The following is a 111,373-nucleotide window of genomic DNA, read 5'->3' as shown; positions in this document are numbered from 1 at the left end:
AGGCGCAGCGCATTCACGGCCTGTCGGATGCCTTCCTTTCGGACAAACCGCGATTTCACGAAAAGGTCGAGGATTTGCTCGACTTTCTCGGCGACGCAATGCTGGTCGCGCACAACGCGACCTTCGACTTCGGATTCCTGAACGGCGAGCTCAAGAAGCTCGGTCGCGACATTATCTCGCTCGACCGCATGATCGATACCGTCGCAATGGCGCGCCAGCGGCATCCCGGCGCTAAACATTCGCTCGATGCGCTGTGCACGCGATACGGCATCGATCGCAGCCACCGCGTGCTTCACGGCGCGCTGCTCGACGCGCAATTGCTGTGTCAGGTCTATGTTGAGCTGACCGGCGGCCGCCAGATCGGGCTGACGCTGGTCAGCGAAGACGAAGAAGCCACGGTGCCGGTGTTCGAGGTCGATCCGCGCGCCGCGCAGCCGCGGCCGATGCGGATCTTCGCACCGAACCTGGACGAACTGGCGCGGCACGCCGCGTTTATCGGGAAATTGAAGAATCCGCTTTGGGGGGCCGACGCGTCCGGTTGACGCGTGACGTGGGCCGAGCGTAGCAGCGCCGGCCCAGCCAAGATGGAGAAAGAAGATGGATATCCGTGTCTCTGGACATCAGGTCGAAACCGGCGACGCTTTGCAGGGGCTGGTGCAGGATCGTCTCCAGGGGATTGCGGATAAGTATTTTTCCCGCGCGATTTCTGCGCAAGTCACGTTCGGCAAGGGCGCGCATGATGCCGGTTTCACTTGCGACATTGTTGCCCACGTGATGCGCGGGGTCGTCCTGAAGGCGCGTAACGACGGCTATGAAGCGCAGGGCGCGTTCGTCGGCGCGGCCGACAAGATCGAAAAGCAGCTACGCCGCTACATGCGTCGCCTCAATGACCGCAAGGGCGTCGACGGCGGCGATGGCGGCGAAGCGGCTGGCTATGACGATGCCGGCTATACCCTATTCCAGGAATCCACGGACGATGAACCCGGCGACGCTCCGCTGATCATCGCCGAGACTCGCGTCGATGTCCCCGATGCAAGCGTCAGCGATGCCGTGATGATGCTCGACCTGCGCAACACTCAGGCGCTGATGTTCCGCAATTCGGGAACCGGCGCTTACAATATGGTCTATCGCCGCGGCGACGGCACGATTGGCTGGGTCGAGCCCCAGCGCGCAAGCTGAACGGGCGGGACGATGATGAACGATCTGTCGGACCTGATCCGGCCGGAGGCTGTCGTCCGGGGGTTGGCCGTTGCGAGCAAAAAGGCATTGTTCCAGCAGCTTGGCTTATTAGCGGCGACCGCCTACGGACTTGACGCCAAGACGGCATCGGACGCGTTGACCGAACGCGAGAAGCTCGGCTCGACCGGCTTCGGCGGCGGCGTTGCGATCCCGCATGCGCGCGTTGCCGGGCTGGTCACGATTCGCTGTGTCGTGGCAACTTTGGCCAAGCCGATCGACGTCGGCGCGGTCGATGAGCTGCCGGTCGACCTGGTCGTCGCCCTGTTTTCGCCGCCTGGTGCTGGCGCAGACCATCTCAAGGCGTTGGCGCGCGTGTCGCGCGCGCTGCGCGACGGCCAGTTCGTCGCCAAGCTGCGCGGCGCCGGATCCAAGGACGCGATGTATGTGCTGCTCGCGCGCGACGAGGCGCGGGATGCCGCCTGAAGCGGGTGCTTCAGAATCAGGAGCGGGCGCCCATTTCCGGGCGCTCGAATCGCTTTATGATGCCGCACCGATCAACCGGCTGTTTCAATCGCGCCTAACCATTCCGGAGGCGGGAGTCGCGCGGATCAGCTTCAAGATCGAGCAGGACCACTATCACGCGGGCGGCGCGGCGCATGGGACGAGCTATTTCAAGATGCTCGACGACGCCGCTTTCTATGCCTGCAACAGCCTGGTAACCGATCGCTTCCTACTGACCACGGCGTTCAACCTGTTGTTCCAGCGCCCGCTGAAAGCGGGTCCCGTGGTCGCCGAGGGCCGATGGGTCAGCGGGCAACGACGCGTGTTCGTTGGCGAGGCGCGATTGATCGATGCCGATGGCGAGGAAGCCGCGCGCGGCACCGGCACGTTCATGCGATCGTCGATCCCGCTCGCCGGCCTGCCGGGATATTTCGGCTGAGCGCTCGGATCGCCAGCGGTGCTTTGGTCAATGCACTGGTTCGGCGCGCCAGTGTCGAAGGCGGGGTCGTGACGGTACTGGCGAAAGGCGATCCGACCGCTGGGGCGATCCTTATCGTCGCGCAGGAACGTGGTGAACATCCGCGCCTTCTGGAGCGCGGAATCGGTCCCGACGGACGCGTCGCGCTGATCTCCACCGGGCCTTCCGGCGAATTGCAGGAAGTCACCGACTACTGGATACGGCGTCGCAGGAGCGATCCCGATCTATGGGTAGTGGAGGTGGATGTCGCAGCGGCAGAACGATTCGTCGCTGAAACGATCTTAACGGATTGACTTGCTGCACCGCACAACCCACAGGCAACGCCACTATAGTTCGCGTTGTGTCGTGACGGGGTGCGATCCCTTACGGTTACGCAGTCGGGGGGTTGTCCGGATCGGTCGTCGTTAAAGACATTAGACCGAGTCCGCGCGCCAACCGCACTTAAGCAAGTTGAATGTCGTTCTTCTCTCGCGCCACGGTTCCCGTGGCGATTGGCGTCACTCTATTCGCGCTGCTCGGGATGAGCAGCCCCAGCAAGGCCTGGGATCTGACCCGCATGCCCGTCGCGGCAGCCGTGACCGTCATCCCGGCCATTGAAAACCTCCCGGACACCGTTCCGGTTCCGACCGCAACGCTCAAACCCGCTACCGATCCCGCACCGGACGAAGTGTCGGTCGCAACGTCGCCGGCGTCCGCTCCCGGCCTTGCCTTCGCCAGCCTGGCCGCCGCCGTGGCGGCGCAGGACATGGGCGGCGCGATGAGCGACGAGCTGGAATGCCTGGCGGATGCGGTGTATTTCGAATCGAAAGGTGAGCCGCTCTCGGGCCAACTCGCGGTCGCCGAAGTGATCATCAACCGCACGACGTCGGGGCGTTTCCCCAAGACGATCTGTTCGGTGGTCAGGCAGCCCGGCCAGTTCTCGTTCGTTCGCGGCGGCCGCATCCCCGACGCGCCGGCCGGCCAGCAATATCGCACCGCAACCGCGATCGCGAAGGTGGCGATGGCGGACATCTGGGACAGCCCCGCGTCCAACGCGCTTTATTTCCACGCTCGCCGCGTTTCGCCGAGCTGGAACCGCGCGCGTGTCGCGACGATCGGCAACCACATTTTCTTCCGGTGATGGCGCGGGACTTCCCTGCGTTCGCGTAATGTTCTAGAGCGGGGAGATGCTCGACGCGTCTCCCCGTTGTTCTCCAACCCATGATGAGGCGCTGTGCGCGCATGATGTCGCGCGCGGCGTTATTCGCATGCTCGCGCGCCACGATCTGGCGGCGATGACCGAAGTTCCACTCGATGGCGGGCGGCGCGCGGACATCATGGCAATCGACGCGCGCGGCCAGATCGTCATTGTCGAAATCAAGGTGTCGCGCGCCGACCTGCTCGGTGACGGCAAGTGGTTCGACTATCTCGATCATTGCGACCGCTTCTTCTGGGCGGTGCCAGCGGGGTTCGATCACGGTCCGCTACATGGCGAGGCGTTCCTGCCGGAACGGTCAGGCGTGATCATTGCGGATCGCTATGACGCCGCGATCCTGCGCGAGGCAGCGACGCATCCGCTCAACAGTGTGGGGCGGAAGAAAGGCACACTAGCGTTTGCGCGGCGTGCGGCGCGGCGCGCGAGCGGGCTGGCCGACCCGGAACTGGGTTTCTGCTTCAGGCGAATTAGTGCCTGAAATGGCGCATTCCCGTAAAGATCATCGCGAGGCCCGCTTGGTCCGCTGCTGCAATTACCTCGTCGTCGCGGATCGATCCGCCTGGCTGAATGATCGCCGTCGCCCCGGCTTCAACGGCCGCTAACAAGCCATCGGCAAAGGGAAAGAACGCGTCCGATGCTACTGCCGAGCCGATCGTGCGCGGCTCGGCCCAACCCGCCTTGTCGGCGGCGTCCTTCGCCTTCCAAGCGGCGATCCGGGCGCTTTCGAGCCGATTCATCTGTCCCGCACCGACGCCGGCGGTGGCGCCGTCCTTGGCGTAGACGATGGCGTTCGACTTGACGTGCTTGGCGACGGTCCAGGCAAAGCGGCAATCCGCGAGTTCCTGTGGACTCGGCTGGCGCTTGGTGACGACGCGCAGGGCATCGTCGTCGATCGATCCATTGTCGCGGCTCTGGACCAGCCAGCCGCCGGTGATCGATTTGGCGGTCAGCCCGGGACGGCGCGCGTCGGGTAGTTCGCCGGTCAGTAGCAGGCGCAGGTTCTTCTTCGCCGCGAACAGTTCGACCGCTTCCGCATCGGCGTCGGGCGCGACGACGACCTCGGTGAAGATCCCGGTGATCGCCTGCGCCGTGGCGGCGTCGAGCGGGCGATTGACGGCGATAATCCCGCCGAACGCCGACACGGTGTCGCACGCGAACGCCGCCTCATAGGCTTCGGCCAGCGTCGCGGCGATGGCGACGCCACAGGGATTGGCGTGCTTGACGATGACGCAGGTCGGATCGGCGTCGCGGAATTCGGCGATCAACTCGAGCGCGGCGTCGGCATCATTGAGATTGTTGTAGCTGAGCGCCTTGCCCTGGACCTGGCGCGCCTGGCCGATGCCGCGCGCCGCAGGACCGGTCGTGGCGTAGAAAGCGGCGGCCTGGTGCGGGTTTTCGCCGTAGCGCAGTTCCTCGCCCGACCGCTCGAGCACCAAAGGCAGCGTCTGCGGGAAACGCTCGCCCTGATCGGCGAACGCGAACCAGCTCGCGATCATCGAATCATAAGTCGCGGTCGCGGCGAGCGCCTTGGCGGCGAGCTTGCGGCGCTCCTCAAGCGTCGTTTCGCCGCGCGCGATCGTAGCATAGTCGGCCGGATCGGTGACGATTGCGACGAAGGCATGGTTCTTGGCGGCCGAACGCACCATCGACGGGCCGCCGATATCGATATTCTCGATGATCTCGTCGCGGCCCGCCCCCTTCGCGACCGTCTGCGCGAACGGATAGAGGTTCACCACCACCAGATCGATCGCGCCTATGCCGTGTTCGTCCATCGCCGCTGCGTGCGCGGCGTCGTCCCGCACCGCGAGCAGGCCGCCATGCACCATGGGGTGGAGCGTCTTGACTCGCCCGTCCATCATCTCTGGGAAGCCGGTCAGGTCGGACACGTCGCGCACCGTCAGCCCGGCATCGCGCAGCGCCGTCGCGGTGCCGCCGGTCGACACCAATTCGACCCCCTGCGCCGCCAGCGCCTTCGCCAAATCGACGATCCCGATCTTGTCGGACACGGACAGCAACGCGCGTCTGATCGGGACGATGTCGGTCGGCATGTTCGGCTCCTGAGGGGGGTGGTGGCGCCCCAATGGCGGTTCAGGTTGCGCGCTTCAAGGCCCATGCGATGCTTTCGCCACCCGCTGTCGCTTCGCCGAGGACGACGAGTTGCTGTGTCGAGACCGGCCGTCCGTCGGGGTCGATCCACAGGCTTTCCTCGATCGTCAGGCCGCCGCCGCGGCAACGGAATTGCCACAGCTTTCCCGAGGGCAAGCGAAGAAGTGCCGCCATGCCGTCAGCGGTCGGCGCGGCCTCGACGCCGGGGCCGAGGTGGAAGCGGATGGCGAACGTGTTCGCGGCGTTCTTGCGTCGCCGTCCGGCGGGCAGCAGCATGTCGTCGCCGCGCAATTCACGACCGTCGGCGGCAAGCAGCAACTGACGGCGATGGAGGAAGCCGAAGCGTCGGACATAGCCATCGTGACTCGCCTCGATTCGGCTGCCCCCGGCCGATTCCTGTCGTGCTTGCTCCACTTCGGCGACGCCGCGCCCGAAGGTGCCGTCGGCGTGGATTGCGGTCGAATTGCTGTCGCCGACCACCAGGGTCGAATGCGCGGCGGTGGTGCGTAGGCCATCGGCAAGCGCGTGAGGAATCTGTGCGATCGCCGCGCGCGCCCCGCCGCAATTAACCACCAGTCGCTCGGGGCCGTCCGACATCTCGAACGCCAGCGTTGAGGCGCAGCCGCCAGCGGCCAGCCGCGCAATCGGTGGCGGGGCGGCGTCCATGATTACCACTGCCTCCCCCTGAGCAAGCCGCTGATACCCCCAGTCGCGCGCCTGGCGCAGCGGGCGCGCACGCACGCCGGTCGCGGCAACGACCTCGTCGATCCGTTCGGACCGCACCGGTCCTCCGCCCTGCCAGCTCGACAGGCCATGGTCGGCGTGACACACGCCCTGCAGGGCCGGAACCATCCGCCCCAGCGCGGCGGACAAAGCTGCTGGGGGTGCGAGCCGCCGCGTGTCGTAAACCGCGCGCAGCATCGTCAGCAGCATGATGATGTCGAGTTGGACATAGGGCGCGCGTGCGACGACGCCGCCATCCTCATACACTGCCTGCTCGATCGCGCGGGTCAGGCCGTCCTCGCCGATCTGGCGCCGCGTGTCGCCGCCGGGGATCAGCAGCCCCGCCGCGATCACGCCACACCACGCCGCAACCCTTGGCAACCCGGCGGGCGCCTTGTCCGCCACGCGATCGAGGTGCCGCGCGCCCCGGGCGAGCGTGTTGAGCACGAGGCTGCGATAAATCAGGTCGGAAGACGACAGGATGAGCGGCGCGTGCGCGGTCCAGTGCAGGATGCGCCTGCCCCACATCTCCGCATTCCAGGCCGGCTCACCGATCTTTTCGGCATGGATCGCCAGCCACGCGCGCATCAGCGCTTCGGCGACGGGTACCCCGATCGCGCGCGGCGCGACGGTGGCGAGATCGCGCAGCCACGCGAAGCCGTGGACATAATCGCCGAATGCGGGCGACCAGTTCGGCTTGGCAAAGTCGAGATCGTCGAACGCGACGCTCTCCCCACGGAACATCACGCGGCCTTCGAGCAAGGCGTTGCCGCGCCGGGGATCGCCGATGAACGGATCCTCGGGCACCGCGACAAGCTTGAGCGGATGACGCCCCCGCAGGCGGAAAGCGTGGAGCGGCGTGCGCCAGGCCAGGCGGCGAAAGCGTTCGGACACGCGCTCCGCCAGCGAAAGGCCCCCGCTGCCGCCTTGGCGGATTAGCCGCTTGCCTTCCTCGATGCCGTCCTGGGGCGTGTCCTCGTCGCTCACCCGCCCCTCAACGCAGCGATGTTGGCGGCATAGGCGTCCGGGCCGCCCTTGAACGTCGCGGTGCCGGCGACCAGCGCGTCCGCACCGGCGGCGATTGCGCGGGGCGCGGTGACGCGGTCGATCCCACCATCGACTTCGAGATCGACGGTCAGACCTTGCTTGTCGATCATCGACCGCACCGCCTCGATCTTGCGCAGCGACGATTCGATGAAGCTTTGTCCGCCGAAGCCCGGATTGACGCTCATTATGAGGACGAGATCGACTTCCTCGAGCAAGTAATCGAGCGACTTGGCTGGGGTCTGGGGGGTCAGCACGACCCCGGCGCGCTTGCCCAGGCTGCGGATGTGGCGAAGGCTGCGGTGCGTGTGCGGCCCGGCCTCGACATGGATGCTGATCGTGTCGGCGCCCGCTTCGGCAAACTGGTCGAGATACGGATCGACCGGCGCGATCATCAGATGGACGTCGAGCGGCTTGGCGGTGTGCGGTCGGATCGCCTTTACCACTTGCGGTCCGATCGTGATGTTGGGGACGAAATGGCCGTCCATCACATCGACATGGATCCAGTCTGCCCCCGCCCGGTCGATCGCGCGGACTTCCTCGCCCAGTTTGGCGAAATCGGCGCTGAGGATCGACGGGGCGATGCGGACGGGCTGCTGCATCAGGCGGCTCTATCCGGCGCGCACGAATCGGGCAATGAAGAAGCCGTCGCAGCCGCCCGCTTCTTCGAGTGCGCCGGGCAGGATCCGGACCCACCCCTCCGGCACGGGCGCGATGCCGGCGGGGAGTTCATTCTGGACCACTGGATCGATCGCGAAATCGCGGTTGGCCGACAGGAAGGACGCGACTTGCTCCTCGCCCTCCGCGCGTTCGAGCGAGCAGGTCGCATATACCAGCCGCCCACCCTTCTTCAGCCAGCCGGCGGCGTGCGCGAGCAAGTGGCGCTGGAGGTCGCTCATCTGATCGATCAGCGCGGGATGGACGCGGTGGATCACGTCGGGATGACGGCGGAAGATGCCGGTCGCGCTGCAGGGCGCGTCGATCAGGATGGCGTCGACCGGTGCGGGGGAACTCCAGCGCGTCGCGTCTCCCGCGACGATGTCGGCGGACAGACCGGTGCGCTCGAGATTGGCGCGAAGTCGCGCGAGACGACTTTCGGCGATGTCGATCGCGGTGACGCGCCAGCCGGCGGCGGCAAGCTGCATCGACTTGCCGCCCGGCGCGGCGCAGGCGTCGATGGCGGCTCCGGGACCCTTGCCGAGCAAGCGCGCGGGGAGCGAGGCGGCGATGTCCTGCACCCACCACGCACCCGCATCGTAACCGGGCAGATCGGGGATCGCGGTGCCGCGCGGCAGCCGGCGGTGGCCGGGCAGAAGCGTGAGGCCGTCGGGACCCTCCTCTCCCTTCAGGGTGAGGTCGAGCGGCGGCGGCGTCGCCATCGCGCGGGCCGCGGCGGCGACCATGTCCTCGCCCCATTGCTCTGCCCAGCGATCGGCGGTGGCGGCGGGAAGCGCCGGTGGATTGGGCAAGGTCACACCGCGCCGGCTGAGCGTGCCGAACACGCCATGGACCAGCTTGCGCGGGCCGCCATCGACCAGAGGCAACACGGTGGCGATCGCGGCATGGCTGGGCGTGCCGAGCGCGAGCATCTGCGCAAGGGCGATGCGTAACGCAAATCGCGCCTTGGCGTCGTCGGGCAAGGGGCGCTGTGTCGCCGAATCGATCAGCGCGTCGAGATCGGGCAAATGCCGTAGCACCTCGGCAGCGATCGCGCGGGCGAGGGCGCGGTCGTTGTCGGCGCGCAAAGACGCAAGCGTGCGGCCTGCCGCTTGCTCGATCGTTTCGCCCCGCCGCATCACCGCGTCGAGCAGGCGCAGCGCCGCCTGACGCGCGGGAACGCCGGGGGGAAGCGGCTGGTTCATGCTTGAAGACCGATCATCACCGGCCCATGTGGCCGGTTACGGCGCGCATCGCAACGCCGCACCGTCACGAGGACGTTATGCCCCGCCCGCCCAACGCCAAGCCGCCCGCCTATCTAAACCCCAGCCCGCCCGTGCCCGAACCTGAAAAGGTCGAGACACCGAAGGACGACCCGCTTGGCGACGATCCGACGCGCTATGGCGACTGGACCCTGAAGGGCATCGCGGTCGATTTCTAGAGCAACATGCCCTGCAGGTTCGGCCGACCGACCGCGCCGCCGCCGCGCCGCCGCGCGACTTCGGTATCCGCGGTGAAGCGCACGTCGGGGTCGCGGTCGGTCAGGAAGCTGGTGAGGCTCTCCTCCGAAATCTCCTTCCAGTCCTTGCCCCGGTCCGGCCCCCAGCGCACGCGCGGCAGCAGTCCGGGCAGGTTCGACCATTCGAGCAATTGCGCGACCGACGCTTCGTTGAGCATGTCGCGCAAGTGGAACGCCGTGACATAGGCGTCAGGAAAGGCGCGGTGCGCGGGCAGCCCGCGTTCGTGATCCATCCCCTCCGGCTTGCGCCAGTAGCGCAATACTTGATTGGAGAAGCTCGGGCTGTCCGGCCATAGCCGCATCGCGCACTTCCAGGTGCAGATCCAGTCCGCGCCGTGCGTCATGTTGGGGGTGCAGAACTTCATCTCGAAATCGGCGCGATGCGCGGCGAGCGCGAGGCGGCGCGGATAGGGATCGAGCACCGGGCGTCCGACATCGATCCAGAGCGGCGCGTCGGCGACCTGTTCGTCGAGGATGTGGTGGATCGCTTGCGTGATCGGCGGGATCGGGCGGCCCGGGTTGACCAGCCGGCTGCCGCCCTCGCCATATAATTCCCACCGCCCATCCGGCCCGAGCGCGACGTCCTGCCAGCCGACCTCGCACACCCCATGCACGCCGGGTGTCTCGCCGGTGGTTTCGAGGTCGATGACGCGGATGATCGAAGGGGAGGAGGCCATAGTTCCAAATGGGCCTTCCACGCGCTAAATGCCAGTTAGTGCGCCGCTTGCGGCCCGCGCACCAGTCCGCTTGCCGCAAGTTGCGCGTCGATCTGCGCCAGCAAGCGGTCGAGCCCGGCCTGGTCCTTCGCCTCGGCGCGCGCGACGAGCACGTCCTGCGTGTTCGACGCGCGGAGCAGCCACCAGCCGTCCGCCGTGTTCACGCGCGCGCCGTCGGTGCGGTCGACCTCGGCGCCTTCGTCGTTCAACCGTGCGAGCACTTCCTCGATCACCGCGAACTTGCGGCGTTCGTCGACCTGGAAGCGCATTTCGGGCGTGTTGACCATCACCGGCATCGCCGATTTGATCTTGGTCATCGACTTGCCGATCATGTGCACCGCGCGGATCAGCCGGACCGCGGCGTATTGCGCATCGTCGAAGCCGTAGAAATCGTGCGCGAAGAAGATGTGGCCCGACATTTCGCCCGCGAGCGGCGACCCGGTTTCCTTCATCTTGGTCTTGATCAGCGAATGCCCGGTCTTCCACATCAGCGGCTCGCCGCCGAGTTCGGCGATGCGGTCGTAGAGCGCCTGGCTGGCCTTCACGTCGGCGATGATCGTCGCGCCGGGCAGTTCCTTCAGCACAGGTTCGGCCAGAATGGAGAGAATCTGGTCGCCCCAGATCACGCGGCCCTCGCCGTCAATCGCGCCGATCCGGTCGCCGTCGCCGTCGAAAGCCATGCCGAAATCGAGGCTTTTCTCCGCGACGAGCGTTTTCAGATGCGCGAGGTTCTTTTCCTCGGTCGGATCGGGATGATGGTTGGGAAAATTGCCGTCCACCTCGGTAAACAGCAGGTGATGCTCACCCGGCAGGAGCTTGGTGAGCTTCTCGATCACCGGGCCGGCGGCGCCGTTGCCCGCATCCCAGCCGATCCGATACGCGCCGCCGGCATAGCCCGCCATCAAGCGCCCGACATAATCGTCGACGATGTCGACGTCCGTCACGGTGCCCTCGCCTTCCTCCCAGTCGCCGTCCGCCGCCAACTGGCCCAGCTTCTGGATATCCTCGCCAAAGAACGGGCGATGCTGCAGCACCATCTTGAAGCCGTTATACTCTGCGGGGTTATGGCTGCCGGTTATCTGGATGCCGCCATCCACCTCCAGCTCCGCCTCGGCATAATATAGCTGCGGAGTCGGGCCCATGCCGGTCCGCACGACATCGACGCCTGAAGTGACCAGGCCGGCGACCAGCGCCTCCTCCATCGCCGGCGACGAAGTGCGCCCATCGCGTCCGACCGCGACTCGCGTCCCGCCGGCGCGACGCAGCACGGTGCCGAACGTACGGCCGATCGCACGGGCATCGTCGGTCGACAGCGTTTTGCCGACGATCCCGCGAATATCGTATTCGCGCAGGGAGGAGGGATCGAAGCGATGAGTCATGAGGCTTCCTGTCGTGAAAGGGTTTCCGCCCCAATCGGTCTGGGACGCGAAAAGTTCAATCCTGGCCTTTGAGCAACGTATCCCGCGCGGCGTTGACGCGCTGCGCGAGTTCGGCCGAACCGCCGTGATCTGGATGAACGGCAAGGAGCAGGCGGCGATGCGCGGCACGGATGTCGGCCTCGCTCGCGCCCACGCCGAGCCCGAGAATGCCGAGCGCGTCGGCGCGGTCGGGCGGCGGCGGCGGCGGAACGTCGCGCCGCTTACCCGTCGTGTGCACCCGTTTCGGTCCCTGCCACAACCACCAGCCGCACCACGCGACCGCCAGCGCGAGGAGCAGCTTCCAGATCACGCGAAGAGCGGAAGCGCCGGTTCGGGGAGCGCCAGCGCCGCCATCATCTCGCGCAGCTCCTGCCGCGCGGCGACGTGGCTCAAGCCCATCTCGCCGAACTCGCGGCTGTCGATCATCGTCAGCCCCTTGGGGAACAGCTCGCGATAGATCACGCGCTCGCCGAGGCCCGGGATAATGCGAAAGCCGACACGCTTCGCGAGTTGGTCGAGCGCCTCCGACACGCGGCGCATGTTGCGCGCCTCGATATGCTGGAGGCGGTTGCGCAGCACGACCCAGTCGATCGTCGCGCCATCCGACTTCGCTCGCGCCTTGCGCGCGTCCCAGATCAGTTCGGAATAGAAGCTCGGCCGCGTCACCTTGAAACTGTCGGGATCGACCTGGCCGATCAGGTCGAAGTCGACGAAGCTGTCGTTCATCGGCGTGACGAGCGTATCGGCGCGCGCCGCCGCCATCCGGCCGAAGCGATCGTCGCGGCCGGGCGTGTCGATCACCAGAAAATCGGCGTCCTGATCGAGTTGCTCGAGCAATTCGGTGAAGCGCGCGAGGCTCTCGCCGTCGTGCGCCGCGAACTTCGGGGTGGGCAGTTCGCGGCCGGTACGCTTCTCGGTCGCCTGGCGGTTCTCGAAATAGCGCGCCATCGTCTGCTGGCGATGGTCGAGGTCGAGCGCGGCGACGCGCGCGCCACGCGATTGCAGCGCGATCGCGACATGGACCGCGGTGGTCGACTTGCCGGTGCCGCCCTTTTCGTTGGCGAAGACGATCGTGTGGGGTTTGCGGGCGTCCGCCATGCTGACCTTGGTTGCGTGAACTCTCGCCCACCCATTACAGGCGAAACGCCAACTGTCGAAGGGTCAAATGCCGTGCAGGTCGTCCATCATCTGTCCGATTTGAGACGCGCGGTTGCGGCGTTGCGCGGCGACGGCGCGGCGGTCGCGCTGGTCCCCACGATGGGCGCGCTCCACGCCGGGCACATGGCGCTGGTCGAAGCGGCGCGGGCGACGGGGGCGAAGGTGGTCGCGTCGATCTTCGTCAATCCCAAGCAGTTCGGCCCGAACGAGGACCTCGCGCGCTATCCGCGCCCGGCGGAGGCGGACACCAAATTGCTGACCGAGCATGGCTGCGACTTACTGTGGATGCCCGGGGTGGAGGAGATGTATCCGGCGGGGTTCGCGACCAACGTGTCGGTCTCGGGGGTCAGCGACGGGTTGGACGGCACGGCGCGGCCGGGGCATTTTGATGGCGTCGCGACGGTCGTGTCGAAACTGTTCAATCAGGTGCGCCCCGACGCCGCCTATTTTGGGGAAAAGGATTTCCAGCAGCTCGCGGTGATCCGGCGGATGGTCGCCGATCTCGACATGGGGCTGACGATCATCGGCGTGCCGACGGTACGCGAGGACGATGGCTTGGCGCTGTCGTCGCGCAACGCATACCTTTCGGCGGACGAACGAGCGCGGGCGGTGGCGCTGCCCCGCGCGCTGACCGAAGCCAAGCGCGCGATCGAGGCGGGGGAAGACGGCGCAATCGATGCCGCCATGGCGTCACTCGCCGCAGCCGGGTTCGTGACCGACTATGTCGAACTGGTCGATGCGGCGACATTGGGCGCGCCGATCGCCGGGCAGCCCCGCCGCTTGCTCGCCGCGGCGCGGATCGGCACCACGCGGCTGATCGATAATCTTCCGATAGCACCCTGAAAAACACGGTTAAATCGCGTTAACCATTTGTTGACCCCTTCCCGGCCAATCTGATTCGGCCAAGGGACAAAAGGGGTTGGCGTATGGGCAGCAGCCTGAAGAGTGCGCAGTTTCTGATCGAGAGCCGCCTGCGCGATGCCGCGCGCGGTGACTGGGATGCGTGTTACGACCTGGGGGTGGATTATTCGACTGGCGTCAACGGCGTCAGGATCGACCTCGTCGAAGCGCATAAATGGTTCAATATCGCCGCATCGCGCGGGGGGCATGAAAGCGCGCGCTACTGCCGCGCCGAGGTCGCCGACGAAATGACCGCACGAGAAATCGCCGAAGCGCAGACTCGCGCCCGGGCGTGGCTGAGCGATACGAGCCGCCGCGCGGCGTAGCCAGCTACTCCGTGCTCCTGCGAAGGCAGGAGCCCTGGATAGTTCGCGGTGCGCAACCCCAAGCTCCTGCCTTCGCAGGAGCGCTACGGGGGTTAGCTGTTCGCTTTCACCTTCTTCGGCGCGGCCTTCTTCTTCCCTGGCGCTTTTTTCGCCGCCTTGCGCTTGCCCTTCGCCGGGGCCGCCGCGGCGCGCGCGTCGATCAGTTGCGCGGCTTCCTCCAGCGTCAGCGCGTCCTTGTCGATCGACTTGGGGAGTGTCGCGTTGGTCGTGCCGTCGGTGACGTACGCGCCATAGCGGCCCTCCATCAGCTTGATCTCGGCCTCGGTGCGCGGGTGCGCGCCCAGCACCTTGAGCGGCGCCTGGCTGCCGCGCGCCGGCCGGCCCCCGTTCGCCGCCGCTTCGGCCAGCTTGACGACGGCAGCGTTCATGCCGGTCTCGAACACTTCCATCGTCGATTGCAGCCGCGCGTACTTGCCGTCGTGCGCCAGGTAGGGGCCATAACGCCCGATCGACGCGGTGATCGGCTTGCCGCTTTCGGGATGCAGGCCGACCTCGCGCGGCAGGCTCAGCAGCTTGAGCGCCCATTCGAGGTCGAGTTCGGGAATGTCCTTCGGGATCGACGCGCGCTTGGCGTCCTTGCCCTCGCCGAGCTGGATATACGGCCCGAACCGCCCCGATTTGCGCTCGACCTCCAGCCCCGTCGCGGGATCCTTGCCCAGACCTTCCGGCCCCGTGTCCTCGCCCTGCGCGCCGGCCTGTGCGAAGCGGCGGGTGTATTTGCACTCGGGATAGTTGGAGCAGGCGATGAACGCGCCGAACTTGCCGCCGCGCAACGCCAGCTGCCCCTGCCCGCAATTGGGGCACAGGCGCGGGTCGCCGCCATCGGCCTTTTCGGGGAATAGATATGGCGCGAGGAACTGATCGAGCTGCGCCGTGACCTCGGACGGCTTGAATTCCATCACCTCGGCGGTGCGTGGCTTGAAGTCGCGCCAGAACGCCTCGAGCACCGCCTGCCACTGCGCGCGGCCGCCCGAGATTTCGTCGAGCTCGTCCTCCAGGCCCGCGGTGTAATCGTAGCTGACGTAGCGTTCGAAGAAGCGTTCGAGGAACGCCGTTACCAGCCGTCCCGATTCCTCGGCGAAGAAGCGGTTCTTTTCGACGCGGACGTAGTCGCGGTCCTTGAGCACCTGGATCGTCGAGGCATAGGTCGACGGCCGCCCGATGCCGAGTTCCTCGAGCCGCTTGACCAGCGACGCTTCGGAGAAGCGCGGCGGCGGCTGGGTGAAATGCTGTTCGGCGGTGACGTCGCGCTTCGCCGGCACGTCGCCGTCGCGCAGCCGCGGCAGGCGGCGCGATTCCTCGTCCGCCTCGTCGTCCTGGCCCTCCTCGTACAGCGCGAGATAGCCGGGGAAGATCACGACCTGGCCCGTCGCGCGCAGCCCGTGGCGGCCGGTGCCGTCGGCGAGGTCGATCGTCGTGCGCTCCATGCGGGCCGACGCCATCTGGCTCGCCATCGCGCGCTTCCAGATCAGGTCGTAGAGCCGGGCATGGTCTCCCGAGCCCGCGCGATCCTTGGCGAAATCGGTCGGCCGGATCGCCTCGTGCGCTTCCTGCGCGTTCTTCGCCTTGGACTGATACATGCGCGGCTTGTCGGGGACGTAGCTCGCGTCATAGCGATTGGTGATGGCGTTGCGCGCGGCGGAAATCGCGCTGCCGTCCATCTGCACGCCGTCGGTCCGCATGTAAGTGATCGCGCCGTCTTCGTAGAGCCCCTGCGCGATCCGCATCGTGTGGCTGGCGGAGAAGCCGAGCTTGCGCGCCGCCTCCTGCTGCAGGGTCGAGGTGGTGAAGGGCGGCGGCGGGTTGCGCGTCGCGGGCTTGGTCTCGACCGACTGGACGGTGAAGCGGCCGTTCTCGACGTCCGCCTTCGCCTTCATGGCGTCACCCTCGGCGCCGATCGTCAGACGGTCGATCTTGTCGCCGTTCCACTTGACCAGCCGCGCGGTGAAGCTGGTGCCGTCCTGTTCGAGCGTCGCGGCGACCGACCAATATTCCTGCGCGACGAACGCTTCGATTTCGCGCTCGCGATCGACGATCAGGCGCAACGCGACCGACTGGACGCGGCCGGCTGATTTCGCGCCGGGCAGCTTGCGCCAGAGAACGGGCGAGAGCGTGAAGCCGACCAGGTAATCGAGCGCGCGGCGGGCGCGATAGGCGTCGATCAGATCCTCGTCCAGTTCGCGCGGATGCTGCATCGCTTCGGTCACGGTTGCCTTGGTGATGGCGTTGAACGTGACGCGCTGCACATCCTTGGGCAGCGCTCGGCGGCCGCGCAGCACTTCCTGGACGTGCCACGAAATCGCCTCGCCCTCACGATCGGGGTCGGTCGCGAGGATCAGGCGGTCGGCCTTCTTCGCCTCGTCGGTGATCGCCTTCAGCTGCTTGGCCTTGTCGGGATAATTCTCCCAATCCATCGCGAAGCCCTCATCGGGATTCACCGATCCGTCCTTGGGCGGCAAGTCGCGGACATGGCCGTAGCTCGCGAGGACGCGATAGTCCGAGCCGAGATACTTTTCGATGGTCTTCGCCTTGGCGGGCGATTCGACGATGACGAGCTGCATGGGTCTAAAAAAGCGTCCTTACGTGTACGCGCGAGGATGGAGAGTGGAAAACGGGGTCGTCAAGCGGGCGTCTTGAGGGTCCGCCAGGCGATGAAGAAGGCGATCCCGAGGATCAGGTCGCCGTTGGTCAGGATAAAGGTGGAGGTCGGCGTGCGCCCGTTCAACCACAGCAATGCCGTCGGGACCCAGAAACCGAACTTGGCGATCACGCCGAGCGGCATGAACGCGAGATAGCGGACCGGATCACCCCCGATCACCCAATAGACCAGCTGCCACGCCGCCGCGGCGCCGACGAAGCCGTAATAATATTCGGGATGCGCGAACGCAGGATCCGGCGCGGCCGCGACCTTTTCCAGGACATACATCGGCAGGAGCAGGATCAGACCATAGATCGCCGCGCCGCGGAACAGCCAGGTCGCGTGTCTCGCGGTCATGTCAGGCTCAACCTTCCCCCGGCGTGGCGTTCCAGCCTGCCCGCGAGTTCGAGTTCGAGCAACACCGTGGCGACCATCGCGGGCGACAGACCGGACTGGCGGATCAGTTCGTCGGTCGCGACGGGAACGGGGCCGAGCAGACCGGCGATCGCGCGGCGTTCGGCGTCGCCCGGGTCGGTCGGCGGCATGGCGTCAAAGCTGCTGGCGGGGCTGCGCACCATACGGGCGTCGATCGGGCGGATCGATTCTAGGATGTCGGCGGCGGACTGGATCAGGATAGCGCCGTCGCGGATCAACTGATTGCATCCCTGCGCGCGCGGATCGAGCGGGCTGCCCGGCACCGCCATGACGTCACGCCCGGCCTCGTTCGCCAGCCGCGCGGTGATCAGCGAGCCCGATTTGAGAGCGGCCTCGACCACCACGGTGCCGATCGACAGCCCGGCAATGATACGGTTGCGGTGCGGAAAATTGCGTGCGAGCGGCTCCATGCCCGGTGGCTGTTCGGCGATCAGCAAGCCTTGCTCCGCCACCGCTTCCTGCAAGTTGCGATTCTCCGGCGGGAACGAAATGTCGATGCCGCTCGCGATCACGCCGACCGTCCCGGTGGCGAGCGATCCGTGGTGCGCGGCGGTGTCGAGGCCGCGCGCCAGGCCGGAAACGACGACCACGCCCTCGCGCCCCAGCTCGACCGCCAGCCCGCGCGCGAACCGGCACGCGGCGGCGGAGGAATTGCGCGCGCCGACCATCGCGACGGTGGTGCGCCTGGTCAGCGACAGATCGCCGCGCAGCGTCATCGCGGCGGGGGCGTTGTCCAGTTCGGCGAGCAATGGCGGATAATCGGGATCGTCGAGGAACAGGTAGCCCGCGCCGAGCTTCTCCGTCGTCGCGATCTCGCGCTCGGCGAGGCTTGTGTCCGCGACCTTCGGCGCGCGACCGCCGCCCCGTGCGGCGAGGTCGGGCAATGCCTCTATTGCCGCTTCCGCGCCGCCAAACCGGGCGATCAGCTGGCGATAGGTGATCGGCCCGATGCCTGGCGTGCGGATCAACCTCAGGCGCGGGATGCGCGGATCAGCCATCCTTCTTCCCGCCGACGCGCGGCTCGGTCCCGGCGAACAAGCGGTCGATATTGGCGCGATGCTTCCACAGCACCAGCGCCGCCAGCGCGATCAGCAGCAGCACGAAGTCGAATTTGCCGAGCAACGCCGCGGCGATCGGCGTCGACAATGCGGCGGTCATTCCCGCCACCGACGAAATCCGCAGCAGCGCGAGCAACCCGAGCCAGACCACCGCGAAGGTCAGTCCGATCGGCCAGCAAAGCGCGAGGCAGATGCCGAGCAGGGTCGCGACGCCCTTACCGCCCTTGAACTTGAGCCAGATCGGATAGAGGTGCCCAAGGAACGCGGCGGCCGCGGCGGGAATTTCCTCACCGGGAAAGACGTGAGCGGCGATAACGACGGCCAGCGCGCCCTTCGCTCCGTCCAGGACCAACGTCGCCGCCGCCAGCCCCTTGCGCCCGGTGCGCAGCACGTTGGTCGCGCCGATATTGCCCGATCCGATCTGGCGAAGGTCGCCCGCGCCGAACGCACGCGTCAGGATCACCCCGAAGGGGATCGAGCCGAGCAGATAGCCCAGCAGCATCGCGCCCGCCGGCGCCGCCCACAGATACTCGGTCGGCAAAGCTCACCCCCAGTCATTACGCCTATAGAACAGGCCTCCGCTCGCCGCCAATGATCTTGATCGGAAGAGATCGACGGTCCACGGCTTGGCGTATGGACAAGCGGCCGATCCTGTTGTTCGATTCAGGCGTCGGTGGGCTGTCGGTGCTGGCGGCGGTGCGCGACCAGCTGCCCCAGGCCAGCTTGGTCTATGTCGCCGATTCGGCCGGGTTTCCCTATGGCACCAAGAGCGAGGCGGAGATTGCGGCGCGCGTACCGGCCTTGCTCGGGCGGCTGGCCGAACGGTTCGATCCGAGGCTGATCGTGATCGCGTGCAACACCGCATCGACCATCGCGCTCCAGCATGTCCGCGCCGCGCTCGACGTGCCGATCGTCGGCACCGTGCCCGCGATCAAGCCCGCCGCCGGGATGAGCGAGACGCGCGTCATCGGCGTGCTCGGTACCGAGGCGACGGTGCGCCAGCCCTATGTCGACGATCTCGCGGCGCGGTTCGCAAGCGATTGCCTGGTGCTGCGCCACGGCGCGGCAGCGCTGGTCGAACTGGCAGAAGCGAAACTGCACGGCGAGCCGACCGATCCGGCGGCCTATCGCGATGCGGTCGCGGGGCTGTTCGGCCAGCCGGGCGGCGACCGCATCGACGTGATCGTCAACGCCTGCACGCATTTCCCGCTGGTCGTGGACGAACTTTCAGCGGCCAAACCGCACCCGGTGCGATTCGTCGATGGCGCGCCCGGCATCGCACGCCGAGTCGCGCATCTGACGCAAGGCCAGGAATGGCCGGGATCACTCGAGAATCGAGCGGTGTTCACGCGCTTTGGCGAGGCGGAACGCCGACTCGTGCCCGCGTTGGCGCGCTACGGCATCGATCGAATCGAAGCGCTTTAGTTGGCGGCAGGCATCTCCGCACGCAGCCGCGCCGCATAGCCCTTGGCCAAGGTCTCGTGCGCGCGCCGTGCGGCCGGATCGGCGGAGCGCGCCGCCGCGAGTCGCGACTGCTCCTCGCGCTTGGCAAGATACTCCCGATCGGCGGCTATGGGATTGTTATGGGTGGGCATAGTGTTGCTCCTCAACGCAAGCGGGAGCTTTCCAATTACTCTCAGTTGACGTCATGCTAGTGGCGATCGACGGCAATGACGCTTTCATACGATAAGTCAGCACACGTGTCATTGATGCAAGGCAAGCCGTCGCACCGCCAACCCTCCCCCGCATTGGCAATGGAAAAGCGGACGAACACGCGCTAACGGGGCCGATCATGAGCGACACCAGCACACGCCCCGTCGACTATGCCCGCGTCTTCACCCAGGCGATCGATCGGCTGCACGAGGAAGGGCGATACCGCGTCTTCATCGACATTTTGCGCAACAAGGGGATGTTCCCCAATGCGCGCTGTTTCGCCGGGCATAACGGGCCGAAGCCGATCACGGTGTGGTGCTCGAACGATTATCTCGCGATGGGCCAGCACCCAAAGGTGATCGCGGCGATGGAGGAAGCGTTGCACGATGTCGGCGCCGGTTCGGGCGGCACGCGCAATATCGGCGGCAATACGCATTATCATGTCGATCTGGAGGCCGAACTCGCCGACCTGCACGGCAAGGAAGGCGCGCTGCTGTTCACCAGCGGCTATGTCTCCAACGAGGCCACGCTGGCGACGCTGGGCAAGATCCTGCCCGGTTGCGTGATCTTCTCGGACGAGTTGAACCACGCGAGCATGATCGCGGGCATCCGCAATTCGGGATGCGAAAAGCGCGTGTTCCGGCACAATGACCTTGCGCATCTCGAGGAACTGCTCGCCGCCGAGGATCCTTCGACCCCCAAGCTGATCGCGTTCGAAAGCGTCTATTCGATGGAGGGCGACATCGCCCCGATCGGCGCGATCTGCGACTTGGCCGACCGGTACAATGCGCTGACCTATCTCGACGAAGTGCATGCGGTGGGCATGTACGGCCCGCGCGGCGGCGGCATTTCGGAGCGCGACGACGTCGCGCATCGCCTGACGATCATCGAGGGGACGCTGGGCAAGGCGTTCGGCGTGATGGGCGGCTATATCGCGGCCGACCAGACGATCATCGACGTGATCCGCTCCTATGCGCCCGGCTTCATCTTCACCACCAGCCTGTCGCCGGTGCTGGTCGCGGGCGTCCTGGCTTCCGTCAGGCATTTGAAGTCGTCGAGCGCCGAACGCGACGCGCAACAGGCCTCGGCCGCAAAGCTCAAGGGCATGATGGCCGACGCCGGACTGCCGGTGATGATGGGCGACACGCACATCGTGCCGCTGATGGTCGGCGATCCTGTGAAGGCCAAGAAGATCAGCGATATCCTGCTTGCCGAATACGGCGTGTACGTCCAGCCGATCAACTACCCGACGGTCCCGCGCGGCACCGAGCGGCTGCGCTTCACGCCGGGACCGACGCACGACGAAGGCATGATGCGCGACCTGACCGACGCGCTGGTCGAGATCTGGGGTAGGTTGGAGTTGCGGAAGGCTGCCTGATGCAATGGAGCAAACTTCGGTCGCTGATAGTCGAGAGGTTTGCAGAACCGTTGCAGAAGCGGCTCGATATTCACGGCGCGGCATATGGCAACTGCAGTTGCGGGCACGCCTGGCTGACGCTCGACGGCGAAGTGATCGCCAACTTCTGCACCGGGCGCATTACATCGCCGATGCCCTGCTGCCGCTTGAAAATCCCGAGTTGATTTTTAAGCCTGCGGCTAACCCGATGTATCGCAAGCAGCTGACGGCATATGGGGAGCGTAGCCGGCAGCAAGTCTACGAGACGTTGTGGGATTTCGTGCACAACACACCTGTCAATGAAGCGCTGGCGAGTGACGACATGCTGATGCAAGCATTGGCCATCGTCGACGCGCGAGTCGGCAAGCGTCGGCTTGCGCAGCTCGATCCCGAGGAGCTTCATCCGCTTTGCGGCTATCTGTTGCTGTTGAGGCGGGGACAGACAGCGAGCTTGTCGCCCAGCCAGTATGCCCACGCGCGTCACACCAGCGTGGCTGCCACGCAAGCCGTTTAGGGCTTCCCCATCTCGCTGACATTGCCCGCGAATTCCTCGAAGTCGCGGGCCTCGCTGAAATCGCGATACACGCTGGCGAAGCGGATATAGGCGACCGAATCGAGGCCCTTGAGGCCTTCCATCACCAGTTCGCCGATCTTCTTCGACGAAACTTCGGCGTCGCCCAGCGTCTCTAGCTGGCGCTGGATGCCCGATACCAGCCGTTCGATCTGGACTACCTCGATCGGCCGCTTGCGCGCGGCGATCTCGATCGATCGGAGCAGTTTCTCGCGCTCGAACGGTTCGCGCCTGACGCCGTCGGCGCCCTCGCTCTTGAGCACGACGAGTTCGCGCAGCTGAATGCGCTCGAACGTCGTGAAGCGTGCGGCGCAGCCTTCGCACTGGCGGCGGCGGCGAATCGCGGCGCCGTCTTCGGTCGGCCGCGAATCCTTGACCTGGCTGTCTTCATGTCCGCAGAACGGGCAACGCATGGATAGGGGGTCCGTCGTGAGTGGTGGTCAGACGGACCCCTATCGGATCACGCCTTCTTGGCGAAGCGGTTATACGCCATGATCCCGCCGCCGATCAGCGCGCCGGTCGCCATCGAGATCGGGAGCAGGATCGCGGCCACCGCGCCGACCGCGGCCGCGCCGGCGATCTTCTGCGCATCCTCGTTCTTCATCAGGCCGCGCGCGGCCTGTTCGGCTTCGGCGGCGCTGTTCATCACGAAGGTCTTGGCCGATTCGTAGGTGCTTTCGCCATCGCCGGCGACGAACGCGCCACAACTCGCGCAATATTTCGCGCCGTCTGGCAATGCGGCGTCGCAATGCGGGCACATGCGGGTCAGATTCTCGGTCATCTAACTATCCTTGGTAGATCGGGAACCGGTGACATAGCGTACTAACACGCTGCTGCACAGCGAATTCTACCTGCGCGTCGCCGGCTTCGCCATTCTTAGCGAGTCCGTCGAGCACGTCGGCGACCATATGGCCGATCTCGCGGAACTCGGCGGGGCCGAATCCGCGGGTGGTGCCGGCGGGCGAGCCGACGCGGATGCCGCTGGTCTTGACCGGGGGCAGCGGGTCGTTGGGGATGCCGTTCTTGTTGCAGGTGATGCCCGCGCGTTCGAGCGCTTCGTCGGCGTCCTTGCCGGTCACGCCGAGCGGGGTCAGGTCGATCAGCGCGAGGTGCGTGTCGGTGCCGCCCGACACGACCGCGCAGCCGCGCTCGGCGAGCGTCGCCGCCAATACCTTGGCGTTCTCGATGATCGCCGCGGCATAGGATTTGAAGCCCGGCTCCAGCGCCTCGCCGAACGCGACCGCCTTGGCGGCGATGACGTGCATGAGCGGGCCGCCCTGCAAGCCCGGGAAGACCGCCGAGTTGATCTTTTTCGCAATCGCCTCGTCGTCGGTCATCACCATACCGCCGCGCGGACCGCGCAGCGTCTTGTGCGTCGTGGTGGTGACGACGTGCGCGTGGCCGAACGGCGTCGGGTGGACACCGCCCGCGACCAGCCCGGCGAAGTGCGCCATGTCGACCATGAACAGCGCGCCTACCTCATCGGCGATCGCGCGGAACTTCGCGAAGTCGATCTGGCGCGGATAGGCGCTGCCGCCGGTGATGATCAGCTTGGGGCGATGCTCCTTCGCCAGCCGCTCGACCTCGTCGAAATCGATCAGGTGGGTGTCGGGGGTGACGCCGTACTGCACCGCGTTGAACCACTTGCCCGACATCGCGGCCTTGGCGCCGTGGGTCAGGTGGCCTCCGGCGTCGAGGCTGAGCCCCATGATCGTGTCGCCGGGCTTGGTCAGCGCCAGCATCACCGCGCCGTTTGCCTGTGCGCCCGAATGCGGCTGGACGTTGGCGAAGCCGCAGCCGAACAACTGCCTCGCGCGGTCGATCGCAAGCTGCTCGACCTCGTCCGACGGGTGGCAGCCCTGGTAGTAACGCTTGCCCGGATACCCTTCCGCGTATTTATTGGTGAACACCGACCCCTGCGCCTCGAGCACCGCCTTGGAGACGATATTCTCCGACGCGATCAGCTCGATCTGGTTCTGCTCGCGCGCCAGTTCGTGCTCGACCCCGGCGAACACTGCGGGATCCGCTTCCGCGAGGCCGCGGGTGAAGAAGCCGTCGGGCTGGACGTCGGCGAGGGTGGTCGGGTTGCTGCTCATACGGGCTCCTTGGCCGACAATTTGTCGACTCGGTTCTGGTGGCGGCCCCCGGCGAAGGGGGTGTCGAGGAAGGCTTGCAGGCACGCGATCGCCATGCCCTCGCCGGTCAGGCGAGCGCCCATCGCGATGACGTTGGCGTCGTTATGTTCACGGGCGAGGCCCGCGGAGAGGGGTTCGGACACCAAGGCGCAACGGCACGCGGGATCGCGATTGACCGCGATCGAAATGCCGATGCCGGAACCGCATAAGGCGACGCCGCGCTCCGCCTCGCCCGACGCGATCGCGCGCGCGAGCTTGTGGCCGTAATCGGGATAATCGACGCTGGCGGTGTCGTGGGGGCCGAGGTCGGCGACGTCGTGCCCGGCGTCACGCAACCACGCGACGAGCGTCGCCTTGAGAGCGACGGCGGCGTGGTCGGACGCGATGGCGATGCGCATGAACGGGGCGCGGGTCCTTGTGTCTGCGGTGTGAGCGCCCCTTACCGGCGCTGCACGACTTACGCCACCCCGAAACCCGGCTTTATTCGCAACCAGCCGCGCCGGCGGACCATGGCGAGATAGCTGGCGCTTACGGGCAGCCGCGTGCCATCCGCCAGGACGAGCCGCCACGCGCGCCCGTCGCGCACCGCGCCGTCGACGCTGGCAGCGGCTACCCACACGCCGCGATGGATCTGCTCCCCGTCGATCCCGGCCAGTTCGGCCAGCGTATCGGCGAAGCGCGCGAGGATCAGCGGCTTGGTCCCGCCCGCCAGATGGAGGCGGCAATAATGATCCTCGGCTGTGACGGCCTGAACGTCGGCCAGGTCGCGGACCCCGGCGCGGAACAGGATGCCGTCATCGGCCAGCGCGGCGGGGACGGCGCGGCGCGGGCGGGCGAAGAACAGGACGACGAACAGGGTCAGGCTGATCGCCCCTGCCTCGATCCAGGTTCGCGCCGGGTCGATCTCGCTCGTCACCCCGAACAGCCACAAGGCGGCGGGGATTTCGAGCGGGAGTGGCAGGTTGATCACGACCGCGCCGATCGCGCTGGCGCGGGGCCAGTCCTGCGGCTTGCGGACCGTCCACGCGAACCAGGCCAGCCACTTGACCAGGTTCCAGCCGATCAGCACCGCCCAGAATCCGAAGCGCTGGCCAAGCAGCATGTCGATCGTCCCGAACGGTCCCATGATCGTCGCCAGCACGATCGCGGCGCCGCCGCCGATTGTCAGCATGGCAATGCCCGGCAGCGCCAGAACGCGATCCACGAATTTTCGAAAGCGTTTGGCGAAGCCGCGCTTGCGCCATCGCCGACGTCCGGGCTGGTCGGGAAAAAGCGTCGCCATCTGGGCGAAGCTGCCACGTTCGTCAAAGGAGTGCCAGATGCGCAAATTATGGATTGCCGGATTGAGTATCGCACTGATCGCCAGCATGCCGGGCACGGCACAGGTCGCCGACACAGCCGCACTGTCGGCGCAAAAGACCGCGCTCGACAAATTCGCCTGGATGGACGGGACGTGGCGCGGACTCGCCGTCACGAAGGGACCGGGCGGCGAGCATCGCGTGACGCAGACCGAACGGATCGGGCCGATGCTCGGCGGGACGGTGCGCGTCATCGAGGGCAAAGGGTTCAATCCCGACGGCAGCGTCGGCTTCAACGCCTTCGCGGTGATTTCGTGGGACGGGGAGAAACAGGCGTACAATTTCCGCTCCTATGCGCAGGGGCGCAGCGGCGATTTCATGATCCGCCCGACCGCCGACGGCTATGTGTGGGAGATTGCGGCGGGGCCGATGACGATCCGTTATACCGCGACGCTGAAGGACGGAAGCTGGAGCGAAATCGGCGAGCGGATCGCGCCCGGCCAGGCGCCGGTGCAGTTCTTCGAAATGCATCTGAAGCGCGTCGGCGACACCGCGTGGCCCAACGGCGGCGCCATGACGCCAAATTGATTCCGGCGGGGAGCGTCATCAAGCTGTCACCGGCCGCTCATCAGCCCGTCATCCAAGAGTCCTAGCGCGGTCACGCGCGGCGACGCTTCCACGCCGCGCGAAAGGACTTCGCATGGCCAGCCTCGCGCCCGAAAAGAACCGCGCCGTCCGCGACGCGGTCCATCGCCACGATCATCTGTCGAAGCAGGGTATCCTCGAGCGCGCCTTCACCTTCGCGTTCCGGGGGCTCGTCTATGCGCAGATCTGGGAAGATCCAGCGGTCGATATGGAGGCGCTGGCGATCGGGCCCGACAGCCATGTCGTGACGATCGCGTCGGGCGGGTGCAACGCGCTCAGCTACCTCACCGCCAATCCGCGCGCGATCACCGCTGTCGACCTCAACACCGCGCATATCGCGCTCAACAAGCTGAAGCTGGCGGCGGCGCGGCACTTGCCCGATCACGACAGCTTTCGCCGCTTCTTCGGTGAGGCCAGTTCGAAGGCCAACATCGCCGCCTACAAGACCCATATCCGCCCGCATCTCGACGACGTCACGCGGCGCTATTGGGAAGGCCGCGACCCGATCGGGCGGCGGCGGATCGGCGGGTTCGCGCATGGGCTCTACAAGCGCGGGCTGCTCGGCGGGTTCATCGGCGCGGCGCACCTGCTCGCGCGGCTCCACGGCATCGACCCGCGGCGGCTGCTCAAGGCCGAATCGATCGAGGAACAGCGCGCGATCTTCGACCGCGAGTTCGCGCCGCTGTTCGACAAGGCGTTCGTCCGCTGGCTGACCGATCAGCCGGCTTCGTTGTTCGGGCTCGGCATTCCCCCCGCGCAATATGAGGCGCTGGCGGGCGACGACAAGATGGCGACGGTGCTGCGCGAACGGCTCGAAAAGCTCGCTTGCGACTTCGATCTCAAGGACAATTATTTCGCGTGGCAGGCGTTCGGGCGCGGTTACGGCGAAGGACCGGAAGCGCCGGTGCCGCCCTACCTCCAGGCGGAGAATTATCGCGACGTCGTCGACCGCATCGATCGCATGGACGTGCGCCACGCCAATTATGCGGAATATCTGAAATCGCAGGGCGACGGGACGCTCGATCGCTACGTCCTGCTCGATGCGCAGGACTGGATGACCGACGAGCAGCTGACCGATCTGTGGACCGAGATCACGCGGACGGCGCGGCCGGGCGCGCGGGTGTTGTTCCGCACGGCGGGCATCGAGACGATCCTGCCCGGACGCGTGCCCGATGCCGTCCTTAGCCGGTGGCGCTACGCCGCGGAGGAATCGCTCGATTACACCCGGCGCGACCGCTCCTCGATCTATGGCGGCGTGCACCTCTATCTGCTGGGGGATGCCGCCTGACCGGATCCCACGCGGCGCAGATGGATGCGATTTATCGCACCCAGCGCCATTTCTACGACCTGACCCGCAAATATTACCTGCTTGGCCGTGATGCGCTGATCGACGGGCTGGCGCCGCCCGTGGGGGGGCGCGTGCTGGAGGTCGGTTGCGGCACCGGGCGCAATTTGATCCACGCCGCGCGCCGCTGGCCCGATGCTTACTTCCACGGGATCGACATTTCCGAGGCCATGCTGGAGACGGCGCGGGCGAATGTCGCCAGGGCCGGGTTGTCCGACCGAATCGCCTTCGCGCATGGCGACGCCACCGCATTTGACGCCATGGCGTTATTCGGGGTCGCGGGGTTCGACCGCGTGTTCCAAAGCTACACCTTGTCGATGATCCCCGACTGGCGCGGCGCGTTGCGCGAAGGCGTGGCCAAGCTCACAGTGGGCGGGCGGCTCGACGTCGTCGATTTCGGCCAGCAGGAAGGATTGCCGCGCTGGTTCCGCGCGCTGCTGTTCGCTTGGCTCGCCAAATTCGACGTTTCACCCCGCGTCGATCTGTTCGCGGCGATTGACGAAATCGCGCCGCGCGCCCAGCACCGGCCGCTCTATCGTGGCTATGCTTGGAGCGCGCGGATCTTTCGTGACTGACCAACCCCTCAATCAACCGGTTATCGTTCTCGTCCGCCCGCAGCTCGGCGAAAATATCGGCAAGGCGGCGCGCGCCATGCTCAATTTCGGGCTGACCGAAATGCGGCTGGTGAGCCCTCGCGACGGCTGGCCCAATCCCGCCGCGGGCCCCGCCGCCTCGGGCGCCGACGTCGTGCTGGAACGGGCGCGCGTGTTCGACAGCGTCGCGGCGGCCGTCGCCGACTGCCCGCACGTCTATGCCACCACCGTCAGGAAACGCGGCGTGACCAAGCCGGTGGTAACCCCCGAAGAGGCGGCCCGCGCGATCCATGCCGGTCCCGGGCGGTCGGCGATCCTGTTCGGCCCCGAACGCTCGGGGCTCGAAACCGATGATGTCGCGGTGGCGCGCACGATCGTCACCGTGCCGATCAATCCCGACTTCGGCAGCCTCAATCTCGCGCAGGCGGTCATACTGGTCGCCTACGAATGGTCGAAGCATGTCGCGCTCGCGCAGCCACCGGAAACCGAGCTGCCCTCCCCCGCGCCACAGGGCGAACTGGACGGAATGATCGAGCAGCTCGACACGATGCTGGATGCGGCGGGTTTCTATTTTCCGCCAGATCGCGTGTCGGCGTCGAAACGCACGCTTCGCACTCTCCTGACCAAGCCGGGCTGGTCGAGCCAGGAAGTGCGCACACTGCGTGGCGTGCTGTCGGCGCTCGCCAATCCACGACAGCGAAGCTGACGTTTTTACTTTCGCTGCACTTGCGAAATCGCTACAGTCGGCCAAATCGCGGATTTTCGGAGTTTGATATGCGTTTCAAGTTGATGGCGCTTGTCGCCACCGTGTCGTGTGCCTTGCCTGCTACTGCCCAGACCGCCGATCCGGCTGTTGCGCCAATCAAGGAAAAGAAGGTTTGCCGCCGGCTCGACCAGACCGGGTCGATTCTCGGCTCGCGTCCGACGTGTCATACCAAGACCGAATGGGCACAGATCGATGCAGCTAACGCCCGCAACGCTGATAAGACGATGGATGACGGCCGTCGCGTGACACGCAACAATAACGGGATGTAACCAAACTTGACCTTTGCGCGCTTCTCGCCTAGAGGCGCGCCCTTCGCAATCGGCCCCGCATTCCGGTGAAGCGGCGGCCCTGCCGGTCCTTGGACCCCAGCAGAGCGATACCGGAAACAACGTTATAGCGATTGAAGGAAATACCATGACGAAGCGCACCAGCGCCAAGCACAAGCTCGACCGCCGCATGGGCGAGAACATCTGGGGCCGTCCCAAATCCCCGGTGAACAAGCGCGAATACGGCCCTGGCCAGCATGGCCAGCGCCGCAAGGGCAAGGTCTCCGACTTCGGCATCCAGCTGCGCGCCAAGCAGAAGCTTAAGGGCTATTACGGCGACGTCACCGAAAAGCAGTTCAAGGGCTGCTACCAGGAAGCTGCCCGGATGAAGGGAGACACCGGTCAGAACCTGATCGGCTTGCTCGAACAGCGCCTCGACATGATCGTCTATCGTGCCAAGTTCGCACCGACGATCTTCGCGGCGCGCCAGCTTGTTTCGCACGGCCACATCCGCGTCAACGGCGTCAAGTGCAACATCGCCAGCCGCCGCTGCTTCGTCGGCGACGAGATCACCCTGGGATCGAAGGCCAAGGAAATGGCGCTGGTGATGGAGGCGCAGGGCCTCGCGGAGCGCGAAATCCCCGATTACGTCGCGCCCGACGGCAACGCGAAGGTGACCTTCACCCGCGTCCCGACGCTCGATGAAGTGCCCTACCCGGTGAAGATGGAACCGAATCTGGTCGTCGAATTTTACTCGCGCTGATTCGGTCCTGACGATCGAAACAAAGGGGCGGCACCTTGGGGGCCGCCCTTTTTCGTTGTGACCTTACGGTTGCATCCCCATAGACGCCCGCAGGAAGGCATCGGCCTTGGCCAATAACTGAGCGCGCGCTGCGGAGTCGGCGAGCTGGTGATCCAGCCCGTTGAACTCGACAAGCTCGACCTTACCGCCCAGGCTCTTCAGCTTCCCGGCCATCAACCGAGATTCGCCAATCCCAACATTCTGGTCGCGGTCACCGTGGAACAGCAAGACGGGCGCCTTGATCTTCTCGGCGTTGCGCGCCGGCGATCCTTCGATCACCCACGGGCCGTGACCAATGAAAGCATCGACCTGAGGATAGTTGGTGTAGCCCTTCGATTCATCGCGCAAGGCGTCCAAGTCGGTCACCGGCGCCACCGCAACGATTGCCTTGAACAGATTTGCGTTGAGTACCGAGGTCTGGAGCGCTGCGTAACCGCCGTACGACCAGCCGACGATCGCGAGCTTCGACGGATCGGCGAGACCCGATTTTACCGCCCAGTGTCCGGCGTCGTTAACGTCGCCGATCGCGGTCTTCCACGAAACGAACCCGTTCTTCTGGTACCAGACGTCGCCATAGCCCGCCGATCCGCGGAACTGCGGCTGGATCACCGCAAAGCCGCGCGCTGCGAAGAATTGGACCAGCCAGTCAAACCCCCATTCGTCGCGATAGGCGGGGCCTCCGTGCGGCATGACGATCGTCGGCAGGTTCTTGCCGTCGCTGCCCGCGGGTAGCGTCAGGTAGGCTGGGATCGTCGTCCCGTCGGTCGCTTGATAGCTTATCGCCCGGACGATTGCCAGCTGGACGCTCTCCAGATCGGGCCGCACCGGCAGGATGACGGTCAGCGCCCGCGTTTTCTTGTCGAACAAATAGAATTTGCCCGGATCGGTGTCGCTGTCCGCGAACAGCACCAGCTTGTTTTCGTCGGCGCTCGCATCGACGAACGTGATCTTGCGTCCAGGCAACGCCTTCGCCAGCCCCAGGCGAAGCGACTGTAGCGCGGGATCGAAGAACACGGCTTCGCGCTTGTCGGTAATATAGGTCGCGCCGACCACGCGGTTCTGTCGGCCGATCCGGATCAAATCGTCCATGTCGACGTCCGGCCGCTCGAGCACCATTGTCTTCGTCAGCTTGCCGTCGAGCGAGATGCTGTAGAGTGCGGCCCGACCGGTGATGTTTTCCATGCCATAGACTACGTTCTTGTCGCGATCGACGGCGTAGGGGACGAAACCGGTCATGGTCTGCGCCCCCGCCACAACCGTGGTTAGTGGTTTCCAGTCCCGGCTGTCGGCGGTGCGATAGGAATAAATGATGCGGTCGCCGCTATAACCGGTGTTCGACCGGGGTCGAATCCCCATGATGCGAACGTTGCCTTGGCCGTCGCTGATGTAACTGACGGCAGCGCCATGGGGTTGTTCGACGACCTTGCGCGACAATGTATTAGTATCGACGAGATCGACCCCCAGCCCTTCCTTGGTGCTCGCAACCAACGTGCCCGTCGCTTTCTCGGGGACATACGCGCGCGTCATCAACGCCATCCCCGATTCGCCGCCCCAATCGACCAGCCCACCCCCATTGGTGTTGAAACCGAGCGCTTCACCAGTGGTCTTCGCGGTCAGTTGCTTGAGATTGCTGCCATCGGCATTGATCGCGACAACGCGAGTGTAACCGATCCGCGAAAAGCCGTCTGTTGTGGTCAAATAGATGCGGCAGATCAGGCGCACGTCGGTGGCCCAGTTGCAACTGGTCAGCTGATCGCCCTTGCCAGTCGAGGCCAGTATCGCCTTGGGTGTACCGCCCGCGACCGTGTCGTAGATTAACAGCGCGGTTTGCCGCTCCTTGGCAGCGACCAGCAGGGCAACCTTGCTGCCGTCTGGGGAAATGCTGATCTGAGAGACATATTCGCGCTGGCCGAACGCTTCAGCCAGCGCCGCCGCTGACTTCGGCGGGTCGGCTGCCAACGCCTGGGCCGCCAGCGCGGCACCGCCCAAACCTATCATCGCAACGATTACGCCACGCATCATGCCGCCCCTTTATTCGCTTATATAGCCGCAGATTAGCTCGGTCCGCTCAGCGTGCAATGGCTCTCGATCGCCCTGTCGCTTGCACCGCCGCCAGGGCGCTGTCAGACATCGCTCGCCGTTCACGCGAAAGGTCTGTCATGCGCCGCTTCGTCCTTGCTGCTCTCATCGCCGCCACGCCGGCTCTTGCGCAATCGAGCGCGCCCGCGATCTCCGTAGATACGCTGAAGGAGGTCACTAGTACGCTGTCGTCCGACGCGTTCGAGGGGCGCGCGCCGACCACGCCGGCCGAAGCCAAGACGACCGACTATATCGTCGAGCGGATGAAGGCCGCGGGGCTGAAGCCGGGCAATAAGGGCTCGTGGTTCCAGGACGTGCCGCTGGTCGAACTGACCGCGCAGGATGTGACGCCGATGACCTTCACCGGGGGCAAGACGCCGGTCAGCCTCACCTATCGCACTGACATGGTGCTGGCGTCGTATCGCGTGACGCCGAAGATCGACATCCGCAATTCCGACGTCGTGTTCGTCGGCTACGGCATCAACGCGCCCGAAAAGGGCTGGAACGACTATGCCGGGATCGACGTAAAGGGGAAGACAGTCGTCGTGCTGGTCAACGATCCCGACTGGGAGACGCCGGGGAAGCAGGGTCTCTTCGAAGGCAAGGCGATGACCTATTACGGTCGTTGGACCTACAAGTTCGAGGAAGCCGCTCGCCAGGGGGCTGCCGCGGTACTGATCGTCCACGACACCCAGCCCGCCGCGTATGGTTGGGGTGTGGTCCAGTCGAGCTGGACGGGGCCGCAACTCGAGCTTGACGCCAAGGGCGATCACATGGACCAGAGCCAAGCGATCGGCTGGATGCAGCTTGCCAAGGCGAAGGAATTGTTCGCCAGCGCGGGCAGGGATTTCGCCGCGTTGTCGGCGGCCGCCAAGGTCAAAGGGTTCAGGGCCATACCGCTTGGCGTCAAGGCGTCGGTCAGCTTTAGTAATACGATCAAGCGCCAGGCGTCGAAGAACGTGATCGGTATCCTGCCCGGCACCGAGGGGACGAACGAGACTGTGCTCTACACCGCGCATTGGGATCATCTCGGCCGCTGCGACGCGGTCAACGGCGACGACATTTGCAACGGCGCGCTCGACAACGCCTCTGGCATCGCCGGACTGATCGCCATGGCGGAGGCTCAGGCGAAGGCGGGGCCGGCCAAGCGATCGATCGTATTCCTGGCAGTAACCGCTGAGGAATCGGGGCTGCTTGGTTCCAGATATTATGCCGAGCACCCGGTCTATCCGCTCCGGACCACGGTGGGTGGCGTCAATATGGACGGGCTCAACGTGATAGGCCCGACGAAAGACGTCGTCGTCACCGGCTATGGCAAGTCCGAGCTGGAGGACCTGATGAAGCCGCTGATCGAGGCACAGGGCCGGGTGATGATGCCGGAACCCAACCCGGAGCGCGGGGGCTACTTCCGCTCCGACCATTTCAGTTTTGCGAAGCTGGGCGTGCCGATGTTCGACGGCGGATCGGGCGAGGACCTGGTCGATGGCGGGACGGCGAAAGGGCATGCCGCCGTGCTCGACTATATCGCTAACCGCTATCACAAGCCGCAGGACGAATATGATCCCAATTGGAATTGGGCGGGTGCGGTGCAGGACTTGACGCTTTATTTGCAGCTGGGGCGCGAGCTTGCGATGGGCGATGCCTGGCCTAACTGGTATCCCACCGCCGAATTCCGCAAGATCCGTGACAAGGACCGTTCGCCCAAGTGACCAAGTTGCCGCCCCCCAAGCCTGAATGGGCGCCGCACAAGGCGGTGTGGATCGGTTTCCCGAGCCATCCCGAACTGTGGGAACTCGACCTTGAACCCGCGCGCGACGAAGTGGTTGCGTTCGCCGAAGCGGTCCATGCCGACGGCAAGGGCGAGCAGGTCCTGCTGGTCGCCGCCGACGAGGAAGCGGCGATCGCGGCGCGGCGGCGCGCGGGCGATTTCGCGCGGATCGTGGTGCAGCCGTTCGGCGACATCTGGCTGCGCGATACCGCGGCGATCATCCGCGGTGACGGCGTCGCGGCCGATTTCGAGTTCAACGGCTGGGGCGGGAAATACGACCTGCCGGGTGACGACGATATCGGTCTGCGGCTGGCGCAGGCGCGCGGCAAGAAGGTCGAAAGCTTCCACTGGATCCTCGAAGGCGGCGCGATCGACGGCGACGGCACCGGGCTGGTGGTCACGACCGAACAATGCCTGCTCAACCGCAATCGCAATGGTGCGATGACGCGCAACGAGATCGAGGAACTGCTCTATCGCGACCTCGGCTATGACGAGGTGCTGTGGCTGGGCGACGGGTTGCTCCACGATCATACCGACGGGCATGTCGATAATCTCGCGCGGTTCGTCGCGCCCCGCACGCTGGCGGTGCCCGAGCCGAGCGACAACGATCCCAACTGGCAGGTCTATCAGCGCGCGGCGCAGAAGGCGGCGCAACACGACGGTTTGACGGTGGTGCCACTGCCGTCGCCGGGCCGCGTGCTGCGCGACGAGGAGATCGTGCCGGCGAGCTACATGAACTTCTACATCGGCAATGCCAGTGTCGTCGTGCCGCTCTACGGCAGCGAGAATGACGAAGCGGCGGTCGCGGCGATCGGCGCGCTATTTCCGGGGCGGCGGACGGTGGGCCTGCGCGCGGACCATATCCTGACCGGCGGCGGCAGTTTCCATTGCATCAGCCAGCAGATTCCGATCATTTAGTCGTCATCCCCGCGAAAGCGGGGACCCATCTCCCGACCTATCCATCTTCAAACCGGCGCGATGTGCTGCCCGCGTTGGAGATGGGCCCCTGCTTTCGCGGGGGTGACGGTTGGGGGATTATTGCAGCGTCACGCGGTCCTCCCCGTCGTGGCGGCCGAAGAACTGCATCAGCTGGACAATCAGTTCGGCGCGTGCCGGCAGATCGGGTGCTTCGAGCAATGCCTGTTTCGCCGCCGAATCGAACGGCGCGATTTGGGCAATGCCGTTGACCAGCGCCTCGTCGTCGAGCCGCGACACAGAATCCCAATCTACGGCATAGCCCTGCGCCTCGGCGAACCGGCGCGATTCGGTCTCCAGACTGGCGCGGTGGGCGATCGACAGCGCCTCGGACTCGTCGGGCGTGGGAAGCAGGTCGGCCTCGACCTGGCGAAACGGCGTCGTCACGTCGAGTTCCCGGACGATGCGGAACAGCGATAGCCCTTCGAGCACGATGTCGAACCGCCCATCCTCTAGCGCCTCGACCTCCGCGATCCGGCCGACACAGCCCAGGTCGAACAGATCGGGCTTGGCGCGGTCGCCGCCGCGCGGCTGGATCATCCCGATCCGCCGGTCGCGCGCCATCGCATCGCTGACCATCGCACGATAGCGCGGTTCGAAGATGTGCAGCGGCAAATGCATGCGCGGGAACAGCAGCGCGCCGCCCAGCGGGAAGATGGAAAGCCTCGTCGTCACGTGAACAATATCGCCGACAGCCGGCGGCGCTGGCCTGACACCCACGGATCCTCGAGTCCAACCACTTCAAGCAGCTTCAGAAATTGCGCGCGCGCGGCGCCGGCGTTCCACTCGCGGTCCTTGGCGACGATCGCCAGCAGCGAATCGGCGGCTGCATCGCGCTGTCCCGCCGCCATCTGCGCGTTGGCAAGATCGAAGCGGGCCTGAAGGTTTTCGGGATCGGCTTCTGCCGCGGCGATCAGTGGGGCGAGGTCGGCGGCCGGCGGGGCCGATCGCGCAAGGTCGAGCGCCGCCCGCGCGCGATCGATCTCGGGCGACTTCGCCGCATCCTCCGGCACCGCCGCGAGCACCGCATCGGCGTCATCGAGCCTTCCTGCCGCGATCAGCGCCCGCACCCGGCCCGATACCACGTCCGGATGATCGGCGGCGATCTCGGCGATCTGATCGAACACCGACAGCGCGCGTTCGGCGTCGCCTTCCGACAAAATCTGTTCGCCCATCGCGATCAGCGGCTCGATCTCCGCCTCGGTCTGCGCCGCCGCGCTGTCGACCGGCAATTGCTTCAGGATCTGGTCGAGCATCCCCTTCAGCTGTGATTCGGTGCGCGCGCTGGTCAAATCGGCGACCAACTGGCCCTGGAACATCGCATAGACGGTCGGAATCGACTTGATCTGGAATTGCGCCGCGATGAACTGGTTCTTGTCGGTGTCGACCTTCGCCAGCACCACGCCCTTGTCGGCATAGTCGGCCGCGACCTTTTCGATCACCGGCGACAGCGCCTTGCACGGCCCGCACCATTCCGCCCAGAAATCGATCATGACCAGCTTGGTCATCGACGGTTCGACCACGTCGCGGCGGAACGCCTCCACGGCTTCCTTTTCGGCAGCAGTCATTCCCAGCGTCGCCAATGATCGTCTCCGGTGAAGTTGAGGCCCTTATGTGGGCGCTCGTCGCCGCAAGCCAAGGCTTTTCGCGCAAGGATCGCGAGGGGGTTGCGAAGGCCGGGGGCCGGTGCTAGTGGCCCCGCTCCCAACGCGCCCGTCTCTGCACGGGCCGACGCCAGAGCGGGCGTAGCTCAGGGGTAGAGCACAACCTTGCCAAGGTTGGGGTCGAGGGTTCGAATCCCTTCGCCCGCTCCAGACTTTCTTTTGATTTCAGAGGGTTAGACGAATCCTCACCTGGTCGGTGACCGGGGCGCGGTTTCGTGTCGCCACTATGTCGCCACGCGATGGCGTTCTCTGAACCTGGCGCTAGTTGGATCGGCGATTGGCTAGGCGCCGTTCAACACCTGTCGTTCGGCATCGCCAATTACACAGGTCCAAGCTAACGCCGAACATCCGAGCGATCTCCGCAGGCGTCCTTCCGGCGCCACGATGAAGGAGCAAAGCGGCCTCTGGCAACAATAAAGCCGCCCCCAGCCAATCGGCCTCATTTTCTTGATCGTCTGAATAGTCCGATAGCAACACCAAGCCACTTCCCGAAGCGACCGCGCTGGCTGGCGCGTGATCGAGCATTATATGTGCCAGCTCATGCATAAGTGTCGCGCATTGCCGCGCGCGACTGTGACTCGAATTGAGAACGATCAACTTAATGTCGCGCTCGGCTAAAGTCATACCGGACCAAGAATCCGGATCGTGAACCATAAGCTGCGCCTTGTGATCAGGCGCTAGACCAAGTTCATCAGCCCCGCGCACCAATACACCTTGATGTCCCGCTAGGGTCCAAGGGTCGAGAACATCGACTTTAGTGAGCCCAAGGTTAGCCCGGACTGAAGCCGCAGTTCGTTCCGACTCGGCTTTAAAGCCCCGACGCATCTACCGTGGCTGGAGCGTTTGAAAATGTGCATCAAGCGCACCCTGAGCGGCCAAAATAAGCGCTCCGAGCGACGTGGCTGTATCCGGGGAAACAGTCTTTTTTTTCCGAAAATGAACAACAGCGGGGCGTTCATTTGCAGTTCTGGTCTCAACCCCCAAGAACTGAGCAGGATCAATCTCCAGCCACCGACAGATTTTCGCAAATGTTGCCAAATCTGGAACATTTCCATTTTCAACGCGAGATAATGTGGCTGGGCTTACGTTAGCCTCCAAGGCTGCCGTCCGAATCCCTCGGCCTTCTCGCTTCCTGCTTATTAATCGCCCCAATTCCTGTATCGGGAGGCGACCCTGATCCTCGATAGGAAGCGCCATAAAATCTCCGCGTCCCGGCGGGTTGACTAACCCGTCGCCGACGCCCATAGTGTTGCACATGTAAGACAAGTCGTCTCGTGACTGAAACTGTCTTACCGATAGGACGGGGAATCACGTCATCGGGGCTGAGTCAACCCTATGGGCGCGATTCCAGAACGAAAGGTAAGATTGTGGCTGGTAAAAATCAGTATGTGGTCCGCAACGGCGATGGCTGGGGTGTGCGCGGCGAGGGCAACACCCGTCTCACCGCTTCGTGCGACACTCAGCGTGAGGCTATCGAGCTGGGGCGGGAAATCGCGCGGAACCAAGGTTCCGAACTGCGTATCCAGGGACAGGATGCCAGGTTCCGTGAAGCTTGGTCCTACGGGCACGACCCGTTCCCGCCGAAAGGGTGATTTAGATTGGCCGCACCGAATGGTGCGGCCTTTTTTTCATATGGAGAGTTTGAATGCAAATCGACGGAGCATTGGTCCGAGAGCAAGGAGTTGTCTTTGCTGTGGTCGCAGTAAAAAAGCACGTGGTTGATGACAGGGCGCAGGCTCTATCGACTGCCAGAAGCTTCGCCCCCCTATTTTCTAACGTTCCCATTATTTTGATGGGACAGGATAACGCCGGTGGTGCAACCTTTTTTGGTAGGCAGGACATCGTCCGGTTTCTTTCTCAGATTTCGCTCAATCGCCTGCCGTGGAAGCGATACACCATCTGAGGAACCGACGATGTATAAGCCCCGAAAAATTCATCCGCCTCGCCCTCCCAAGCCGATAGACCGAATGCAAAACATGAGAACTATCCGGCCAATCGGCAAAACCAAATGGGTCCGCGCTCACTGGCGATACGACTATGAACGCCGGCAGTGGGAATGGGTTTTGGGGCACTGGGCAAAATAGAGGCCGTCCTAAATCACGTGACTCTATTGGGGAGAAGCATAACGCTTGCCGCTACGCCGTAGTGGGACCCCTTTTTTTATAGTCCGCAAATCGCCTTACTAGCGCGCCTTCGGCCACATCGCGTCCATCATGCGAAGCGTCGCCTCGATCTGGTCGTCCGCCATCGATCGAACCCGGTCGGCAACCGCCGTGGTAAGGATGAGGCGGTGCGATGACATGCCAGCTGTCTCGCTGCCATCATCGAAGAACTCTTTCACCGGCACCTCTAACGCGACCGAAAGACGTTCTAAGGTTTCGAAGCTCGGTAAGCTTCTTCCTCGTTCTAGCTGAGAAATGGCAAACACGGTTCGATCGACGCGCTGCGCAAGCTGCTCCTGAGTCAGCTGCCGGAGTTTCCGGATAGTCTTTATTCTGCTGGCAACGCGATCCTTGAGATTCATTGCCGGAACTTGCCCGCTGCTGACATACGGTGGTATCAAGCGACAGGCTGACTGATGCCATTTTACCAGTAGTATGATACTAGCACCTCCCTTTGGCTCGGCCTTCGAGGGGAGATGCAAGCTATGTTGTCGGCTAGGACCGCTGCGCCGCTGTCATTGTTTGACGGTGTTGATCGCTTGGCGGCCAGTCAGTTGAAGATCGCCAGCATCAAGCATCGATCTGCGATTCAAGGACTGAGCCGGATGCCGCCGGCGACATTCAACGGTGAACGCTTTGTGCGCGGATTATTCGGATTGGTGGCCGAAAACTGGCTTGGATGCATTGGCGCATTGACCAGGCTGCCATCGCATGAAAACTGGCGGTGGTTCGATCCCAAGTGCGATCACGCTGACCATAATTCGAGCCCTGAAGTGACGCTGGAGCGGGCCATCGTCCGCGCGGCGCGGTCACAGGGCCGGGAGGATTGGTCGAATCAGGTTCCCATCGCATCGGGAATAATTGCGGGCGGCGGAGATCGGCGGCGGGCGATTGATCTCGTCCATCGGCGCAGCCTTGATGCCTTCGACTTCGTGGAGTTGAAGGTAGGGAGCGACAATGCGCTCTATGCGGCGGTAGAAATCCTGAAGTATGGTTTTGTTTGGCTGCTGAGCCGAGAGTATCGCGCTCGACTCGGCTATAGCGATAAGTTGCTTGTTGAAGCCTCGGATGTGCGACTGTCAGTCCTTGCGCCGCACACTTATTACAGCGGTCTGGCTCTCGACTGGTTTGAGGCGGGGCTATCGCAGGGCGTAGCGGCGCTGGGGGCAGAACGGCAGAAAGTTCGACTGTCCTTTGCGTTCGAAGCCTTCCCTAAGTCGTTCGTCTGGCCCGATACTGATCTGATGGCGGCTTTGTCGGCGATAGATGACCGGACAAGAGTGTAAGTATGCGCTTCCGAATCCATCGCGGCGCGGCCGTCATCGGTGGCAATTGCGTTGAGGTTGAGTCCGGCGGGAAATCACTGCTGCTCGACTTGGGTCTGCCATTGGAAGCTGGGAAGCCTGATCGGAGCTTGCTGCCTCAAGTTGAGGGATTGGTGGACGGTGACAATTCCGACCTGCTCGGGATCCTAATCAGCCACCCTCACTCCGATCATTACGGGTTGCTCGAAGTCGTGCATCCATCGGTACCGGTCTACATCGGCGATGGCGCACGGCGCTTGTTGGAAGTCGCCTCGGCTTTCACGACAGGTAGGGACTTCGCTCAGCCAGTTACAACTTATGGCCATAGGGGCGCGTTCAATGTCGGTCCGTTCCGGGTCACGCCCTATCTGATGGATCATTCGGCCTTTGATTCCTACGCGCTGTTGGTCGAAGCGGACGGGCGACGGCTGCTCTATAGCGGAGACTTCCGCGCACATGGCCGGAAAGCATGGGCGTTCGATGCCTTTCTGGCCGATCCGCCTGCCTCGGTCGATGTGCTACTGATGGAAGGAACGGTGCTGGGTCGGGAAGACTCGCCCGCCCCGTTGACGGAAGATCAGGTCGAAACTCACATTGCCGCATCGATTGCGGACACCAGCGGGATCGTCCTTGCCTGCTTCTCGGCTCAGAACATCGACCGCCTTGTCACCTTCTATAGGGCGACGCTGCGCTCCGGTAGGAAGTTCATTGCGGACGCCTACACGGCGAACATTCTTGACGCGCTTGGCAAATCATCGCTGCCCAGCCCGCGATCGCCGTCATCGAGTATGAAGGTGTACCTACCGAAGCGGCAGAAGGCTCGGATTGTCAGGGGCAAGCGGTTCGATCTGGTCGAACCTTATCGGCGGCATCGCGTGTTCGCCTCAGATATAGGAGCGAGCGGAGATCAATGGGTGATGATGTTCCGCTCGTCCATGATCGAGGATGCGGAAAGCATCGGTGGATTGGTGGGAGGTAAGGTCATCTGGTCGCTCTGGCCGGGCTATCTGGATCGGGAGAAGCTCGATTTGAGGGCGTGGGCCGACGCTCAAGGCATGAACTTCGAAATCCACCACACCTCCGGTCACGCCCACGTTTCCGACCTTGCCCGTTTTGTCGATGGAGTGGGGGCGAGTAGGCTTGTCCCCATCCATACTATGCAACCTCATCGTTACGCTGAGCTGTTCCCTAATGTCAGGCCTTCACCCGATGGAGAATGGTCGGAGATTTGAGAAAGGTTAGTGTGAGTATGCCTTCACTGGCTCGATGGCTGTCCTGTATCTTTGTTGCCGATCGATCTCACTGTCCATCATCCTGGGGAGCAAGTTAAACCATTGCCCTAGGTTTGAAGCTGTCATCCAAGCAGGTCATGCGTTCGCCGCGCGTCTTGTGAGTACCGACACATGCCAAGCTAACCTCACAATTGGGATTGGACGCGCCAACTGCGATGCGCCGCATCGCTCCCACATCTGTATACTGGCGCCGGGACTCAATCCGAATGATGATTCCACGGTGACGACAGCGGCGAGCGTATTTTGCGTCGTTCTCGCGCCGATGTCATGCCGCCCTAGGGCAGCCAATCCACACAGCCTAAGCGGGCATCCCGGCAACGAGGCATAAAGAGGGGCGTTTCATTCCCTCTCGGAAGTCATTTCACTGCATTTCATCCGAATTGAGCGTCTACCACGCCGTAGAGCATGAAGCGGGCAAAACCCGTTTCATCTGCAGTTTTCGCACCGAGTCATGATTTGCATCTTCAGCTGGCCATCCAACTCTGTTTGCCAAATTGATTCTCGTTTGAGGCGCGCTTATCCACTTTAAGCTGCTTGCATCCGCGCCCCACGAACTTTGATTGGTCGGGGTAACAACGGGGAACCCGTCCAAGACGGGACAAGTTGCGTGTGAAAAAGCGTCGGCATCGGGTAATAGGCGGGGATGCGCTTTTTACCTGATGGTCCCGTACTTCCGTCGCACCTATTGACCCAACGCAATGAGGGAAATGTCATTTTCTTCTGTGGGGCAGGGATATCCCGTCGTGCCGGACTTCCTGATTTTGTCGGGCTGACGCGAAAGGTCGTAGAAAAGTTAGGCGCAGAAAAGGCGCGCGTCGCAATGGAGCGCGGAGACAGTTCGGATCGCGTATTTAGTCTGCTGGTCAGGGAGTTTGGACAGTCAGAGGTTGATCGGGAGATTTTCTCTGCGCTCAAAGTGGTCAGAAAGCCCGACCTGTCCTGCCACCAGATGATTCTCGACCTTTCCAGAGGGGCGGATGGGCGTCCTCAGCTGGTTACGACGAACTTCGACCTCCTCTTTGAATCGATCGAAAAGCGTGTCCCAAGGGTCGTCCCACCGGCCTTGCCTGACCTGTCGCTTCAACCGTCTATAGACGGTGTGGTTTACCTCCACGGTCGGCTTCGTAAGCCTGAGATAGGAGTGGCGTCCGGTTACGTAATTAGCAGTGCGGATTTCGGCCGAGCCTATTTGTCCGAGGGTTGGGCTACCCGTTTTGTGAAAGCCTTGCGTGAAAGATACACCATCGTTCTGCTTGGCTATCGAGCGGAAGACCCGCCGATGCGCTACTTATTGGAAGGCCTGAACGCGGCGGATGGCGTAAGCTATGACTCGCCTATTTATGCATTTACTCAAGGCGACGAAGGCGATGCAGAGGAGGAATGGCAGGATAGGGGTGTGACTCCGATCTGCTATCCGAAAAGCGATGGCCATGCCGGACTTTGGAACACGCTTTCAGCCTGGGCAGAAGCCGTGCGAAATCCGGAAGGTTGGAACAGCAAAATAATAGGGGTCGCCCAGAAACGACCAATTGAGGTCCGTCCGCATGAACGGGGACAAGTCGTTGAGTTGGTCAGCAGCAAACAGGGCGCGAAGCTCTTTGCTGACGCGAAGCCGGCGCCGTCGGCAGAATGGATGTGCGTTTTTGACGCTAATGTTCGTTACGCGGAGCCGCGGGCACGGTCATGGAATGACGATGAGGAGATCGATCCCCTCGATTTGTATGGCCTTGATGACGATCCGCCTCGTCCTCCTAAGGAGTCTAACGGCCAGCAAGTGATTCCTGGCTTCAATCCGCTCGATTGGAAAACCGGGGATGCAAGCTTTCCCGAGAGGACGGGACTGAGAGGATGGAATGCACAATGGGCAAATCCACTGCCCGAACGACTGCATCATATCGCTAGTTGGTTTGGTGATGTGATGCATCAACCCACCGCCATTTGGTGGGCGGCGGGTTGGAAGCAACTGAATCCAAATTTGCTCTGGTTCGTGTCTAGGCGGCTGGATCAGCGAGACACCGACATGCCCCAAGAAGCCACCACTTTTTGGAGGCTATATCTGGAAAGCCACGATCAACGCGGGAATTTTAGCCGCGAATATGCTTGGTACGATTTTCGCTCGATGGTCGGCAAAGAAGGCTGGTCGGCAACTTCCCTGAGATTTTTCGATCGCATTTCTCAGCCATATGTTGAGTTCGGTCGCGAAAGGTTCGGACGCAGTTATCCTATCGAAGAAAGCTGGGGTGACTTACTTCTTCGGCGGCTCATCGATGCCAATGTCAGAGTGTTGGACCGGCACAACGACGAACTCGCTATCCCAGATGAGCACCTTGCATCGGTAACTGGTATCGTGCGGCGTGCTCTCATTACCGCGTCTAGCCTTCTCGATGAGATAGGCACGCAATGGTGGCAAACGCCGACACTCCATCCCACCGGGGAACGGGGAGAATCTTTTCATGGGCGTAAGACGCTATATTTCCTGTGGTTCCGAGACCTTTTCGATAGGCTTGCGAACTTCGATCCCGCGCTAGCCGCGCTCGAACTCGCCCAATGGCCGATCGATGACACGTACTTCTTCGGCAAGTTGTCAATGTATACGGCGATGTTCGGCGAGGTCGTTCCTCCGAACAAAGTCGTCGCGATCCTGTCCGACGTTGATGATCGAGTCTTCTGGGATCCGCATTCGCAGAGGGAACTCCTCATCACGTTGCGAGCGCGGTGGAGCGATCTCACTTTAAAGCAGCGCCGATTGATTGAGCGAAGAATCACGAAAGGCCCTGCTCGATGGGAAAATGAGAAGGCGTCTGAATTCCGACGGCGGAGGGCCGTGTATTCGGCTGAAAGACTTTTGTGGCTGGAGTTGAATGGCTGCCAGTTATCGCCGGTCGCGTCGAAAGCGCTGACATCGCTAAAGGGGGTTGATCCGAACTGGTCTGACGACTGGGCTCGCGGTGCAGATCGTTCGCTCGATTCTCGTGGCGGGATGGTCGAGCGAGTTACCGATACACGTGGGATCGAATCTGTCTCCATTTCCCAAATTCTCCATGAGGCCCGAAACAAGACGGAGAGCCGGCACCGCGAGTTACGAGATTTTCGTCCGTTCGAAGGCCTGGTCGCGTCGCGGCCGTTTAAAGCTCTCGCCGCGCTCCGCTTTGCCATGAGAGGGGGGGACTTCCCGACCGATTTCTGGGAAGCGTTGCTCTCCAACTGGCCCGAAGGCACGTCGCTGAGATTGCGATGGCTCGCGGCCCAAACGATAAGCCAGCTTCCTACCGATGTTTTGGAGGCCTTGAGACATTCGGTCCCAAGATGGTTTGAGAAACACTTGAAAGCCCTGGCGGAGGCGGATCGCCCCCGCGCGCTCGGTATCATCGATAAAATTATCGCGCCTTATGTAGCTGCGCCAGCGGAAGTCACCACAAGCGGAATAGGGCATACGACGGTCGGTGGCGTCGTTCAGGACCGCTCTGAGGTCTCCGTTAGCAAGGCAATCAATAGCCCCATAGGTCAACTAGCCGAAGCGCTATGGGAACTCATGCCAGGCACGGCGAATAAAGACGGCCCGATGCCAGACGGCGTTGGTGAGCGTTTTGAGCTGTTATTCAAAGCGCGTGGTGACGGGGGCGGGCATGCCGCTTGCGTAGTTGCGCGGCATTTCCCTTGGCTTGATCATTGGTTCTCGGAATGGTCGGATCGCGTTCTCCGACCAATGTTCGCGATCGATCATCCGCTGGCGGAGGCGGCCTGGCACGGATTTGGCGCTAACCCTAAATGGCCTTCCTCCAAAACGCTGAAAATTCTCTGCCCTAGTTTGCTTGCTGTGCTGAAAGGCAAAGCGAAGTGGGAGTTGGACGAATCTGACCAGCGACATTGGGTTCAAAAGATGGTGGTTCTCACCAGGCCAGAAAATGAAGGTGGGCCGCCAATCTCGTTCAAAGAAGCCCGCGAAGTTCTGATTGCGATCGATGACAAAGCGCGCGGAGACGCTTTGTGGATGCTTGCCAATATCGTAGCTGAGGACGGGACATGGGCTAAGTTCGTAAAGCCGTTTATCGAGCAGGCTTGGCCCCGCCAGGTAAGGTTTCGGACCGAAAACGTGTCGCGCAGCTTTGTCCATCTGGTGGAGCAATCTGGCGATAATTTCCCCGATGTCGTCCGGGCAGTTGTCGGCTTGCTGCGTCCAGCAGCGCAACTCGATATGATAACCTACCGGCTCGCTAGGGAGTCAGATGACGGCAAGAGCGACTTTGCTCGCAAGTTTCCGGCTGAGACACTTTTGCTTCTCGATGCGGTGATTGCCGAGGACAGGTCTCAGATGCCCTATGAGTTGGGCAAAGCATTGGACGTAATTGCAGACGCCGATCCCAAGTTGCGCCGGACAAAGGCCTGGCGACGGCTATATGATCTGACGGTCTGATTTCTGACATTGCCCTCAGGCCTCAACCGCTCATTGTGGCTCGACGCGGTTGCGCTTTTTCGGATCGACGCCGTTGCGAGCATCGGACCGAAGTTCTCTTGCCAAGTTTCGGGCTTGCTCAAGCGTAAAGTCTCCGACCAATCCGATCGTGTGCTTATGAAGCTTTGTTTTGAATCGAATCCGGTAGTTGACGATGTAAGTTTTATGGCCCGTCGGTCGGACTCTAACCCCAAACCTACGTACCTTGTCGTCCCACACCGTATATTCCGACGATCTCGGCTCCAATCCCTGTATTGTTTCCTCCGACAGAAATGGGCGGACGAACACCTTGACCTCAACCAAAGTCGATCCTGGCGGAAACAGCAAATCAGCCGGATCGCACTCGGCGGCTTGATCGGCGGTTACCTGTCGTTCGTGGAATACGGGCGGCTGATTGCGGAGGGCGCGTATCGCGTAGGAGTGCGGATGTCCTTGAAACCGCAGCGCCCAATAGGCGTCGTTTTTGACGCGAGGGTCGCGATCTGACGCGGGGCGACGACGTAGTCGCCGCATCAACTGCTCGTCGGTTGGGTCGTTGCGCGCCTTCATGTTTCGTCTCCACATACGACGTGTGCCGATGGGTCGCCCCACCGGCACACAATCTGGTCGGCCCTTTCAGTCCCGATGGATGTTAGTGGTTTCCGCATCGAGAAACTGGGCGAGTTGGGGAATGGTCGCCGTCGTATAGATGGACGGTCCGCACATGGCGTAGAGGATTGCCCCGTCACGACCGTTGGCGCGAGCGCCAGCGATCTGGCTTCGGCGAACCAAAGCGCCCCCGCCCGTCGCAGCGGGGAATAGGATGAAGCCATCGGTTTCTGCAGTCTGTTCCATGATGTTCTCCTTGGCATTGCTAGCGGGAGAGCGATTTCTCCCGTCCATGCAAAACCAGACCCGGCGAGGGTGTCAACTATTTGTTTTTGTTATATAAACTGTTGGTCGTATTTGGTGCGGGCGGAATCCATATGCGCTTGCATTTCCGCCTCTTGGTCGAGAAGGCGCGTGATCTCGTCGAAGCCCGGATGCCCGGTAATGAAAAGGTTGTCTTCCAATTCGCAGTCAAACCCGATGAAGTTGTCGATGTACGCGCCCTTTTTTGTGGAGGTGGAATCCAACAAGCCGGTGGTGCGCTGTGACACCCATGATTGAAGGTCGCTCAGCGGGTACATGCAGAGCTTCCCGACTTTGAAGTATCGCGGCCCGCCCCCGCGCGTTGCCATTGTCGCCAGGCTGGCGGTTGTGGTTTTCAGTCCGTACGATTGTAGAAGCCGTGCAGCTTCGTCGCGGCGAAAAGTTCGGCCTTCGGTCATTGGAGCCTCCTGACGGACGGCACCATTGCCAGCCCATGCATTATACAGTGAAAACGGAAATTCGTCCAAAGCTTGCCTATGTGTGGCCTTCAGCGGGCGCGGGAATTGTAGCCGCTGTTTGCATGGCGACCGCGATCTTCTGGCCAATGGCCTCGACTGCGCGGGCCGCCGTACCGTCGATGACGTGGGCATATGTGGCGAGGGTCGTGCGCGGTCCTTTGTGACCCATGATCGCGGCGACGGAAACGGCATCCACGCCGTCAGCCAAAGCGAATGTCGCCATCGCATGTCGTGCGTGGTAGCGAACTCTTCCCGGCAAATTGGCTTTCGCGCGCGCCTGGTTCCATATTTTCTTCGCGCCAGTGAAATGGCCGTCGCCACGGGTCGCGGGAAACACGTAGGGCGACGCGCAGCGACTGATCGCCGACAGTATGTCCACGGCAGCTTGAGACAGAGGGCGAGCCGAGTAGCCCGTCTTGCTCTCCGCCAAACGGAGACACTGATGGTCGGTATCGACCTCTGCCCATTTGAGGCCTTCGATCTCGCTGGGTCGCGCGCCAGTCAAGAGTATCAACCGGAGAATGGCGATACCGGCAGGATTGGCTCCATCCGCTTCAAGTCCGGCCAGCGACGTAGCAATCTGGGCAAATTCCGATGCGGTGAGAAAATCGTGGCGCTTCCCTGCGCGCGGCTTTCGCGCGTGTGTGACTGGGTTGGTGGCGATCAAGCGCTTTTCGACGGCATAGTTGAAAATGATCGAAAGATCGCTTGCCACCTTAAGGGCTGCACCTTCGCCGCCCCTGACTTTCAGGCGACCGCGCTTTTTCCCGGACAGACCATCTTTGGCAGTCTCGCCACGCGCAATGCGTCGGATCATTCCGTTTATGTCATCCACGGTCACGTCGCTGATGCGCTTCGTTCCCAACAGGGGGACGACATGATGACGGAGGCGCGCCAGCATATAGGTTCGCGTGCGATCCTTCATGGGGCGGCCAGTGCGCTTGCCTGCCGGAGCGTCGATCTCCCATTGATCGATAAACTCAGACAGCTTTTGCTCGCGCCGTTTGGTTTGGCGATCGGACAGCGGATCGGTGCCGCGCCGAACATCGGCTAGCCGGTCCCGTGCAATCGCGCGAGCCTGTTCAGGCGTGAGTTCGCCGACGCGGCCCAAGGTCATCCGCTTCTTGGCGACATTGCGTCCCCCACCATCAGGGCGATATTCTATGATGTAGGATTTGACGCCACTTGGCAGGACGAGGATGCCGAAACCCTTCAACTCGGTGTCGTAATGGCGATACGGCTTGGCGGACGCCTTGAGGCCGTCAATGTGGCGTTTGGTGAGTTTTTCCGTGGCCAAGTCGTCTGGTCCAAATCACCACCATGTCGCCACGCCGGTGTAATTAATGGTTATATTAAGCTCGCCACCCTCATGGTGAAGCTAGCTTAATAAAACCATTAAGTCGTTGAAAAGTCAAACTTTTGGAGAGTGATTTTGTAATGTTCGGCAAGTCGCCGTAAGTCACGGTTAGAGACGTTACTGTCCTTGCCAAGGTTGGGGTCGAGGGTTCGAATCCCTTCGCCCGCTCCAACGTTAAAGTACTCTTTTCCGGAAATCGGCTGACCGGTGGCGAGCGCCATGATCGAGGTCAGCCGTCCGATCACCTCGATCGTAACGCCTTTCTCCTGCTCTGACGGTGACACCTTCACCTGGTCGATCAATGCCCTGAGCTGCGGAATTGCCTCGAGCCGGGCCTCCGGATTCCCTCCCAATGCGATATTGAGCCTGGCGACCTGACGGCGATAATCGGCAACGATCGCCGGATGCAGCATGACGGCCGGTAATTGCTGCAATTGTGATATCTGCTCGGCGAGCTGATCGCGGTCACTCCGCGCCTTGGCCAGAACATCGCGGATCTCGACGAAATCCTCGGCACCGTTGGCGATCGCCTCCACCAGCCGCTCGATCTTGGCGACGGCGTCGCCGTGGCGCTTCTTCAAACGGTCGCCCTCTCGGCTAAGCTCTCTGGTCCGCTTGGCGAACTCGGCGCGATATTCTTCGACGTAGATTTCGATCAGGTCCTCGTCGAGCATGTAGTGCTGCAATCCGTTGAGGACGCGGGTCTCAAGCCGGTCGGTCGTGATGATGCGATTGTTCGCGCACGCGTGTTTGCCGCCCTCCTTATGCCGTGAGCATCCCCACCGATTGCCGCTGTGGATCACCCAACCGCCGCCGCACAGGCCACAAGCGACCAGCCCTGAGAGGATGTGCTTGGGACGGCGACTCTTCTGCGGCGCGCGGCTCTGGACCCGGCCCAGCACCGACTGCACGCCTTCCCACAGTTCATCATCAACAATCCGCAGGTCGGGCACCTCCTCGACCAGCCACTCGCTTTCGGGATTGGCACGGATGAGGTGCGAACGGGTGCGTGGATCGAGCACCTTCCTGGTTCGATTGAAGACAAGCTGGCCTATATAGAGCCGGTTCTGGAGGATCCCATTCTTGCGCTTACGATCGCCGTAGATCGTCGAGGCGCGCCAGAACCTCGGTCCGCTGAGCCGCCCGCCCGGTGATTCGACACCGTCCCGGTTTAGCCGTTCCGCGATGGCGCGAGGGGACTGCCCGGCCGCAAACTCCTCGAAGATGCGCCGAACGATCTTTCCCTGCTCCTCGTCGACCTCACGCAGGCCCCGGATGAGTTCGCCGCGATCGTCGAACCGGTTTGCCTTACGATAGCCATAGGCCAGACCTGCGGCCGAGCGCTTCTGCGATATGGTGCCGCGCTGACCACGCTTGATCTTCGCCGCCAGGTCACGGCGGAACTGAGCGTCCATCAGCCCGCGGAAGGTAGCGGTGATGTCGGTAACCTCGCCGTCCGAGAGCGTGAAGAGCCGCGCGCCGGCAAAGGTGATTCGCTCCCGGATCGTAAAAGCGTCGCCCTGATGACGAGCGATCCGATCTGTTGCCTCCGCCACCACCTGATCGATGCCTCCAGCTTCTATGCGCGCCAGCATCGCGCTCAGTCCGGGGCGGGAGGTCTCGTCGATCCCGGCCGCTCCACTGATCGCATAATCGGTGAAAACGTCAGCGACAGGCCAACCTTCGCGTTCGCAGCGCTCGCGGCACAGGGCGATCTGATCTTCAATCGATCGCGCGTTCTGCAACGCGCTTGAGAATCTCGCATAGATGACTGTGATCATGTTGGATCCGGTACGTTGGTGAGGAGTGTCGAATCTCGATACCAAGCGTCCGCATTCACCTCGGGATCGGTATGCTCGAAGCGCGCACCCGCGCCGCCGCGATATCGCGCGCAGCGTTGGCGCGAGCCATAGCCTTCACGAAGTCGGCCAGTGCAACAACAGGCGCGACCAATCCGTGCGAGCAGTTCGCCTCTGTTGCGATCGCTTCGTGACGAGGGTCGTTGGGGAGCGACATCCGCCAACATCTGGCTTGCATGGACGTGCGGTAGCCAAGTCAGTCCCGATATGCGCCCCGAAGAGAATTCGCACGGATCACATGGCGTCCTGCCGGATACGATCGTATCAACCATATGCCTTGTCGGTGGCAGGGATAGACGAGTGGAAAGAACATGCGCGATCTGGTTGACCAGATGACGGCGTTGGCCGACCGGCAGTCGTGGACCGTCGAAGGAAGCAATGACGCGTGTCGGATCATGATCGCCGATGCGCGGATTGATCTTGATGCTCGGGCAGCGGACATCGCCATTGCCTTCGAGAAGCTGGCCGAAGCTATTGAGGCGGCTATTGCAGTCGAGCGAGCGCTTCGGATGATTGAGGCTGCCGGCATGGCATCCCGATCGATACCGCTGTGGTTGGTGAGCGGATCGACCGTTCTTGCCGACTGGTTGCGTTGGGCCGGCACCGGCAATGCGTTGCGCAAGGCGTTGCGTCTGACCAATGCCGTCGGTCTGTCCCCGGTCGCGGGCTATCTCGATCGCCGCGCCCGGCGCGAGCTCGGACAGGGCGGCGCCAGGATCAGGGTGCGCGGCGGAATGGCCGTGGCCGAACGGATCGAGCTGTCCGACCGTCCGCGCTGCGTCGCGACAATCGGCGAACGGGCGCTGATCCGGATCGAGGATCACCGGCTGCCGGACACGCTGATCGCCGGACTGCAGCGGGGAGCGGCCAGCAACGCACGGCGCACGCTGGCCGAGGTTGTCAGCCATCCGTTCTTCGTCGCCGCAGACCTGATCATCGCCGGCGTCGTTCAGGAGGGAGCAGCGCTGGTGTTCGAGGTCGATCACCACTTGACGCCGCTCGAACCGGTACCCGAGGCCGCCTGGTCGGCGCTGCCGCCTGATGCCGATCCGGTCTTCCCGTGGCGGGCGACCACCGGCGAGCGGCGCCGGCTGGGCGGGCTGGTCGAGGAAGCGCGCCATCGCGTCGCCGCTACGCACGGTCCGCGTTGATGATGGTATTGCCGTCGGTCGAATAGATGGCGTGATATTCGGCGCCGGTATCGAGGTAGAATCCGAGGAGCTGCTTGTACTGGATCACCGCCAGCGTGCCGGCGAGCATGTTGAGGTCCGCGACCTGGATGTTGCTGCGATACAGTGCGTCGTCGGCATCGCCGGTCATCGGGATCCGGTCGCGCTCGTGGACGTGCGCGCGCATCGCCGGCGTGCTGGTGGTGACGCGGATCAGGCCCATCAGCCGTTCGTCGACTAGACTGAGTCCAAGGCCGCAATCGATATAGGGCAGGCCACGCGCTTCCAGCGCAGGGACGATGAACGCACGCGCTGCCACGCTGTCGACGCAGACGAACACGAAGTCGGTGTCGTCGAGGAGGCCGATCGTCTCATCGGTAAGATGCACCGCATGGGCTTCGATGCCAGTGTGCATCCGGCCGTATACCTTTGCAAAATAGTCGACTTTGGTCAGCCCGGCTTGGATGTCCTCGATCGCCATCGCGCCCGGCCAGCGGAACGCATTGTGCTGTTCGGCTGCGTCGCCGTCGATCAACAGGATTCGGCCGGCGGGTGTCTTGCTGATGAGATCGAGCACGATCGATCCGGTGCCGCCAAGCCCGATGATCGCGACCGTACCGCCCGCGAGCCGGTCCGACACCGCCTCGATCCCGACGCGAGGCGAGGCGGTGTCCGGATAGACGAACGGGTCGGGGCGGTTGGTGGCGTCCACGGTTCTGCCCTCAGCTGGCGAAGGTGGCATTGACGTTGACCAACAGGCCATCAGCGAGCGGCACGACGTCGCCGGGCGTCAGCAGTCCGGTCAGCCCACTGTCGAGCGCGTGGCGATACGACACCGTCGCCGACCCCGGGGCCTGGCCCTCGCGGTCGGGATAGGCGATCCGCAGCAGCTGCGCATAGCTGACGGTGCTGCCGCGCAATGCGGTCCAGCGACCATTGACCGAGATCATCGTGCGCCCCGCGGTAGCGACTGGCTTCGGCGCGGAGCGCTCCGCCTCGCCGACGAGATACAGGGCACGGCGACGGGGCGCGACCGCCGGCGGCAGGACGGCCAGCACGAGAGAAGTGTTGGAGGAGGCGGTGATGGTGGGCAGCATGGTCGTTCTCCTGGTCAGAAGGGTTCGGGGTCGGAGCGGCGGTCGGTCGGGCGCAGGCATCCGCGCAGCGCGTCGATCATGTCGGCGTAGAGCGACTTCGCGGAATGATAGGAGTGTCGCGGCAAGTGCTCGCTGATCTGATCCCATGAACAGGTGCCCCTACGCGGATCGACGTCGATATCACCCATCGCCTCGAGGCAGATGGAGAGCGCGAGCACGTGATCCGTCCCGCTCGGAATCGTCCGCAGCGCGATCGCATCGGCGTCCGGCGCGACCCACGAGGGAACGGCGCGCTGAAGGTCGCGCTGCAGTATCCAGGTCACCTCGCCGAGATCGACATCGATCCCCAGCCGGTCCTCGCGCCAGCGGCGGCAACGCGCCGGATCGACCATCGCCTGGAACCCGGCGAGGACGTCGTCGCCGACGCGGTCGGCACCCAGTACGGTGACGACCGGATTGGCGCAGCGGGCGGTCGCCATCGCGATGGTGACGGGCGAAGCGCCCATCGCCTCCCCGATCTCGCCAGAAGCTGCAATATTGGCGGCGATGACGGGATCGGTGAGGTTGAGCACGGCATGCGGTACGCCTGCAACACGCGCCAGCCAGCGCGCCGCATGCGTACGACCCGCTCCGGGCACGCCGCCGAGGATCAGCGAGCCGCCGCCAAACCACGGGCGTTCGGCTGCGAGCATCGCGGCGCATCGCCTACGCACCCAAGCGAGGAACTCGGGCTGGTGCTCGTGCATAACCAGGAACGGGATGCCGTCGGGACCGAGTCGGTCGCCACCGAGCAGCGCGAACGGCTCGCCGAGTTCGAGCGGCAGCGACTCGTCGTCCGAACCGTGGCCGACGATCATCGCCGGGGTGGCGGGTTGGAAGGGTGCCAGCATCGCCATCAGTCGCCCCGCCACATTCTCAGGGGCCGCATGCCGCCGGCGCCGCGCCCTTCCTTCTTCACGCGCCGCTCGGTCACGAACATCTCGTTGATCAGCATCCGAGCGAGCGATTCGTCGCCATGCTCGGCGGCGTGGTCGAGGAACTGGAGGAACCGATCCTTCTGCCAGCGCAGCCAGTCGCACAGGCGGTCGCGTTCGACCGCGCGGTCGTATCTGACCGACCAGTCGGCATCGGAACTGCTTCTGCGCTGCAGCTCGAGCAGATGCCGACCGTGCTTGCCCTCGCGCGCGTAGAGATTGACGGTGAGGTGATCGCGTGCCCGCCGTGCTTCCGTCTCCCGCTCCTTCTCCCGCCGAGCCGCCGCGGCGGCGACGAGCGCATCGGCTATCTCGTCGAGGGCTCTGCCGCCGAACATCATGGTGAGACGCCCCAGAAAGACGATGTCGATCTCACGCTCGCTCACCGCGGTCAGCAGCGCATCGCACCCCGCATCATCGGTGAAGCGGCGGCTCCAGATAGCGACTGGTGCAGCGTTACTGCCGGGCGGCTGGACTTGCAGTTCGAGTACGCGACCACCTTGTGTGCGTCCGCACAACCGAAAGGCGCTGTCGGGCGTATCGATGATCATCCTGCTCATCATGGCGCAGAACAGATACGATCGTGTATGTTCTATGTCAATGGTTCGACTTGCTGGATAGCGGGCAACCGGGGATGCAGTGTCGATGCCTGCCACGCCCGCTCTTCGCCTGTCGCTTCGCTATGCGCAGGCCGTCACCGTGCTGATGGCGGCTTGCAGTATCGACCCCGCCGCGCGAACGGCGTTCGAGGCTCGCATCCGCCAGTTGCAACGCCTTGGCCTTCCGCCACGCGAGGGTGGCCAAGTTGGCGGACCAACGTACGGACTTGCCGAACTGGCAGCGTTCGCCGCTGCGATCCGGTTGATGGCGGCGTTCATGGTGCCCTCGCTCGCCGCCCGCTACGTGACCGAGCGCTGGTCGACGCTGGCTCCGGCGCTCCTTGCCGGGGCGAAAGAGGTTCTGCCGAAATCCTATGTCGCCAGACGACCGCTCGGCGACGAGACGGTCATCGTCGTTGCGGCGAGCGCCCTCAACGATCTTGGCCGTCAGGGCCGTCACGACGAACGATACGGTGGCGCGCTGGGCGACGTAGTGCTGCTGTCCCCGTCGTCGGCCATCGAAGCTGTAGGGAAACTGGATGGTGGCGTCGTAATCGACACCACCACATTCATGCCGTTACTCGTCGCCGGGTTCGTCGAAACGACGATCGCTACCGAGCAGGACGCTGCGCGCGAACTCGACCTGCTCCGGTTCGCAACCTCCGGCTAGCGTCCGGGCGCGCAGACGACGCTCGCCTGTGACGAAGCGGTGCACGACATGACCGGATATTCCGTGACGACACACCTTGCGCCGAGCGGCAGTCGTCCGGCGAAATCGGCGGACGAGCGGTTCGGCACCCACCACGAACCCCGGACCCTTTCCGCGAAACGCCGCTTCTGTGCGGGCGTCGCGCCGAACATCACCACCATAGCGCTGACCATGGTCGCCTCGGACTTGCCGTTTTCCCTGAAGAAGTGGGGGCGGCCTTCGATGAAATACACGTCAGCATCTTTCGACAGGACGTGATGGAAGAGCCTGGTGTCGGTCTTCGCGGGCACGAGGCATATAGCTGTAACGACGTTACCGCAGAGCCACTGATCATGCGCGCGTTCGATCCAGCGTTTCTGGTTCGACCACGGCGGGTTGACGAACGCCACGTTGCCCGACCAATCGTCGCGGAGACCATCATCCCCCCGGCGTACATCGAGATACGCGAGCGGGCGTACTGCGCTCGCCCGATGCCAGCACGGATCGAAGCCGATCCTGCCGAAGCTCTGTTCGATCGCCTTGATGAAGGTGGGCGACGTGAAGCGATTGTCGCTTTCCTTGAGTTCCACCCCAGGACCAGTCGTCATGTAGAAATCCTCCTCATTTGAACGTTGTATCGGTGAGACTGATCAGCGCATGCCGGCTGCGTCGCGCGCTCTCGCCTCGGCATCGGCGATCAGCCGCTCGCGCGCATCGCAGGCCATGACCGGGGCATCGTTCGACACCCATGAGATGACACCGCGCTCCTTGCAGTAACAGCGCAGTTCTTTGGCGGTGAGATACCAGTCCTTGGCCGGGCAGGTTGCGCAGGCGGGCTCGGCGTCGGGATAGATGTCCTTGGGCAGCTGGGCGAGCACATTGCTGTCGTCCTCGCCCATCAGTCGCTTGACCGATCCGAACCAAACCGGTGCCTGTTCGGTGAGTGCCATCATGTTCATACTCCTCTCGGTTGATATCAGGCTTCGCGATCGAACCAGCTCTTGATGATCTCGACGAACCGCTCATTGACGAGCCGGGCATATTCGAGGCGGAAGCTGGGGTGCGCCTCGGCCATCGGCTTGACCTTGATCGCGAATCCGCCGCGGTGGTCGGGCTGGATGACGGCGACGACGCGGTCGTGCCGGTTCCTGACCTCGATCGCCTTGATCTCGGCCTTGCCGGCGGCAGCGGCCTTGAGCTCGGCGGCGACGCGCGGTGCGGCATACCCCTTGGCGGCGATGATTGCGGCGCGCTCGATCAGCCTGGCGCGGGTATCGGGATCCTCGACGAGCGGCGCGAGGTCGATCCACTGGCTGAGGCTGATATCGCCCCTGTCGGCGAATGCATCGAGGATGGCGTCGGGCGCCTTGCGGAACGCCAGCCCGCGGCTCAGCGTCGACTTGTCGATGCCGACGGCCCTGGCGAGGTCCGCGTCGGACTTGAACGCGCCGTCCGCCGTCAGCCGCGACCAGCCGCCGGCGAGATCCCAGAAACACGGCGTCAGCGCCTCGCGATCGTCGCGGTACGCGATGGCGATCGCCTCGGTGCGCGAGAGCTCGCCATGGACGCGGATGCGCAGTGGCAGCTTCGCCAGCATGCACGCAGCGCAACGACGCGAGCCGGCGAGCAGTTCAATGACGCCGTCGGCGGCGGTCTCGCCGTGCGCGTCGTTGATCTGGCCGACCTCCCTGAGTTCGAGTGCGAGCCGGCCAAGCCCCTTGGGATCATGTACAGTGGTGGCGCGGGGATTGAGGGGCGAAATGCGCACTGAGGCCGGATCGACCTGAATCACCCGGGTCTTGCCCTTGGGCGTGTTGAGCGGCAACTGGTCGGTCATCGGGATCGTCCTCTTCGTCTAGGACATCTTGATGCCGCCGGATGATGTGCGGCAGCGACGACAGTCGTCGGCCCGTCAAGGAACGTGGGCGTGGTCGTCAGTAATACCGGCGAGCCCGGTCCAGAACGGTACCAGGATACGACGGCGCAGCGCCGTGGGGATTGGCATGCCGAACAATACCGGCATCGCGTCGCCGACCGCCTGTACCTCGCGCGCGATCAGCCCGGCGTGGACGATATTGCTCAGCGCCAGTGGCTGCCACATCGGCGCGCCATGGGCGATCCAGTCGTGGACCGGCGTGTCGATCCCCGGGCAGAACCAGATCGCCGGGATACCGGTCTGCGCGACCGGCGTCACTGCGGTAAGGCGCAGGCGCCCGGACAGGACGCCGGCGAGCGGCTGGTCGTCGCTCGTATCGGTCCAGCTGCGCGCGCGATCGACCATGCGGCGCAGCGTCCTGCCCGGGTCCTTCTGTGCCTTGCGGATCTCGGCGGCCCGGCGGCGGATGCGGCCGCCAGCATCGCCGCGGTCGCCGGTATGGCTGACGTTGCGTTCGTCGAACCGGCGCAGTTCGTGGGTAGCGGGTGTGCGGGTGACGACCGATGCGGTCCGCCAGGCGGCATCGTTGCCGTCGGTGGGTTCGTCGAGCGACTTGAGGATCGACCGGAGCAACTCGCGATGGGCGGCGGTGGCGCTGTCACCGGCAAACGGGTTGCCACCGACCTTGAGGTTGCGACGCTGCGCGTCGGCGGCGCTGGTGAAACGGTTGAACCCCGGTCCGCGCAATTCGCCGGGAAACACGTCCGTCAGCCCGGCGGTGAGGACGTCGCCCACCACCAGTCCCATGTAGCGGGGCAGGTCACGGTGGTAATCGGCGGTGGCGTAGACCGACTTGGCGAGTTCGGTCTCAGTGACCGTCGTCATCGTCGCCGGATCGTACATAGCGTGCTCAAAGTCCCAGCTGAGACGCCCCGTCTGCAATGTGGGAAGCGGATGACGGGCATCGAAGCTGCGGCCATCCAGCAGCGCCTTGATCATGTGATGCGACAGCGCGCTGCTGGCGAGCCAGAACCCGGCGCGACTGTTAGAGCCAAGAGCGCTTAGTGCCTGGCTCGGATCGCCGTAGACTTGCTTGCCGCGCGTCGTATCCAGCCGACCGCCGGCGACGGGCTCACGGGTGCGATGCACCTGTTCGACCGCGATCTCGCGATGCCGGGCGATCTCGAACACCGCGGCTATCGCGCCGAGCGGCCCGCCGAACGTCAGCCGGAACGCGCCGGACGGCGCCGCCACCCAAGGGAGCGCCTCGAACAGCCGGTCGAGCCGGCGGGTGGCAACCAGCTTGTAAATAAGGTCGGTCCGGACACGAGCGAGCGCCGCGCCACGCGCTTGCGGGCTGGTGTCGTACAGACGGGTGAGATCGCCGGTCGTCTCGGTGTCCCATCGCTTCGGTTCTGCCGGCTCGGGCCCGGCCGCGATCGCGGTCTCCAGCCGGTTCGAGAGATCGACCAGCTCGGTGGCGAACGTCGTGTCGAGCGGCGGGGGCTTACGCCCTTTGGTGGGCAGTGCACCGGTGATCCGCAGAACGCTTTCGCCGATCGCGTCGCCGACCGCGGTGAACAGGCCGATACTCTCGACGATATCGCGCGCATGATCGAGCGCGTGGCCGATCTTCCGTTCCCGGTCGACGGCGAGCCTCCGATCGCCGGCGGCGTCTTCGATCGCCCGGACGAACGAGCGTAGCCGCTGGATGATGGCGGCCTGCGCGTCGAGCACCGCGGGCCATTTCGCCTGGACTTGCGGATCGTGGGACGCTGCGCCGATTACGCGATCTAACGCGACAAGCATGTCGATCACCGCGCGCGCCGCCAGCAACACGCCGGTGTCGATCAGTGGTGATCCGCTCGCAGCGTCGGCCCTGAGCGCAAGCCACGCCGCACGCACTGCCGCTGCAGCCTGCCGCTCGACGACGATCAGCTTGCCCATCGCACCGCCGGTGAACAGGCGATCAAGCCAGTGCGCCAGCCAGCCGATCTCCCAGCCCGCGACCCGCCAGAACGCCGCTGGCGCATAACGGACGCCGGTGAGATCGTAGAGCCACGCCAGGATCTCGTCGCGGCTCTGCGGCCGGGTGATGTAGGGGTAGCCGGCATCGAGACTCAGGGCAGTGCCGGCACCGGCGAGCCAGGGGCCGATATCCGGTTCCCGGGTGCCGACGATCGCGGCCCCCATTCCCGCCGATGGCGGCCCGGGCAGTTCGCGCCAGGGAAGGAACGCCTTGGCCAGGTCCACACCCGGCGGCACCGTCGCGACCTGATCCGGCGACGCCGAGCCGTCGGGCAGGATCACCTCGGGCAGCCGGATGCGGCCGCGATGCGCGAGGCCCTCGATATCTTCGCGGCTGTCGCGGTGGAGTGCGCGATCTGGGGTCATGCTTCGTCCCCATCGAACGTTCGCACCAGTTCCCAGACGCCGATGATGTTGGCGCGCTGTCCCTCGACCGCGTCCCAACTCTCGACGATCTCGCGTAGGCGCTCGGCGTCGTTGGCGAGAGCGACGATCTCCGCTTCTCGCGGGAGCAGATGCTCGGGCCTCGCGGGATTGAAGCCGGTGAAGATCGCCTTGAGCTTTGCGCGCACGGTTTCGAGCTTGGTGCGATAGGGTGTGATGTCAGTGACCAGAACGCCTTCGACGGTGATGGTGCTGTCGGCCATCTTCACGCCTCCGGTTTCGAGAAGCGGAGATTCGCGTCATGGTCGCCGAGCCAGTTGGCGGCATGGCCGCGCGTGCGCTCGGCCGGCAAATCGACCCCGAGCGCCCGCGAGGTGGTGACGGCGAGATGACCCTGGCGCGACAGCGGCGGCTTCCACCGCCAGCGCCGGTCGGGGTTCGCCTGCTGGTGGGCCGCGAACCGCGCGCAGTCCTCATGATACCGCGCTTCGGCGTCGCGATGGAATGCGGCCGCACCGATCCGCGCCAAGCGCTCGCCGCCGGTCTCGATCACCGGGACCAGCAGCGCGCCGAACCGCTGGTCGTCCTGTCCGGCGGCAGCGCGCTCGAACCCGCGATGGAGCACCGCGAGCGGCAGGGCGTACAACCCGCGATGGCCATCGGCGTGGTGCGGCTCGACCCCGAACGCCATCGCGGCCTGGCCGAGCCCGAACTTCGGGCGCTTCAGCCAGAACGGATCGATACGCCCTTGTTGTAACAGCCCGAGGTCAGCCGCCAGCCGCTCGCCGGCGACTTCAAGCATCGGGTCCGCCTCGCACATGCTACGCAGGCGGGGCAGGAGGTCGGCGGGATCGGCATCGTCGTCGACGCGCGCGTCGGCGAGCCGGTCGAGTATGTCGCGCCAGTCAAGCGCGTGCACGCCGAGCACCGCGAGAATATGCCCGGCGCCGAACCCGCGCTCGTTGAGCATGCCGCCAGCGACATAGCCGGCGTAATGCGGATGATGGCCAAGCGCGACCTGTTCGGCATCGAGCGCCACGATCTCGGCGGCGGCCGTCTCACGGGCGATGTTCGCCTTGGCGATCAGCCGATCGATCGTCGCGACGAGCGCCTCGTCGCTGGCAGGTGGAATGGGCTTCTGCATCGATACGTCTCCTTCGAGACGCATCAGCCATGACGGGATGTAGCGCAGCGATGTCAGTCGCGGCTGAGCCTGCCCATGCCCGAGCGCGCGCGGCGACGATGCGGGAGGGTTCGGCAGGACGGCAATCATCGGGGCAGGCTCCGGCATAACGCCGGGCACGATGCCCAGCCCCGAGCTTATGGGTTGGTCGCCGGAAATTCGGTAGGCGAATCTGCATCGATCGCCCGCCGTGCCGACCTGCTGCCCAGGCGGGAGTGCCGTGGCTCCCGCACATGCCGATCGCCGATGGGTCGGACATGACCCTGCCGCGCGCCTATCTGTCCAGCCAATCGATCTACCAATATTGGCGGGGTGTGTCAGGTGATCAAGACAGCGCCGACGGATACGGGTCCAGCAGCGCGACAGTCTGGAAGGGGCATTCAGGATTTAGGGGCGGGGGGCGCATTAAATGAATTCGCCTTCGTCGAATTCGGGCGGCTCCGCCGGCCCTGTCCCACCCCCGCCCCCACCTGAGTTCTTTCTCGTCCTGCCCGACGGAAGTTGTATCCCTGCAACGCGTGAGAACCGCCGGATCATCATGCGCCAGATGCGATCCGAGGCGCGCAAACAGGCGAAGATCAAGCGGCACGAGAAGGCCCTCGAACTGCAGATGATGCTCGAGGATCGCGCCGCCGCGCGATCGTTGCAGCGGGAACTGGCCGAGCTTCATCGCGGCTCGATCCGATGGGCCGCACGGTTCAAGGTGCGGGCCGAGCCGAAGCGGCCGGAGAACAGCACGTCACCGGTCACCAAGCGCGTAATCGGCATCGCGATCAGGGGGACCGCAAGAGGTATAGATGCGCCGCGCCCCGCATCCTCCTGGGCGGTCGATGCGCTCGGCATGAGGGGCGTGATCTGGCAGCAGAGCTATCTAGGTCGCAAGTCGCCAGGCTTCCATAACGGCAAGGCGCGCGAGAACTGGGAATACATCGTCCGCGATGAGGCGGTACTGCTCGACGCGGCGGGCGAGCCTGTCATCATCAGCAACATGGGCGACGACTGGATCGAGATCGGCACTGCCTGGCAGGCGATGGAGGACGCCAGCACCCGCGCCAACGCCAAAATCCAGATGCTCGCCATCGCGCCGTTGGACAGCGACATGAGCGAAGCCGAGATGATCGCGGCGTTGCGCCACTTCTGCACGACCGTGCTGGACCCGCTCGGCCTCCCATATTCCGCCGCGATCCACGCGCCGCCCGCGCAAGGCGATCAACGCAACTTCCATCCGCACATCGCCTTCTCGCTACGACCGATGCGTCGGGTCGAGCCCTATTGCTGGGACGTCGCCGACGAGGTGTGCGGCGAACTCGACGGCCGCGATGGCGTTCAGATGCTTCGGCATCTTTGGTCGCATTCGACGTCGGAGGCAGCGGAGCAGGCGCAGAGCAACCGACGCTATACTGGTCTCGGCTATGGCGCGCGGCGGCTCGATCTCGATGTCGGCGAACATCTCGGCGAAGCCCGTGCCGCGATCGCCGCGCGAGGCGGTCATGTATGGGCGCACGAACGCAACCGGATCAAGGCAGCAAAGAACGTCGCGCGGCGGGCGATTCGCGACGCCGACCACAAGATCGCCGCCCTGACCAGGGTGCGCGACGCGGCGATCGAACGGATGGCGCGTCACGAGGAGGCGATCGTCCCGGCGAAGGTCTTCCGCGCTACTCCCCCGGTCGAACCCGCAGCCATCCGGACCGTAAAAGTGGTCGCGCCGTCAGCGAGCGCCCTCATATCTTCAGCGCCCGCCGTGCCGGCGAAGACCCTCAGTCCGGCGATCACCCACCGCCCTGCACGACCGGCGCTCGTCGCCAGGACCGGCACACCGGTCGAACCTTCGGCCTCGCTGACCCCGGCGTCGACGCCCCCCGCTGCGATCCGCCGGGAAGCGACACCGCCAGTCCGCCCGGCGGCGCGGCTTTCCGTGAGGAAGCGTGCGGTTCCGGCGGACCGCATGACCATCGGACGGGTCTTGACGCCGGCGGTGATCCGCATGCCGGCTATGCGCGTGCGGTTTGCCGCGCAATCTCTCATCACCGCGGTACCGACGACGGAAGCCCGCACTTTGACCGTCGCCCCGCGCCCGCGGCCGCGGGCGGAACTTGCGGTCACCCCGACCGTCACCACGGTATCCGCACCCATCGCATTCGATCTGCTCGATGCGTTGGCACGCGCCCGGAAAGCGCGGCTGCGCCGGCTGCGGCAGCGCGTAGCGGGCGAAGCCCTCCGGCAGGACGCGCTGCCGACGCTGGCCGCGACGACGACGCTCGAGACATTGCCGAGCCTCGATCGGCTCGTTGCCGAGGCGGTGTCGCGACCGCGCGCCGTGGACCGAAAAAACGAAGCGGACGCGGCCCGACTGGCGCGGTTGAAGGCCCTCGACCCCTATGTCGCCGATTACCGTCACGAGCACGGACAGGTCGAAACCGACTATCCGGCACTCGAGGCGATCGGGGTCGGGTGGGACTGGCTGGAGCAGCCGGGCGTGCAGCGCGGGCTTTGCGCGTTGCGCGCCGAACAGCAATTGGTGGTTGCCGAGCTCGCTCGCGAGGCGAAGGCGCGACCGCTGGCGTTTGCCAGGACCGGCTCGCGCTTCTGGCCGCGTGATCTGCCGCCGGACCAGCTCCGCCGGATCGATCGCTGGGCGACCGACCCGGGGTTCCAGCAGGATGTGGCGGCGATCCAGAAGGGCGTCGCGCGGACCCACGCCGGACGTGACGCCGATCGCGGGGCTTCCGCCGCTATCGGCCGCCATCCGGCGACGCTTGAACCTGCACGGGGGCTAGTCGAGTCGGGCGGCGAACGTCAGGGACCCGTCCCGGTATTTCAGGATGACGGCGTATATGTTCGCGTCCCGGCGTTCGATGCGACGGGCAGGCCGACCGATCAGTTGCTCATGCTGCTGATGCTGGCCGGGCGGCATCCCGACCGGATTCGTATCGCAACCGATGGTCGGCTGATGGCCATGCCCGGCAAGATCTCCATGCTGCCGGCGCTGCTCCATCCGTGGCGGAACCACGATCGCGTCGCCGCGCTGGTCACCGAAACGGCGCGCGCCAGCGCCGCCGCCGGTCACGCGGTCTGGCCGGCGAGCGTCGCCGCCGCTGTCCGTGCCTATGCCGATCGAGCGACCGGCAGTTCTCCGACCCGAAGCCAGCGATCGGACATCGACCGTGGCCCGGCGCGATAGTTACCTGGGGCACCCTTTATTTTGATCGATCGATGGAAAAGCGCGCCCCTACGCCAGGCATCGCGCCAGCAAAGGATAGCAGGGCAGAAAAGTCTGAAGTGAGCCGGAAGGTGATAGGAAAAATGCAGATAGCATTGATCCGTCCCTGACGGCTCCGCGCGTCGCAACGGCGACGCGCGATCTCAGCCTGAAAAGGAATACGTAGAATGTCCGACATCATCACCATGCCTCGCACCCGCGAGGCAGGGCGCAGCATCCTGCGCCCGCGTCCGCCGTTCAACGCGCGGCCCGTCTGCGCCGCAGGACGCGAGAGCCGGTCCACCGAGGGGCCGTACTCGACCCATTACACCGCCACCGCCAGCTACTTCTACATCAACCGGCTCAGCGGCAGCGACCGGTTCGGACCGGTGCCCGACGGTTATGTCGCGCGGGGCGATCTGGTCGCCAGCGGACGTTGCCATCCGCAGAAGCTGCCGCCGCGACTGCGCTCGGGCGATACGCTGTGGCGCGAGGCCGACGACGCGGCGGCCCTCGAGGGACCGCGTGCCATTTCAGCGACGCACATCGTCGCGGATCTGCCGCCCGATGCCGACCCGGCGCGCTGGTCGTGGCTCGTCGAGAAATATGCGTTCGATCATCTCGTCGATAAAGGGATGGTGGTAGATTGGGCTATCCACGCGCCCAAGGGCAATGGCGACAAGCCGTCGGCTCCGCCCCACATCCATCTGTTGGCCACGGCGAGGTTCTGGCGCCCGACCGGCCGGTTCGGATCGCGCCAGTGGCAGTGGCTCGCCAACGCCGATCAGCTCCGTACTGCCGAGGATGACTGGCTCCGCCTGATCGGGTTGCGATCCGCGACCGCTGCCTGACGTCCACCTTCAACGCAATCTGACGCCCGTCGCTCCGTGGAGCGGCGGGCGTTCGCGTATCCAGGGAACAGCATCATGTCCTTCTATCATCTCAATCCCAACCGCCGTGGCGAGCGCATGGCGCGCCGGATCGAACAACTTGACGACTATCGTGTGCTCCGCCGCCTGCCGCGCCCCGACGAAATGTGGTGCCGATCAATGCCGTCGTCAGACAACGTCATCAAGCTCGCGATCGTCGATTGCGAGACGACCGGACTCGATTCCGAGCGACACAAGATGATCGAGTTCGCGGTGGGGACGTTAACGATCGATGCGGATCATGGCGACGTAATCGACGTCACGCCGCCAAAATCATGGCTTGAAGATCCGGCCGAGGATTTATCGATCGAGATCGAACGGCTGACCCACATCACGTCCGACATGCTCATCGGCAAGTGGTTTCCGGATGCGGCAATCATGAAGGCGATGACGGGCGTCACGGCCACCGTAGCCCACAATGCCAGGTTCGATCGGGCGTTCACGACCAAGCGGTTCCCGGCGCTCGCCGACCTGCCCTGGATTTGCTCGATGAGCGAGGTGGATTGGTCGTCACTGGGCTGGAGTGGCGGACGAAGCATCGGCGCATTGCTTACCGGCGCTGGATTCTTCCTCCCCGACGCGCATCGTGCTGCCGCCGACGTCTGGGCGACGACGTGCCTGCTCGCATTCACCGCGCCCGATGGCCGGGCGATCGCAGCTCACATGGTCGAGACGGCGCGTCGACCGAGCGAGCGGCTCTATGCAAACCGTGCACCGTTCGAGTGCAAGGATGCTCTCAAGGCCGCCGGTTATCGCTGGTCGCCCGAACGTCGCGCTTGGTGGATCGAAGGCGACGAGGAACGCATTTCAAATGAGGCATGCTGGTTGCAGCAGCTTTCGCACCTGATTGCCCCTGTAGTCGAAACCCGAAATTGGCAAACGAGACACGCGTAGATGTAATCGAACCGCAAAGTCATTAGAATGACTAGTTGACTACATCTTTGTGTAACATCTCTAACTAACAATTTTGTCAATAAAACCGAGCGTTGTGCAATTCTCCAACAGTGTGCGGACTTTTGCCCTATCGAGGCCTCCCGGCACCTCCGCATCAATCTCCAGCTTCAGCGTCACTTCGCTGCCCGGGATCGTCGTGAGTTGCTCCACGATCGTTTCAACGATCTGATGGATTTCGCGCGCCGGTCGCTCGGCCGAGATCATGACGGTCCCGAAAAACCGGGTCGGCTTACGCTCCGGTGCCGGGGCATCCGGCGTTCCATCCGCAGGACCAGCGGCCGGGGGCACACCGTCTGGACTGGCGGGAGCGCCTGCAACGGGGGGCGGGCCGAGCTGCACCGGCGCCGGACGATGCGCTTCAGCGATGTCAGGTTTGATGATGACACTGTCGCTGTCGATCACAACGGCGGCGTTGGTGGCGCGCTCGATCGCCAGGCCCAGATAGGTGTCGGTCTTGTCGTCGCACCGCTCCGCATAGCCAAACGGCCCTGACAGCATTCCCGTAATGGCGGCCTGCACTGTCTTCACCAGCACAGCCTGGTTCTTAAGCCGGGGCAGGTAGGTGTAAGCGAGCGTTGGGCACACGGGCACCGATGGCGATCCCGCAGGAACCCAACCAGCGTTGGAGCCTCGACTTCGTGTCGGATGCATTGGCCTGCGGCCGGCGGTTCCGCTTGCTCAACGTCATCGACGATTACAGCCGGGAATGCCTGGCGTGCATCGTCGATACCTCGTTGTCAGGCCGGCGTGTCGTGCGCGAGCTGACCGCCATTGCCGAGCGGCGCGGGCTGCCGTGCATGGTGGTCAGCGACAATGGCACTGAGCTGACCAGCCATGCTGTCCTCGCCTGGTGCCAGGACACCGGCGTGGAGTGGCATTACATCGCTCCTGGCAAGCCGCAGCAGAACGGCTTTGTTGAATCGTTCAATGGTCGCTTGCGCGACGAATGCCTGAACGAGCACCTGTTCCCCTCGCTGGCTGCGGCGAGACGGATCATCGAGGCATGGCGGACGGACTACAACACCGTGCGTCCGCACAGCAGCCTTGGCGGCATGGCACCCGCCGAGTTTACCAACCGCCCCCGCCATGGGCATGAGGACACCGAAGCTAACTTACCAGCGGCCTGAAAACGGGGAGCAGGTCACAGGCGGTGTTTCGGTTACGGGGCTGCTCGGCGAACTGAATGCCATTGTCCGTCAGAATGGTGTGGATGCGGTAGGGTACGGCTTTCAGCAGGTGCTCGAGGAACTCCCAAGCTGTTCGCCTGTCAGCCTTGTCGATGAGCTGGCCCCCAAAATGACCTGACAGGGTCTCGCTCTTAGATAAGAGTGAGGCATATGACTGAGCATACGACCATCCGTGATCTGATGGTGGCCACCGTCGAACACCGCTTCGGCCCGGTGAACCGCCTAGCAGAGCCGATCGAATGGCTCACCGACAATGGCAGCCCCTACGTCGCTGGTGATACCCGCCGCTTCGCCCGCGCCATCGGCCTGGTGCCGCGGACAACGCCGGTCAGCTCTCCGCAGTCAAACGGTATGGCAGAAGCCTTCGTGCGCACCCTCAGGGCGACCCCGATCCAGACATCGTATGTGAAGAGGCTGCAATCTCATCATCAAAGAGGCGAAATGCAGCCGCCGCGATACACCATCTTGGCGTAGACCACCCAGCGCTTCTTCCGGGCCGGCGACAGGTGGTGGAGGAACGCGCGGCGCTCGGCGAGAGGCGCCATGCTGCGGAAGAAGCCGAGCTGGCGGGCATCGTGAAGGGCGAGCAGCCGGGTACCCGATCGCGCTCGCTCGATGGAGGGTCCTGAAGTTACGGAACTCGCCGATTTCCTCAACGACCTTCCATGGTGAGTCGAGAGGAGCGCGCTCGGCGATCTGTTCGGCGTCTCGGCGGTCCCGGGACTGTCGAGCGCAACCGGCCTGGTGCGGGAGGCGGACGAGGCCGCACTCATCGGGCGGATCGACGCATGCGACCTCGCGCCTTCCAGTTCCATCAATGGACCGGAAAGCGGATGCGCTTCAGACGGCGCCGCATGGACGGCTTCGACCGCGCGAGCGCCCGACCTGGCGCCACGCTCGGTATCCCCTCAGCGGCGAGGTCCGTCATGGGAAGGACACAGTATCGCCGATGGATCGTCCCCGCAGGTCGACCAAGTTCCGCAGTCTGTCCATCCGCAGCCGCTCCGCCCTGGCTCCTGCGGACGGGGCGCGCTGAATGGCGCAGGCCACCGCCACCGATGCCCTGATCAAGCGGCTCGGTGGAGTCTTGCATTCGGTTTTCGTGGGAGGGCGACAATTCCCGCCGTGCAGCATCGACAGCCGGCGAGCCCTTGCTCCATACTTGACCGCATGGTACGCGGGAATCCGGTATGAGAGGGATAGCATGTCATACGAAGTGGCGCTGAGCGACAAATACATGCTGGATCAGGGGCGCGTGTTCCTGTCCGGCACGCAGGCGCTGACCCGCGTACTCCTGTCCCAGCGGCGATCGGATGCGGCTCAGGGACTCAACACCGGCGGCTTTGTCTCGGGCTATCGCGGCTCGCCGCTGGGCTCGCTCGACACTGCCCTCTGGGCGGCGCGGGGCGCGCTGAAGGACGGGGGGATCGTCTTCCAGCCGGGCGTAAACGAGGAACTGGCCGCGACCGCCGTCTATGGTTCCCAGCAACTCGGCTTCTTTCCCGGCGCGCGCCATGACGGCGTGTTCGCCGCCTGGTACGGCAAGGGGCCCGGGGTCGACCGGGCCGGCGATGCGCTCAAGCACGGCAATCTCGCGGGGACTGCCGCGCTTGGCGGGGTGCTGGTCCTGGCCGGGGACGACCATTCGGCCAAGTCGTCGACGACCGCGCACCAGTCCGAACAGGCGCTCGTCGCCTCGCTGATCCCGGTGCTTTATCCCGCATCGGTTGCCGAATTCCTGGAATTTGGGGCGTTCGGGATCGCGCTGTCGCGATTTTCGGGGCTGTGGGCCGGCTTCAAGTGCATCAACGACACCGCCGACGCGACCGCGACCGCGTCGCTGGGCGATCCGCTGCGCCGCTGGCTCTGCCCCGAAGTGGAGATGCCCGCCGAGGGCCTCAACATCTTCCAGGGCGAATCGCAATTGTCGATGGAACGCCGGACGACCGATTTCCGACTGCCGGCGGCACAGGCGTTCATTCGCGCGAACCGGCTCGACCGGCTGCTGCGGGACGGTGATCGCCGGACGCTCGCCATTGTCACCGCCGGGAAGGCCGCGCTCGATGTGATCGAGGCGCTGAATCAGCTCGGCCTGAACGACGCGCGCTGCCGCGCGCTCGGCATCCGCGTGCTGAAGCTGGCGATGACCTGGCCCGTCGAGCCGGACGTGACCAGGGCCTTCGCGCGCGGGCATCGCCAAGTGCTGGTGGTGGAGGAGAAGCGCGCGTTCATCGAACCGCAAGTCGCCTCGCTGCTGTATCACCTCGATGCCGGCGAGCGCCCGGTGCTGACCGGAAAGGCCGACGCGACCGGCCGCCCGTTGCTTCCTCAGAACGGGGAACTCGGCCCCACCGAGATCGGCGCGGTCCTGTTCGGCCAGCTCGAGGCGCTCGGCCTTGTCGACGAGCCGCTGCGGGCGCGCCGCGCGGAGATTGAGGCTAGGCTCGCGGCGGGAAGCGCGGCGTTGACGCCGTTCAACCGCATGCCGTTCTTCTGTTCCGGGTGTCCGCACAACACGTCGACCGTCGTGCCCGACGGATCGGTCGCGCTGTCCGGGATCGGCTGCCACGTGATGGCGGCGATGATGCCGCATCGCAAGCACGTCTGGCCGGTGCAGATGGGGGGCGAGGGGGCCAATTGGATCGGCGTCGCCCCGTTCACGGACACCCGGCATATTTTCCAGAATCTGGGCGACGGGACCTACCATCACTCCGGTTCGCTGGCTGTCCGGGCCGCGGTGTCGGCGGGTATCGGCATCACCTACAAGCTGTTGTTCAACGATGCGGTGGCGATGACGGGCGGCCAGCCCGTCGAGGGGCAAATGACGCCGTGGCAGATCGCGTCCGAGCTGTTGCAGGAGGGGGTGCGCAAGGTCGTGGTCGTCGCCGACGATCCCGACAAATATCCCTCCACAGTGCGTTTCCCGGACGGCGTCGCGATCCGCCCGCGCGAGGAGCTGGACGCCGTGCAGCGCGACCTCGCCACGATCGACGGCGTGACCGTGCTGATCTATGATCAGGTGTGCGCGGCGGAGAAGCGCCGTCGCAGAAAGAAGGGGACCTTCCCCGACCCGGCAAAGCGGATCTTCGTCAACGACCTGGTGTGCGAGGGATGCGGCGACTGTTCGGTCAAGTCGAACTGTGTCAGCGTACAGCCCCTCGAAACCGAATTCGGCCGCAAGCGTCAGATCGACCAGTCGAACTGCAACAAGGATTTCAGCTGCATCAACGGGTTCTGCCCGTCCTTCGTGACGGTCAGCGGCGGCAACCTGAAGGGGCGTGCAGCCGCCGCCCCGGCGGCTGCGATTCCGCCGCTGCCCGCCCCGCCGCCGCCCGTCGAAGGCGCGCTCGCGATTCTGATCGCGGGGATCGGCGGCACCGGCGTCGTCACCATCGGCGCCGTGCTGGGGATGGCGGCGCATCTCGACGGCAAGTCCGCAAGCATCATCGACGTGACCGGCTTGTCGCAGAAGAACGGGGCGGTGTTCAGCCATCTGCGGATCGCGCCGAGCGATGACGCCATCGCGGCGGCGCGCATTCCGATCGCCGGCGCGGAGTTGCTGCTCGGTTGCGACATGATCACCGCGGGCGGGGCCGAGGCGATGGCGCTGGTTCAGCCTGGGCACACGCGCGGCGTCATTAACGAAAATCTTACTCCCACGGCGGCCTTCACGATCGACACCGGCATAGACTTTGCCGGCGCGCAGACGCTGCGACGGTTGCGCGAAGTGCTGGCCGCGGATTCCGCGTTCGTCGACGCCACGCGGGTCGCGGCCCGCCTGATGGGAGACGCCATCGGCGCGAACATGTTCGTCGTCGGGGTCGCGCTGCAGCGTGGCCTGCTGCCGGTATCGCTGGCGGCGGTGGAACGCGCGATCACGCTAAACGGCGTCGCGGTCGACTTCAACCTGCGCGCCTTCGCGCTGGGCCGGCTGGCCGTGGTCGAGCCCGGCGCCATCGAGGCGCAGCTCGGTGACCAAGTTGCCGCGGTTGCAGAGGGATCGCTCCGGCTGTCGACGGATACCGGCGACGCGATCGAGCGGCGAGCTGCTCTTCTCGCCGACTATCAGAATGCGGCCTATGCCGCGCGTTTTGGTCGGAAGATCGCGGCGATCGCCGCGGCAGAGGCCAGGGTGGCGCCAGGCCGCACCGAGCTCAGCGACGCGGTGGCGCGAAACCTGTTCAAGCTGATGGCATACAAGGACGAATATGAGGTCGCCCGGCTCTATACGTCCGGTGAATTCCGCGCGAAGCTGGGCGAGCAGTTCACCGGCGATTACCGCGTGTCCGTCCATCTCGCGCCGCCATTGTTCGCGCGCAAGGATCCGTTGACGGGGTTGCCGCGAAAGCGAGAGTTCGGGCCGTGGATGCTGGCCGCCTTCGGCCTGCTGGCGCGGGCGAAGCGGCTGCGTGGAACCGCGTTCGACCCGTTCGGCCGTACCGCCGAACGGCGGATGGAACGCCAGTTGGTTCGCGATTATGAGGCGGTGCTCGACAGCATCGCGACCCATCTCGACCCCGTGAAGTACGACGCGGCGGTGGCGCTGGCCCGTTATCCGGACAAGATCCGCGGCTATGGCCATATCAAGGACCGGTCGGTGCCCGGCGCCCTCGCCGAGCGCGACAGCCGGCTCGCCGCGTTCCTCGTACCGATCGAGGAACTCCAGGCGGCCGAATGATCGGCCGCCGGACATCGCCGTTCTTAAAGTCGGGGCCGCTGTAGTTGAGGCGCCGGCGGCCTGCACCGGTCGTCCGGTGCATCGGAGACGAAGCGCGCTTCGATCGCGGCGGCGCAGGACAGTAGATCCGCCAAATGCCGCTCGGCGATTTCTCCGGGCGCCACGACGCGCCGAAAGAAGATGATATTGATGGCGCCCAGGACCCGCCCATCGCTGCGGATCGGAACCGCGATCGCGCCGACGTCGGAATCTGGAGAAGCTATGGGGCGAGCGGCGGCGGTATGGCACCATCGTCGTTCGATAGAAGCGACAGATAAGGTGCCCCATGACCAAGGTTAACGATTTGAGCCGTTCGCTTGTCTCGTTTGAGCAGAATAGCAGCGTGACGGTCGTTGTCGAAATGAGTGCATCGAGCTGGCTGGTGGCGGGACAGGTTCCCCGTCTCGACCGCCAGCCCCTGAAGAAGTTGGAACCGGATCCAGCCGCGCTGCTGCGTCTCGTGGAACGTTGGCGCGACGAGGCGGTGAAGGCGGGCAGGACGATCAAGCGGGTCGCGCTGGCCTTTGGGGCGGGACGCGACGGGTTCTGGCTGGCGCGGTGGCTGCGGGCACGCGACATCGAGGTGCATGTCATCCATTCGACCAGCGTTGCGGTGTCGCGCGAGCATCGCCGTGCGAAGACCGACCGGTTGGAGACGGCGATGCTGACGCGCGTTTTCCTGGGCTGGTTGCGCGGCGAGCGCGGGCATTGTGGGATGGTCGTGATCCCGACACTCGAGGAAGAAGATGCCAGGCGCCCGAGCCGTGAGCGGGAAAGTCTGGTGGTCGAGCGCACGCGGATCATCAACCGCATCAAGGCGATCCTGGCGTGGCTCGGGATCCGCGGCTTCAATCCCAAATTGCGCAAAGCGGTGGAGCGCCTGACGCGCTGCGGACACCGGACGGTGTACCGCTGCCACCGAACACGATTGACGAACTGCGGCGCGATATGGCTCGACTCACCATGATCCGCGAGCAGATCAAGGTGATCGAGGAGGCACGCCTCGCGCGTCTGGAACAGGCCCCCGCGACGGGGCCACATGCGATGGTGCGTCTGATCGTCAGCGTCGTTGGCATCGGCGTCGAGACCGCCGACATGCTGGTGCAGGAGGTGCTATCCCGCAACCTGCGCGACCGACGGGCGGTGGCCCGCTATGCGGGGCTCACCGGCGCGCCTGACGAAAGTGGCTCCAAGCGACGCGAGAAGGGATTGGCGAAGACAGGCAACGCCCGCGTACGCCGCGGGCTGATCCAGCTCGCATGGCGCTTCCTGCGGTTCCAGAACGACAGCGCGCTCGCCCAATGGTACCGGGCGCGAACGGAGGGCCCGAGCGGTACGCGCAAAACGAAGATGATCGTAGCGCTCGCCCGCAAGCTGCTCATCGCGTTGTGGCGCGTGGTCACGATCGGCGAAATCCCGGTTGGCGTCACGCTGCGACAGCCGGCCTGAGCAGGTCTGCGAGGAAACCAAACAAGCAGGTCGACGTACGGTCGTTTTTCTGACCGGCCGTCGATGATCCGAGGTGGTGGTGACCCGAACAGAAACCTGGCTCCGATGCCCGTCTGGAGAATGGGCCCGCCGCCTCGGAGCCTTGCCGCCGAAGCGAATGGATGCTTCATGGTCGGGATCCAGCACGATCCCACCGAATACAAGGCCGCGGCGCATGTGGTGCGCGCGATGGTGGGCTCCCCTCGGATCCTCTCAAATCAGGCGGGGCTATCGACTCGTCGGGATCGGCAACGCAAAAAAGCAGGAAAGTGGCAGCCGCGTGATGGCTTGACAAACAAATCCCCATACAAGGGTTCTGTGAGGTCGCGCACCGCGCCAAGATCGTCGCTCACCGCCGCGCGACCTCACAGAACCCTCCAGATTCCGATGAGCGGCATTCCAGGAATATGGAGCGATGTGCGAGGGATTCTGATATTGCGCGTTTTGGAGGCAGCCGGCAGAGCGATTAATCGGCGCAGTCGACGACGAGGTCGGCGAAACCGGACATGGCGAGCCGGTAATGGCGGCCGGCCGTCATCGGCGCCAGAGGTCCGAACGCCCCCGACAGCACGATGTCGCCGGCGGCAAGGGGACGGCCGACCTCGACCATCTTGCGCGCCAGCCATGCCAGCGCCGTCACCGGGCTGCCCAAGCAGGCGGTTGCCGGACCATGTGACACCCGCACGGCGTCCTCGAAGAGTTCCATCGTGAGGGCGTCGATCACGGCGCGGTCGAACGGACGGCGGTCGTCGCCGATGGCGTAGCGCGCGGAGGATGCGTTGTCGGCCACGGTATCGGCGATCCTGATCTGCCAGTCTCGGACGCGGCTGCCGACGATCTCGATCGCGGGCGCCATCCACTCGACCGCATCGCTCACCGCGGCTTCGTCGACCGCGGGATCGGTCAGCGCGCGGCGGATGCCGAAGGCCAACTCACCCTCCGCGCGCGGCTGCGAAACGCTCGCCGCCGCGAAGGCGCCGCCGGGCGCGACCGCCATGTCGGCGAACAGCATGCCGAAATCGGGCTCGCCAACCCCGAGCTGGGCCTGGACCGCAGGCGAGGTAAGGCCGATCTTGCGGCCGACCAATTGTCGGCCTTCAGCGATCCAGTGCGCTGTGTTGATCTCCTGGATTTGATAGGCAATCAGGCGGTCGTTGGGCACCAGCCGGTCGGCGACTGGGTCGATTGCGCCTGTGTGATAGGCCTCGCGCAACTCCAGCGCGGCACGGTGGACAGCATCCTCGGTCATTCTTCCTCCTGTCAGATCCTCGCCAGCAACCCGCCATCGCTGACGATGACGGTGCCGGTCATGCCGCGCGAGTTATCCGCCGATGCGAGCAGCACGTAGGCGCCGGTATGGTCCTCCGGGGCGGCCGCGAATCCCAGTGGGGTGGCCGCTCCAACTGCCGCGACGATGCGATCGTCATCTTCCAGCCGGCGTCCGGCGCTGCCCAACGAATCGATCCCCGACAAACCGGTCACGGTGCCGCCCGGTGCCACGCCGTTGACCCGCACGTCGGGCGCCCATTCATGAGCGAGCTGGTAGACGAGGCCGCGCACCGCGAACTTGCTCGCGGTATACAGCGCCCCGCCGCCGCCGCCGCGGAAACTGGCCGTGGAGCAGGTCATCACAAGGCTGCCTCGGACCTCCTTCAAATGCGGGTAGGCTTCGCGAGCCATCAACGCGTGCGACCGCACGTTAATTGCGAACATCTCGTCGTGCGCGGCCATGCAGTCCTCGGGCGAAAGACGGTCGAGCCGCTTGTGCCAATCGAATACTCCGACGTTCGAGATGACGGTGTCGAGGCGCCCGAAGCTGGTGATTGCGGCGGCTACGGCGCGAGCGTTGGCGTCCGGAAGCGAGGCGTCGCCCGCCACCGACGTGCAGGCCGAACCGAGCTCTGCCCGCAGCGTCGCGAGCCCTCTCTCGGCGCGGTCAACAGCGACTACGCGCGCTCCCTCGGCCACAAATCGCACAGCGACCGCTCGACCGATGCCAGACGCGGCACCGGTGACGATCACCACCCGTCCTTCAAGCCACCCCATGCGCATCCTCCTGCCGATCAACATACGCATTGGTACTGTCTGTGGCAATCTCCGACAATGCGAATGAAACCCTGTCAGTCAGATTTGACTTGGAAATTTGGCGATGCTAGGCACAATACCATAAAGTATGGAGAGGCGTTGCCATGGTACTTCCCGACTTCGGCCGCACCATTACAATTGGTGGCGTGACCACCAACTATCACGAAGCAGGCGCCGGCCGCGCGGTCTTGTTGCTGCACGGCTCCGGGCCGGGTGTGACGGCCTGGCAGAACTGGCAGCGAATCATTCCCCGACTGGCGGAGCGCTATCGTGTCATAGCTCCCGACATTGTAGGTTTCGGCTTCAGCCCCAAGCCCGAGGGTGAGAAGCCTGGCATCAAGCTATGGCTAGCGCACCTCGTTGGCATCCTTGATGCGCTCGAGATCGAGGAGGCGACGCTGGTTGGCAACAGCTTCGGCGGCGCCCTGTCGCTGGCCATGATGGCGCGCCATGCGGATCGTGTCCGCGCTTTGGTGCTCATGGGGACGCCCGCAGGCGAGTTCGAGCAAACCGGGGGCCTGGCGGACAGTTACGCTTTCGAGCCCAGCTTGGAAAATATGGGCGCAATGATGCGCCGTTTCCCGTTCGACCCCGCGATCGTTACCGACGAAATGGTCGCTGCGCGTTACGCGGTAGCGCGGCATAATGCCGGGCTCGAGACCATACGCGAACTTCAACCTCGGCCGACGGAGGGCAAACCGGCGACCGTACGCGGCGTTCCGCTCGATCAACTGGAAGCCATCGATGTGCCGACGCTGGTTCTGCACGGTCGAGAGGATCGCATGATCCCGCTCGACGTCGCGGTCCGGGCACATCGCCACATTGCCAATTCGCAGCTGCATGTGTTCGGCCAGTGCGGCCACTGGGTGCAGTTGGAGCGCGAGGAGGAATTTCTGGCGCAGGTCTTCATGTTCCTTGCAGCAACGGAGTCGCCGCGATGAGCCTCAACGCTGTCGAGCAATGTGTATTCGACCTTGGTAATTCGGGCCGGGTACGCAAAGGCTACGCCGCTGAACCCGAGGCCTTCCTCGCGCGCTATGCCCTGAGCGAAGGGGAGAAGACACTGATCCGCGATATGGACGTAGCCGAACTCTTCCGGCGCGGCCTGAACCCAATGCTCCTGATGGGATTCTATATGAGTTTTCATGGGCCCGCGTCGATGGCTGACTATCTGCGCAAGATGCCGACCCTTGCATCGACGCTCGGCACGGGAGAGTAATGATGGGCAAGATAGTCGGCGGCTTCATGATGCCGCACGATCCGACGGTCTTTATTAATCCCAAAAAGCTGGACAACAGCCACCTGATGGACGCGTACGCCGAAATCCGGCGCCGTATCGTTGCGCTCGGGGCGACCTCCGCAGTGATCGTCGGCGCCGATCATTACATCCTGTTCACCCCGAAATGCCTCCCGCAGATCCTGATCTGCCTGGGTGAGCTCAGTGGGCCTGTGGACCAACTGCCGGGACTGCCCGGCCGTCCGATCCCGCACAATGCCGCGCTTGCCGGGTACATCTTCGATCATGCCCAGGATGTCGGGTTCGATCTGGCGGTCGCGCGGTCGCTCGGCGTGGATCACGCCATCGGGGCGCCGGCTCACCTCTGCCTGCCGGAGGACGGCTCGGTGAAGACGGTGGCGGTTTATATGGCAAGCGGCGTCGCGCCCTACCTGCGGCTGCGCCGCGCGCACGCATTCGGCGCGATGGTGAAGGCTGCGGTCGAGGCCGCGAACGACGAAGAGCGCGTCGTGGTGCTGGGTAGCGGCGGCATCAGCCACTGGGTCGGCACGGGCGAGATGGGACGTACCAACCCGGCGTTCGATCGAATGGTGCTCGATGCCATAGTCGCGGGCGACGCGGACTCGCTGCTCGCTCTGACCGACGAGGAAATCCTGCGCGAAGGAGGCAATGGCGCGATGGAGATACGGCATTTCCTGGCCGTGATGGGCGCGATGCCCGGCGGCTCGGGCGAGGTGATCGCCTATGACGCGTGGGAGGGTGCAGTGACCGGCCTGGGTTTCGCTCAGATGAGACCGGCGGCATGACCACGCCGCTAGGGCAGGGCATTACGCCGGCGGAGCTGCCGCGCGACCGGGCGCCGGCCCCGGATTCCGCACCGCTCGATGCCGCGACGATACGGGCGATGGTCGACGGCGAACAGGGCTGGATCGATCGGCGGATCTTCTGGGATTCCCAGGTCTATGCGCTGGAGATGGAACGTATCTTCGCGCGCTGCTGGATCTTCGTGGCGCATGACAGCCAGATCCCGGAGGTCGGCGATTTCGTCACGACCTATGTGGGTGAGGACGCCGTCATCGTCGCGCGGGCCCGCGACCGCCGGGTGCATGCCTTCATCAATTCGTGCAGCCACCGCGGCAACCGCGTGTGCTTCGCCGAGGCAGGCAGCGCGCGACGGTTCACCTGCAACTTCCATGGCTGGTCCTATGCGCTGGACGGGTCGCTGTCCGGGGTGACGGCCGAGGAACTTTACAAGGACAACCCCACCTTCGACCGCAGCAAGCTCGGGCTGCACAAGGCGCGGGTCGAGAGCCATGGCGGCATGCACTTCGCGTGCTTCGACCCGGAGGCGCCCTCGCTCGCGGACTATCTCGGCGACTTCCGCTGGTATCTCGACGTGCTGCTCGACAACGACGACGGCGGGATCGAATTCGTTGACGGCAACATCAAGTCGCGGCTGAAATGCAACTGGAAGTTCCCGGCGGAAAATTTCGTCGGTGACGCGTATCATGCGACCTGGACGCACAGCTCGGCATTGCAAGCGCTGTTCGGCGGCGTGCCGACCATGAAGCCGGATCGATCGTTCCAGGTCAACGCCAACGGGCACGGCTGGGAATTCGGGCTCGACTTCATCGGCAACGCGGCGACCCTGTGCGAGCCTGAGATCGTCGACTATCTGCGCGAGAACGAAGCCAGGTTCGCCGAACGTCTGGGCAAGATGCGGAGCCGGATGGTCGGCTCGCTCAGTTCCGCGACGGTGTTCCCCAATCTGTCCTTCCTTGCCGGGCACAACACCTTTCGCACCTGGAACCCGAAGGGCCCGGCCGAGACCGAGCTTCACACCTGGGTGTTTCTCAACCGCAGCGCGCCGGACAGCCTAAAGGAAAAATACCGGCGTGGCGTCATGCTAACGTTCTCGCCGGCGGGGATCTTCGAGATGGATGACGGGGAGAATTTCGAGCATTGCACCGCGTCGAACGCGGGCGTGGTCACGCGCCGTCGCAAGCTGCATACCGGCCTTGGCCTCGGATCGGAGGTCGACCACCCCGAACTGAAGGGGCATGTGCACCGCAACCAGGTGAACGAGGCCAATCACCGCGCTTTCTATCAGCGCTGGAGTGACCTTATGACCGCACCCCGCTGGTCGGACGTGCCGGCACGATGAGCGGCATCGAAGGCAATGCGGGTACCGCCCGCGTCGACCGCGACCTGGCGTTCGAGATCGAGCAGTTCCTCTATCGCGAGGCGCGGCTGCTCGACGAGGAGCGCTATGACGAGTGGCTGACGATGATGGCGCCCGACATCCATTACTGGATGCCTGGGATTCAGGCCCGCTATCGCGCCGACAAGGGAGACGTGATCAGCCGGACGCGAATGGCGTTTTTCGATGATGACCTGGATTATCTCACCAAGAGGGTCGATCGCGCCAAGCAGACCACCGCCTGGGCCGAGGATCCGCCAACGCGACATTTCCATATGGTGGGTAACGTCGAGGTCGAGCGGACGGATAAACCGAATGAATGGGTGGTTCATTCTCTCGTCCACAATCTGCGCCATCGTAACGAGGCAGAACAGCAAACGCTGACAGCTCGCCGCCAGGACCTCGTCCGCCGGGGCGAATCGGGTGAATTGAAGCTCGCACGTCGGCTAATACGCCTGCAGCAGACGGTATTGCAGGCAAAGAATATCAACACATTCTTATGAGCGGTGTGATGGATCCTGATGCGGAGCAGTCGCAGCCGAATCACGACGAAGTATTCGGTCGCGCCGATTTCGGGACGGTTGTCGACATGTTCTGGGATGCGGTCGACGTCGCGGGCGGTCACATCGCCCTGATCGAAGGCGAACGGACGCTGAGTTACCGCGACTACGGTGCTGCCGTCGCCGCGCTGGCGGCGCGGCTGGCTGCGATCGGCGTGTCGCGTGAGAGGGTCGCGATCCTGGTGCCAAATTCGATCGAGGCGAACGTCGCGATCTACGCGGCGCTGGCCGCCGGCGCGCAGGTCGCGCTGCTCAATCCTGGCTATGGCGCGGATGAACTGGCGCCGCTCATCGACATCGCCCGGCCCAAGGTCATCATTGCCGGGGCCGACGGCGCGCGGGCGGCGCGCGGGCTCGCCGCTGCGCACCGCATTGACCACGTGCTGGCGGTCGGCGAAGGTGACCTGTCAACACCGGCGCTGGTGGCGCAGGCCGCCACGAGGCCGGCGGTGAGGATCGACCGCGGCGATCTGGCCACCTTGCTTTTCACCGGCGGCACCACCGGCGTGCCGAAGGGCGTCGATCGCCCCCACGGCACCCTGGTCGAGATAGTCCACGGGATGCATCAGGCGTGGCCGACCCGCATCGACCAAGAGGTATGGCTGAATGTCGCGCCGGTGTTCCACGTCTGGGGTTCGCTGATGGGGTGCCTCAATCCTGTCTATTGCCGCAGCCCCGTCGTGATCATATCCCGCTACCAGCCCGACCTGGTCCTTGCCGCGCTGGAACGGCACCGGGTGACGGTGTTCAGCGGCGGGCCTGCCGCGATCTATGTCGGCCTCCTTGCCGCAGCGGGAATCGATCGCACCGACCTGTCGTCGCTGCGCATCTGTCCCGGCGGCGGATCGCCGTTCCTGATGGAGACGCTGACCACCTGGTATGCGCGAACTGGGGTTCCGATCCTCGAAGCCTTCGGCATGACCGAAGGCGGGCCAATCTGCGCCAACCCGACCGACGGCACCCACAGGTTCGGCACCGTCGGGCGGCCGCTGCCAGGGCTCGAGGTTTCGATCGCGGCGCTCGACGATCCGGAGCGCACGGTGCCGACGGGCGAACTGGGCGAGATCCGCATCCGTGGATCGCGCGTCGTCCACGCCTATCGCGGGCAGGGCGCGGGGCGGGCGGATGGCTGGCTGTACACCGGGGATGTCGGCGTGTTCGACGCCGACGGCTATCTCCGGCTGGTCGACCGGACCAAGGACATGCTGATCGTCGGTGGCTTCAACGTCTACCCGCGCGAGATAGAGGAAGTGCTGGCGCGCCATCCCGCTGTTGCCGAAGCGGCCGTGGTGGGGACGCCCGACGCGCGCAAGGGCGAGGTGCCCGTGGCCTTCGCGCGGCTGCGCGACGGGGCAACGGCCAGCCCCACCGCCCTCGCGGACTACTGCGCCGCCCAACTGGTCGCGTACAAGCGTCCGCGTTCGGTGACGCTGATGAATATGATTCCCAAGACCCCTGCCAACAAGATCTGCCGCAAGACGCTCGCAGCCCTTGCGGCGGGCCAGCAGCCAACGGGAGAGAGCGAGTGAGCAGGATCAAGGCGGCCATCATCGGCTCGGGCAACATCGGCACCGACCTGATGATCAAGATGCTGAAACGGCCGGGAAATATGGAACTGGTCGCGATGGTGGGCATCGACGCCGGTTCCGAAGGGCTTGCGATGGCAAGGGAGCGCGGCGTGGCGACCACGCACGACGGGATCGACGGACTGGTGGTGATGGACGCCTATCCGGACATCGGGATCGTGTTCGATGCGACCTCCGCCTATGCGCACCGCGATCACGACGCCGTGCTGCGCCGTGACGGCAAGCAGGTGATCGACCTGACGCCGGCCGCAATCGGCCCGTTCACGGTGCCGACGGTCAATATCGACGAGCACCAGGACGCACCCAACGTCAACATGGTGACCTGCGGCGGTCAGGCGACGATCCCGATGGTCGCCGCGGTCAGCCGGGTCGCGCGGGTCCGCTATGCCGAAATCGTCGCGTCCGTGTCGTCGCGCTCGGCGGGGCCGGGAACGCGCGCCAACATCGACGAATTCACGCGCACGACCGCGCGCGCCATCGAGGTCGTCGGCGGGGCCGAGCGCGGCAAGGCGATCATCATCTTGAATCCCGCAGAGCCCCCGATGATCATGCGCGACACTGTGTTCACGCTGTCGGACATGGCGAACGAGGATGCGGTGCGCACTTCGGTCGCGACGATGGTGGCGGCGGTACAGCGTTACGTCCCCGGCTATCGCCTGAAACAAGAAGTGCAGTTCGAACGGTACGGCGCGAACCGGCCGCTCGTCATCCCAGGACAGGAGGATTTCGTGGGCCTGAAGACGGCGATCTATCTGGAGGTGGAGGGCGCGGGCGACTACCTGCCCAGCTATTCGGGCAATCTCGACATCATGACCGCATCGGCCCAGGCCACCGGCGACGCAATCGCCGCGCGCAAGCTTCGGGCGGCAGCGGCATGACCCGCGATCCCGATCGGCGGCTCTATATCCAGGACGTGACGCTGCGCGACGGCATGCACGCCGTCCGCCACATGTACACGCTCGATCATGTCCGCGCGATCGGCCGGGCGCTCGACGAAGCGGGGGTCGATGCGATCGAGATTGCGCATGGCGACGGTCTTTCGGGCGCTTCCCTGAACTATGGGTTCGGCGCGCAGACCGATTGGGAATGGATCGCAGCGGTCGCCGACGTGGTGGAGCGTGCCGTGCTGACCACGCTGATCCTGCCCGGCATCGCGACGGTGGACGAACTGCGGCGGGCCTACGAACTCGGCGTCCGCTCGGTGCGGGTGGCGACGCATTGCACGGAGGCGGACGTCGCCCGGCAGCATATGCGGATCGCGCGCGACCTCGGCATGGACGTGTCGGGCTTTCTGATGATGAGCCACATGATCGATGCCGAGGCGCTCGCGCAGCAGGCGCTGGTGATGGAAAGCTGCGGCGCGCACTGCGTATATGTCACCGATTCCGGCGGTGCGCTGGACATGGACGGGGTGGCCGACCGGCTCCGCGCCTATGATCGCGTGCTCAAGCCGGAGACCGAGCGCGGGATGCACGCGCACCACAATCTCGGGTTGGGCGTCGCCAATTCGATCGTCGCTGCCCAGGAAGGCGCAGTGCGGATCGACGCCAGCCTGGCCGGGATGGGCGCTGGTGCCGGCAACGCGCCCTTGGAAGTGTTCATCGCTGCGATCGATCGTAAGGGATGGCAACACGGCTGCGACGTGATGAAGCTGATGGATGCCGCAGAGGAACTGGTCCGCCCGCTCCAGGATCGGCCGGTTCGGGTCGACCGCGAAACCCTGACGCTGGGATATGCGGGGGTCTATTCCAGCTTCCTGCGTCATGCCGAAAAAGCGGCTCTCGAATATGGTCTCGATACCCGCGAGATCCTGGTGGAACTCGGCCGTCGCAAGATGGTCGGTGGCCAGGAAGACATGATCATCGACGTCGCGCTCGACATGCTCAAGGCCCGCGTGGCCTAATCGAAAGACCCTTTCATGAGTGAAGTGCTTATTGCCGTCCCCGAAGCCGACGGCATGGCCGATGGCGACGTCCGCCGCCTGTGTTCGCCAGCGACCGGCCCGGTCGCGATCTTCCGCATGGATGGCGCGTTTTACGCCATCGCCGACACGTGCAGCCACGGCCAGGCGTCTCTGGCCGAAGGCTGGCTCGAAGGGTTCGAGATCGAATGTCCGGTCCATTCGGGGCGATTCGACATCCGGAGCGGAGCGCCGCTCGCCTTTCCCGTCACCGAGCCGGTCGCCACCTACGCTCTCCGCCGCATCGACGGCGTGCTGCACGTGGTGGTGCCTGCCTAGCCTTCGCGTCGCCGGGCCTCGCGCTCGCGTAGAGCGAGGCGTGAGATCTTCAGGTTCTCGTTGCGCGGGATCTCGTCGACGATCTCGAGCAATTTGGGGATTTCCATCGGCGACAGCAGGTCGGCCAGGAACAGCCGCAGATTCTCGATCGTGAGTCCGGCGGCGTCGCGCAGGCTGACGATCGCCTTCACGGTCTCCCCGCGATAGGCGCAGGGTACCCCGATCACTGCGGCTTCGCGCACCGCGGGGTGCTTCAGGACCGCGCTTTCCACATCGGCAGGATAGACGTTGTAGCCGCTGGCGATGATCACGTCTTTCAGCCGGTCGAACACGGTGACCGCGCCGTCGGCGTCCATGGTGCCGATATCGCCGCTGCGGAAGAAGCCGTCGACGAACGCCTGCGCGGTCGCATCGGGGCGCTGCCAGTAATGCGGCATGACCTGCGGACCCCGGATGCAGATCTCGCCCGGCTCCCCAGTTGCCACGCGGATCGACGGGTCGCGCGTCGAGCGGACCTCCACCTCGGTGAAGGGCAGGGGGATTCCGGTCGCTCCGTCATGGTGCCGTGCCGGTGAGGAATAGATCGCGGCCGGTGAGGTCTCGGTCATTCCGTACAGGGTCGTGATCGTCAGGCCCGTCGCATCGCGAAAGCGCTTCTTGAGCTCGGCCGAGACCGGCGCGGCGCCGCACTGCGCGTTGCGCAGCGACGACCAGTCGAACTTGCCGCGCGTTTCCGCGGCATGCAGCAGCGCGGTGAACATGGTCGGCGGCGCCAACAGCAACGTAATCCTCCGCTGCTCGATGGTGTCCAGCGCCGCGTCGGCGTCGAACCGGGGCATCCAGGCCATCTCGCCTGCAATGTTGACCATGAAGTTCTGGATGGGTCCGACGCCCGACACATGCGTGACGGGTGCTGCGGCGAGCACGGATTCCGCACCAGGCCTCAGTTCGGGGAACCAGCTGTGCATCTGCACGACGTTGACCGACAGGTTCGCATGGGTCAGCACCGCTGCCTTGGGCGCGCCGGTCGTGCCGCCGGTATATTGCAGCACCGCCGGCTGCGTGAGCGGGTCGACCGTGGCGCGTGCGACCCGGCCCGCTCCAGCCATGATGGCAGCGGTGGTCAGCGTGCCTTCGCCGTTGCCAACCGATGCGGGCGCGTGGGGATCGCCGCTGCGCGCGCTCGTCGCGATCAGCGTCGGCTTCACCGCCGACGCGCGCCGGATCTGGGCCGCCTTGCCGAGCAGCGCTGCATCGTCGAGCGTGAAGATCGCCTTCAGTCCCGCATCGTTGGCCTGGTCGGTAAGGCGCCTGACGGAATAGAGCGGGTTCAGCCCGACTCCGATTGCGCCGACGTGCCACAGGGCGAAGGTGAAGACGGTGAATGAAGGATGGGCCGGGGCGAGGAAGCCGACCCTGTCGCCTGCGCCGATGCCCGCCGCGGCGAAACCGGCGGCGAGGTCCTCCACGAAGGCTGTGACCTCCGCGTAACTAAAGCTCTCCTCGGCGAACGACGAACATGGGCGCGCGCCGAAGGTCGACGCTGCCCGATCGAGCAGGACGGACAGCGGCATGGGGTCGGGCGACGCCAGCGCCGCGGCGCGCGGATTATAGAAGCGGGCCCAGGGCTGGCTCATTGCGGAGGTCGTCATGGCGGTCGTTATCCTCTCGATATCCCGACGTCGGTGCGCCTTGCCCGAAAACATACCTTTGCGTATGGCTGGATGCAACAGGGGGGTGGCGCGATGAAGGCTTGGGTGGTTGAGGGGTATGGGACGCTGGACCGCGTCAGCATCCGGGACGTTCGCATTCCCGTCGTGCCGGCGGGCTGCGCGCTGGTCCGTGTGCTGCGCGCGGGTTTGAATTTCGCCGACGTCATCAGCGTGCGCGGCGAATATCAGGTCAGGACCGATCCGCCGTTTATCCTTGGTGCGGAAATCGCCGGCCAGGTCGTCGATACGGGTGGCTTCGCACATCTTGCCTTTGGCGACCTGGTGATGGCGCAGGTTACCTCGGGCGCCTATGCGGAATATTGCGCAGTGGACGCTGCGCGGCTGATCCGTCTCGCGCCGGGCACAGACCCCACACAGGCCGCCGCGATCCCGATCTCCTATACAACTGCGTCGATCGCGCTCTTCGACACCGCCGGCTTGCGAGCGGGCGAGACCGTGCTGATACACGCCGCAGCGGGCGGCACCGGCATCGCCGCGACGCAGCTCGCACGCAACGCCGGCGCGCGCGTCATCGCGGCGACCGCCGCGCCGGAAAAGGCAGCGGTGGCGACCGCCAACGGTGCCAGTGCCATCGTCAACAACCGCGCCGCAGACTGGGTCGAAACGCTACGCGGGATCGCGCCGGGCGGGATTGATGTCGTGCTGGATCCGGTGGGCGGAGACATCACGCTGCAAAGCGTCCGCGCGCTCGCCTGGGGCGGGCGTCTTCTTATCGTCGGCTTTGCCAGCGGGGCTATTCCCGCGATCCCCGCCAACCGCCTGCTCGTAAAGGCGGCGTCGGCGCGGGGCGTGTTCTGGAAATTCGATGCTGATCCATCCGGCATCGCCGCGGTCCAGAGGGGGCTTGCCACGGCATTGGCAGAGGGAGCTATCCGTCCCACCATCGGCGCGACAGTGCCGTTCGCGGCGCTCAAGGAGGGGCTTGCGGAACTTGCAGGCGGGCGCACCATCGGGAAGCTGGTTCTCGACGTGGAAAATGCTTGACCCGGTGTCATGGTGATTCCGGTTTGCCGACGATTGCGATATGGGCCCGGGCAATAACGGAGGTGGCGGTCTACATGGCAAAACAACAGGCGCAGGCAAATGCCGATCAGTCAGAGCGGCTGTCGAAACACGACTGGATCGTGGCCGCGCTGCAGGAAGTCGGGAATGGTGGCGTCGCGCAGGTCCGTATCGAGGTGCTGGCACGCGTCCTAGGCGTGACGAAGGGCAGCTTCTACTGGCATTTCAAGGACCGCGATGCGCTGCTGGGCGAAATGCTTCGGTTCTGGCAGCAAAGCCTGACCTCCGAGGTCGGCCGCTTCGTGCGCACGAAGATCGAGACGCCCCGTGAACGCCTCTCCTACCTTCTCGGACTAGCGTCGGAAGATCGCAGCGACGTCCCCGGCGGAACGACTGAACATGCGCTGCGCGAATGGGCGCGGTCTTCCGAACTGGCGCGCCACGCCATCTCCGACGTCGACAGCGAACGGCTTACGATCATCGCCGAAATCTACCGCGACATGGGGATGAGCAAATCTCGCGCCGCCGCCGCCGCGCTGCTCGCGCTGTCGCATCTCATCGGAGTCAACGTCATTCACCGAGATGTCGGACTTCAGGCCTTTCGGGCGCAGCGGGAGGTCTGTTTGGAATTCCTTCTCGAACTTCCCGAACGGATGCAGTGACCTCATACTGATGGCCGAGCCGAACCGCCCCTATCGAGAGGTTCGGGCTCTGGAACGCGGGCTCGCGCTGCTGGACGCGATGGCGGACATGGGCTGGTCATCGCCGACCGCGCTCGCAAACCGGGCCGGCATCGACCGGTCCAGCGCCTATCGGTTGCTGGCGACATTGGCCGCGGCAGGGTTCGCCGTGCGCCGCGACGACGGTCGCTATTATCTTGCGCCGAAGGTGCAACGGATCGGGCTGGAGATTCGGCAAGACGATCTTGAACTGCAGACCGCACAGTCTGAGTTGGATGTGCTTGTCGTCCGAATCGGCTGGCCGAGCGACTACGCCGTCATCAAGGACGGGCGCCTGACGATCGCCGCTTCCACGCACCCGCGGACTACAATGACGGTTTTTCGCCGGCTCATCGGACAGCATCGCCCCCTGCTGCGCTCTGCCCTGGGCCGTGCGATGCTGGCGGCAATGGACGATGGGCAGCTTGCGCAAACGCTTGAACTGGTGCGCGCCGCAGCGGGGGAAGACGCTAGTGAGATCGAAGTTGATGGCGCAGTTACCCGGGCCATTGAGCAGGCGCGGCGGGATGGATTCGGCGCCAGCCATGGCCTGATTGAATCCGGTACCAGCGCGATCGCGCTTCCCCTTCGCCGAGACGCTCACGTTATCGGTGCGGTCAACATCGTCTTCTTCTCTACGGTGTTGACGCCAGCGACAGCGGCGGCACGGTTTCTGCAGCCGCTGCGCGACTGCGTCGAGCGCATCGAAAGGCAAATCGGCTCGCTCCATTAACTGTTCACTACGTGAACAGCATGCAACTTCGCCTTTGGGCAACCACTGGCTCGAGTTAAATACTCTCCCGTACGGTACTGTTGATCGGCGGGAGAGAGTTTATGGGCGTGCGGACGGGTGCCGAGTATCTGCAGGGGTTACGATCGAGTCCGCGCGACGTCTGGGTCGGCGGGCAGCGAGTTGACAACGTCGCCGATCACCCGGCGTTCAGTGCGGTCGCGCGCGAGATTGCGGCGCTGTATGACATGCAGCACCATCCCGAGCATCGCGACAGCCTAACCGCCCTCGACGCGGTCACGGGCGAGCGCTGTGGTATTGCGTTCGAGCCCGCGCGGACCGTCGATGACTTGCGCAGGCGGCGCGAAGGATACAGGCTTTGGGCGGAGGCGAGCTTCGGGCTGCTGGGGCGGTCCCCCGACTTCCTCAATACCACTCTGCTGGCGCTGTGGGAGGATCGTCACGTCTTCGGCGAGGCCGGGCAGCGGTATGCGGATAACGTCGCATGGTATTACGACCATGTCCGCCGTCACGACCTGTTTCTGAGCCATGCGCTGATCCCACCGCAGAACGATCGCACGAAGCAGAGCCACGAACACGGCGCACTTCACCTTCGCGTCGTCGGTGAGGAAGGCGGCGGGATTCGCATCGGCGGCGCCCGCATGATCGCCACTTTGGGGCCGGTCGCTGACGAAATCCTGCTGTACAATTTGCCGGGCATGAGGCCCGGCGACGAGGACCATGCGCTGATCTGTGCGGTGCCCGCCGGTGCGCCGGGCCTGCGCCAGATTTGCCGCGAGCCCTACCAAATGGCTGGCGAACGCGCCGCGTTCGACCATCCGTTGTCGACGCGGTTCGAGGAAAATGACTCGCTTTTGGTGTTCCACGACGTGTTCGTGCCGTGGGAGCGGGTTTTCAGCTACCGCGACGTCAAGTTGTCGGGAGACATGTATTTCCGCACCGCGATCCGCAACCACACGGCCTACCAGACCAATACACGTGCCTTGGCGAAGATGCAGTTCGCTACCGGCCTCGCCATGGCGGTCGCGCGCTCGATCGGTGCCGACGCCTTCCTGCATGTGCAGCACATGCTGGGCGAATGCATCGGCTATGTAGAGCATCTCAAGAGCGGGTTGGCACGCGCCGAGGTCGAGGCAGAGCGTACCGCAAGCGGCACGCTGCGACCTGCCCTCGCGCCGCTCCAGGCGCTGCGTACAATGCTGCCGCAAGCCTATCCGCGGGTAATCGAAGTCCTCCAAACGATCGGCGCCGGCGGGTTCATGCTGATGCCGTCGGGCGCCGATCTGGCGGCGGAGGAGATAGCGGGCGATACCGCGACGTATTATGCCGGCGCACAGCTGTCGTCGATCGATCGGGTGAAGCTGTTCAAGCTCGCTTGGGATCTGGCCGGCGAGGCGTTTGGCCAGCGGCTCGTCCAGTATGAGCGCTATTATGCCGGCGATCCCGTCCGCAACATCGCCGGCACCTATCTCGCGGTTGACGACACCGATTACCGGCGGTTGGTGGAGGCGGCTCTCGCGCTGGCAGGGGAGCCGCAACCCGCCGGGCTCGCGCCGGCGTCGGCGGCGTGAACGGCCGGGCCGAGGTGCAGGCTGCACCCTGCGTTAGCGCGGAGTCGTTCCGCGGCGCGATGGCGTGTCTGGCCAGTGGTGTAACCGTGATCTCCACTCGGGACGCGCAGGGCGCCCCCCACGGCGTCACCGTCAGTTCGTTCGTTTCGCTGTCACTCGACCCGCCGCTGATCCAGTGGAGCCTGCGCCGAACCGCGCCATCTTATGCGGTTTTCAGCAAGGCGCGCCACTTCGCGGCCAACATCCTGGCCGCCGACCAGGAGGAGGTGTCCCGGCGATTCTGCGCTCCGGTCGATCGCTTCGCTGCGCTCCGTGCGGCGACCGGCATGGCAGACGTACCCCTGGTGCCGGGCGCGCTCGCATGGATCGAATGCGAGAGGGTCGACGAGTTTCCCGGGGGTGATCACGCGATCTTTCTGGGCCGCGTAATGCGCGCGCGCCACCGCGACAGGCCGCCGCTCGTCCACTGGCGAGGTGGCTATCACAACATCGCCTGACCACGCAACGACGACAACAGGATCTGCCAATGGAAACGCCGTACCACAGCATCTGGACCGATCTCGGTCCCACCGAGTTTCGCCAGGGTTATATTGATGCCGGCGGTGTCCGAACGCGGTTCATCAGCGCGGGCGACAGCGACAAGCCGTTGCTGCTGCTACTCCATGGCACGGGCGGCCACGCGGAGGCCTATGTGCGCAACTTCGCTGCGCATGCGGAGCACTTTTGGACGGTGGCGATCGACAGCGTTGGGCATGGCTGGAGCGACAAGCCGGCCGGCGGTTATGAAATTGGCGATTATGCGAGGCACGCGCTGGCAGCGATCGACGCGCTCGGGCGCGAGCGGGCGCACGTCTCGGGCGAATCGCTTGGAGGCTGGATCGCGACTTATCTTGCGGTTAACCACCCGGATGCGGTGGACCGGGTCGTGCTCAATACCGCGGGCGGCTGGACCGCGCACCCGGAGGTGATGGACCGGATCAGGCGCCTGTCGACGCGGGCGGTGGAGAATCCCGACGCCGCGATGATCCGCGAACGTCTCGAGATGCTGATGCACGACAAGACCAAGGTCACCGATGATCTCGTCGAGGTGCGCCGGCGCATCTATCGCCAGCCGGGCTTCGCCGCCGTGATGCGCGAGATCCTGTGCCTTCAGGACATGGAGGTCCGGCGGCGCAATATGATCACGCCCCACCAATATGCATCGATCAGGGCGCCAACGCTGGTGTTGTGGACCTCGCATGATCCCACCGCGACCGCAGTCGAAGGCAAGCAGATCGCCGACATGATTCCGGGCAGCCAGTTCGCCGTGATGAACGAGTGTGGGCACTGGCCGCAATATGAGGATGCGGACACGTTCAACCGTATCCACCTGGCGTTCCTGCTGGGTCGCGACGCCGGTACCGGGGGAGAATAGCGATGCCGTTCGCTCTCGCTTGTGCCTCGCACTCCCCCGTCATGCTCAACGCGGACCTCGCGGACGATGCCACGTGCATGGCGGTGAAGGCATCTTTCGACCGGATGGCCAGCTTCATCGAAGACTTTGCTCCCGATCACATCATCCAGTTCGCGCCCGACCATTTTCACGGTTTCAATTACGGTATGATGCCGAGCTTCTGCGTCGGGACGGCTGCGCGTTCCTATGGTGACTGGGCAACGTCAGACGGCCCGCTGAAGGTCGACGAGGTGTTCGCGCTGCAGGTGCTCGACGCGATACGTGCAGGAGACGTGGATGCAGCGCTTTCTTATGCGATGGTGGTTGACCACGGCTTTGTCCAGATGTGGGAACTGATGTTCGGCCGGGCGGACCGCTATCCCGTCGTGCCGATCTTCGTGAACTGTGCCGCCCCGCCGCTGCCGACCTATCGCCGCGCGCGCCTGCTGGGCGAAGCGGTAGGACGTTTCGCGCGGCGCTGTAGCCTGCGGATCCTGTTCGCCGCATCGGGCGGGCTGTCCCACGATCCCCTGGTGCCCCGCATCGCTGGCGCGAGCTCGGAGGTGCGGGACCGCCTGACCGGGGCGGCAGCGCTGACCCGTGACGAGCAGCGAGCACGGGAAACTAAGGTTCTTGCCGTCGCAGCGGACGCCGCGCGCGGGGAGGGGCCGGTACGGCCGCTCAACCCGGCCTGGGATGTTTGTGTCCTGGAAATGATCGCGGCGCAGGACTGGGAGGCTCTCGACGCCTTGGATACCGCGGCGGTCGACGCGGTCGCGGGTTCGGGAGCCAACGAACTCTTGGCATGGGTCGCCGCGTCCGCGGCGATGGGAGCAACCGGTCAATACCGTATCGCACAGAAGGAATATAGGCCGGCGCCAGGATGGATCGCAGGTGTCGCGCACCTCACCGCCACGGGCGAGCAAACATAAGTATTGACAAGAATCGACTATAAACATACGACGACGTATTGACGAGCGGGAAGTCCGCCGGATGAGCTGCGCGTATCTTGGTGTTGCCCAACGAGGCAAAGGGGAGAGGAATATGGGAATGCAGGTTCTGAAGCGGCCGTTCGCATTATTTTGCGCGGTGAGTTTCCCGGCGATCGCGCAGGCGCAAGCGGTCGCGCCAGTTCCTTCCGCTGCGGCCACGCCGCAGGACACGCCGACGACCCCCGCCGCGACCCCGCCCGATAACAGCGGCATTGCCGACATCGTGGTCACCGCTACGCGCCGTGAAGAACGGCTTCAGAATATTCCGGTGACGGTGACGGCGATCGGTGGCGAAGCGCTTGCAAGTTCTGGCGTACGCGACGTTCGCAACCTCACTCAGATCATTCCGGCATTTAACGGCGGTCGTAATCAAAACGTGATGCAGCCGAGCATTCGCGGAGTCGGTTCGGCAGGGAATTCTACCGGGGACGAGAGTAATGTCGCGATCTACGTCGATGGCATCTATCAGGCGGACCCATATTCGACGCAGATCGACCTCGTCCAGGTCGAGCGGGTCGAGGTGTTGCGCGGCCCGCAGGGCACCGTGTTCGGCCGCAATGCCACTGGCGGGCTGGTCAACGTCATCACGCCGGATCCCAGTTTCACGACGAGTGGCCGGATCGCCGCGCGCTACGGTCGCTCCCGAGAAGAGGCGAATGACGTCGATGTTCGCGGTTATGTGACCGGAGGGCTTGGCAAAACAGTCGCAGCCGATCTTGCGGTGTTATACCGCAAGAGCGACGGTTACATCAGTGACCTCAACACCGGTGGAACGTTGGGCGCTGCGCGGACGATTTCGCTACGCAGCAAGCTAATGTTCGAACCCAGCGATTCGGCAAAAATCATCCTGACCGCGGCGTATGTCGATTCGAAAGATCAGGTGGCGTCGCAGCAGCCGTTCCGGGGAAACACCGCCGCTGCGCCATTCCCAGGAGTGATTATTGCCGACCAGCCATGGGAGGCAGCGCTCAACGGGCGCGGTCGGTCCGACTACAACCGGTTCGATCTGTCGCTGCGCACGCAATTCGATCTGGGCGGTGTGAGCCTAGAGACTACTAGTGCCTTCATGGCAACGCGGGTAAATCAATTCGCCGATTCGGACGCCTCGAACATTCTGCTGGGCTATACTGACATGCGGGTCCGGCCCAAGACGTATAGCCAGGAGGTGCGGCTGCTTTCCACCGGTGTCGGGCGCTTCAAATGGATCCTCGGAGCCTATGCGTTTCGCCTGACCGGCGAACAACCGGTGTTCGTCTACAGCGCGACATCTCCCACTGCGGTGCCGAGCCAAACGCTACTTGAGCCGAAGGTCACGACAACCTCCTTTGCAGGCTTTGCGGAGGGCACTTACGAGATCGTCGATTCTCTCTTCTTTACGGGAGGTGTGCGCTACACGACCGAGAAACGTACCTTCGAGCAATCGGTAAATGGCACACCGCTGCCGTTCGGCACCGCCCGCAGATCATTTGACAAATTTACCTATCGCGCTGCGCTGCGATATAATTTTGCCAATCACGCTAATGTGTATGCAAGCTACGGCACCGGTTTCAAGAGCGGGGTGTTCAATACCTTCGGCACGTCGCCAATCGCGGTGAATCCGGAGTCGATCAAGGCGAGCGAAATTGGGTTGAAAGTGGACCCTGCGTCATGGCTCAGGACCAACCTGTCGGTCTATCGCTATGACTATAGCGACCTGCAGGTGACGGCGCGTTCGGCCAGCAATGCCTTCATCTTGCAGAATGCGGCGAACGCGAAGATCTACGGCGGAGAGCTGGAAGTCACTGTTGTTCCCATACACGACCTCAACCTCCGCGCCTCGGCGGTCTACACACATGCCGAATATGACAAGTTTCCCCAGGCGCAGGTCTTCATCCCTAGAACAACCGGCGGCAATATCGTGAGCTCCGCAGATGTTTCCGGCAAATGGATGATCCGCACACCGCGCTATACCTTTAATCTGGGCGGTACGTATGGCGTCGACATCGGCAAAAGCCGCCTCACCGCGAGCGCGAACCTGTTCCACAGCGGCAAGGTCTATTATGACTTCCTCAATTCGTTGGTGCAGGCTTCCTATACGACTTTGTCCGGGGAAATCGGCTGGCGCCTTCCCGGCGAGAAGATCAGTTTTAGCTTGTTCGTGAACAATCTGACCAACGCGAAGGTGGCACAGCAAATCTCGCCGGGTCCGCTTGGCACCTATATTATCTACGAACGGCCGCGGCGCGTCGGTATCGGTGCGGAAATCCGCTTCTAGGTAGCGGGGACCGACGAGGCCGGCATGACCATGATCGGAACGATCGCTATAGTCGGCGCCAATCTTGCCGGCGCTCAGGCGGCGGCCGCCGTCCGCTCCGGCGGGTTCGAGGGGCGCGTCGTGCTGATCGGCGAGGAGCCGTGGCGGCCCTATCAACGGCCGATGCTGTCCAAAGAATGTTTGCGGTCGGACACGGTGCCGGCGGGGTTCGAGCTTCGAGACGAGCGGTGGTACGACGACAATCAGATCGACCTGATACTCGGGACGAGGGTCGAGGCGCTGGACCGTGCCGGGGGCCAACTGCGGCTGGCCGACAGCCGCTGCATCCCGGCAGATCGGGTCCTGCTGGCCACCGGCGCGCGGGCGCGCAGGCTCAATCTTCCGGGCGCGGATGCGGCTAACGTGCATCACCTCAGGACCCGCGCCGATGCGGACGACCTGCGCGCGGCGCTTCGGCCGGGGGCCGCGATCGTCGTGGTGGGGATGGGCGTGATCGGCGCGGAGGTCGCGGCGAGTGCCGTCCAGGCCGGATGTCGGGTCACCGCCGTGGAACCGGGCGGCGCGGCCATGCTGCGCACGCTGGGTGGCCGTTTCGGAGGGTGGTTATCGGAACTCCACAGGGCGCGGGGCGTGACCGCGCATTACGGAGTGGGCGTCTCTGCGCTGGAGCGGGAAGGCGGTACGGTACGCACCGTGATCCTGACCAACGGCGTGCGGCTGGAATCGGACGCCGTGGTGGTGGGCATCGGCGTCGATCCCAACGTCGAACTCGCCGCGACCGCAGGCCTGCGTGTGGCCAACGGGATCGTGGTCGATGCGCGGGGCCGGACGAGCGATCCCCATGTCTGGGCAGCGGGCGACGTGAGCAACCAGCCCGGCTTCTTCGGCACGCGGGTCAGGCTGGAGACCTTTCGCAATGCCGCCGATCAGGCGGAGGTCGCGGCCGCCGCAATATTGGGCGGCGCTGGCGGGTATCTCCAGCCCTGCTGGTTCTGGTCCGACCAGTATGACTGCAACATCCAGGTCGCAGGACGGATCGACGACAGCCTCAGGCTAGTCCTGCGCGGGGACCTGGAGTCCGACGCCTTTACCGCCCTCTTCCTCTCGGAGGGAATTGTAGAAGGTGTCCTTACCGTCAACCGGGGCGCGGACATGGCGGTCGGTCGACGGCTGGTTGAACGACGCGCGTCCGTCGACCTTAGCGCCGCAGGTGACCTGCAGGTTCCGCTCCGAAGCCTGGTCTAAGCCATTTTATACTATAGAGGCTAATGAGTGCAGACGGAAATACTCTCGATCGAAGGTTCTGGAGGCCTAACTCTTGTGGCTGAGGCCCGGGGGGCGAGGAGCAATGCCGGTCCTGCTCGCCCATGGGGGCGGTCAGACCCGGCGCGCTTGGAAGCGGGTAATGAGCGATCTGGCCGATGCGGGGTTTCGCGCAATCGCTGTCGATGTGCGCGGACATGGCGACAGCAGCTGGTCCAGATCCGTCGGCGAGCGCGAGGGCGTCCTCAATGTCAACGCCAAGGTACCGCACCGTGCTCTCGATCCTGGTATGGCCGAGCAGGATTTGGACCGCCCGACCCCGAACCTTCTTGGCGTGGTCGAGCATGAAGCGAATGGCCCAAATCTCTTCGGCTTCAGCGCTCGCTTCGCGCCAATTTTTCGTCCGGCGTTCCAAGCAGGTCCCGTGTCGGCTGGGTCAAATGAGGAAATGTCCCATCCCTTTTCTTCGTTGGCCGGAATTGGCCACCGGGAAAACGCGATGCGAAACGATCGCCGAAGGCAGACCTTTCAGATATCCAACGCGGCGTGCGCGAAAAAACCGCCCGCTCGCGGATTAATAAAGGGCCTGCCATCGCCAATTTTTCCTAGAGCATCTTCCGAGCTGACAGACTCGTTGGGGATTCCCAAGGCGGTCGCGATCTGATTCAAGCTGCGTGCTGGCGAGGGAGGCTGGCATGCATGACCAAAGCGCTGTCGATTGATCTTCGTGAGCGGGTGGTGGCGGTGATCGACGGCGGTCTATCGCGGCGCCAGGCGGCGGCGCGGTTCGGGGTCAGCGTGTCGAGTGCGATCCGGTGGCACGCGCTGGCGCGGCGGACCGGTACGGCTGCACCCCGGCAGCAAGGTGGCGACCGTCGCTCGGGTCGAGGCGCACGCGGACGTGATCCTCAGCGCGATCGCCAGACAGCCGGACATCACCCTTGCCGAACTGCGCGAGCTGCTCGCCGGACACGGCGTCACTGTCGGCATCGCGACGCTGTGGCGGTTCTTCGCGCGCCGGAAGATCACGCTCAAAAAAAGTCCGGGCATGCAGCGGAGCAGGATCGTCCCGATGTCGTAGAGCGCCGCGAGGCATGGTTCGACGGCCAGCTCGATCTCGACCCCCACACCCTCGTCTTCATCGACGAGACCGGGGCGAGCACCAAGATGGCGCGGCTGCACGGCCGCGCGCCGCGCGGGCAGCGGCTCCGGGCGAGTATCCCGCATGGCCATTGGAAGACGACGACGGTTACCGGCGCTCTGCGGCTGACCGGCATGACCGCACCGATGGTCCTCGACGGCCCGATGACGGGCGAGTGGTTCCTTGCCTATACCGAGCAGGTGCTGGCGCCGACGCTAAAGCCCGGCGATGTCGTCATCATGGACAACCTCCCTGCCCATAGCCGCGCGTTTCTCAAGCTGTTCAGCCTGACCAGCGACGAGATTGTCGGCCGCCGTCTGCGCGACCTCGATCAGGGGCAATGGGATGTCGCAGCGCTTCGCGAACTCCTGGAGCATGTCGTTCCCGATAGCGCCGCGATTAGGTGTTTGATCCCCCGGTTTGATGGTGCGATCCTTTCGTTGGAATGGAAGGAAGCCGTATGGGACAGGTACGTCATGGGTGCGCCACGACCACGCACGCCGTCCGAGCAGCAATACAGCATGTCGCAAGCTTCGCTCGCGACGCTGAGCCGTGAGCTGGGGATCAACCCGAAGACTGTGGCGAAGTGGCGTAAAAGGGCGACGGTCGAGGATTTAAAGACCTGAGCTGCCCCCTTCTGAGTGGTCCATCGACTATGACAGTCTGGATCGAGGTGAGCTTCACCCCATCTCTGGTCCGGTCTTTGTGAGAAAACCGGCTTCTCTTTTCGTCAGGGCAGGCATGCCTGCCCTGACGAAAAAGCGCGCTCCATCGGGGTTTGGTTGCCGAGGGAGCTGTGCGGACGGAGCTCGTTATAGTCCCGCCGCCATGCCTCACATTTTACCCGAGCGTCGTCCAAGCTCAAGAACCAGAACGCGTTGAGGCATTCGGCCCGCACGCGACCGTTGAAGGCTTCGGCGAACGCATTGTCGGTGGGTTTGCCGGGTCGGCTGAAGTCCAGCACCACATCGTGCTGATAGGCCCATAGATCGAGGTCCTTCGAGATGAACTCAGGGCCATTGTCCAGACGAATGCGTCTGGGGCGGCCGTATGCCGCTGCGATGCGGTCAAGCGTCTCAACAACGTCGGCGCCGCGGTAGCTCGTCCATACGTCGAGGGCCGGCGACACGCGCGTGAAGTTGTCCACGATCGACAACACGCGGATCTTGCGCCCGTCGAAAAGCTGGTCCGACAGGAAATCCATCGACCAGCACTCGTTCGGTGCCGTTGCCGTCGTCCGGTCGTCGCGCAGCTTCGCCTTCACCTTGCGCTTGGGTGTCTTGTTGCGCAGCTGCAGCCCCAGCTCGCGATACAGGCGGTGCGTTCGCTTATGGTTGATCTCCCAGCCTTCGCGCCGGAGCAACACGTGGATGCGTCGGCACCCGTAGCGAACACGGGTCGCAGCCAACTCCTTGATCCGCATCTTGAGGCCGGCCTGATCGAGGCGGCGGGACTGGTAGCGCTGGGTCGATCGATTGATCGGAAACGCGCCGCAGGCTCGCCGTTCGCTGACCTGGTAGCTCGCCTGCAAATAGCCGACGATCTCCCGGGCTCGGCTGCTCGCTGAACCTCGACTTCTTCATCGGCGGATTCCCTCGTTCGGCACCTGCCAAACCTAACCGGGATTTTCCCACATAAAATGGACCAGTTTGAAGGGCTCAGGTCATCAGGTGGAGCCGGGTCTCGATCCCGTTCTCGACAAGGAACATGGTTCCCTGCGGCGCATCCTCCGCGATCGGCACACCGTTGAACGGTTCACCGCCCGCCAACAGCCCCCGCAAGACGCGCAGCGTCATGCCGTGACTCACCACCAGCACATCCCGGTCGGGTGACAGCGTCACCAGCCAGTCCCGCAGCCGCGCCGCAACGGTCGGATAATCCTCTCCGCCAGGCGGCTGCACCGTGAAAAGACGCCGATCGGTGCACAGGATCACGCCGTCCGCAGCAATGACGTCCGCGTAGAGCCGCCCCTCCCACGCGCCAACCTCCAGTTCGACCAGTCGAGGATCGGTGGACACGTCGAGGAAATCCCGGTGAAGATGCTCGACAATGATCGCGACGGTTTGCAACGCCCGTCCCGCCGTCGATGCCCAGATGTCGATTTCGCGAGGGTCGGCCAGGAAATCGGCAAGCGCCGCGCCCATCGCTTCGGCCTGAGCGATGCCGGTGCGGCTGAGTGGCGTATGGACGCTGTTGCCCTGAATTCGGGCGGCCGCATTATAGACGGTCTCACCATGGCGAGCGAGGAAATAGCGCATCTGAAATTGCTCGCTAACGGACAGACAGTGCATGTCGATCCGACGGCTGCCGGTTCAGGACAAGTGCAAAGGATGCACGACGCGTTGCGATCGGTTGAAAGCGATCGTGATATGGAGATCAATGAGGGGCGGCTGCCGGATCGGGCACGAGCGGCACGAATGTCAACACTTGGGCGCGTTGCCAATGGCCCGCTTCGACCAGTCCGATCGGCCGCTTCCATCAGGGCCGGACGTTCACCGTAGTAGGATTGAAAGACTGGCCCTGGTCGACAGCCGTCATCGCTGCGGCGGCGCGAGGAAGGGCAGCTATCTGGGGTTCGCTGCCCGGAACCTGACAGTCGGCAGACGGCCCATAAGCCGCTGTTGAAGGTTACACGGTGGCCTTGAGGAATGACGGTAGCGAACGAATCCCTTCGCCCGCTCCAGCTTCTTGCCGCGAAATAGCGGCGCTATTTCGCGAATCGCAAGAAGCACGGCCGGCATGGCGAAGCCATGGCCGACGACGCGGCTTTGCCGCGGCGGATTCCCGATCACCGCGCCAGCTATCGCCTCTTGCCCCGTCACCGCCTATCCTCCTCGCCATGGCGAACATCCGAATCGGAATCGGCGGCTGGACCTATGAGCCGTGGCGCGGGACCTTCTATCCCGACAAATGGCCGCACAAGCGCGAGCTGGAATATGCCAGTCGCCACCTGACCGCGATCGAGGTCAACGGCACCTATTATTCGGGGTTCAAGCCGGCGACGTTCGCGGGCTGGGCGGAAGTCGTGCCAGACGACTTCGTGTTCACATTGAAGGCGTCGCGCTTCTGCACCAACCGCAAGGTGCTGGCGGAGGCGGGCGAATCGATCCGGCGCTTTACGAGCCAGGGAATCGTCGAGCTCGGGCCGAAGCTCGGTCCGATCCTGTGGCAGTTCATGGCGACCAAGAAGTTCGACGCGGACGATTTCAGGGCGTTCCTGAAACTGCTTCCCGCCGAGCAGGACGGCGTCGCGCTGCGCCATGCGGTGCAGGTCCGGCACGACAGTTTCCACGTGCCCGAATTCGTCGATCTGTGCCGCGCCGCCAATGTCGCGATCGTCTATGGCGAATCGCCGGACTATCCGGCGATTGCCGACGTCACCGCCGACTTCGTCTATGCGCGGCTCGAAAGCAGCGTTGAGGAGGAGCCCATCGGCTATTCGCCCGACGCGCTCGATCGCTGGGCCGGCGCCGCGAAGCGCTGGGCGGCGGGCGCCGCTCCCGATGGCCTGCCCTATTTCGGTGCGCTGCCGCCCAAGCAACCGCGCGACGTCTTCGTCTTCATGATCTCCGGCGCGAAGGTACGCAATCCCGCCGCGGCGCAGGCGTTGATCGCCCGCGTCTAGCGGGCCGCGGGGGTGGCTGGATTGACGACTCTGCCCTGCAGCGCGGCGGTCTCCAGCGTGTCGAGCGCCTTTCGCGTTTCGACATAGCGTTTCGCCCCGGTCATCCAGCCGGTCGCCTGCGCCGCGCCGGGCAGCTTGCCCACTTCCTCGACCGCCGCTTCGACTTGATCCTGCGACAGCATCCGCCGCACGCGCGCGAGGCGCTCGCTCGGCACCGGCGACGGCATATTCTTCGGATGGACGACGATCAGGCTGCCGAACAGCCGCCACACCGCGCCGCCCCAGCCCGCGCTGCCCGACGGGCCGAGCGCGAGCTGCGGCCCGATCTGGTCGAGTCCGAGCCGCAAATCCTCGACCGTCACCGGATTGCGGGACGCCGCGATGACCGCGTTGACCTCATTGGGCTGGGTCGCGCCGAAACGGTCACGCAATTGCTGTTCGAGATAGCCTAGCCCCTGACCGCGACTGATCTGCCGCCGCGCGGCGAAGGCGACGAGCAATCCCTCGGCGCGGGTTGCGTTGCCGTAAGCGTTGGCCGAGGCTGCGGTGATCGCCGCGCCGCGCTGTTCGAGCGCGGTGAGTTGCGCGCCAAGCAGTTCCTGCCGCGCCGACAGCGAAGCTGGATCGGTGGCGACCGGCGGCGTGACGATGACCTTGGTGGGTTGCGGCGCGACGGCGGCCTGCGGTTGCGTCGTGGTATCGGCGGTCCGGAAACGGTTGATCGCCCAGACCGCGATCATCACGCCGACGACGAAGGTCGCCAGCGCGATCCAGCCGACGGTCGCCAGCGTCAGTTGCCGCAAGGCGGGGGGCGTAGGCGGAACCGGCGCGGGGGGCGGCGTAACGTCGCTCATCGTCCCCTTATCGGCGGCGCCGCGCGCAGGGTCAATCGGCGAGACGCCGCGCGAGCGCCACCAGGCTTGCGTCGTCCGGCATTGCGGCAGCGGCCACCCCGGCCCAGCCCGGCCCCGCCCCCGCTGCGACGGCGTCGCTGATCGCAGCGAGGCGGATCGAGGCGCGGGCGTCACCGACGAGGCTGGCCAAGCGCTCGGCGGCGCGCGCGGAGTGGAGCAACGCGACGGCGCCCGCCAACGAGGCAATCCCGGCGGGATCCATCGGCAACGGATCGCTTGCGTAAACCGTGATCGCTTCGGCAACCACGCCGCCCGCGTGCACGCGCCTTTCGCGCCCACCGAGCAAGAGCGCGCGGGTAAAGCCGCGCTCCGTGAGCGTGGCGACGATTTCGGCCCCGTCGCCGTCGCCGGTCGCGGCGATCGTCAGGCCGCGCGTCCGGGCCGCGGCGGCGGTGGCTGGCCCGACCGCGAACACCGGCAATCGCACCAGCGCGTCGAGTCCGGGACCGGCCAGTCGCGGCGCGTTGGCGCTGGTCAGGATCAGCGCGTCGAAGCGGTCGGGATCGGGCACGGTCCAATCGACCGCGCGCACGTCGAACAGCGGCAGACGGATCGCGGTCAGCCCAGCGGCTTCGACGCGAGCGACGGTGGCGGCATTGCCGGGTTCGGGCCGCAGCACCGCGACCGCGCGACTCATGCGCGGAAAGCCGCGCGAACCGATGGCGGTGCGCGATCGAGCAAGGCGCGAGCAAGGTCGCGTGCCAGCGTGTGGTCGTCCACGCTAGCGGCGAGGGCTGGCGCTTCTTCGCGCGACAGCCGCAGTGCCTGGGCGTCGGCCGCGACATGCGCCGCGCCGTCTTCCGAAAATAGTTCGGCGCGTAAGGTTACGAGGTTGCCTTCGACCGTCGCCAACGCGGCCACCGGCGAGTGGCACGTCGCGTCCAGCGCGGCGAGCAAGGCGCGCTCGCACCGCACCGCGCGGCTGGTGTCTGCATGGTCGATCGCGCCGAGCAGGCCGCGCGTCATGGCGTCATCGGCGCGGCATTCGATCCCGACCGCGCCTTGCGCCGGGGCGGGGAGCATCTGGTCGATCGGCACCGCCACGCCGACATCGTCGCGCCCCAGCCGGATCAGCCCCGCCGCCGCGAGCAAGGTGGCGTCGGCTTCGCCCGCCGCCAGCTTGGCGAGGCGCGTATCGACATTGCCGCGGAACAGTACCACCGACAGGTCGGGCCGCGCGCGCAGCACTTGCGCACGGCGGCGCGGGCTCGACGTGCCGACCACGCCGTCCGGCCGAATCGCGGACAGGCTGTCCGCACCGACCAGCCGGTCGCGCACGTCGGCACGTTCGAGCATGGCTGCAATCACGATCGCATCGGGCCGGACCGTCTCGACATCCTTCATCGAATGCACTGCGATGTCGATCTCGCCGCTGAGCAAGGCGCGGTCGAGTTCCTTGGTCCACAGCGCCTTGCCGCCGATTTCGGCCAGCGCGCGATCCTGCACGCGGTCGCCGGTGGTCTTGATGACGTGGATTTCGCACGCGACGCCGTGCGCGGCGAACAGCGCATCCTTGACCATAGTGGCTTGCGTGAGGGCGAGCGGCGATCCGCGCGTGCCGAGACGGATAGGGGGCATGGCTTGTGCTACCGGGCGAGAGGCCTAGATGGAAGCCATGCTCATCCTGGGCCTCGAATCCTCGTGCGACGAAACCGCGGCGGCGCTGGTCACCGGCGACCGGCGAATCCTGGCGCACAAGCTGGCGGGACAGGAAGCGGCGCATGCGCCCTATGGCGGGGTCGTGCCGGAGATTGCAGCCCGCGCGCATGTCGAGGTGCTGGAGCCGCTGATCGCCGCCGCGCTCGACGAAGCAGGCGTGACACTGGCGGAGGTCGATGCGATCGCCGCGACCGCCGGGCCGGGGCTGATCGGCGGCGTGATGGTCGGGCTGGTGACGGGCAAGGCGCTGGCGCACGCGGCGGGCAAGCCGCTGGTCGCGGTCAATCACCTCGAAGGGCATGCGCTCAGCCCCCGGCTGGCCGATCCCGATCTCGAGTTCCCCTATCTGCTGCTGCTGGTGTCGGGCGGGCATTGCCAGTTGCTGCTGGTCGAGGGCGTCGGTCGCTATGGCCGGCTCGCGACGACGATCGACGATGCCGCGGGCGAAGCGTTCGACAAGACCGCCAAGATCCTGGGCCTCGGTTTCCCCGGCGGCCCGGCGGTCGAGCGCGCGGCGGCGGTGGGCCAGCCGATCGTCCCGCTGCCGCGGCCCTTGCTCGGATCGCCCGAGCCGCATTTCTCGTTCGCTGGACTCAAGAGCGCGGTGTTGCGCGCACACGAAGCGGGGACGTGGTCGAAGGAGGATATTGCCGCGAGTTTCCAGCAAGCGGCGGTGGAGTGCCTGGTCGATCGTACCCGGCGGCAACTGGGCGAGGTTGATGCGACCGCCTTGGTCGTCGCGGGCGGCGTGGCGGCCAACACGGCGGTGCGATCGGCGCTCGAGGCGCTGGCGGGCGACTATGGACTGCCGTTCAGCGTCCCGCCGCAATGGCTCTGCACCGACAATGCTGCGATGATCGGCTGGGCGGGAGCGGAGCGTTTCGCCGCCGGGCTGACCGACCCGCTCGATGTCGCCGCGCGCCCGCGCTGGCCGCTCGATCCCGACGCCGAAAAGGTGCGCGGCGCGGGCGTGAAGGCGTGAAGATCAGCTCATGAAGATCGGAGTCATCGGCGGCGGGGCGTGGGGCACGGCGCTGGCGCAAGTCGCGGCGCAGGGGGCCGCACCCGTATTGCTATGGGCGCGCGAGCCGGAAGTGGTGCAGTCGATCAACCACCGCCACGTCAACGACCTGTTCCTGTCGAGCGTGCCGCTGTCGCCGACGATCAGGGCGACCGGCGATCTCGATGAATTGCGTGGCGTCGATGCGGTGCTGGTGGTCGCGCCGGCGCAGCATGTGCGCGGCGTGCTGGAGATGGCGGATTTCGGCGCGACTCCCCTGGTGCTGTGCGCCAAGGGGATCGAGGCGGGGACGCGTATGCTGGTCGGCGAAGTGGCCCGAGAGGTGCAGCCAAGGGCGTCGATCGCGGTATTGTCCGGTCCGACCTTCGCGCATGAAGTGGCGGCGGGGCTGCCGACCGCGGTGACGCTGGCGTGCGAGGATGCGGCGCTGGGGGCGGCGCTGGCCAAGCGGATCGCGGCCCCGACCTTCCGCACTTATGCATCGGACGACGTGACCGGCGCGGAAATCGGCGGCGCGGTCAAGAACGTGCTCGCGATCGGATGCGGCGTGGTCGAGGGCGCGCGGCTGGGGCAGAATGCGCGCGCCGCGCTGATCGCGCGCGGCTTTGCGGAAATGACGCGGTTCGGGCTGGCGCGCGGCGCGCGGTCGGAGACGATGGCGGGGCTGTCGGGACTCGGCGACCTCGTCCTGACCTGTTCGTCGACCAGCAGCCGCAACTTCTCGCTTGGCGTCGGGCTGGGGGAGGGCCGGTCGGCGCGCGAGCTATTGGCCGACCGCCATACCGTCGCGGAGGGCGCGTTCACCGCACCCGTGTTGCGCGAGGCCGCCGCCGAGGCGGGCGTCGACATGCCGGTGTGCGAGGCGGTCTGCCAGTTGCTCGACGGCGCGCCGGTCGCCGACGTGATCGGCGCGCTGCTCGTCCGCCCCTTGCGCGAGGAGCGCGGTTAGGACGGTTTGCGGAACTTATAGACGAACTGGTCGGTGACGCCGCGGATCTTGGGATCGAAAATCTTGAGCGTGTGATCGTCCTTGGGGTCGGCCAATACCCTAGACTCGCCAACGAACACGAATCCCGCGGCGAGTACTTGCTTCTTGACGATCGCCGGGTCGATGCGGTGCAGCGTCTCGGTGTCGCGCAGACCCGATCCCGCCGCCGCCACGTGATCGATCACCAAATAGATGCCGCCTGGTTTCAGCGCCTTGAAGACTGCGGCATTGAAGGCCTTGATCGCGACTTCGCCGCCGCCTTTGTTGGGAACATCGTGATAGTTCTGCACGGTCCAGACGAGATCGACGGGCTTGTCGACGGTCAGGATTGCGGGATCGACCGCCGCCGACACGTTGGCGAGGCCGCGCGCTTCGAGCGCCGGCTTGGCCTTTTCGGCATAGCCGGCCGAAGCGGCGGGCCACACGGCCCAGACATGCCCCGTCGGCCCCACCACGCCAGTGAAGATCCGCGTCCAATACCCGGCGCCGGGGATGAGATCGACGACGGTCTGGCCGGGTTTCAGTCCGGCGAACGCAATCACTTCGGCGGCCTTGCGACGCTCGTCGTCCTTGGCCTGATCGGCGCGTGCCGGGTCGGCAATCGCCTTGGTGATGGCGGGGGAGACGGCCTGCTTCGCGACGATCGCGGTCGGTACCGCCAGCGCGGCGCTCGCCGCCAAAACCATGCTCCACCGCATCATCCGTCTCCCTTTATGTTGTCAGTGTTCACGAAACCAATTGTCTGCGGAGCCGGCTCACACAGAATCAACAGGTTAGCGCAAAAGTGGAATCAATTGGCTGTTCCCGCTGAAACCAATAGCCTGCCGAAACCATCATTTTGAAACCATTATACTGCCGATCTCTCCAGGCAATAGGCGAGAACGGCCGTGATCGCCTCGGGACGAGGAAAAAGACGAGTATATTTTAAAGGTAGCAACGGTTCGAGGCCGGAATCGCGCAGGACCCAACGTATCCCGCGAAGGCCGTTGTGCAGGGGGTGGATCGCCGCCAGGTCCTTCAGCGTGGCATATTGCTGAGAGAAGGCATGGGCGTCGGCGTCCGCCACGAAGTTCTCCCGGCGCCAACGGGACGAGGGGATCAGCCCCTGCGCGATCAGGTGCCGGGCCGTCATCGGAGACACGCCGATCGCCCGCGCCAGATCGAACTGATCGAGTTGGGCTCCACAGCGCCGCGGCGCGGGCTTCGGCAGGTCAGCCCGCGCGACCAGCAAATCGCTGATCTGCAAGCGGCCGGCAGTGCTGCGGGTGGCGCGCAACTCACCATGGATGATGCGGTCTATCAGACAATGGAACGGGCGCCTGGACCACCTGACCGCCGCGTCGAAAACATCGGTCCACTCTAGGTCTTCAGTCGGCGGGACCAGCTTGGCCTCAATCCGGTCCAGCCACTCGTCGAGCTCGACCCGAAAGAAGTATTTCACGTGATGCCGCTCGGAATACCAGACGGGCATCACGAAACGTGCGCCCACCATCCTCGAGAAGAAGGTATGGGACAGTCCGATATAGGGGGCGGCTTCAGTCGCAGCGAGCAGCGCACCGGCAGCGCGACCGACATTCTTGGCATCCTGCCGCCAACCCCGTTCAGGAAGCGCGCTGGGCAGGATGCGCTCGAAACGCTGCCGCTCCGGCACCGTCAGCGGTATGCGGGTGTAGATCCTGTAGCTCGGATGCTGGCCATGATCGCCATAACTGGGGCGCTTCAGGGGATCGTTGCGGCGCAGATGTTCCCGCAACACCTCATCGATCACCTTCCGGATCGGGTTGAAGTGACTGCCGAGCCACGCGCCGAACGGGTGCCCATATAGCGATGACATCGAAGCACGGCGCCCTGGTGGGGCTTGGCTCGCGAGGTCGTCTAAAAGGACCTCAATCGACCGCGAGCCGTCACGGCAACATTCAAGGCCTCGACTGACGATCAGGCCCAGTTGGCTCGGGGCCATGTCAGGGCTTTCATTCCTCTCGTCGCGCACTCCGACATTCCCGGCGTCGATGCCGAACACCGCGCTCGCACCGAGCCGACTCATGACCGAGAAGGCCTGGGCTAGGCCGACTGCGTCGAGTGTGGCGCACGGGATCCGCTCGCCGATGCCGATGCGGCCGGTGAGGTAGTCGCTCCCCGCCATCGCCGTCTCGTCCAGCGGCACTGCCTCCGCATCCCACAGCCATGCACCGCAGTCGTGCCGATGCATCGGAAGGCTGTCCCGACCGATGCTCTCCCCGCATCCTGGACAGCGTTCGATCATGGCGCACCGGTGTTCCGGGCATGCGTAGAAGATCGATATCGACCACCACGACCGATGATACGGCCCGTTGGAACGCGGTTCATCGGGCTCCAGGCGCCGAAGGTCGTCCTGAAGGCACATCGGGCAGAACCTGCGCCATCGCGACCTGACTTTAACGATGGATATCGTCGTGTCGCGGTATTGAACGATGCCATGTCGGTCCGTCGGGCGCTGTGACCACTGCTCCAATTCCTGCCGGTCCGCTCCGGCGAAAGCCGCCAAACGGGCTATCGACGGTGGGTCGAACACTGCCACTTCCGGCAGCGACATCCACTTCGTGAACTCCTGAAGGCTAGCGCATCCCAAACGATCGGCGGACCGGAGCGCCAGTTCGCGCGCACCTTCGAAAGGCTTGTGCCTGATCCGCAGCGCGGCGCGATCGGGAGCGGCGGAGGCCAACGACCGGCCAGTCGAACCCGTCGTCACGACCTGCCGGCACCCGGCAAGTCAGCCAGCAGCACCCCCCTCGCGATCGTGCGGTCGTAGAACAGCTGGCGGAAGGCGGGAGGGAACAACGTGGGGGCGAGCCCGGCGCCCCGCAGCCTGGCCACGACGGACCGCGGGGACGTTCCGAACTCACCCGCCAGATCCCGCGGCGTTGCGTTTGCGCGTGTGAAGTCCAGCAGTCCCTGGGGAGTGACTGCGCCCACCGGACCCACCAAGCCAGCGCGCACCAGCGCCGATGCGGCCTCGGGATGGATGACCAGCCTCCTCGCGACACCCCCAACGGTCAGCGGGTCGGGATCGCGCAGGGCCTTCATCTCGCGGCATGAGACGACGACCGAGGTCAGGCGCCCCTTCTCGCCGCGGAGACCAACGGGCGTCAGGACCCCCGACGAGATGGCCTGGCAGACGTCGACGAGCGAGAGGGAGAAGTTGCGACACGCGGTGGGCAGCGGCAGGCAGGACGTCGGCGTCCTCGACACGGCCGGGACTCCCACGGCGAGGGACGCGACCCAAGCAACCAGCCGCTCGACGTCGTAGAGCGCGCCGGATCCCAGTCGCCCAGCCTCCTCGTCGGGCGCGACGAGCCCGGCGGCGACGAGCGAGCGGAACTGGCTTCGGCCGATGCCGAGCAGCGCGGCCGCCGTCCGTGCATCCACGAGCGACGCCAGTCGGCGCGCAAGTTCGCGAGCCGCATCCCGATCGATGGCGAAGTTGACGCCGCGACGGGAGCCCGCCGGCACGAGCCCCGCCCGGGCCGCGATGCGGCGGGTGCGGTCGTGTCCCATGCCGAGGATCTCCGACGCCTCGCCGAGGGTCACCGCATTCTCGGATGCCTGCAGCTCGTCGGTCGCGATGATGCCGCGCCCCGCGGCGTGGCGGAGGAGCGCATCGCGAAGGATCCCCCCGCTGTGGTCGCCGCCGGGCGGCGCCAGCCAGCTGCGGTAGGTCCATCCGTATGAGGCCATCAGTCCCACGGCATCGCCACCTGCGCCCGTGACTACATCGTCCAGGATCCTGGGAAACGCCGTCTCGAACGTGCGCGCGGTTTGGAAGCCGTCCGCGGTCAGGCGGACCAGATCGGCCCCGGCGACGTCCGGGCGGGATGTGGCGAAGCCCAACCCGCATTCACCGAGCCGACCCATTGCCGCCGCGGCTCGACCGAGGGTGAGCCCATCGAGCAGCGGGACGGCCTCTCGGGATCCACCCTCCAGGCGGGCGAGAAGATACGCGTCGCCGTCGCAGCGGGGCAGTTCCCCTCCATGGTCCAGCCAGAGCGGCGCGCCGCACCTGCAGATGTCGATCGACGGCGATCGCCAGTCCACCTGCTTGCCACACGATTGGCAGGTGTTGGTCAGGAGCGAGCGGTGCGTCGGGCACGACAGCACCATGGAGGCGTCCCACCAAGTCCGGTGCCATGCGGCATATCGCTCGGACAGACCCGTGGCACGGGCTGCCGACCGGTCCTCCGCCAGGCAGCGCGGGCAGCGCCGCCGCGGCGAAACCGACAGATCACCGCGTCCCAGCGTCTCGCCCATCAGCGTCAGCTGGCCCGGCCTAGACCCGCGGCTCGCGGTGGACCGCGATAGGGTCGCTGCATCGACGCCGACGGCGCTCGCGAACCGGTCGAGCCCGTCCCCCCGGGCGAGCGCCGAAACTTCGATTCCGAGGTCGGCCGCGAAGGTCGCTGGGGTGAGCCTGAGCCTCGTGGCCGTGCGGGCAAGCAGTCCGTGCGCCGGTTCAGTCGAAATGGAGGGCACGCGGAGGGCGATCGTTCCGCTCACAGCGACAGACCCTGCGCGTCGCGCTTGGGCGCCCGACGGATGCCGGTCTTGCGTGAACGGTCGACGGGAGGCGCAGAGTAGCGCGCCTTCCACATCGCCTTGAACTTGGCGGCGTCGACGAGGAACGGATCGTCGCGTCCGCCGACGGGGGCGACGAAGATGTCCGGATCGTCGGCGACCAGGACCGACGCTGGGTTCTCCAACCGGAACGCCTTCGAGAGGACCTGCCTGTCGATCGCGCCCGCACCGGCCTTCAGCGCCAGCTTCAGGGCCTGCGACAGGATCTTCGTGACCAGGCCCACCGAGCCCTCCGACGCGAAGTAGAGCCGGCACGCGAGTTCCGTGTCGGTGCTGAGCGCGGCGTCGGTGCCGAACCCCATGGCGTCCTCGAGCTGGCCGAGGATGTCGAGGAACTCGAGCTGCTCGTCGGGATCGGACCAGGAGTAGGGGCGCAGTTCCACCAGCGCGTCGGTGCGCCGCTTCAGCGCCTTCGACGTGCGCAGCTCCTCGAGCGACTCCTCCCCCGCCATGGCGATCGGGACGCCGCAACTGTTGAGTAGGAACTTGAGGAACTTGCCGTTGGCGCGGAGCCCGGCCTCCCCCTGCCCGTCGACGAACGAATGCGCCTCGTCCAGCATCAGCAGCCGCGTCTCGAGCTGCTGGAACTGATACCGCAGCCGGCTCGCGACGCCGTTGCGGGTGAGCCGCTTCGGCACGGGTGCGCCGACGGCGCGCATAATCTCCACCACCGTCTGCTTCGGATTGGCGAAGTCCGGCACGTCCAGCCTGACGACCGGCCGACGGTCACCGTAGCGACCCGAAGTGTCGACCTGCATCTCCGGCAGAGCCTGGATGCTGGTAAGGACGTGGCTCTTCCCGGTGCCCGCAGGGCCGACGATCATGACGCAATACTGGGTGAGCGCGCCGCCGCCCGGAGGCGCGTCCTCGAGACCATCCTCGGAGAAATCGAACGGCACGTCGTCCTCCGCCGTATCGGCGGGCGGGCCCGCATGCGGCCCGGCGGGCAGCGCCGCCGGCCGCCGCAGCTCGAGGTCCAGGATCGCGTCCTGGGCGGCCACGAACTGCGGGTGCCGAATGACCAGCGTCTCCAGCCGCAGGATGCGCGCCTTAATGTCGTCCTTCGTCACGATCCGACCCTTTCCGCCCGCCGCGCGGCGAGCCTCGCCTGGACGTCCGCCGCGGCCTTCTGGGCGGGAGTGGTGATGAGCGCAGGGGCAGACTGGTGCATGAGGCGCGGAGCGCCGCCGCCGAGCGGATTGCCGGACCCGTCGACTAGCGCCGGGACGGGCGTCGCCAAACCAGGAAGGAGCAGCGGTGCAGGCTGCGAGAACGTGATGAGGCCACCGCTGTCGGTGCCGCCGGTGACGACGGGAAGGTAGGGCTGCAGGGGAGCGGGGAAAAGGCGGATCGGCGTCAGGAACGCGCCCTGCTCCAAGTAGCGCGCGAGCTTGACCTGTGCAGTCTTGGTGCGGCCCTGCCTGCCCCGCCCGATGATGAGATCCCGATCGGCCTGGGCGGCGGCGCGGGCGCGCTCGAGGCCGTCCTCCGTCACCACGCCCCCGCGCGCCATCTCGCCGGCAAGCTGGGCATGGAAGGTATGCTGCCACGCGGTCGTGCCGTTCGCGATGTCCGGCCGGGTGCACCACAGCGTGAGCCATTCCCCGGTGACGTGGTCCAGCAGGTCCACGCCCGCGAGGTCGTATGGATCGTAACGCACCTCATACCAGTCGACGTCGGATCCGTGGCGATCGCGGATGGCTCCCAATCCCGGTCCGTTGTAGTTCAGGCCGTGCACGCGGATGCCCATGTGCGAGACGCGGCGGCGCACGCTCACGCCGAGCAGGCGACGCAGGCCGCCGGTGGAATCGACCGGCGTGACGCCGAAGTTCAGATCGACCTGCGACTGCCAGAAGTCGTTCGGCGCCATCTGCCCGTCGAGGCCGGAATGCCCGTTGGGGTGATAGTCGCGGGCGATCCACGTCACGATGTCGCGACGGAACTCGGCGTAGCCTACGCTGGCGTTCTTCCGGCCGTCATACTCCTTCAGGTCCCACGAGATGAGGCCATCCCGGTAATCGTAGGCCTGGAGAGCGAAGCGCTTGAACAAAGATTCGATCCGGCCCTTGAGCCACGGGCTGAAGCCCGGAAGGTTCGCGATCTCGAAGTGGAGAAGCTGCGCCGAGCGCCGGGCGGGATGGCTGATGAAGTCCATGCCGCGGTCGGTGTAGGCCCAGTCCCACTTGCCGTGCTGGGACCATTCCAGTCCCGGATAGGCGGTCATGTCCTTGGGCCACAGCGCGTGCGCGATGCACCGCGACAGCGTCGCCCACGACGGTGGTAGGAAGGAGACGTGGCAGCCCAGGATGCACCGGGTTAGCCGATCCATGATCATCGTGATCCAGGGACGGCCGAGCAGGACGCCGCTGGCGTCGTCGACGACGTTGAGGTTGGCGAGCGTGTGGTCGATCTCGACCTGCTGCAGCAGCCAGTCGGGGTCTGGCACGTATTCGTTGATCCGGCACGCCTCGTCAGCGGCCCGCTGGCCCTGCTGCGACTTGAGGGTCTGCCTGCGGTCGGCCGCGGCGCGGACCTTCTTGGCGAAGGTCACCCGGCTGGGCACCGGCTGCCCGACGCGTTGCAGCTCGCGCTCCAGCAGCCGGTGATAGGCCGCGAGGTTTCGGATCGGACCCTTCTCGAGCGCGCGCGCAATGAACTCGCCCATGACGGCCTCGACCTCGGGAGTGAGATGGGAGCCGCGATAGCCCTTGCGATCATCGTAGGAGACGAGCGCGAGCACACTCTGGCCCATCTCGAGATAGCGGGCGATCCATTCGGATGTCGTCCGCGCGCACGGCGCCGTCATCGCCTGCGGCTCCTGCGGGCCGGCGCCGGGCTCGATCGGAAGGCCCGCGGCCCGCCGCGCATCGAAAGTCGCACGGGCGGCCTGCCGGTCCTCCTCGGCCCACTTCTCCCGGTGCTCGTCGAGCACGGCACCCGGCACGTCGAGGAGCACGGTGCCCACGGGTTCGCGCGCGCGGATGGCCTTCAGGCAGGCCTTGACGATCACCTCGCGCCGCAGCGCGCGACGCTGGCGGTCGGGGGATTGCGCGTCCCACGCCATCCTCATGCGCTGGCGCCGCGCCTCGTCGAAGTGCGCGGCGTCGAAGGGCTTATACTCGAGCCGCCCGGCGAGATAGACCTCGAGGATGTCGTCGGCGCCATGGAAACGGCGCTCGCCCGGCTCGTCGTTCGGCTCGAGGAGGTATCCGTCGCGACGGCGCTCGCGGACCGTCCACCAGCGCTTGCCGCCATGGACATCGGTGATGACGATGGTGTGGTTCAGGCCGAACCGGAGCGGCGCGCTGCTCATGGCCTATGCCAGCCGCATCATGGTGTCGAAGCCGATCGCCATACCGAGATCGACATGGCACCGCCGCGCCGCCGCAAGGGCGAGCGCGGCATAGTGCCCCGCCGGTCCGAGGCCTGATTCGCGCGGCACCTCCGATAGCGG

At 65.0% G+C, this 111,373-nt stretch carries 108 protein-coding genes, 1 tRNA gene and 9 pseudogenes (2 of these 118 cut by a window edge); 61 read left to right on the top strand and 57 right to left on the bottom strand.

Translation table 11 applies throughout. The features are described from left to right. The 7 genes from dnaQ to J0J06_RS11765 form a co-directional block, all read left to right on the top strand. Window positions 1–542, top strand: the 3' portion of a protein-coding gene (gene dnaQ, locus J0J06_RS11795) for a DNA polymerase III subunit epsilon (protein ID WP_294042141.1). The gene continues 154 nt to the left of window position 1, outside the view; 542 of the gene's 696 nt are visible here — the last part of the coding sequence; its start codon lies beyond the left edge, outside the window; its stop codon occupies window positions 540–542. Window positions 543–597: 55 nt separating this feature from the next. Beyond that, complete coding sequence (gene raiA, locus J0J06_RS11790) at window positions 598–1,179, top strand: ribosome-associated translation inhibitor RaiA (RefSeq protein ID WP_294042139.1); 582 nt, start codon at window positions 598–600, stop codon at window positions 1,177–1,179. 15 nt (window positions 1,180–1,194) lie between these two features. Then, window positions 1,195–1,662 (top strand): PTS sugar transporter subunit IIA, encoded by a 468-nt coding sequence (locus J0J06_RS11785; protein WP_294042501.1) that lies wholly within the window; start codon window positions 1,195–1,197, stop codon window positions 1,660–1,662. Then, window positions 1,652–2,119 (top strand): PaaI family thioesterase, encoded by a 468-nt coding sequence (locus tag J0J06_RS11780; protein ID WP_294042137.1) that lies wholly within the window; start codon window positions 1,652–1,654, stop codon window positions 2,117–2,119. The genes J0J06_RS11785 and J0J06_RS11780 overlap by 11 nt, the downstream gene beginning before the upstream one ends. Before the next feature lie 23 nt (window positions 2,120–2,142). Continuing rightward, a complete protein-coding gene (locus tag J0J06_RS11775) occupies window positions 2,143–2,451 on the top strand; it encodes a DUF1491 family protein (protein ID WP_366931220.1) in 309 nt (102 codons plus the stop codon). Between the two features lie 161 nt (window positions 2,452–2,612). Next, window positions 2,613–3,278: a cell wall hydrolase gene (locus tag J0J06_RS11770; RefSeq protein WP_294042135.1), complete on the top strand. Its 666-nt coding sequence runs from the start codon at window positions 2,613–2,615 to the stop codon at window positions 3,276–3,278. Window positions 3,279–3,324: 46 nt separating this feature from the next. Continuing rightward, window positions 3,325–3,831: an MmcB family DNA repair protein gene (locus tag J0J06_RS11765; RefSeq protein WP_294042133.1), complete on the top strand. Its 507-nt coding sequence runs from the start codon at window positions 3,325–3,327 to the stop codon at window positions 3,829–3,831. Here the strand turns inward: J0J06_RS11765 and purH are convergent. The 4 genes from purH to J0J06_RS11745 are packed head-to-tail and all read right to left on the bottom strand — an operon-like array spanning window position 3,821 to window position 9,088. Continuing rightward, window positions 3,821–5,401, bottom strand: coding sequence for a bifunctional phosphoribosylaminoimidazolecarboxamide formyltransferase/IMP cyclohydrolase (gene purH / locus J0J06_RS11760; protein ID WP_294042131.1), 1,581 nt, complete (start codon window positions 5,399–5,401; stop codon window positions 3,821–3,823). The two genes, J0J06_RS11765 and purH, sit on opposite strands and share 11 nt — an antisense overlap. Window positions 5,402–5,441: 40 nt before the next feature. Then, complete coding sequence (locus J0J06_RS11755) at window positions 5,442–7,169, bottom strand: heparinase II/III family protein (protein WP_294042129.1); 1,728 nt, start codon at window positions 7,167–7,169, stop codon at window positions 5,442–5,444. Beyond that, the gene (gene rpe, locus J0J06_RS11750; protein WP_294042127.1) at window positions 7,166–7,828 is read right to left on the bottom strand and encodes a ribulose-phosphate 3-epimerase; all 663 of its coding nucleotides are present in this window, start codon (window positions 7,826–7,828) and stop codon (window positions 7,166–7,168) included. The genes J0J06_RS11755 and rpe overlap by 4 nt, the downstream gene beginning before the upstream one ends. A 9-nt stretch (window positions 7,829–7,837) precedes the next feature. After that, window positions 7,838–9,088 carry a transcription antitermination factor NusB gene (locus J0J06_RS11745; RefSeq protein WP_294042125.1) on the bottom strand — a complete coding sequence of 417 codons (1,251 nt, stop codon included), beginning with the start codon at window positions 9,086–9,088 and terminating at the stop codon, window positions 7,838–7,840. A 77-nt stretch (window positions 9,089–9,165) separates the two neighbouring features. Between J0J06_RS11745 and J0J06_RS11740 the strand changes: the two genes are divergently transcribed. Continuing rightward, the gene (locus J0J06_RS11740) at window positions 9,166–9,324 is read left to right on the top strand and encodes a DUF1674 domain-containing protein (RefSeq protein ID WP_294042123.1); all 159 of its coding nucleotides are present in this window, start codon (window positions 9,166–9,168) and stop codon (window positions 9,322–9,324) included. On the opposite strand, the gene J0J06_RS11735 is transcribed toward J0J06_RS11740, so the two are convergent. Genes J0J06_RS11735 through J0J06_RS11720 form a run of 4 tightly spaced genes read right to left on the bottom strand, consistent with a single transcriptional unit; the run spans window position 9,321 to window position 12,634 of the window. After that, window positions 9,321–10,079, bottom strand: coding sequence for a 3'-5' exonuclease (locus J0J06_RS11735; RefSeq protein ID WP_294042121.1), 759 nt, complete (start codon window positions 10,077–10,079; stop codon window positions 9,321–9,323). The genes J0J06_RS11740 and J0J06_RS11735 overlap by 4 nt on opposite strands. A gap of 35 nt (window positions 10,080–10,114) precedes the next feature. Further along, window positions 10,115–11,497 carry a phosphoglucomutase/phosphomannomutase PgmG gene (gene pgmG, locus J0J06_RS11730; RefSeq protein WP_294042119.1) on the bottom strand — a complete coding sequence of 461 codons (1,383 nt, stop codon included), beginning with the start codon at window positions 11,495–11,497 and terminating at the stop codon, window positions 10,115–10,117. A gap of 55 nt (window positions 11,498–11,552) precedes the next feature. Further along, complete coding sequence (locus J0J06_RS11725; RefSeq protein WP_366931219.1) at window positions 11,553–11,846, bottom strand: DnaJ domain-containing protein; 294 nt, start codon at window positions 11,844–11,846, stop codon at window positions 11,553–11,555. After that, window positions 11,843–12,634: a division plane positioning ATPase MipZ gene (locus tag J0J06_RS11720; protein WP_294042117.1), complete on the bottom strand. Its 792-nt coding sequence runs from the start codon at window positions 12,632–12,634 to the stop codon at window positions 11,843–11,845. Before J0J06_RS11720 ends, J0J06_RS11725 begins: the two co-directional genes overlap by 4 nt. A 72-nt stretch (window positions 12,635–12,706) precedes the next feature. Here J0J06_RS11720 and panC point away from each other — a divergent pair, with 72 nt between their 5' ends. Further along, a complete protein-coding gene (gene panC, locus J0J06_RS11715; RefSeq protein ID WP_294042115.1) occupies window positions 12,707–13,537 on the top strand; it encodes a pantoate--beta-alanine ligase in 831 nt (276 codons plus the stop codon). Window positions 13,538–13,620: 83 nt separating this feature from the next. After that, a complete protein-coding gene (locus tag J0J06_RS11710) occupies window positions 13,621–13,920 on the top strand; it encodes a hypothetical protein (protein WP_294042114.1) in 300 nt (99 codons plus the stop codon). A 92-nt stretch (window positions 13,921–14,012) separates the two neighbouring features. Here J0J06_RS11710 and topA read toward each other — a convergent pair whose 3' ends face one another. From topA to plsY, 4 genes are read right to left on the bottom strand one after another with little or no spacing between them, the layout of a single operon-like run. Then, a complete protein-coding gene (gene topA / locus J0J06_RS11705; protein ID WP_294042112.1) occupies window positions 14,013–16,541 on the bottom strand; it encodes a type I DNA topoisomerase in 2,529 nt (842 codons plus the stop codon). Window positions 16,542–16,600: 59 nt separating this feature from the next. Continuing rightward, on the bottom strand, window positions 16,601–16,975 hold the full coding sequence (locus J0J06_RS11700) for a hypothetical protein (RefSeq protein WP_294042110.1): 375 nt from the start codon (window positions 16,973–16,975) through the stop codon (window positions 16,601–16,603). Beyond that, window positions 16,972–18,051: a DNA-processing protein DprA gene (gene dprA / locus J0J06_RS11695; protein ID WP_294042108.1), complete on the bottom strand. Its 1,080-nt coding sequence runs from the start codon at window positions 18,049–18,051 to the stop codon at window positions 16,972–16,974. The genes J0J06_RS11700 and dprA overlap by 4 nt, the downstream gene beginning before the upstream one ends. Then, window positions 18,044–18,652: a glycerol-3-phosphate 1-O-acyltransferase PlsY gene (gene plsY, locus J0J06_RS11690; RefSeq protein ID WP_366931218.1), complete on the bottom strand. Its 609-nt coding sequence runs from the start codon at window positions 18,650–18,652 to the stop codon at window positions 18,044–18,046. The genes dprA and plsY overlap by 8 nt, the downstream gene beginning before the upstream one ends. A 92-nt stretch (window positions 18,653–18,744) precedes the next feature. On the opposite strand from plsY, the gene murI reads away from it, so the two are divergent. After that, window positions 18,745–19,536, top strand: a complete 792-nt coding sequence (murI, locus tag J0J06_RS11685; protein WP_294042106.1) for a glutamate racemase — start codon at window positions 18,745–18,747, stop codon at window positions 19,534–19,536. On the opposite strand, the gene J0J06_RS11680 is transcribed toward murI, so the two are convergent. Next, the gene (locus J0J06_RS11680) at window positions 19,533–19,706 is read right to left on the bottom strand and encodes a hypothetical protein (RefSeq protein WP_294042105.1); all 174 of its coding nucleotides are present in this window, start codon (window positions 19,704–19,706) and stop codon (window positions 19,533–19,535) included. The genes murI and J0J06_RS11680 overlap by 4 nt on opposite strands. A gap of 197 nt (window positions 19,707–19,903) precedes the next feature. On the opposite strand from J0J06_RS11680, the gene hemA reads away from it, so the two are divergent. Further along, complete coding sequence (gene hemA, locus J0J06_RS11675) at window positions 19,904–21,142, top strand: 5-aminolevulinate synthase (protein WP_294042103.1); 1,239 nt, start codon at window positions 19,904–19,906, stop codon at window positions 21,140–21,142. A gap of 4 nt (window positions 21,143–21,146) precedes the next feature. Beyond that, window positions 21,147–21,674, top strand: a complete 528-nt coding sequence (locus J0J06_RS11670) for a hypothetical protein (protein WP_294042102.1) — start codon at window positions 21,147–21,149, stop codon at window positions 21,672–21,674. On the opposite strand, the gene nrdR is transcribed toward J0J06_RS11670, so the two are convergent. Genes nrdR through J0J06_RS11645 form a run of 5 tightly spaced genes read right to left on the bottom strand, consistent with a single transcriptional unit; the run spans window position 21,671 to window position 25,070 of the window. Next, entirely contained in the window at window positions 21,671–22,144 is a 474-nt protein-coding gene (gene nrdR / locus J0J06_RS11665; RefSeq protein WP_294042100.1) for a transcriptional regulator NrdR, read from the bottom strand. The two genes, J0J06_RS11670 and nrdR, sit on opposite strands and share 4 nt — an antisense overlap. A gap of 47 nt (window positions 22,145–22,191) precedes the next feature. Then, window positions 22,192–22,512, bottom strand: a complete 321-nt coding sequence (locus J0J06_RS11660; protein ID WP_294042098.1) for a zinc ribbon domain-containing protein — start codon at window positions 22,510–22,512, stop codon at window positions 22,192–22,194. 4 nt (window positions 22,513–22,516) lie between these two features. Then, window positions 22,517–23,827, bottom strand: a complete 1,311-nt coding sequence (glyA, locus tag J0J06_RS11655) for a serine hydroxymethyltransferase (protein WP_294042096.1) — start codon at window positions 23,825–23,827, stop codon at window positions 22,517–22,519. Next, window positions 23,824–24,264: a ribose 5-phosphate isomerase B gene (rpiB, locus tag J0J06_RS11650; protein WP_294042094.1), complete on the bottom strand. Its 441-nt coding sequence runs from the start codon at window positions 24,262–24,264 to the stop codon at window positions 23,824–23,826. The genes glyA and rpiB overlap by 4 nt, the downstream gene beginning before the upstream one ends. Before the next feature lie 59 nt (window positions 24,265–24,323). After that, window positions 24,324–25,070: a LytTR family DNA-binding domain-containing protein gene (locus J0J06_RS11645; RefSeq protein WP_294042092.1), complete on the bottom strand. Its 747-nt coding sequence runs from the start codon at window positions 25,068–25,070 to the stop codon at window positions 24,324–24,326. A gap of 115 nt (window positions 25,071–25,185) precedes the next feature. Between J0J06_RS11645 and J0J06_RS11640 the strand changes: the two genes are divergently transcribed. The 6 genes from J0J06_RS11640 (at window position 25,186) to rpsD (ending at window position 29,542) form a co-directional block, all read left to right on the top strand. Beyond that, window positions 25,186–25,752: a DUF1579 domain-containing protein gene (locus J0J06_RS11640; RefSeq protein ID WP_294042090.1), complete on the top strand. Its 567-nt coding sequence runs from the start codon at window positions 25,186–25,188 to the stop codon at window positions 25,750–25,752. Window positions 25,753–25,864: 112 nt separating this feature from the next. After that, on the top strand, window positions 25,865–27,097 hold the full coding sequence (locus J0J06_RS11635; RefSeq protein ID WP_294042088.1) for a DUF3419 family protein: 1,233 nt from the start codon (window positions 25,865–25,867) through the stop codon (window positions 27,095–27,097). A 20-nt stretch (window positions 27,098–27,117) separates the two neighbouring features. Beyond that, a complete protein-coding gene (locus tag J0J06_RS11630; protein ID WP_294042086.1) occupies window positions 27,118–27,729 on the top strand; it encodes a class I SAM-dependent methyltransferase in 612 nt (203 codons plus the stop codon). Continuing rightward, a complete protein-coding gene (locus J0J06_RS11625; protein WP_294042084.1) occupies window positions 27,722–28,453 on the top strand; it encodes an RNA methyltransferase in 732 nt (243 codons plus the stop codon). The genes J0J06_RS11630 and J0J06_RS11625 overlap by 8 nt, the downstream gene beginning before the upstream one ends. 68 nt (window positions 28,454–28,521) lie before the next feature. Then, the gene (locus J0J06_RS11620) at window positions 28,522–28,782 is read left to right on the top strand and encodes a hypothetical protein (RefSeq protein WP_294042082.1); all 261 of its coding nucleotides are present in this window, start codon (window positions 28,522–28,524) and stop codon (window positions 28,780–28,782) included. Between the two features lie 145 nt (window positions 28,783–28,927). Next, a complete protein-coding gene (gene rpsD, locus J0J06_RS11615; RefSeq protein WP_294042080.1) occupies window positions 28,928–29,542 on the top strand; it encodes a 30S ribosomal protein S4 in 615 nt (204 codons plus the stop codon). Between the two features lie 63 nt (window positions 29,543–29,605). On the opposite strand, the gene J0J06_RS11610 is transcribed toward rpsD, so the two are convergent. Next, entirely contained in the window at window positions 29,606–31,603 is a 1,998-nt protein-coding gene (locus J0J06_RS11610; RefSeq protein WP_294042078.1) for a S9 family peptidase, read from the bottom strand. A 137-nt stretch (window positions 31,604–31,740) separates the two neighbouring features. On the opposite strand from J0J06_RS11610, the gene J0J06_RS11605 reads away from it, so the two are divergent. Together J0J06_RS11605 and J0J06_RS11600 are read left to right on the top strand one after the other, a co-directional pair. After that, on the top strand, window positions 31,741–33,369 hold the full coding sequence (locus J0J06_RS11605) for a M28 family metallopeptidase (protein ID WP_294042076.1): 1,629 nt from the start codon (window positions 31,741–31,743) through the stop codon (window positions 33,367–33,369). Then, a complete protein-coding gene (locus J0J06_RS11600) occupies window positions 33,366–34,346 on the top strand; it encodes an agmatine deiminase family protein (protein WP_294042074.1) in 981 nt (326 codons plus the stop codon). The genes J0J06_RS11605 and J0J06_RS11600 overlap by 4 nt, the downstream gene beginning before the upstream one ends. Window positions 34,347–34,463: 117 nt before the next feature. Here the strand turns inward: J0J06_RS11600 and J0J06_RS11595 are convergent, their stop codons facing one another. Together J0J06_RS11595 and J0J06_RS11590 are read right to left on the bottom strand one after the other, a co-directional pair. Further along, window positions 34,464–35,078, bottom strand: a complete 615-nt coding sequence (locus J0J06_RS11595) for an LON peptidase substrate-binding domain-containing protein (protein ID WP_294042072.1) — start codon at window positions 35,076–35,078, stop codon at window positions 34,464–34,466. After that, window positions 35,075–35,971 carry a tetratricopeptide repeat protein gene (locus J0J06_RS11590; RefSeq protein ID WP_294042070.1) on the bottom strand — a complete coding sequence of 299 codons (897 nt, stop codon included), beginning with the start codon at window positions 35,969–35,971 and terminating at the stop codon, window positions 35,075–35,077. Before J0J06_RS11590 ends, J0J06_RS11595 begins: the two co-directional genes overlap by 4 nt. 171 nt (window positions 35,972–36,142) lie before the next feature. On the opposite strand from J0J06_RS11590, the gene J0J06_RS11585 reads away from it, so the two are divergent. Beyond that, a tRNA-Gly gene (locus tag J0J06_RS11585) sits at window positions 36,143–36,217 on the top strand. Window positions 36,218–36,328: 111 nt separating this feature from the next. On the opposite strand, the gene J0J06_RS11580 is transcribed toward J0J06_RS11585, so the two are convergent. Continuing rightward, window positions 36,329–36,691 (bottom strand): ImmA/IrrE family metallo-endopeptidase, encoded by a 363-nt coding sequence (locus J0J06_RS11580; RefSeq protein ID WP_294042497.1) that lies wholly within the window; start codon window positions 36,689–36,691, stop codon window positions 36,329–36,331. Between the two features lie 201 nt (window positions 36,692–36,892). Continuing rightward, entirely contained in the window at window positions 36,893–37,264 is a 372-nt protein-coding gene (locus tag J0J06_RS11575) for a helix-turn-helix transcriptional regulator (protein WP_294042067.1), read from the bottom strand. A gap of 77 nt (window positions 37,265–37,341) precedes the next feature. Here J0J06_RS11575 and J0J06_RS16870 point away from each other — a divergent pair, with 77 nt between their 5' ends. Both J0J06_RS16870 and J0J06_RS11565 read left to right on the top strand, forming a co-directional pair. Beyond that, window positions 37,342–37,659, top strand: coding sequence for a DUF2188 domain-containing protein (locus J0J06_RS16870; RefSeq protein ID WP_366931217.1), 318 nt, complete (start codon window positions 37,342–37,344; stop codon window positions 37,657–37,659). A 53-nt stretch (window positions 37,660–37,712) separates the two neighbouring features. Beyond that, window positions 37,713–37,970, top strand: a complete 258-nt coding sequence (locus J0J06_RS11565) for a hypothetical protein (RefSeq protein WP_294042065.1) — start codon at window positions 37,713–37,715, stop codon at window positions 37,968–37,970. A gap of 279 nt (window positions 37,971–38,249) precedes the next feature. Here J0J06_RS11565 and J0J06_RS11560 read toward each other — a convergent pair whose 3' ends face one another. Next, window positions 38,250–38,591 carry a helix-turn-helix transcriptional regulator gene (locus tag J0J06_RS11560; RefSeq protein WP_294042063.1) on the bottom strand — a complete coding sequence of 114 codons (342 nt, stop codon included), beginning with the start codon at window positions 38,589–38,591 and terminating at the stop codon, window positions 38,250–38,252. A 177-nt stretch (window positions 38,592–38,768) separates the two neighbouring features. Here J0J06_RS11560 and J0J06_RS11555 point away from each other — a divergent pair, with 177 nt between their 5' ends. The 3 genes from J0J06_RS11555 to J0J06_RS11545 all read left to right on the top strand — a co-directional run bounded on the left by J0J06_RS11555 (window position 38,769) and on the right by J0J06_RS11545 (window position 45,239). Next, window positions 38,769–39,515: a hypothetical protein gene (locus J0J06_RS11555; RefSeq protein WP_294042061.1), complete on the top strand. Its 747-nt coding sequence runs from the start codon at window positions 38,769–38,771 to the stop codon at window positions 39,513–39,515. A 2-nt stretch (window positions 39,516–39,517) separates the two neighbouring features. Continuing rightward, a complete protein-coding gene (locus J0J06_RS11550; RefSeq protein WP_294042059.1) occupies window positions 39,518–40,765 on the top strand; it encodes an MBL fold metallo-hydrolase in 1,248 nt (415 codons plus the stop codon). A 703-nt stretch (window positions 40,766–41,468) separates the two neighbouring features. Next, on the top strand, window positions 41,469–45,239 hold the full coding sequence (locus J0J06_RS11545) for an SIR2 family protein (RefSeq protein ID WP_294042057.1): 3,771 nt from the start codon (window positions 41,469–41,471) through the stop codon (window positions 45,237–45,239). Window positions 45,240–45,269: 30 nt separating this feature from the next. On the opposite strand, the gene J0J06_RS11540 is transcribed toward J0J06_RS11545, so the two are convergent. The 5 genes from J0J06_RS11540 to J0J06_RS11520 form a co-directional block, all read right to left on the bottom strand. Next, complete coding sequence (locus J0J06_RS11540) at window positions 45,270–45,827, bottom strand: Arm DNA-binding domain-containing protein (RefSeq protein ID WP_294042055.1); 558 nt, start codon at window positions 45,825–45,827, stop codon at window positions 45,270–45,272. A gap of 66 nt (window positions 45,828–45,893) precedes the next feature. Continuing rightward, a complete protein-coding gene (locus J0J06_RS11535) occupies window positions 45,894–46,112 on the bottom strand; it encodes a hypothetical protein (protein ID WP_294042053.1) in 219 nt (72 codons plus the stop codon). An 89-nt stretch (window positions 46,113–46,201) separates the two neighbouring features. Next, window positions 46,202–46,588 (bottom strand): hypothetical protein, encoded by a 387-nt coding sequence (locus J0J06_RS11530; protein ID WP_294042051.1) that lies wholly within the window; start codon window positions 46,586–46,588, stop codon window positions 46,202–46,204. A 76-nt stretch (window positions 46,589–46,664) separates the two neighbouring features. Continuing rightward, window positions 46,665–47,945, bottom strand: a complete 1,281-nt coding sequence (locus tag J0J06_RS11525) for a site-specific integrase (protein WP_294042050.1) — start codon at window positions 47,943–47,945, stop codon at window positions 46,665–46,667. Window positions 47,946–48,043: 98 nt separating this feature from the next. Beyond that, window positions 48,044–49,786, bottom strand: coding sequence for a recombinase family protein (locus J0J06_RS11520; protein ID WP_294042048.1), 1,743 nt, complete (start codon window positions 49,784–49,786; stop codon window positions 48,044–48,046). Window positions 49,787–50,175: 389 nt separating this feature from the next. On the opposite strand from J0J06_RS11520, the gene J0J06_RS11515 reads away from it, so the two are divergent. Continuing rightward, a complete protein-coding gene (locus J0J06_RS11515; protein ID WP_294042046.1) occupies window positions 50,176–51,015 on the top strand; it encodes a hypothetical protein in 840 nt (279 codons plus the stop codon). Here J0J06_RS11515 and J0J06_RS11510 read toward each other — a convergent pair. From J0J06_RS11510 to J0J06_RS11495, 4 genes are read right to left on the bottom strand one after another with little or no spacing between them, the layout of a single operon-like run. Continuing rightward, entirely contained in the window at window positions 50,996–51,745 is a 750-nt protein-coding gene (locus tag J0J06_RS11510; RefSeq protein ID WP_294042044.1) for a ThiF family adenylyltransferase, read from the bottom strand. The genes J0J06_RS11515 and J0J06_RS11510 overlap by 20 nt on opposite strands. Before the next feature lie 10 nt (window positions 51,746–51,755). Continuing rightward, on the bottom strand, window positions 51,756–52,130 hold the full coding sequence (locus tag J0J06_RS11505) for a multiubiquitin domain-containing protein (protein ID WP_294042042.1): 375 nt from the start codon (window positions 52,128–52,130) through the stop codon (window positions 51,756–51,758). Between the two features lie 14 nt (window positions 52,131–52,144). Next, complete coding sequence (locus tag J0J06_RS11500; RefSeq protein WP_294042040.1) at window positions 52,145–53,026, bottom strand: hypothetical protein; 882 nt, start codon at window positions 53,024–53,026, stop codon at window positions 52,145–52,147. Beyond that, complete coding sequence (locus J0J06_RS11495; protein WP_294042038.1) at window positions 53,026–53,760, bottom strand: hypothetical protein; 735 nt, start codon at window positions 53,758–53,760, stop codon at window positions 53,026–53,028. Before J0J06_RS11495 ends, J0J06_RS11500 begins: the two co-directional genes overlap by 1 nt. Between J0J06_RS11495 and J0J06_RS11490 the strand changes: the two genes are divergently transcribed. Then, window positions 53,750–54,373 carry a hypothetical protein gene (locus tag J0J06_RS11490; RefSeq protein ID WP_294042036.1) on the top strand — a complete coding sequence of 208 codons (624 nt, stop codon included), beginning with the start codon at window positions 53,750–53,752 and terminating at the stop codon, window positions 54,371–54,373. The genes J0J06_RS11495 and J0J06_RS11490 overlap by 11 nt on opposite strands. Here the strand turns inward: J0J06_RS11490 and J0J06_RS11485 are convergent. The 6 genes from J0J06_RS11485 to J0J06_RS11460 all read right to left on the bottom strand — a co-directional run bounded on the left by J0J06_RS11485 (window position 54,370) and on the right by J0J06_RS11460 (window position 59,823). Then, complete coding sequence (locus J0J06_RS11485) at window positions 54,370–54,999, bottom strand: DNA N-6-adenine-methyltransferase (RefSeq protein ID WP_294042034.1); 630 nt, start codon at window positions 54,997–54,999, stop codon at window positions 54,370–54,372. The two genes, J0J06_RS11490 and J0J06_RS11485, sit on opposite strands and share 4 nt — an antisense overlap. A gap of 42 nt (window positions 55,000–55,041) precedes the next feature. Next, window positions 55,042–55,344 (bottom strand): hypothetical protein, encoded by a 303-nt coding sequence (locus J0J06_RS11480; protein ID WP_294042031.1) that lies wholly within the window; start codon window positions 55,342–55,344, stop codon window positions 55,042–55,044. A gap of 23 nt (window positions 55,345–55,367) precedes the next feature. After that, the gene (locus tag J0J06_RS11475) at window positions 55,368–56,228 is read right to left on the bottom strand and encodes a ParB N-terminal domain-containing protein (protein WP_294042030.1); all 861 of its coding nucleotides are present in this window, start codon (window positions 56,226–56,228) and stop codon (window positions 55,368–55,370) included. A gap of 75 nt (window positions 56,229–56,303) precedes the next feature. Beyond that, window positions 56,304–58,661 (bottom strand): hypothetical protein, encoded by a 2,358-nt coding sequence (locus J0J06_RS11470; RefSeq protein WP_294042028.1) that lies wholly within the window; start codon window positions 58,659–58,661, stop codon window positions 56,304–56,306. Beyond that, window positions 58,658–58,942 (bottom strand): hypothetical protein, encoded by a 285-nt coding sequence (locus J0J06_RS11465; protein WP_294042026.1) that lies wholly within the window; start codon window positions 58,940–58,942, stop codon window positions 58,658–58,660. Before J0J06_RS11465 ends, J0J06_RS11470 begins: the two co-directional genes overlap by 4 nt. A 2-nt stretch (window positions 58,943–58,944) precedes the next feature. Further along, the gene (locus J0J06_RS11460) at window positions 58,945–59,823 is read right to left on the bottom strand and encodes a hypothetical protein (RefSeq protein ID WP_294042024.1); all 879 of its coding nucleotides are present in this window, start codon (window positions 59,821–59,823) and stop codon (window positions 58,945–58,947) included. Between the two features lie 577 nt (window positions 59,824–60,400). Here J0J06_RS11460 and J0J06_RS11455 point away from each other — a divergent pair. The 3 genes from J0J06_RS11455 (at window position 60,401) to J0J06_RS11445 (ending at window position 64,887) form a co-directional block, all read left to right on the top strand. Continuing rightward, window positions 60,401–63,046, top strand: a complete 2,646-nt coding sequence (locus J0J06_RS11455) for a MobA/MobL family protein (RefSeq protein WP_294042023.1) — start codon at window positions 60,401–60,403, stop codon at window positions 63,044–63,046. A gap of 206 nt (window positions 63,047–63,252) precedes the next feature. Then, window positions 63,253–63,915, top strand: a complete 663-nt coding sequence (locus J0J06_RS11450; protein WP_294042021.1) for a MobA/MobL family protein — start codon at window positions 63,253–63,255, stop codon at window positions 63,913–63,915. A 75-nt stretch (window positions 63,916–63,990) separates the two neighbouring features. Beyond that, complete coding sequence (locus J0J06_RS11445; protein ID WP_294042019.1) at window positions 63,991–64,887, top strand: 3'-5' exonuclease; 897 nt, start codon at window positions 63,991–63,993, stop codon at window positions 64,885–64,887. A 60-nt stretch (window positions 64,888–64,947) separates the two neighbouring features. Here J0J06_RS11445 and J0J06_RS11440 read toward each other — a convergent pair whose 3' ends face one another. Further along, window positions 64,948–65,475, bottom strand: a complete 528-nt coding sequence (locus J0J06_RS11440; RefSeq protein WP_294042017.1) for a hypothetical protein — start codon at window positions 65,473–65,475, stop codon at window positions 64,948–64,950. A 38-nt stretch (window positions 65,476–65,513) separates the two neighbouring features. Here J0J06_RS11440 and J0J06_RS11435 point away from each other — a divergent pair. Next, window positions 65,514–66,074: pseudogene (locus J0J06_RS11435) on the top strand (IS3 family transposase); the annotation flags it as partial. A 49-nt stretch (window positions 66,075–66,123) separates the two neighbouring features. Here the strand turns inward: J0J06_RS11435 and J0J06_RS11430 are convergent. Beyond that, window positions 66,124–66,234 (bottom strand): annotated as a pseudogene (locus J0J06_RS11430) (IS481 family transposase); the annotation flags it as partial. 68 nt (window positions 66,235–66,302) lie between these two features. Between J0J06_RS11430 and J0J06_RS11425 the strand changes: the two are divergent. Then, a pseudogene (locus tag J0J06_RS11425) lies at window positions 66,303–66,515 on the top strand (IS3 family transposase); the annotation flags it as partial. An 83-nt stretch (window positions 66,516–66,598) separates the two neighbouring features. On the opposite strand, the pseudogene J0J06_RS11420 reads toward J0J06_RS11425, so the two are convergent. Next, window positions 66,599–66,730, bottom strand: a pseudogene (locus J0J06_RS11420) (IS91 family transposase); the annotation flags it as partial. A gap of 608 nt (window positions 66,731–67,338) precedes the next feature. Here J0J06_RS11420 and J0J06_RS11415 point away from each other — a divergent pair. The 3 genes from J0J06_RS11415 (at window position 67,339) to J0J06_RS11405 (ending at window position 72,300) form a co-directional block, all read left to right on the top strand. Then, a complete protein-coding gene (locus J0J06_RS11415) occupies window positions 67,339–70,812 on the top strand; it encodes an indolepyruvate ferredoxin oxidoreductase family protein (protein ID WP_294042015.1) in 3,474 nt (1,157 codons plus the stop codon). A 325-nt stretch (window positions 70,813–71,137) separates the two neighbouring features. Next, complete coding sequence (locus tag J0J06_RS11410; protein ID WP_294042013.1) at window positions 71,138–71,818, top strand: transposase; 681 nt, start codon at window positions 71,138–71,140, stop codon at window positions 71,816–71,818. Beyond that, window positions 71,815–72,300, top strand: coding sequence for a transposase (locus J0J06_RS11405; protein ID WP_294042011.1), 486 nt, complete (start codon window positions 71,815–71,817; stop codon window positions 72,298–72,300). The genes J0J06_RS11410 and J0J06_RS11405 overlap by 4 nt, the downstream gene beginning before the upstream one ends. 505 nt (window positions 72,301–72,805) lie before the next feature. On the opposite strand, the gene J0J06_RS11400 is transcribed toward J0J06_RS11405, so the two are convergent. Next, window positions 72,806–73,588 carry a fumarylacetoacetate hydrolase family protein gene (locus J0J06_RS11400; RefSeq protein ID WP_294042008.1) on the bottom strand — a complete coding sequence of 261 codons (783 nt, stop codon included), beginning with the start codon at window positions 73,586–73,588 and terminating at the stop codon, window positions 72,806–72,808. Window positions 73,589–73,599: 11 nt separating this feature from the next. After that, window positions 73,600–74,415, bottom strand: a complete 816-nt coding sequence (locus J0J06_RS11395) for an SDR family NAD(P)-dependent oxidoreductase (protein ID WP_294042006.1) — start codon at window positions 74,413–74,415, stop codon at window positions 73,600–73,602. 113 nt (window positions 74,416–74,528) lie between these two features. Between J0J06_RS11395 and J0J06_RS11390 the strand changes: the two genes are divergently transcribed. The 9 genes from J0J06_RS11390 to J0J06_RS11350 are packed head-to-tail and all read left to right on the top strand — an operon-like array spanning window position 74,529 to window position 82,246. Next, entirely contained in the window at window positions 74,529–75,365 is an 837-nt protein-coding gene (locus J0J06_RS11390) for an alpha/beta hydrolase (RefSeq protein WP_294042004.1), read from the top strand. Next, a complete protein-coding gene (locus tag J0J06_RS11385; RefSeq protein ID WP_294042002.1) occupies window positions 75,362–75,643 on the top strand; it encodes a hypothetical protein in 282 nt (93 codons plus the stop codon). The genes J0J06_RS11390 and J0J06_RS11385 overlap by 4 nt, the downstream gene beginning before the upstream one ends. Next, complete coding sequence (locus tag J0J06_RS11380; protein ID WP_294042000.1) at window positions 75,643–76,467, top strand: protocatechuate 3,4-dioxygenase; 825 nt, start codon at window positions 75,643–75,645, stop codon at window positions 76,465–76,467. The genes J0J06_RS11385 and J0J06_RS11380 overlap by 1 nt, the downstream gene beginning before the upstream one ends. Further along, entirely contained in the window at window positions 76,464–77,825 is a 1,362-nt protein-coding gene (locus J0J06_RS11375) for an SRPBCC family protein (RefSeq protein WP_294041999.1), read from the top strand. The genes J0J06_RS11380 and J0J06_RS11375 overlap by 4 nt, the downstream gene beginning before the upstream one ends. Then, window positions 77,822–78,364 (top strand): 3-phenylpropionate/cinnamic acid dioxygenase subunit beta, encoded by a 543-nt coding sequence (locus J0J06_RS11370; RefSeq protein ID WP_294041997.1) that lies wholly within the window; start codon window positions 77,822–77,824, stop codon window positions 78,362–78,364. Before J0J06_RS11375 ends, J0J06_RS11370 begins: the two co-directional genes overlap by 4 nt. After that, the gene (locus J0J06_RS11365) at window positions 78,361–79,950 is read left to right on the top strand and encodes an AMP-binding protein (RefSeq protein ID WP_294041995.1); all 1,590 of its coding nucleotides are present in this window, start codon (window positions 78,361–78,363) and stop codon (window positions 79,948–79,950) included. Before J0J06_RS11370 ends, J0J06_RS11365 begins: the two co-directional genes overlap by 4 nt. After that, on the top strand, window positions 79,947–80,885 hold the full coding sequence (locus tag J0J06_RS11360; protein ID WP_294041993.1) for an acetaldehyde dehydrogenase (acetylating): 939 nt from the start codon (window positions 79,947–79,949) through the stop codon (window positions 80,883–80,885). The genes J0J06_RS11365 and J0J06_RS11360 overlap by 4 nt, the downstream gene beginning before the upstream one ends. Next, window positions 80,882–81,910: a 4-hydroxy-2-oxovalerate aldolase gene (gene dmpG / locus J0J06_RS11355; RefSeq protein ID WP_294041991.1), complete on the top strand. Its 1,029-nt coding sequence runs from the start codon at window positions 80,882–80,884 to the stop codon at window positions 81,908–81,910. Before J0J06_RS11360 ends, dmpG begins: the two co-directional genes overlap by 4 nt. 15 nt (window positions 81,911–81,925) lie before the next feature. Continuing rightward, window positions 81,926–82,246, top strand: a complete 321-nt coding sequence (locus J0J06_RS11350; protein WP_294041989.1) for a non-heme iron oxygenase ferredoxin subunit — start codon at window positions 81,926–81,928, stop codon at window positions 82,244–82,246. On the opposite strand, the gene J0J06_RS11345 is transcribed toward J0J06_RS11350, so the two are convergent. Beyond that, the gene (locus tag J0J06_RS11345) at window positions 82,243–83,898 is read right to left on the bottom strand and encodes an AMP-binding protein (RefSeq protein ID WP_294041988.1); all 1,656 of its coding nucleotides are present in this window, start codon (window positions 83,896–83,898) and stop codon (window positions 82,243–82,245) included. The two genes, J0J06_RS11350 and J0J06_RS11345, sit on opposite strands and share 4 nt — an antisense overlap. 93 nt (window positions 83,899–83,991) lie before the next feature. Between J0J06_RS11345 and J0J06_RS11340 the strand changes: the two genes are divergently transcribed. From J0J06_RS11340 to J0J06_RS16865, 10 genes and pseudogenes are all read left to right on the top strand, one after another. Next, window positions 83,992–84,963, top strand: coding sequence for an NADPH:quinone oxidoreductase family protein (locus J0J06_RS11340; protein ID WP_294041986.1), 972 nt, complete (start codon window positions 83,992–83,994; stop codon window positions 84,961–84,963). 62 nt (window positions 84,964–85,025) lie between these two features. Further along, the gene (locus J0J06_RS11335) at window positions 85,026–85,643 is read left to right on the top strand and encodes a TetR/AcrR family transcriptional regulator (RefSeq protein WP_294041984.1); all 618 of its coding nucleotides are present in this window, start codon (window positions 85,026–85,028) and stop codon (window positions 85,641–85,643) included. Between the two features lie 10 nt (window positions 85,644–85,653). Continuing rightward, window positions 85,654–86,433, top strand: coding sequence for an IclR family transcriptional regulator C-terminal domain-containing protein (locus tag J0J06_RS11330; RefSeq protein ID WP_294041982.1), 780 nt, complete (start codon window positions 85,654–85,656; stop codon window positions 86,431–86,433). 101 nt (window positions 86,434–86,534) lie between these two features. Continuing rightward, window positions 86,535–88,022, top strand: coding sequence for a 4-hydroxyphenylacetate 3-hydroxylase N-terminal domain-containing protein (locus tag J0J06_RS11325; RefSeq protein WP_294041980.1), 1,488 nt, complete (start codon window positions 86,535–86,537; stop codon window positions 88,020–88,022). 59 nt (window positions 88,023–88,081) lie between these two features. After that, window positions 88,082–88,519: a flavin reductase family protein gene (locus J0J06_RS11320; protein WP_294042495.1), complete on the top strand. Its 438-nt coding sequence runs from the start codon at window positions 88,082–88,084 to the stop codon at window positions 88,517–88,519. Window positions 88,520–88,548: 29 nt separating this feature from the next. Next, window positions 88,549–89,436: an alpha/beta fold hydrolase gene (locus J0J06_RS11315; RefSeq protein WP_294041978.1), complete on the top strand. Its 888-nt coding sequence runs from the start codon at window positions 88,549–88,551 to the stop codon at window positions 89,434–89,436. A gap of 2 nt (window positions 89,437–89,438) precedes the next feature. Then, window positions 89,439–90,386 carry a 3-carboxyethylcatechol 2,3-dioxygenase gene (locus tag J0J06_RS11310; protein WP_294041976.1) on the top strand — a complete coding sequence of 316 codons (948 nt, stop codon included), beginning with the start codon at window positions 89,439–89,441 and terminating at the stop codon, window positions 90,384–90,386. Window positions 90,387–90,504: 118 nt separating this feature from the next. Then, window positions 90,505–92,700, top strand: coding sequence for a TonB-dependent receptor (locus J0J06_RS11305; protein ID WP_294041974.1), 2,196 nt, complete (start codon window positions 90,505–90,507; stop codon window positions 92,698–92,700). A 24-nt stretch (window positions 92,701–92,724) separates the two neighbouring features. Continuing rightward, the gene (locus J0J06_RS11300; protein WP_294041973.1) at window positions 92,725–93,945 is read left to right on the top strand and encodes an FAD-dependent oxidoreductase; all 1,221 of its coding nucleotides are present in this window, start codon (window positions 92,725–92,727) and stop codon (window positions 93,943–93,945) included. A gap of 103 nt (window positions 93,946–94,048) precedes the next feature. Then, window positions 94,049–94,138 (top strand): annotated as a pseudogene (locus J0J06_RS16865) (hypothetical protein); the annotation flags it as partial. 42 nt (window positions 94,139–94,180) lie between these two features. Here the strand turns inward: J0J06_RS16865 and J0J06_RS11295 are convergent. Continuing rightward, window positions 94,181–94,279 (bottom strand): annotated as a pseudogene (locus J0J06_RS11295) (integrase); the annotation flags it as partial. Between the two features lie 383 nt (window positions 94,280–94,662). On the opposite strand from J0J06_RS11295, the pseudogene J0J06_RS11290 reads away from it, so the two are divergent. Together J0J06_RS11290 and J0J06_RS11285 are read left to right on the top strand one after the other, a co-directional pair. Next, window positions 94,663–95,361: pseudogene (locus tag J0J06_RS11290) on the top strand (transposase); the annotation flags it as partial. A gap of 203 nt (window positions 95,362–95,564) precedes the next feature. Beyond that, window positions 95,565–95,727: pseudogene (locus J0J06_RS11285) on the top strand (IS481 family transposase); the annotation flags it as partial. Window positions 95,728–95,834: 107 nt separating this feature from the next. On the opposite strand, the pseudogene J0J06_RS11280 reads toward J0J06_RS11285, so the two are convergent. Continuing rightward, window positions 95,835–96,662 (bottom strand): annotated as a pseudogene (locus tag J0J06_RS11280) (IS3 family transposase); the annotation flags it as partial. A 100-nt stretch (window positions 96,663–96,762) separates the two neighbouring features. After that, on the bottom strand, window positions 96,763–97,362 hold the full coding sequence (locus J0J06_RS11275; protein ID WP_294041971.1) for a histidine phosphatase family protein: 600 nt from the start codon (window positions 97,360–97,362) through the stop codon (window positions 96,763–96,765). 581 nt (window positions 97,363–97,943) lie between these two features. On the opposite strand from J0J06_RS11275, the gene J0J06_RS11270 reads away from it, so the two are divergent. Then, complete coding sequence (locus tag J0J06_RS11270; protein WP_294041969.1) at window positions 97,944–98,729, top strand: DUF72 domain-containing protein; 786 nt, start codon at window positions 97,944–97,946, stop codon at window positions 98,727–98,729. Here the strand turns inward: J0J06_RS11270 and J0J06_RS11265 are convergent. The 3 genes from J0J06_RS11265 to hemC are packed head-to-tail and all read right to left on the bottom strand — an operon-like array spanning window position 98,726 to window position 101,221. Beyond that, entirely contained in the window at window positions 98,726–99,583 is an 858-nt protein-coding gene (locus tag J0J06_RS11265; RefSeq protein ID WP_294041967.1) for a hypothetical protein, read from the bottom strand. The genes J0J06_RS11270 and J0J06_RS11265 overlap by 4 nt on opposite strands. 31 nt (window positions 99,584–99,614) lie before the next feature. Continuing rightward, on the bottom strand, window positions 99,615–100,280 hold the full coding sequence (locus J0J06_RS11260; RefSeq protein WP_294041965.1) for a uroporphyrinogen-III synthase: 666 nt from the start codon (window positions 100,278–100,280) through the stop codon (window positions 99,615–99,617). Further along, the gene (gene hemC / locus J0J06_RS11255) at window positions 100,277–101,221 is read right to left on the bottom strand and encodes a hydroxymethylbilane synthase (protein WP_294041963.1); all 945 of its coding nucleotides are present in this window, start codon (window positions 101,219–101,221) and stop codon (window positions 100,277–100,279) included. Before hemC ends, J0J06_RS11260 begins: the two co-directional genes overlap by 4 nt. A 28-nt stretch (window positions 101,222–101,249) precedes the next feature. On the opposite strand from hemC, the gene tsaD reads away from it, so the two are divergent. Both tsaD and J0J06_RS11245 read left to right on the top strand, forming a co-directional pair. Beyond that, window positions 101,250–102,284: a tRNA (adenosine(37)-N6)-threonylcarbamoyltransferase complex transferase subunit TsaD gene (gene tsaD / locus J0J06_RS11250; protein WP_294041961.1), complete on the top strand. Its 1,035-nt coding sequence runs from the start codon at window positions 101,250–101,252 to the stop codon at window positions 102,282–102,284. Between the two features lie 10 nt (window positions 102,285–102,294). Beyond that, entirely contained in the window at window positions 102,295–103,272 is a 978-nt protein-coding gene (locus J0J06_RS11245; protein ID WP_294041959.1) for an NAD(P)H-dependent glycerol-3-phosphate dehydrogenase, read from the top strand. Here J0J06_RS11245 and J0J06_RS11240 read toward each other — a convergent pair. The 6 genes from J0J06_RS11240 to J0J06_RS11215 all read right to left on the bottom strand — a co-directional run. After that, complete coding sequence (locus tag J0J06_RS11240; RefSeq protein ID WP_366931216.1) at window positions 103,269–104,012, bottom strand: methyltransferase; 744 nt, start codon at window positions 104,010–104,012, stop codon at window positions 103,269–103,271. The two genes, J0J06_RS11245 and J0J06_RS11240, sit on opposite strands and share 4 nt — an antisense overlap. 146 nt (window positions 104,013–104,158) lie before the next feature. After that, a complete protein-coding gene (locus tag J0J06_RS11235) occupies window positions 104,159–106,012 on the bottom strand; it encodes a TniQ family protein (protein WP_294041957.1) in 1,854 nt (617 codons plus the stop codon). A gap of 23 nt (window positions 106,013–106,035) precedes the next feature. Then, window positions 106,036–107,817: a TniQ family protein gene (locus J0J06_RS11230; protein ID WP_294042493.1), complete on the bottom strand. Its 1,782-nt coding sequence runs from the start codon at window positions 107,815–107,817 to the stop codon at window positions 106,036–106,038. A gap of 20 nt (window positions 107,818–107,837) precedes the next feature. After that, complete coding sequence (locus J0J06_RS11225; RefSeq protein ID WP_294041955.1) at window positions 107,838–108,989, bottom strand: TniB family NTP-binding protein; 1,152 nt, start codon at window positions 108,987–108,989, stop codon at window positions 107,838–107,840. After that, the gene (locus J0J06_RS11220) at window positions 108,986–111,232 is read right to left on the bottom strand and encodes a Mu transposase C-terminal domain-containing protein (RefSeq protein WP_294041953.1); all 2,247 of its coding nucleotides are present in this window, start codon (window positions 111,230–111,232) and stop codon (window positions 108,986–108,988) included. Before J0J06_RS11220 ends, J0J06_RS11225 begins: the two co-directional genes overlap by 4 nt. 3 nt (window positions 111,233–111,235) lie before the next feature. Then, window positions 111,236–111,373 carry the final stretch of a TnsA endonuclease N-terminal domain-containing protein gene (locus tag J0J06_RS11215; protein WP_294041951.1) on the bottom strand. 525 nt of this gene lie beyond the right edge of the window, so the window shows 138 of its 663 coding nt (coding positions 526–663); its start codon lies off the right edge, out of view; the stop codon is at window positions 111,236–111,238.

The sequence above is a fragment of the Sphingomonas sp. genome, assembly GCF_017304615.1.
Lineage (GTDB): Bacteria > Pseudomonadota > Alphaproteobacteria > Sphingomonadales > Sphingomonadaceae > Sphingomonas.
Note: the sequence above shows the minus strand (reverse complement) of the source record. Positions and strands in the feature narration are given on the sequence as shown.

Excerpts from the sequence above, each read along its gene's own strand:
- raiA (WP_294042139.1), top strand. The coding sequence starts at position 598 with ATGGATATCCGTGTCTCTGGACATCAGGTCGAAACCGGCGACGCTTTG.
- J0J06_RS11785 (WP_294042501.1), top strand. The coding sequence starts at position 1,195 with ATGAACGATCTGTCGGACCTGATCCGGCCGGAGGCTGTCGTCCGGGGG.
- J0J06_RS11780 (WP_294042137.1), top strand. The coding sequence starts at position 1,652 with ATGCCGCCTGAAGCGGGTGCTTCAGAATCAGGAGCGGGCGCCCATTTC.
- J0J06_RS11770 (WP_294042135.1), top strand. The coding sequence starts at position 2,613 with ATGTCGTTCTTCTCTCGCGCCACGGTTCCCGTGGCGATTGGCGTCACT.
- J0J06_RS11765 (WP_294042133.1), top strand. The coding sequence starts at position 3,325 with ATGCTCGACGCGTCTCCCCGTTGTTCTCCAACCCATGATGAGGCGCTG.
- purH (WP_294042131.1), bottom strand. The coding sequence starts at position 5,401 with ATGCCGACCGACATCGTCCCGATCAGACGCGCGTTGCTGTCCGTGTCC.
- rpe (WP_294042127.1), bottom strand. The coding sequence starts at position 7,828 with ATGCAGCAGCCCGTCCGCATCGCCCCGTCGATCCTCAGCGCCGATTTC.
- J0J06_RS11745 (WP_294042125.1), bottom strand. The coding sequence starts at position 9,088 with ATGAACCAGCCGCTTCCCCCCGGCGTTCCCGCGCGTCAGGCGGCGCTG.
- J0J06_RS11740 (WP_294042123.1), top strand. The coding sequence starts at position 9,166 with ATGCCCCGCCCGCCCAACGCCAAGCCGCCCGCCTATCTAAACCCCAGC.
- J0J06_RS11735 (WP_294042121.1), bottom strand. The coding sequence starts at position 10,079 with ATGGCCTCCTCCCCTTCGATCATCCGCGTCATCGACCTCGAAACCACC.
- pgmG (WP_294042119.1), bottom strand. The coding sequence starts at position 11,497 with ATGACTCATCGCTTCGATCCCTCCTCCCTGCGCGAATACGATATTCGC.
- J0J06_RS11720 (WP_294042117.1), bottom strand. The coding sequence starts at position 12,634 with ATGGCGGACGCCCGCAAACCCCACACGATCGTCTTCGCCAACGAAAAG.
- J0J06_RS11710 (WP_294042114.1), top strand. The coding sequence starts at position 13,621 with ATGGGCAGCAGCCTGAAGAGTGCGCAGTTTCTGATCGAGAGCCGCCTG.
- topA (WP_294042112.1), bottom strand. The coding sequence starts at position 16,541 with ATGCAGCTCGTCATCGTCGAATCGCCCGCCAAGGCGAAGACCATCGAA.
- J0J06_RS11700 (WP_294042110.1), bottom strand. The coding sequence starts at position 16,975 with ATGACCGCGAGACACGCGACCTGGCTGTTCCGCGGCGCGGCGATCTAT.
- dprA (WP_294042108.1), bottom strand. The coding sequence starts at position 18,051 with ATGGCTGATCCGCGCATCCCGCGCCTGAGGTTGATCCGCACGCCAGGC.
- murI (WP_294042106.1), top strand. The coding sequence starts at position 18,745 with ATGGACAAGCGGCCGATCCTGTTGTTCGATTCAGGCGTCGGTGGGCTG.
- J0J06_RS11680 (WP_294042105.1), bottom strand. The coding sequence starts at position 19,706 with ATGCCCACCCATAACAATCCCATAGCCGCCGATCGGGAGTATCTTGCC.
- hemA (WP_294042103.1), top strand. The coding sequence starts at position 19,904 with ATGAGCGACACCAGCACACGCCCCGTCGACTATGCCCGCGTCTTCACC.
- J0J06_RS11670 (WP_294042102.1), top strand. The coding sequence starts at position 21,147 with ATGGAGCAAACTTCGGTCGCTGATAGTCGAGAGGTTTGCAGAACCGTT.
- nrdR (WP_294042100.1), bottom strand. The coding sequence starts at position 22,144 with ATGCGTTGCCCGTTCTGCGGACATGAAGACAGCCAGGTCAAGGATTCG.
- J0J06_RS11660 (WP_294042098.1), bottom strand. The coding sequence starts at position 22,512 with ATGACCGAGAATCTGACCCGCATGTGCCCGCATTGCGACGCCGCATTG.
- glyA (WP_294042096.1), bottom strand. The coding sequence starts at position 23,827 with ATGAGCAGCAACCCGACCACCCTCGCCGACGTCCAGCCCGACGGCTTC.
- rpiB (WP_294042094.1), bottom strand. The coding sequence starts at position 24,264 with ATGCGCATCGCCATCGCGTCCGACCACGCCGCCGTCGCTCTCAAGGCG.
- J0J06_RS11640 (WP_294042090.1), top strand. The coding sequence starts at position 25,186 with ATGCGCAAATTATGGATTGCCGGATTGAGTATCGCACTGATCGCCAGC.
- J0J06_RS11635 (WP_294042088.1), top strand. The coding sequence starts at position 25,865 with ATGGCCAGCCTCGCGCCCGAAAAGAACCGCGCCGTCCGCGACGCGGTC.
- J0J06_RS11630 (WP_294042086.1), top strand. The coding sequence starts at position 27,118 with ATGGATGCGATTTATCGCACCCAGCGCCATTTCTACGACCTGACCCGC.
- J0J06_RS11620 (WP_294042082.1), top strand. The coding sequence starts at position 28,522 with ATGCGTTTCAAGTTGATGGCGCTTGTCGCCACCGTGTCGTGTGCCTTG.
- rpsD (WP_294042080.1), top strand. The coding sequence starts at position 28,928 with ATGACGAAGCGCACCAGCGCCAAGCACAAGCTCGACCGCCGCATGGGC.
- J0J06_RS11610 (WP_294042078.1), bottom strand. The coding sequence starts at position 31,603 with ATGATGCGTGGCGTAATCGTTGCGATGATAGGTTTGGGCGGTGCCGCG.
- J0J06_RS11605 (WP_294042076.1), top strand. The coding sequence starts at position 31,741 with ATGCGCCGCTTCGTCCTTGCTGCTCTCATCGCCGCCACGCCGGCTCTT.
- J0J06_RS11590 (WP_294042070.1), bottom strand. The coding sequence starts at position 35,971 with ATGACTGCTGCCGAAAAGGAAGCCGTGGAGGCGTTCCGCCGCGACGTG.
- J0J06_RS11580 (WP_294042497.1), bottom strand. The coding sequence starts at position 36,691 with ATGACTTTAGCCGAGCGCGACATTAAGTTGATCGTTCTCAATTCGAGT.
- J0J06_RS11575 (WP_294042067.1), bottom strand. The coding sequence starts at position 37,264 with ATGGCGCTTCCTATCGAGGATCAGGGTCGCCTCCCGATACAGGAATTG.
- J0J06_RS11565 (WP_294042065.1), top strand. The coding sequence starts at position 37,713 with ATGCAAATCGACGGAGCATTGGTCCGAGAGCAAGGAGTTGTCTTTGCT.
- J0J06_RS11560 (WP_294042063.1), bottom strand. The coding sequence starts at position 38,591 with ATGAATCTCAAGGATCGCGTTGCCAGCAGAATAAAGACTATCCGGAAA.
- J0J06_RS11550 (WP_294042059.1), top strand. The coding sequence starts at position 39,518 with ATGCGCTTCCGAATCCATCGCGGCGCGGCCGTCATCGGTGGCAATTGC.
- J0J06_RS11545 (WP_294042057.1), top strand. The coding sequence starts at position 41,469 with ATGCGCTTTTTACCTGATGGTCCCGTACTTCCGTCGCACCTATTGACC.
- J0J06_RS11540 (WP_294042055.1), bottom strand. The coding sequence starts at position 45,827 with ATGAAGGCGCGCAACGACCCAACCGACGAGCAGTTGATGCGGCGACTA.
- J0J06_RS11535 (WP_294042053.1), bottom strand. The coding sequence starts at position 46,112 with ATGGAACAGACTGCAGAAACCGATGGCTTCATCCTATTCCCCGCTGCG.
- J0J06_RS11530 (WP_294042051.1), bottom strand. The coding sequence starts at position 46,588 with ATGACCGAAGGCCGAACTTTTCGCCGCGACGAAGCTGCACGGCTTCTA.
- J0J06_RS11520 (WP_294042048.1), bottom strand. The coding sequence starts at position 49,786 with ATGATCACAGTCATCTATGCGAGATTCTCAAGCGCGTTGCAGAACGCG.
- J0J06_RS11515 (WP_294042046.1), top strand. The coding sequence starts at position 50,176 with ATGCGCGATCTGGTTGACCAGATGACGGCGTTGGCCGACCGGCAGTCG.
- J0J06_RS11505 (WP_294042042.1), bottom strand. The coding sequence starts at position 52,130 with ATGCTGCCCACCATCACCGCCTCCTCCAACACTTCTCTCGTGCTGGCC.
- J0J06_RS11500 (WP_294042040.1), bottom strand. The coding sequence starts at position 53,026 with ATGGCGATGCTGGCACCCTTCCAACCCGCCACCCCGGCGATGATCGTC.
- J0J06_RS11490 (WP_294042036.1), top strand. The coding sequence starts at position 53,750 with ATGCCTGCCACGCCCGCTCTTCGCCTGTCGCTTCGCTATGCGCAGGCC.
- J0J06_RS11485 (WP_294042034.1), bottom strand. The coding sequence starts at position 54,999 with ATGACGACTGGTCCTGGGGTGGAACTCAAGGAAAGCGACAATCGCTTC.
- J0J06_RS11480 (WP_294042031.1), bottom strand. The coding sequence starts at position 55,344 with ATGATGGCACTCACCGAACAGGCACCGGTTTGGTTCGGATCGGTCAAG.
- J0J06_RS11475 (WP_294042030.1), bottom strand. The coding sequence starts at position 56,228 with ATGACCGACCAGTTGCCGCTCAACACGCCCAAGGGCAAGACCCGGGTG.
- J0J06_RS11470 (WP_294042028.1), bottom strand. The coding sequence starts at position 58,661 with ATGACCCCAGATCGCGCACTCCACCGCGACAGCCGCGAAGATATCGAG.
- J0J06_RS11465 (WP_294042026.1), bottom strand. The coding sequence starts at position 58,942 with ATGGCCGACAGCACCATCACCGTCGAAGGCGTTCTGGTCACTGACATC.
- J0J06_RS11460 (WP_294042024.1), bottom strand. The coding sequence starts at position 59,823 with ATGCAGAAGCCCATTCCACCTGCCAGCGACGAGGCGCTCGTCGCGACG.
- J0J06_RS11455 (WP_294042023.1), top strand. The coding sequence starts at position 60,401 with ATGCGCCAGATGCGATCCGAGGCGCGCAAACAGGCGAAGATCAAGCGG.
- J0J06_RS11450 (WP_294042021.1), top strand. The coding sequence starts at position 63,253 with ATGTCCGACATCATCACCATGCCTCGCACCCGCGAGGCAGGGCGCAGC.
- J0J06_RS11445 (WP_294042019.1), top strand. The coding sequence starts at position 63,991 with ATGTCCTTCTATCATCTCAATCCCAACCGCCGTGGCGAGCGCATGGCG.
- J0J06_RS11415 (WP_294042015.1), top strand. The coding sequence starts at position 67,339 with ATGTCATACGAAGTGGCGCTGAGCGACAAATACATGCTGGATCAGGGG.
- J0J06_RS11410 (WP_294042013.1), top strand. The coding sequence starts at position 71,138 with ATGACCAAGGTTAACGATTTGAGCCGTTCGCTTGTCTCGTTTGAGCAG.
- J0J06_RS11405 (WP_294042011.1), top strand. The coding sequence starts at position 71,815 with ATGATCCGCGAGCAGATCAAGGTGATCGAGGAGGCACGCCTCGCGCGT.
- J0J06_RS11400 (WP_294042008.1), bottom strand. The coding sequence starts at position 73,588 with ATGACCGAGGATGCTGTCCACCGTGCCGCGCTGGAGTTGCGCGAGGCC.
- J0J06_RS11395 (WP_294042006.1), bottom strand. The coding sequence starts at position 74,415 with ATGCGTATGTTGATCGGCAGGAGGATGCGCATGGGGTGGCTTGAAGGA.
- J0J06_RS11390 (WP_294042004.1), top strand. The coding sequence starts at position 74,529 with ATGGTACTTCCCGACTTCGGCCGCACCATTACAATTGGTGGCGTGACC.
- J0J06_RS11385 (WP_294042002.1), top strand. The coding sequence starts at position 75,362 with ATGAGCCTCAACGCTGTCGAGCAATGTGTATTCGACCTTGGTAATTCG.
- J0J06_RS11380 (WP_294042000.1), top strand. The coding sequence starts at position 75,643 with ATGATGGGCAAGATAGTCGGCGGCTTCATGATGCCGCACGATCCGACG.
- J0J06_RS11375 (WP_294041999.1), top strand. The coding sequence starts at position 76,464 with ATGACCACGCCGCTAGGGCAGGGCATTACGCCGGCGGAGCTGCCGCGC.
- J0J06_RS11370 (WP_294041997.1), top strand. The coding sequence starts at position 77,822 with ATGAGCGGCATCGAAGGCAATGCGGGTACCGCCCGCGTCGACCGCGAC.
- J0J06_RS11365 (WP_294041995.1), top strand. The coding sequence starts at position 78,361 with ATGAGCGGTGTGATGGATCCTGATGCGGAGCAGTCGCAGCCGAATCAC.
- dmpG (WP_294041991.1), top strand. The coding sequence starts at position 80,882 with ATGACCCGCGATCCCGATCGGCGGCTCTATATCCAGGACGTGACGCTG.
- J0J06_RS11350 (WP_294041989.1), top strand. The coding sequence starts at position 81,926 with ATGAGTGAAGTGCTTATTGCCGTCCCCGAAGCCGACGGCATGGCCGAT.
- J0J06_RS11345 (WP_294041988.1), bottom strand. The coding sequence starts at position 83,898 with ATGACGACCTCCGCAATGAGCCAGCCCTGGGCCCGCTTCTATAATCCG.
- J0J06_RS11340 (WP_294041986.1), top strand. The coding sequence starts at position 83,992 with ATGAAGGCTTGGGTGGTTGAGGGGTATGGGACGCTGGACCGCGTCAGC.
- J0J06_RS11330 (WP_294041982.1), top strand. The coding sequence starts at position 85,654 with ATGGCCGAGCCGAACCGCCCCTATCGAGAGGTTCGGGCTCTGGAACGC.
- J0J06_RS11325 (WP_294041980.1), top strand. The coding sequence starts at position 86,535 with ATGGGCGTGCGGACGGGTGCCGAGTATCTGCAGGGGTTACGATCGAGT.
- J0J06_RS11320 (WP_294042495.1), top strand. The coding sequence starts at position 88,082 with ATGGCGTGTCTGGCCAGTGGTGTAACCGTGATCTCCACTCGGGACGCG.
- J0J06_RS11315 (WP_294041978.1), top strand. The coding sequence starts at position 88,549 with ATGGAAACGCCGTACCACAGCATCTGGACCGATCTCGGTCCCACCGAG.
- J0J06_RS11310 (WP_294041976.1), top strand. The coding sequence starts at position 89,439 with ATGCCGTTCGCTCTCGCTTGTGCCTCGCACTCCCCCGTCATGCTCAAC.
- J0J06_RS11305 (WP_294041974.1), top strand. The coding sequence starts at position 90,505 with ATGCAGGTTCTGAAGCGGCCGTTCGCATTATTTTGCGCGGTGAGTTTC.
- J0J06_RS11300 (WP_294041973.1), top strand. The coding sequence starts at position 92,725 with ATGACCATGATCGGAACGATCGCTATAGTCGGCGCCAATCTTGCCGGC.
- J0J06_RS11275 (WP_294041971.1), bottom strand. The coding sequence starts at position 97,362 with ATGCGCTATTTCCTCGCTCGCCATGGTGAGACCGTCTATAATGCGGCC.
- J0J06_RS11270 (WP_294041969.1), top strand. The coding sequence starts at position 97,944 with ATGGCGAACATCCGAATCGGAATCGGCGGCTGGACCTATGAGCCGTGG.
- J0J06_RS11265 (WP_294041967.1), bottom strand. The coding sequence starts at position 99,583 with ATGAGCGACGTTACGCCGCCCCCCGCGCCGGTTCCGCCTACGCCCCCC.
- J0J06_RS11260 (WP_294041965.1), bottom strand. The coding sequence starts at position 100,280 with ATGAGTCGCGCGGTCGCGGTGCTGCGGCCCGAACCCGGCAATGCCGCC.
- hemC (WP_294041963.1), bottom strand. The coding sequence starts at position 101,221 with ATGCCCCCTATCCGTCTCGGCACGCGCGGATCGCCGCTCGCCCTCACG.
- tsaD (WP_294041961.1), top strand. The coding sequence starts at position 101,250 with ATGGAAGCCATGCTCATCCTGGGCCTCGAATCCTCGTGCGACGAAACC.
- J0J06_RS11245 (WP_294041959.1), top strand. The coding sequence starts at position 102,295 with ATGAAGATCGGAGTCATCGGCGGCGGGGCGTGGGGCACGGCGCTGGCG.
- J0J06_RS11240 (WP_366931216.1), bottom strand. The coding sequence starts at position 104,012 with ATGATGCGGTGGAGCATGGTTTTGGCGGCGAGCGCCGCGCTGGCGGTA.
- J0J06_RS11220 (WP_294041953.1), bottom strand. The coding sequence starts at position 111,232 with ATGAGCAGCGCGCCGCTCCGGTTCGGCCTGAACCACACCATCGTCATC.